The sequence below is a fragment of the Gaetbulibacter sp. M235 genome, from assembly GCF_043876835.1.
Classification (GTDB): domain Bacteria; phylum Bacteroidota; class Bacteroidia; order Flavobacteriales; family Flavobacteriaceae; genus Yeosuana.
The window spans coordinates 1-115,343 of sequence record NZ_JBAWJZ010000003.1 but is presented as its reverse complement, the minus strand read 5'-3'; the positions used below and the strand labels follow the sequence as shown (position 1 = coordinate 115,343).

Here is a 115,343-nt window from a genome sequence, read left to right as displayed (position 1 = left end):
AGGGCTAAAGAGCGTATTTTTTCTGTTCGTGATGATTTTGGTCAGTGGGATGAAAAAAACCAGCGTCCGGAATTGTTCGATATGTTAAATGGGCAAATTCACCACGGTCAAAATGTACGTGTGTTTCCAATTTCAAACTGGACAGAATTAGATGTTTGGTCATATATAGAAAAAGAAAATATAGAAATTCCATCAATTTATTTTGCTCACAAAAGAAAAGTCTTTTTACGTGATGGTCTTATTTGGTCACATTCAGAATTTGTATATCAGGAAGACGATGAAGAAGTGCTAGAGCGTATGGTTAGATTCAGAACCGTTGGAGATATGAGTTGTACTGCAGCGGTATTTTCAGAAGCGACAGATATTGCAAGTGTAGTAAGAGAAATCAGAGATTCAACTATTTCTGAAAGAGGAGCCAGAATTGATGATAAACGTTCTGATGCCGCTATGGAAAAACGTAAACAACAAGGATATTTTTAAAATAAAGCCAATAAGATATAATATGGAAGTATTAAAAATTGCAACAGCAGGAAGTGTAGATGATGGGAAAAGCACCTTGATTGGTAGAATACTTTACGATACAAAATCATTAACTACAGATAAGTTAGAAGCTATTGAAAAAACAAGTAAACAAAAAGGATATGACTACTTGGATTTTTCATTGGCAACAGATGGTTTAGTAGCAGAAAGAGAACAGGGAATAACTATTGATGTGGCACACATATATTTTTCAACTGCTAAAAAAAGTTACATCATTGCCGATACGCCTGGTCATGTAGAATACACAAGAAACATGGTAACCGGAGCATCAACATCACAAGCATCCGTTATTTTAATTGATGCAAGAAAAGGTGTGATTGAGCAAACCAACCGTCATTTTTTTATCAATAATTTATTGAGAATAAAAGATGTGGTTGTGACCATTAATAAAATGGACTTGGTTGATTACTCAGAAGAGGTTTACAATAAAATCAAAGCAGATTTTGTTGAATTGATGAGTAAGAGAGATTATCAAGATCAAAAAATAACTTTTATTCCGGTAAGTGCTTTAAAGGGAGATAATGTTGTAAATAGATCCAACAAGATGCCTTGGTACACAGGACAAAGTTTATTGGAGCATTTAGAGGAATTAGATAAAAAAGACATTTTTAATGTTGGTACTCCTAGATTTCCTGTGCAATATGTTATTCGCCCAAAAACAGAAGAGTTTCATGATTTTAGAGGTTATGCAGGAAAAGTATATGGAGGAGAATTAAGTGTTGGAGATGATGTTGTTGTTTTACCATCAAAAACAAAATCTAAAATAAAAGAAATTTATTTCTATAACGAAAAATTTCAAACAGCCTCAAGACGTAGTTCTGTAACCATTACATTAGAGAATGATATCAATGTAAGTCGTGGTGATATGATTGTAAAAGATGGTGATTTGCCTACTATAGACAAGCAATTTACAGCCAATATTTGTTGGATGTGTGCATCACAATTAACAACAGGTGGTAAATATATTGTGCAGCATGGGGTTAATAAAGTGTTGGCTAAAGTTGATAAGATTCATCATAAAATAAATCCAGATTATTCTGGAATTGAAACCGATGTTACTGGGTTAAATGTTAATGACATTGCACAGGTAACGTTCAAATTAAATAAACCTATTTTTTATGATCAATTTAAAAATCATAGAACAAACGGTTCATTTATTTTAATTGATACACAAACAAATAACACTGTTGGAGCAGGGTTTATTCAATAAAAAATAATTAAAAAATTCTTACTGTAAGGTAAGGTCAGGTACGTAATGCAAAGTTTTAGAACGGAAATAGAGAATCCTATTGTCGAAAAGGATATTATTGAATTAGCTAAAAAGATTGAGCTGTTCAATACGGGCAAGATTGATGAAGAAAAATTTAGAAGTCTTCGTTTGGCGCGCGGTGTTTATGGCCAACGTCAAGAAGGCGTTCAAATGATTCGTATTAAACTGCCTTACGGAAAAGTATTAAGCAATCAATTACGAAGAATCGCAGATGTTTCAGATGAATATTCTCGAGGTCGTTTGCATATTACAACGCGACAAGACATCCAAATTCATCATGTTGATTTAAACAGAACGCCACAACTTTGGGCTGACTTAGAAAAAGATGATGTAACCCTTAGAGAAGCTTGCGGAAATACTGTAAGAAATGTAACAGCTTCAGAAACGGCAGGCATTGATATCAATGAACCTTTTGATGTGTCACCTTATGCAGATGCCGTTTTTAAATTCTTTTTAAGAAATCCTATTTGTCAGGAAATGGGACGAAAGTTTAAAGTGTCTTTCTCATCATCTGACGAAGATACAGGACTTTCATACATGCATGATTTAGGATTTATCGCTAAAATTGAAAATGGTGTTCGCGGATTTAAAGTAATGCTTGGTGGGGGATTAGGGTCTCAACCACGTCATGCCGATGAGCTATATAGTTTCTTGCCTACAGACAAAATTATTCCAGTAATGGAAGGCGTTTTAAGAATTTTTGACCGCCATGGCGAGCGTAAAAGTAGAGCCAAAGCTAGGATGAAATTCTTAATTAAAGACATAGAATTAGATGCTTTTAAGGCTTTAGTTGAAGAAGAGCAAAACGCCATAGAGTTTAAATCGGTGCCTATTGATTTTGAATCATATAAATCTTCAAAACCAGTTTCGGTTGAAGCTCCAATAGTTGAGATAAAAGATAAAAAGGCTTTTGAAATTTGGAAATCCACAAACCTTGTCCCTCAAAAACAAGAAGGTTATGTAGCTATTGGTGTTAAAGTGCTTTTAGGAGATTTTTATACAGATAAAGCAAGATTATTGGCCAATTTGGTTGAAAAATATGCTACAGGTGAAATACGTTTATCACTTCGTCAAAACATATTAATTCCATTTGTTAAAGAAGAATTAGTGCCGTTTTTTTATACAGAATTAGATAAACTTGGTTTTGCAGAAGCAGGATATAATAAAGCGGTTGATATAACAGCCTGCCCGGGAACAGATACCTGTAATTTAGGTATTGCTAGCAGTACAGGAATTGCGGCCGAATTAGAGCGTGTAATAAAAACAGAGTATCCACAGTACTTAGAGAACAAAGATCTAGTCATAAAAATTAGTGGTTGTATGAATGCTTGCGGGCAACATACCATGGCCAATATTGGTTTTCAAGGCATGTCGGTTCGTACACCAGATAAATTGGTCGCACCAGCATTGCAGGTGCTATTAGGTGGTGGAAATTTGGGTGATGGAAATGGATTATTTGCCGATAAAGTAGTAAAGATTCCAAGTAGAAGAGGACCAGAAGCTTTACGAATCATATTAAATGATTTTGAAGCAAATGCTCAAGGTAAATCCTTTTTAGAATATTATAAGGCTACAGGAGAGCGTTATTTTTATGACCTTTTAAATGATCTTCAAGATGTTACAAATCTAACTCAGGCAGATTTTATTGATTGGGGAACTGATGAAAAATATGAAAAAGCAATTGGTGTAGGAGAGTGTGCAGGAGTTGTTATTGATTTGATTTCAACCTTATTTTTAGAAAGCGAAGAAAAAATTGAAAATGCAAGGGTATCGTTTGCTGATAACGTGTTTTCAGGTGCTATTTACCATGCTTATAGTTCTATGATAAATTCCGCAAAAGCATTATTGCTTTCTGAAAATATTAGTACCAATACACAAGCAGGCATCATAAGTCAGTTTGATGAGGTCTTTATTTCAAATGGTAAATTAGATTTAGGCACCACTTTTTCAGAATTGGTTTATCAAATTAGAGAGTTTAAACCAACTAAAGAATTTGCGTCAGCTTATATAGAAAATGCAAATCAGTTTTTAGAGAATGTAAAAGCATATAGAAATGTGGAAAACAAACCAGTAAGCCTTAACTAAGTAGTAGTTTAATAACTTATTTATTATGGAATTCAATATTAAAACTCCAAAGTTAACAGTTGTAGGCGCAGGACCAGGTGATGTGGAGCTAATAACTCTTAAAGCCATAAAAGCAATAGAATCGGCTGATGTAATTTTGTATGATGCGCTTATTAATGAAGAATTACTTAATTATGCTTCAAAGGAAACTGAAATTATTTTTGTTGGTAAGCGTAAAGGTTGTTATGCTTATCAACAAGAACAAATTAATGAGCTAATTGTAAGTAGAGCAAAAAGCCATGGTCATGTGGTTAGATTGAAAGGAGGCGACCCATTTATTTTTGGAAGAGGAGCTGAAGAGATTGATTATGCAAGACAATTTAATATTGAAACTTACGTGGTTCCTGGTGTTTCTTCATCCTTTGCTGTTCCAGCATATCAAGGTATTCCTTTAACTAAGAGGGGTGCTTCTGAAAGTTTTTGGGTAATAACAGGCACAACAAAATCACATCAGTTGTCAAACGATGTTGTTTTGGCAGCAAAATCTACGGCAACCGTTGTCATTCTTATGGGAATGGGAAAATTGAGTGAAATAGTTGAAATTTTCAAGTCCCAAAACAAGCATGAGATGGCTGTAGCAGTTATTCAAAATGGTACAACGAAAAATGAAAAAGTTGGTTTTGGAACTATTAATAATATTGAGAAAGTTGTAGAAGAAAACCAATTATCATCGCCAGCAATCATTATTATTGGAGATGTTGTGAAGGAACGAGTGGCATTATCATCAGTTTTACATGAAATAAAAGCACGAAAAATTGATTAATTTTTTTTGAATGGAAAGAAATAACCTATATCCGGTTTTTTTAAAACTCAACAATTTAAAAGTACTTATAGTAGGTGGAGGTCATGTTGCTGAAGAAAAATTATCTTTTCTTTTAAAGTCAAGTCCAGATGCAAAAGTTACTATGGTATCTCCTATGTTTAGAGTAGGCACTATAGAATTAGCAAAAAAAGGAGATGTTAAATTAATAAAACGACTTTATAACAAACGCTTTTTAAAAGGAAAACACATAGTTATTGCAACAACCGATGTCTCTAAAATCAATGTAAAAATATATGAGCATTGCAGAAAAAGAGGAATATTAGTAAATGTTGCTGATAATCCACCTTATTGCGATTTTTATATGGGAGGAATTGTTACAAAGGGAAATGTAAAAGTGGCAATTTCAACCAATGGGAAATCGCCTACTACAGCTAAACGATTAAGACAGTTTTTTGAGGATGTAATTCCAGAGAATGTAGATGATTTGGTGAAAAACTTAAATGAATATAGAAAAACAATTAAAGGTGATTTTGAACAAAAAGTGGAAACACTTAATGAATTCACTAAAGGATTAATTGAAAAAAAAGAAGCTAAAAATGATTAAGACAGATATACTAATTATAGGAGCAGGACCCACTGGGTTATTCACGGTTTTTGAAGCGGGACTACTGAAACTTAAGTGTCATCTAATTGATGCACTACCACAACCGGGAGGGCAATGCTCAGAAATATATCCTAAAAAACCTATTTATGATATTCCTGGATTTCCGGAAATATTGGCAGGCGATTTAACTAAAAATCTTTTAGAACAAGGTAAACAGTTTGAGCCTGGTTTCACTTTAGGAGAACGTGCAGAAACCATAGAAAAGTTAGAAGACGGAACATTTATAGTAACAACTAATAAAGGCACACAGCATCATGCCCCAGTAGTTGCTATTGCAGGTGGTTTAGGCTCTTTTGAACCAAGAAAGCCTTTAATTGATAACGTAGCTTACTATGAAGATAAAGGTGTTGAATATTTTATAAAAGACCCTGAAGTTTATAGAAATAAAAAGGTCGTTATTTCTGGTGGTGGTGATTCCGCATTGGATTGGAGTATTTTTTTAGCAGATGTTGCTTCAGAAGTTACTTTAATTCACAGAAGAAATGAGTTTAGAGGTGCTTTAGATTCGGTTGAAAAAGTAAGTGAGTTAAAAGATTCTGGAAAAATTAACCTGATTACACCTGCTGAGGTCACAGCTTTACATGGAAATACTAAATTAGAAGGAGTTACAATTAATAAAGGTGATGAAAAAATATTATTAGGAGTTGATCATTTTATTCCATTATTTGGGTTGTCTCCTAAATTAGGGCCTATTGGAGATTGGGGATTGGAAATTGAAAAGAATGCCATTAAAGTGGATAACACCTTAAATTATCAAACCAATATTCCCGGAATTTTTGCTATTGGTGATGTGAATACCTATCCAGAAAAGCTAAAATTAATTCTTTGTGGATTTCATGAAGCTACACTTATGTGTCAAGCAGCTTACAGAATCATCAATCCAGGTAAAAAATACGTTTTAAAATATACAACTGTAAGTGGCATTGATGGTTTTGATGGTACACGTAAAGAAGCTCCAAAAGCGGTAGTCCAATCTATATAATAAATAACTTTTATTATGTAATTTTAGCTCACCTAATGAGACTACTTGGTAATGAAGAATTATAATATCCGCTTAAAGGAGCTAATAAAACCGTTCACAAAACGATTATTCTATAATTTATTTGATGAGCAAGAAGAAGAAACAACTTATTTAAAAGAAACTTTTTTAGAAATCACCTCAAAACTAGCTATTGAAAATGGTGAAAATATTTGGAATGATTTTCAAAATGAATTTTTAACAATTAGAAAGAAATTAAATTTAGATGCTGAATCATTTTTAAAGAATGACCCAGCATCAACATGTATTGAGGAGGTTTATCTGGCATATCCAGGGTTTTACGCCATTTCAATTTATAGGTTGAGCCATCAATTGTTTCTTTTAAAAGTACCTATTCTTCCACGTATGATGAGTGAATATGTACATGGTATTACGGGTATTGATATTCATCCGGGAGCAACTATTGGAGACTCTTTTTTTGTCGATCATGGAACAGGAATTGTTATTGGAGAAACATCTATCATTAAAAGCAACGTAAAAATTTTTCAAGGTGTAACACTTGGTGGTCTTCAAGTAAAAAAGGAAATGCAGTCAACAAAACGACATCCAACAATAGAGGATAATGTGACTATCTATGCCAATGCAACCATTTTAGGAGGAGACATTGTAATAGGGGCAAACAGCACTATTGGAGCCAATGTTTGGATTACTCAGTCGGTACCAGAAAATTCTTTGGTTACATATCAAACAGAAATCAAAATAAGACCTAAAAAAAATGGCATCAGTTAAAGGTATATTAGATCAAATTGGAAATACACCCCTTGTTGAGGTATCTCATCTTGTTTCAAAAAAAGGTGTTAAACTCTACTTAAAACTTGAAGGTAATAATCCTGGAGGAAGTGTTAAAGATCGTGCAGCTTTCAACATGATTAATGAAGCTTTAAAAAGAGGGGATGTTAAGCAAGGTGATTATTTAGTTGAGGCCACAAGTGGAAATACTGGAATTGCATTGGCCTTTATTGCTCAACTATTAGGCTTGAATATGGTCTTGATAATGCCTGAGAATTCAACCGAAGAACGCGTTAAAACGATGCGTGCTTATGGTGCTGAGGTAATTTTAACACCAGCTGATGCAGGAATTGAAGGTTCAAGGGATTTAGCATTTCAATTAAGAGATGAAAAAGGATATGCCTTGTTAAACCAGTTTGAGAATGATGATAACTGGAAAGCCCATTACAAAACTACGGGACCAGAAATTTGGAGAGATACTGATGGAAAAGTAACTCATTTCGTGTCGGCTATGGGAACTACAGGGACCATTATGGGTGTTTCAACCTATTTAAAAGAAAAAAATAAAAATATTGTTATCGTTGGTGCCCAACCAGAAGATGGAGCTAAAATACCAGGTATTAGAAAATGGACGCCAGATTATGTGCCAAAGTTTTTTGATAGATCAAAAGTTGATGAGGTTATTGAATTAAATGAACAAGATGCAAAAACCATGACGCAACGGTTGGCTAAAGAAGAAGGCGTATTTGCTGGCATGAGTAGTGGAGGTTCTGTTTACAGTGCAGTAAAAATTGCAGAATCTATTGATGAAGGTGTTATTGTTGCTGTTATTTGTGATAGAGGTGATAGGTATTTATCCTCATCACTTTTCGAGTAGTTTTACAATAAAAATTTAAGTTAAGTTTGAAAATGACAGACAAAAAAATCAAGGAGTACATTGATAGACTTAATAATAAAAAAGGAGATGAAACGATTTTTATTCGCCAAATATCTAGTTTAGTTGATGTTGCAAGAGTATGGGATGAAGAACCTAAATTAAATAAAGATATAAGTATTTCTTCTCTTTCTGAAACATTTTTTTTCATTAGAAATGAAGAAAATAAATATGTTGGAGCTGTACATGATACTGAATCTAACTTGCATTGGTATGTTTTAGAAAATGAGAGAAAGAGGGGCTATTTGACCAAAGCCCTAAAAGAAGCAATTATGCCATATATATTTTGTGATTATTATTGTTCACCAAGAGATACTCAAAGAATAACTATCAAATATGATTTTTCTGCTAATTGTTATGAAAATTCAAAAAAAGTCGCTGAATCTATTGGTTTTAAAAGTGTAAATGATGATGAAACAGAATTTGAATTAAAAAAGGAAGAATTTAAATTTAGTTTTAATAACCTTGAAGAGATAAACAAAAAAATATCCTCAGAACGACTCCTTATATTAAGAAAACGATTAGATCTGTCATGCCGTCAGTTGTTTAAAATAAGCGATGAGTTTTTGATGGCATATGACAATGATAATATGTTAAGACAATTAGTAGAAGATATTAGGGAAGTTCGAATTCAAGATATTGAATTATAAAAAGGTTTTAAAATTATAAGGTTAACAAAAAAATAGTTATTACTTTTGTTCGCTAGTTCATAAACGTATTAATATTGTTATCAAGAAAGGTAGAGGGAATAGACCCGTTGAAGCCTTGGCAACCCTTTATCGTGTAAAGAAGGTGCTACGTTCTACTAATATTCTTAAGGGATATTGGAAAGATAACGAAAAGTTTTTTTGCTTTTCTTGATGACATATTGATATAAATTAATTTCAAAATGTCAAAAATTAAACAGGCTTTACAAGATCGTATTTTGGTGCTCGATGGTGCCATGGGTACTATGCTTCAACGTTATAAATTTACAGAAGCAGATTTTCGTGGAGAACGCTTTAAAGATTATCCTTCATCATTACAAGGCAATAACGATTTACTTTCCATTACTCAGCCACAAGCTATAAAAGAGGTACATGCAAAATATTTTGAAGCTGGAGCAGATATAGTAGAAACCAATACATTTTCTGGAACTACTATTGCCATGGCCGACTATCATATGGAAGACTTAGTGTATGAACTTAACTATCAGTCAGCTAAAATTGCTAGAGAAGTAGCCGATGAATTCACAAAGAGAGAACCAAATAAACCACGTTTTGTGGCTGGTTCCATTGGACCTACTAACAAAACGGCTAGTATGTCTCCCGATGTAAATGACCCTGGATTTAGAGCCATTTCTTTTGATGAACTACGTATTGCTTACAAACAACAAGTTGAAGCCTTAATTGATGGTGGTGTCGATTTGTTATTGGTTGAAACCGTTTTTGATACCCTAAATGCTAAAGCTGCATTGTTTGCTATTGAAGAAGTAAAAGAAGAACGACATATAGATATACCTGTTATGTTAAGCGGAACTATAACCGATGCTAGTGGTCGTACACTTTCTGGACAAACAGCTGAAGCTTTTTTAATTTCGGTATCGCATATTCCATTGTTATCAGTAGGTTTTAATTGTGCTTTAGGGGCTAATTTATTGCAGCCTCATTTAGAAGCAATAGCCAATAAAACAGATTTTGCTATTTCTGCCCATCCTAACGCAGGCTTGCCAAATGCTTTTGGAGAGTATGATGAATCACCTCAAGATATGGGCGAACAGATAGAAGAATATCTAAAAAAAGATTTAATTAATATTATTGGTGGTTGTTGTGGAACAACTCCTGAACACATAAAGGTTATTGCAGACATAGCAGCAAAATATAAACCTAGAAAAATCTTGCAAACTGCAATTTAAAAAGAATGAAAATTAAGCAAGAAAAATATATGAAACTTTCAGGACTAGAACCTCTAGTCCTTAACGAAAACAGCAACTTTGTTAACGTTGGTGAACGTACTAATGTTGCAGGATCGCGAAAGTTTTTAAGATTGATTAAAGACGAAAAATTCGATGAAGCTTTAGATATTGCTCGTCATCAAGTGGATGGTGGTGCTCAAATTATCGATATCAATATGGACGACGGTCTTATTGATGGTAAAGAATCCATGGTGCGTTTTCTTAATTTAATCGCTGCCGAACCAGATATTTCCAGAGTTCCAATCATGATTGATAGTTCAAAATGGGAAATTATCGAGGCAGGACTTCAAGTAGTACAAGGTAAGTGCGTGGTAAATTCCATTTCTTTAAAAGAAGGTGAAGACAAGTTTATTTGGGAGGCAAAACAAATCAAACGTTACGGCGCTGCTGTGATTGTGATGGCTTTTGATGAGGTTGGGCAAGCCGATAATTATGAACGTAGAATTGAAATCACAAAACGTTCATACGATATATTGGTTAATCAAGTTGGCTTTCCTTCAGAAGATATTATTTTCGATTTAAACATATTTCCTGTGGCGACCGGTATGGAAGAACACCGTAGAAATGCCATCGATTTTATCGAAGCCACACGATGGGTGCGTCAAAATTTACCAAATGTAAGCGTTAGTGGAGGAGTAAGTAATGTATCGTTTTCTTTTAGAGGAAATGATGGCGTTCGTGAAGCCATGCATTCAGTATTTTTATATCACGCGATTCAAGCTGGTATGAATATGGGGATTGTAAATCCTGCTCTTTTAGAGGTTTATGATGACATTCCAAAGGATTTATTGGAGCGTGTTGAAGACGTTGTTTTAGATAGAAGAGAGGATGCTACAGAGCGTTTGCTGGATTTTGCTGAAACGGTCAAAGGTTCAAAAGTTGAAAAAGGTGTAGATTTATCTTGGAGAGAAAACTCAATTCAAGATAGAATAACTCATGCTTTAGTAAAGGGTATTGATGCTTTTATAATAGAAGATGTAGAAGAAGCCAGATTACATGCAGAAAAGCCTATTGATGTTATTGAAGGTCATTTAATGATTGGAATGAACGTGGTTGGCGATTTGTTTGGAGCAGGTAAAATGTTCTTGCCACAAGTGGTTAAATCTGCTAGGGTAATGAAAAAAGCTGTGGCTTACTTAAACCCGTTTATTGAAGCAGAAAAAGGAGATAAACAAGAGGCCATTGGAAAAGTATTAATGGCAACCGTAAAAGGTGATGTGCATGATATCGGTAAAAATATTGTGAGCGTAGTTTTGGCTTGTAATAATTATGAAATAGTGGATTTGGGTGTTATGGTGCCACCCGAAAAAATTATTGAAACCGCTAAAAAAGAAAATGTAGACATCATTGGATTGTCTGGATTAATAACGCCGTCACTTGATGAAATGGTGTATTTAGCCAAGGAAATGGAACGACAAAACTTTTCAATTCCCTTGCTAATTGGTGGTGCTACAACATCCAAAGCTCATACTGCTGTTAAAATTGATACACAATATAAAAATGCAGTGGTCCATGTTAATGATGCTTCAAGAGCTGTAACGGTTGTGGGCGATTTGTTAAACAAAAAATCAGCAAATGCATACGTTGCTGCAATGAAGAAAGATTATGATGTTTTTCGTGAAAAATTTTTAAAACGAGGGAAAACAAAAGAATATATTTCAATCCTAGAGGCAAGAAAAAGGAAATATAAAATTGACTGGAATACCACCAATATTTCTAAGCCAAATGAATTAGGCGTTCAAGTTTTAAAACAGTTGAGTTTAAAAGAATTAGTGCCATATATTGATTGGAGCCCTTTTTTTAGAAGTTGGGACTTACACGGTAAATTTCCAGATATCTTAACAGATGAAATGGTTGGAGAACAGGCAACCATTATGTATAAAGAAGCACAAGCTATGATTAATGACATTATAGCGAGGCAATTATTAAAACCAAAAGCTGTTTTTGGTTTGTTTGAAGCCAATACTATTCATGAGGATGATATTTCTATTCAGAAAAAAGGAAAAGAAATAGCAGTTTTCAGAACGTTGCGTCAGCAATTAAGTAAAAGAGAAGGTATTCCAAATATGGCTTTAGCAGATTTTGTTGCACCAAAAGAAACGGGTCTTACAGATTATATGGGTGCATTTTGTGTAGCTATTTTTGGTGCTCAAGAGTTAGCGGATAGTTACAGAAAAAAAGAGGATGATTATAGTGCTATTATGGCACAGGCCATAGCAGACAGATTTGCTGAAGCACTTGCAGAATATTTGCATAAACAAGTAAGAACAAAGCATTGGGGCTATGCTGCAGACGAAATACTTTCAAATGAAGATTTAATCAAAGAAAGCTATAAAGGCATTCGTCCAGCGCCAGGGTATCCAGCATGTCCGGACCACTTAGAAAAAGAAACCATTTGGGACTTGTTGGAAGTTGAAAAAATTATTGGTGTAACCTTAACTGAGAGTTTGGCTATGTGGCCTGCAGCAGCAGTTTCCGGGTATTATTTTGGAAATCCTGAAGCGAAGTATTTTGGAGTAGGCAAAATAACTGATGATCAGGTTGTCGATTTTGCAGTTAGGAAAGGAATATCAAACGAGAAAGCAAGAAAATGGTTGTTTCCAAATATTGCTGAAGAGTAAAAGTATATATAATGAAAGATAAATTTATAGAATTAACATTGGGTAGTTATATCATATCTCATGGGTATAGTAAAAACAAAGAAATGATGGAGCCAATTTCTTCAGAAACTTTTTCTAAAAAAATTATCCCCATTTCGAGAATAAAATCTATAAGCGAAAAATATATTTTGACAGATTATGTTGATGGAAGATGGATTTATTGGGAGTACAAAGAAGATTATGATTATTTAAAAAAGATACTGATCAGTAAATGAAAGTAACAGAGCACATAAAAAAAGCCAACGGAAAAACATTATTTTCTTTTGAAATTATACCACCTCAAAAGGGAAGAAATATTCAGGAATTATATGATAACATAGATCCTTTAATGGAGTTTAACCCACCTTTTATTGATGTTACCACTTCTAGAGAAGAATATGTGTATATTGATAAAGGACAAGGGCTTTTAGATAGAAAAATTACGCGTATGCGTCCTGGCACAGTGGGTATTTGTGCTGCGATTAAACATAAATACAATGTAGATACTATACCACATGTATTGTGTGGTGGATTCACAAAAGAGGAAACAGAATACGTATTGGTGGATTGTCATTATTTAGGTATTGAAAATGTGATGGCTTTACGTGGTGATGCTATGAAACATCAGCAATATTTTGAACCAGCTGAAGGAGGACATACCTATGCTTCTGAACTTGTAAAACAAATGAGCGATTTAAATAGAGGTAAATATTTACATGATGTTGTGGAGTCTGATTATAAAACGAATTTTTGTATTGGAGTTGCTGGTTATCCTGAAAAACATTTAGAAGCACCATCATTAAATACCGATTTAAAACGTCTTAAAGAAAAAGTTGATGCCGGAGCCAATTATGTGGTGACACAAATGTTTTTTGATAATGCTAAGTACTTTGAGTTTGTTGAAAAAGCTAAACAAGCAGGAATCAATGTGCCAATCATTCCTGGAATAAAACCTATTGCAGTTAAACGCCATTTACAATTATTGCCTCAGGTTTTTAAAATTGATATACCTGAAACGTTAATTCAAGAAGTTGAAAAATGCAAAGACAACAATCAAGTACGTCAGGTTGGTATAGAATGGGCTGTTAAGCAATCACAAGAGCTGCTTAAAGCGGGTGTGCCGGTGTTGCATTATTATTCAATGGGTAAAAGTGATAATATAAAAGCTATTGCGTCGCAAATATTTTAATTAATCTCTTATTTTTGTGACACAAGCAACCTGTTAATGAGGCTATTTCTTACTGGAGTTTTTTGTTTTTTGTTCAATATAATTTTTTCCCAAGAAAATAAGGAAAGTTCATATTTTGATATTAATTATTTTAAAGGAAATATTGCTTTACACAATAATGATATTCTGCACTTAATAACTGGCCATCCAGAAGGTGTTATATTAAGTTACAACAAAAAAACATTTGGAAAAAATGCTTGGGAACAACGTTTTAACTATCCGGATTATGGTTTTTCGTTTGCTTATCAGAATTTAAAAAATGATGTTTTAGGGAATAATTATTCATTGTATGCACATTATAATTTTTACTTTTTAAAACGAAATTTAATGTTTCGCATAGGTCAGGGATTGGCATTAACCACTAATCCTTACGACAAAGAAACCAACTACCGCAACAATGCTTTTGGTTCAAAAATTATGAGCAGTACTTTTGTTATGCTCAACTTTAAGAAGGAACGAATTATTGATAAGTTTGGTTTACAGGCAGGTTTTTCAATGATTCATTATTCAAACGCTAACGTAAAAGCTCCAAATACCAGCATTAATTCAATAACACTTAATCTTGGAGTGACTTACAATTTAAATAATGAAGAACCAGAATTTATTGTAGCTGACAGTAATGAAATCAACAAAAATTTTACAGAGCCTATAAAGTATAATTTTGTTTTTAGAAGTGGCATTAATGAAAGTGATATAGTTGGTAGTGGGCAATTTCCATTTTATGTAGTGTCTGCTTATGCCGATAAGCGTATCAATCAAAAAAGCGCTTTACAATTTGGAACGGACGTGTTTTTCTCTAATTTTTTAAAAGAATATATTTATTACAGGTCAGTTTCTTTTCCAGAAGAACCTACCAGCGGAGATGAAGACTATAAGCGAGTTGGATTGTTTGTTGGACACGAATTGTTTGTAAATAGAATATCATTGGTAACCCAATTAGGCTACTATGTGTATTACCCGTTTGATTTTGAAGGAAGAACTTATATAAGAGTTGGATTGAAACGCTATTTTGGTGATAAGTGGTTTGGAGCTTTAACCTTGAAAGCACATGCGGCCAAAGCCGAAGCTGTCGAATTTGGTGTTGGTGTAAGATTATGAAAAAAATAATATACATAGTATTCATATTTTTTCTCTTTTCATGTAATAGTGAAAATGCAGGCGATTGTTTTCAAACCTCAGGAAAAATAATTCAGGAAGAAATAAGTTTAGATGCCTTTGATAAAATTTTGGTGAATCGTGATGTTGAATTAATCATAGAAGATGGTATTACTCAAAAAGTAATGATAGAAACAGGGAAAAATTTAATGAACGATGTAGAAGCTATTGTGGTTGATGGCAAATTGATTTTAACTGATAATAACAGCTGTAATTATGTGAGAGATTATGGCATTACAAAAGTATATGTAACCTCTCCAAAAATAACCGAGATAAGAAGTTCTACACAATATGATGTAAGTTCAAATGGAGTTTTAACATATCCAAGTTTAACTATTTTGTCTGAAGATTATAATGCCCCAGACACATTTACTGTTGGGAATTTCAGGTTGCAGCTAGATAACATAAGTTTCAATGTGGTGTTTAATAATTTATCTAATTGCTATGTTTCTGGTAATACAAATAATTTAAATGTAACTTTTGCAGCAGGAGCATCAAGGTTTGAAGGAAGAAATCTTATCGCTCAAAAAGTGAACATATGGAACAGAAGTTCAAACGATATGATTATGAATCCTATTCAGGAAATAAAAGGTAAAATTTCAGGAACTGGCGATGTTATTTGTGTTAATCATCCACCAATTGTTGAGGTAGAAGAACAATATAAAGGACGTCTTATTTTTGAATGATTATTTACTTGTTAAATCTCTAAACAAACTTTCTAAACTGGCATTTTTCTGATTCAATTGTAAAATCTTAAGTTTATTATCATGTGCAAAATCAAACACATGAGGGCGCATATCTTCAGACGTTTTAAAGGTGATTTCATACACAAAACCATGAGTATTTATTACATTCTTGACTTTAGGTAAATTATTTAAAAAGGCATCTTCAACTCTGTAATCAAACTCTACAATAACGGTTTGTTCCTCACCATCACGTAATTCTTGCAATTTTTTATTGGCAACAATTTCACCTTTGTTAATGATAATCACGCGGTCGCACATAGCTTCCACTTCCTGCATAATGTGTGTTGATAAAAACACAGTTTTAGTTTTTCCTATAGTTTTTATCAAGTTTCTTATATCTACCAACTGGTTTGGGTCTAGTCCAGTTGTGGGTTCGTCTAGAATTAAAACATCAGGGTCATGCAATAATGCGCAAGCTAAACCAACACGCTGGCGATATCCTTTAGAGAGTTGTCCTATTTTTTTATGTACTTCAGGCGTTAATCCAGTAAGCTCAATAACTTCTTTAATGCGTTCTTTTGAAACGTTGTAAACCTGTGCATTAAAGTTTAAATACTCTTTAATATACATGTCTAAATACAAAGGATTATTTTCTGGTAAATAGCCTACACTTTTTTGAACATTTTTCGAATCTTCATTAACATCAAAAGAGTTTACCTTAATAGAACCTTCTGAAGCATTGATGAAAGTGGTCAAAATTTTCATCATAGTTGATTTTCCGGCACCATTTGGTCCTAAAAAACCAACAATTTCTGGTTTTGAAACCTTAAAAGATATATTATTTAAAGCTTTTTGGCTTCCGTAAAGTTTTGAAACACCATTTACTTCTATCGACATATTAAAATTATTTGTTCAAAAATAATGATTATATAATTTATTTGGAGCTTTGCCTTAAATTCTTTAAAACTTTTAAATTTATTGTAAAAAAATCTTTATACAATTTTGATTTGTTAAAATATTATTTACTTTAGCCACTCATTATGAAACATCCGTAATGAATTCTTAATAAATCAGGAATTATAAATTGGATGTTGCATGTGACCTTTGAAAAACAATATAATAAACACGTGAAAACAACATTAGGTTACACATATTTTAGCAATTTTTTTTATTTCTTTTTTAGTAAAGAGATCGAGACTTTGTATGTGTAATTTATAAGAAATAAATTTGAATATAAGTCTCGATGGAAATCGGGACTTTTTTTATATATGATAAAAACAGTTGCCATACAAGGAGTAAAAGGATCATTCCATCACATTGTGTCTCAGGAGTTTTTTAACAAACCTGTTGAAGTCATTGAATGTTTAACATTTGATGAGGTGGTTGAATCCTTAATAAGCAAAGAAAGTGATGCCGTTATTATGGCGTTAGAAAATTCTATTGCAGGGTCTATCATTCCAAATTACGCTTTAATAAATAAATATGATTTGCACGTTGTTGGAGAGCATTATTTAGATATTCAGCATAACCTAATGGCATTGCCCGGACAGGATATTAATGACATCAAAGAAGTGTATTCGCATCCTATGGCATTGTTGCAATGTATGGATTTCTTTAAGGCATATCCACATGTTAAATTGGTTGAAGATAAGGATACAGCAGAAGTGGCCGAAAGAATCCATAAGCACCAGTTAAAGAACATTGGAGCAATTGCAAGTGTTATGGCTGCAAATATTTTTGAGTTGGATATTTTAGCACACAGCATTCAAACCATCAAGCATAATGAAACAAGGTTTGCTATTGTAAAAAGACAAAATTCAGAAATCCCGGAAGATCAAATTAATAAGGCTTCTTTAAAATTTGAGACAGATCATAAAAGAGGAAGTTTAGCGACGATTTTAAATGTTATGAGTGATTGTAAGTTGAATTTAACAAAAATTCAATCTTTACCAATTATTGAAACTCCTTGGAAATACTCTTTTTTTGTTGACGTGACCTTTGAAAATTACACTGATTTTGTGAAAGCAAAATCAATATTAAATATTATGGCTCAAGGACTTAAAATATTAGGTGAATATAAAAATGCAAAGTTATGATTGAAGTAGCTAACAGATTGCATACTGTTGAAGAATACTATTTCTCAAAAAAATTGAGAGAAGTTAATTTGCTTATTGCAAATGGGAAACCAATTATAAATTTAGGAATTGGAAGCCCAGATTTGGCACCGCCTCAAAAAGTAATTGAAGCTATTACAAATAGTCTTCAAGATCCAAATGCACATAAATATCAGAGCTATCAAGGTTTGCCAGAATTGAGAGATACCATGGCAGCATTTTATAAAGATCACTTTAATGTGTCGTTGAATCCGGCAAATGAGATTTTACCATTAATGGGTAGCAAAGAAGGTATCATGCATATCTCAATGGCTTATTTAAATGAAGGCGATGAGGTTTTAATTCCTAATCCAGGTTACCCGACTTATGAATCCGTTACCAAATTAGTTGGTGCTAAACCTGTATTTTATGAATTGGATGCCGCAAATAATTGGTCACCAAATTTAAAAGCCTTGTCTCAAAAAGATTTAAGTAAGGTGAAAATTATGTGGGTAAACTATCCTCATATGCCAACAGGAGCCATGCCAAGCAAGTATTTATTTGAAGAGTTAGTAGCTTTTGGTAAAAAACATAACATTTTAATTGTAAATGATAATCCTTATAGTTTTGTTTTAAACGAAACGCAACAAAGCCTTTTAAGTGTTCCTGGAGCAAAAGAAGTTTGTTTAGAGCTTAACTCTTTAAGTAAGACTTTTAATATGGCTGGTTGGCGCGTAGGAATGGTCATTGGAGACAGTAAGCATATAAGTAATGTTTTAAAAGTGAAAAGCAACATGGATTCCGGAATGTTTTATGGAATTCAAAAAGGAGCCATTGAAGCTTTAAAGTGTACAAAAATGTGGTTCTCTACTTTAAACAGTGTTTATAAGCAACGCAGAGATTTGGTGTGGCAGTTAGCAGATACCTTAAATTGTACCTATGATAGAGAAGCAACAGGATTATTTGTTTGGGCAAAATTACCATCAGGTTTAAAATCAGAAGAATTTATAGATTCAGTACTTTATAATAATCATATATTCATAACTCCAGGAACTATTTTTGGAAGTAAAGGAGAAGGCTATATTCGTTTTTCTTTATGTGCAACCACTGAAGTTTTAGAAGAGGCAATTGCAAGATTTAAATAAAATGAAGCATAAAGATTCAAATATAGAAAAGATTAATTCCATGCAAATTGCATGCGATATTATTAAAACAATAAAAACAATCAGATGAAAAATGTATACATCATAGGTGTTGGATTAATTGGAGGAAGCATGGCTTTAGATTTAAAAAAGCTAAATCCAGATGTTGTCATTCATGGGTTGGATTATAATCCGGTTCATCTTGAAGAAGCTCTTGCTTTAAAAATTATCGATGAGAAAGTAGAGTTTGCCGATTTGAAAAATGCTGATTTAGTTATTCTTTCAATTCCCGTAGATGCTTCAACAAATCTAATATTAAGTATACTTGATACCATACCAGATAATGCTTTGGTTGCCGACGTAGGTTCAACAAAATTAGATATTTGTAAAATGACTACAAATCATCCAAAACGAAGAAATTTTTTAGCGATGCATCCTATTGCAGGTACCGAATTTTCTGGACCAAAAGCAGCCATTAGCGGTTTATTTCAAAATAAAGCCAATATTATTTGTGAAGTAGAAAAGACTGCTTTTAAACTTCAGGAAAAAGCTTTAAAGTTATTCGCCGAAATGGGTATGCGCATCAGATATATGAATCCGGAAGCTCATGATAAACATATTGCATATGTATCACATTTATCACATATAAGTTCTTTTATGCTAGGTAAAACTGTTATTGAAAAAGAAAAAAATGAACGTGATATTTTTGATATGGCCGGCAGTGGATTTGCTTCAACAGTTAGATTAGCTAAAAGTTCACCAGCCATGTGGGCTCCTATTTTTAAGCAAAATAAAGCCAATGTTGTTGAAACATTAGAAGAGTATATTAATAACCTCACTCACTTTAAAAATTTAATGCAGGATGATAATTTCGAAGAAATTTTTAATGAGATGAAAAACACAAATTACATAAAAGAGATATTAAAAGGAATTGCTTAAGCATTAAAATTATGGAAAACAAGAAAGAGTTAAGAAGCTGGTTAGATGACTTAAAATTAAGTCACCCGTTAGTAATTGCAGGACCTTGCAGTGCGGAAACAGAAGAGCAAGTATTAAGAATTGCAAATCAATTAAAAGATACCGATGTTAATTATTTTAGAGCAGGTATTTGGAAACCAAGAACACGTCCAGGAATGTTTGAAGGAGTTGGTGCCTTAGGATTGAAATGGTTACAAAAAGTAAAGGCAGAAACAGGAATGAAAATTGCAACAGAAGTTGCAAATGCAGCTCATGTAAAACTTGCTTTAGAGCATGATGTGGATTTGTTATGGGTTGGAGCACGTTCAACAGTTAGTCCTTTTATTGTTCAGGAAATTGCAGATGCTTTAGAAGGAACTGATAAAATTGTTTTGGTTAAAAATCCAGTTAACCCAGATTTGTCATTATGGTTAGGTGCTATTGAACGTTTAGCTAAAGCTAATATTAAAAAATTAGGTGTTATACACAGAGGGTTTTCAACGTATGAAAAAACAAAATACAGAAATAACCCAGAATGGCAATTAGCTATAGAATTGCAAACAAAATTCCCAGATTTACCAATAATAAACGACCCATCGCATATTACAGGTAGAAGAGATATGATTTTTGATGTATCTCAAACAGCATTAGATTTAAATTTTGATGGATTAATGATTGAAACACATGACGATCCTGATAATGCATGGAGTGATGCTTCTCAACAAGTAACGCCAAAAGTTTTGGTTCAAATTATGAAAGATTTAAAAATCAGAAAGGAAACTGATCCTGAAACTGAATATAATAAGTCTTTAGATAATTTAAGAGCTCAGATTGATATTGTTGATAATCAAATTATTGAATTATTAGGAAAGCGTATGAAGGCAGCTGATGGAATTGGGGCGCTTAAAAAACAAAAAAATGTCGCAGTGTTACAGTCTAAAAGATGGAATGAAATTTTAGGTAAAATGGTTTTGGAAGGAGAATCTAAAGGATTAAGTGAAGAGTTTATTTTAAAAATGTTTAAAGCCATTCACCAAGAATCTATTAATCATCAAGAAAAAATTATTAACAGTTAAAATTTATATTCATAATATTAACATTTAATTTGTATAATTGCATAAATTTTAAGAAAACGACATGAAAAAAACTTTATTTTTAGTATTCACGTTAGTTACAACACTAATGAGTGCACAAGTTGATAAAATCTTTAAGCATAATGGAGAAACTGTTGAAGGAAAAGTTATTAGACTTGAAGAATATACCGTAGATTTTGTATATGAAGGCGAAGTTGCTGAAAATACTATAGGGAAATATGCCATAGAAAAAATTATTTATGGATCCAGTGGACGAGTTGAAGAAATTACTGAAAAAATTGATGTAAGTGGAAAAGATGGTTGGCAAAATGTAGTTATACTTGAAGAGAAAAGTTACATCGCTGGTTTGAAAAAAGGGGAAGAAATTAGAGGAAAAACAGGATTAATTAATTTTCAAACAGGTAATACAGGTGACAGAAAAGCGGATAAAAAATTAAAAATGGCTGCGGCAGAACTTGATTGCCCTTTTATTTTATTGACAGCTGATAAAACTACAGTAGGAGCAAATTCAAATTTATTGGGAGGTTCACAATCGATCAAGAAAGGTGTTGCCTACAAATACTAAAAAATATTATTTTCATAAAAAAGCCTCACATTTGTGAGGCTTTTTTTAGTCTTTATTATTGCTTGTTTCTTTTAAAAATATAGCGCGTAATAAATATACCTTGCCCGTCATCTTTACCGCCATCACTTTCAACAGCACTGTTAACAAAAGCCAGTTCCCAGCCTTCTTCTATCATTGTGTTAATTTTTGAAGCAATTACAGCATCATTAGCAGCAATATTTTGGAAACGAATACCACCAATGTTGTAAAAGTTTAATAGTTTGGTTTCATCAAAATCCTTAACTCTAATTTCGCTTCTATCAGATTTATTACGAGTGTTATCCTCTTCGGTTTGTGTTGAGGTGAAATCTTTATAGTTTTTATCCTCATTAGCACTGATTATTCTTGAACGGCCTAATCCACTAGGAACAATGGATTCAACACTAGTTACTACTTTGTACTCTACCTGAGCTTTAACATCAATAAATGAAACTAAAAAAAATGTGATAAATAATAATTTTTTCATGTTGTTTAAGGATTTTTTGTTTAAGACTTAAATTTAGACTTTTTGTTACATTGAAATGTTGTTAATTTGTAAAATTGAAACTATTAAATTGAATGACAGGACTTGTTTATAAATCTACAGGAAGTTGGTATACTGTAAAAACCGATTTAGGAGAAACTTATGAGTGTAGAATAAAAGGTAAATTCAGGATAAAAGGAATTAAAAGCACCAATCCAATTGCCGTAGGAGATGTTGTAGATTTTGAGTTGGAAACTGATAATAATCAAGTGTCCGGAATTATTAATAATATTCATGATCGAAACAATTATATTGTTCGAAAATCGGTTAACTTATCTAAGCAAACACACATTATTGCAGCAAATATTGATCAGGTTTTTTTAATGATTACTATTAATAATCCACCAACTTTAACCAGTTTTATTGATAGGTTTTTAGTCACAGCAAATGCCTATTCCGTAAGAATAGTATTGCTTTTTAATAAAATCGATACTTACGATGATGACGCCCTTAATGAAGTTAAATATTTAGCACATGTTTACAGAAAAATAGGGTATGAATGTATAGAGGTTTCGGCAGTTAATGGAAAAAATTTAGAAAAGGTTAAAGCATTAATGCATGACAAAGTGAGCATGTTTTCTGGTCACTCGGGTGTTGGTAAATCTACTTTAATTAACTCTATAGAACCTTCTTTAGATATTAAAACAAAAGAAATTTCAACACTCCATATGCAAGGACAACATACAACCACTTTTGCAGAAATGTTTGATTTAAGTTTTGGAGCCAAAATTATAGATACACCTGGAATAAAGGGGTTTGGTGTGGTTGATATGGATAAAGAAGAAGTTGGCGATTATTTTCCCGAATTTTTTAAATTAAAGCAGCATTGCAAGTTTAATAACTGTTTACATATCCAGGAACCTCATTGTGCAGTAAAAAAAGCTTTGGATAATAATGAGATAGCTTTTTCAAGATACAGGAGTTATTTACAGATTTTAGAAGGAGAAGACGAACATTACAGAACTGATAATTTTGAAAGAGAATAAATGAAAGTAGTTATTCAACGTGTTTTAAAAGCAAATGTTTCTGTTGAAGAAACAAAAATTGCTTCTATTGATAAAGGCCTTTTAATCTTGTTAGGAATTGTTGAAGATGACAATTATGAAGACATAAAATGGCTATCAAACAAAATTGTCAATCTACGCATATTTGGAGATGCAAATGATGTCATGAATCTATCGTTATTAGACGTTTCTGGCGATGCTATTGTGGTAAGTCAATTCACGCTTCACGCTTCCACAAAAAAAGGAAATAGGCCTAGCTACATTAATGCTGCTAAACCAGATATAGCAATTCCGTTATATGAAGCTTTTTTAAAGCAATTCCAATTAGATTTAGGAAAACAAGTTCAAACAGGTGAATTTGGTGCAGATATGAAAGTTGAATTGCTAAATGATGGACCTGTTACAATAATCATTGATTCTAAAAATAAAGAATGATGATTAATATTAAGGTGTCTTATAATCTTAAAAAATTGAATTTTAATTATTTTGGGTAAAACTTAAACTGAGTAAGCATACTTGAGTAAACTTCCGATTTAAAAGAAGTTGCAAGATCTAAAATAGAGTTCACAAATAGAGTTATAAAACATATTAATCCTAATAAAGTGAGAAAATCAAGAACTCTCATGAACTCATAGTGAGTTGGTTTTTTTTTTTTCATTTTGGTTGGCTGGTTGGTTAGTGTAAGCTAATATAATAATTTTTTTAACACATCCTTAACATTTGCTATTTATTTTAATGATAATCAGTTGTTTATGTAATTTTAATGTGTTTTTAAAATGAAAAAAGCAACTTTATTTTTGTGGGATTTAATTCATTTTCTTACATTATTTCGTTATATTTGATATACGATTTTTAATGCAACTAAATAATAGCTAAAGGTTTTTAAAAGTCTAATAATTAAGTCTCTCAAGAAATAAATTATAGATGTTTACATTGAACTGATAGTATATGTTTATTAAAAATGTTTTAAGTGTCCTGCTTATTTTTGCCAGTTTTTCAGTCTTACCACAAGAAAATTTCTATTCAAGTTTAACAATTCCTGATAATCTAACTAAGAATGCCAATGCTGTTCTAAGAGTTGATGAAACACAAATTGAAATTTTATCAATCAAGAGTTTGAAGCATCATTATAGGCGGGTTGTTACTATTTTAAATAAAGAAGGGGATAAATTTTTAAAGGCTTACGTTTATTATGATGATAAAATCAATGTAAAAACTTTAAAAGCTACTGTTTATAATGCATTTGGTTTTGAGATAAATAAATTTAAAAAATCAGATTTTAAAGATGTTGCCGCTGTAAACGACTTTTCATTATATGAAGACAGTAGAGTTAAATACCTAGAATATACCCCGATAAATTACCCTTATACTGTTGAATTTATTTTTGAAACTGAAACCGAAAACACAGCTTGGATTCCATTTTGGCGACCTTTGGAAGGATATCATATAAGTACAGAAAATAGTACTTACAAAATAACCTATGATACTTCAATAGGTATAAAATCAAAAGAAAAGCAATTTTCAGATTTTAATATTGTTAAAGATAATAGAGACGGGATTTTAAGTTATAAAGCTGAAAATATTGAAGCTTTAAAGCAAGAAGATTATAGTCCTATTTTTAGAGAGTTTTCTCCAAGCTTGCTGGTTAGCCCAATTAATTTTAATTATGAAAATTATTCAGGCTCTATTAACGATTGGGATAATCTTGGAAAATGGATTAACGACAATCTATTAGCAGGAAGAGCAACAGTTACGGCAGAGACAGAAAATTTAATTAAAAAACTTGTTGAAGGTGTAAGTGATCCTTTAGAATGCGCAAAAATTGTTTACAAATTTGTGCAGGATAATACCAGGTATATTAGTGTACAAGTGGGTATTGGCGGCATTCAGCCATTTCCAGCCTATGAGGTTGACAAGGTAAAGTACGGAGACTGTAAGGGTTTAACAAATTACACGAAAGCATTGTTAAAAATTGTTGGAGTTGATTCATATTATACAGAAGTGTATGGAGATGATGAGAGCCAAGTAAGTTTGGAGCAAGATTTCGCGTCTCTTTTAGGTCAAGCGAATCATGTAATACTTAACATTCCAACAGAAAAAGGAGGAGATATTTGGTTAGAATGTACTAGTCAAAAAACGCCATTCGGCTTTATAGGCGATTTTACTGATGATAGAGATGTTTTTGTTATAACACCAGAAGGAGGAAAAATTAAACACACCAAAAAGTATACTGTTAAAGAAAATGAACAAATAACAAAAGGAAGTTATACGATTTTAAATGATGGAGGTATTGATTTAGAAGGCGTTATTGTTTCAAAAGGAATTCAATACGATGATAAGTATGGGATGGAAGTTCTTCCAGAGCGAGACTTAGAGGTCTACTATAAAAAGCGTTGGAATTACATTAATAATATTGAATTGAATAAAAAAGGAATTTTGAATGATAAAGATAGCATTCAATTTAAAGAGTCTATAAAATTCAATGCAACTAATTATTCGAAAATTGTTGGTGATAGAATTTTATTTACTGTAAATGCTCTAAATAGAAATAAAGAAGTTCCTGACCGATATAGAGAACGAAAATTACCTCTAAAAATTTATAGAGGTTTTAAAGATATTGATGAGGTTGAAATTAATCTGCCAGCAGATTATAAAATAGAATCATTACCTCAAAACGTAAAAATCGAGAATAAATTTGGGTATTATTCTTTTTATATTGCTGTTAAAAATGACAATACAATCCTTTATAATAGACAATTTGTTGTAAACGATGGAGAGTTTCCAAAAGAAGATTATGATGAGTTTAGAAACTTTTATAAAGAAGTATCAAAATTTGATAATATCAAAATAGCTTTAATTAAAAAACTCTAATAAATGAAATCAGTATCTTTTTTTATTCTGTTAAGCTTTAGCATAACAGTATTTTCGCAAAACTATGATTTTGGTAAAGTATCGGTAGATGAACTTGAAGAAAAATTTAACCCGCAAGATTCGTCGGCCAATGCAACCTATTTGTATAAGAATAGAAGAACATATTTTGTATATAACCAAAACGAAGGATTTCAACTTGTAACAGAGATTCAAGAACGTGTAAAAATATATAACCAAGAAGGTTTAGATTATGGAACTATAGAAGTTAGGCTTTATAAGGAAGGAGGTGACGATGAGAAACTTTCAAATTTAAAGGCTTATTCATATAATTTGGAGTCTGGGAAAGTTGAAGAAACTAAACTCAATAAAGATGGAATATTTAAAACAGAACTAAGTAAATATACTGAGCAAGTAAAATTTACAATGCCAAATTTAAAAGGAGGTTCTGTAATTGAATATAAATACACAATTACATCTCCTTTTTTTTGGAATGTTGAAGATTTTGTGTTTCAATATGACATTCCTGTAAAAAAGATAGAAGCACAGTTTGAATCGCCAGAATATTATAATTTCAAGATAAATGCAAAAGGATTTTTGAGTGTAATTCCAAAAGTCACAGCTAAAAATGATAAAGTAACTTTTACTAATAAGTATAGAGATCAATCAGGAGGGTTTGGGTATGTATCTAAAACTTCTTACGAAACTTCAGATTTAAATTTTATCACCAACATTACATCTTATAATCTTTCAAATATACCAGCATTAAAAGAAGAACCATTTGTAAATAATATTAATAATTACAGGTCTTCTATTCAATATGAGTTGTCGTATACCAAATTTCCTCAGTCTCCTTTAAAATATTATTCAACAACATGGGAAGATGTTGTTAAAACCATTTATGAAAGCCCAAGCTTTGGTAGTGAATTAGATAAAACAGGTTATTTTGAAGATGAAATTGACCCGCTAATTTCAAACATATCAAGCCCTTTAGAGCGAGTTGCTTTAATATATGAATTTGTAAAAAGTAAAGTTAAATGGAATGGTTATTACAGTAAATATACAAATGATGGTGTAAAAAAAGCTTATAAAGAACAAGTGGGTAATGTAGCCGAAATTAATTTGATGCTAACATCCATGTTGCGTTATGCAGGTTTAAGAGCCTATCCTGTTTTAGTTAGTACAAGACAAAATGGTATTCCGTTATTTCCCACCAGAGAAGGATATAATTATGTGATTTCTTATGTGAATCTTCCTGAAGGAACAATATTATTAGACGCTACAAATAAATATAGTTTGCCTAACATATTGCCTTATAGAACTTTAAATTGGCAAGGTAGAATTATTGCTGAACAAGGGGGGTCAGAATTAATCGATTTATATCCTAAGGAGGGTTCTAAAAACACTATTACTATGATGGTTAATTTAGATGGAAATGGAAATATTGAAGGTAGTTTTAGGAGTATGAAAACAAATCACGACGCATTACTTTATAGAGAAAAGTATAATGATGTAGATAAAGATGATTATTTAGAAAAAATTGAAAATAAATATAATGGTTTAGAAATTTCAGATTTCAATGTAATAAATGCATTAGAACTTTCTAAACCAATTGTAGAGTCCTATAAATTCTTTAAAGAAAGTCAGGCAGATATCATAAGAGATAAAATTTATTTTTCACCTTTGTTTTTTTTAAGAACATCATCAAATCCTTTTAAATTAGAAAAAAGAGAATTTCCTGTAGATTTTGGATATCCATCTTCTAGTATGTATCGATTTATTATTAAATTGCCTGATGGATATAAAGTTGAATCAACACCAGAACCAGTTATTTTAGCGCTGCCAGATAATTTAGGGGTTTTTAAATATAATATATCTATTTCTGGGGCATCAGTTCAATTAGTTGTTAATACAGAAATTAATGAATCAATTATATCTCCTATGTATTATGATGTTTTAAAAGAGTATTTTAAACAGATGATAGAAAAAGAAAATGAACAAATAGTATTATCAAAAATATAATGAACATACAAAATGCACAAAAAGTTGTAGATGATTGGATTAAAAATCATGGAGTTCGCTATTTTAATGAGCTTACCAATATGGCTCAACTTACTGAAGAAGTAGGAGAAGTAGCTCGTATCATTGCTCGTCGTTATGGCGAGCAAAGTGAAAAAGAAAGTGATAAAGATAAAGACCTTGGAGAAGAACTGGCCGATGTATTGTTTGTTGTGTTGTGTTTGGCAAACCAAACAGGAATTGATTTACAAGAAGCTTTTGATAAACGAATGGACAAAAAAACCAAGAGAGACCACGATAGGCATCATAATAACAAAAAATTAAAATAATTTATAAGTATATTTGAACGCTTCTTTTAAGAAGCGTTTTTTAATAGTTTATATGAGCATTATACTTCAAAAATCTACCATACAAAAGAATTCTTTCATTGAAATAACTGGTTCTAAAAGTGAATCCAACAGATTGTTGTTATTACAGGCTTTATATCCAGAATTGCAAATTGAAAATATTTCAAATTCTGATGATAGCCAATTAATGACGAGTGCTTTAAAATCAACGTCCAACATTATTGACATTCATCATGCAGGTACTGCCATGCGATTTCTAACCGCTTTTTTTGCCATTCAAGAAGGTAAAACCATTACACTCACAGGATCTTCTCGTATGAAAGAACGCCCCATTAAAATTTTGGTAGAAGCTTTAAAATCTCTTGGTGCTCAAATTGAATATTTAGAAAATGATGGATTTCCGCCATTAAAGATTATTGGAAAAAAAATAACGAAGCATAAAGTTGTACTTCAGGCTAATGTTAGCAGTCAATATATTTCTGCATTATTGCTTATCGCATCAAAACTTGAAAATGGTTTGGAATTAACACTTGAAGGAGAAATCACATCAATTCCATATATAAAAATGACCTTAAGTCTGTTGGATGAAATTGGAGTTGAGTCATCTTTTATAGATAATGTAATCACTGTAAAACCAAATACTAATCAACTAAAACAAAAGAAACTTACAGTAGAATCAGATTGGTCATCAGCATCCTATTTTTATTCAATTGTTGCCATTTCAGAAATAGGAACTCAAATAACCCTTTCAAGTTATAAAGAGCATAGTTTGCAAGGAGATTCTGCACTGGTAGATATTTATAAATACTTTGGTATTACAACGGTTTTTAAAGGCAATTCGGTGGTATTAACAAAGGAAAATAATAATCTTGAACCTTTAACTTTAGATTTGAGAAATGCACCAGATATAGCCCAAACCATTGCGATTACTTGTTTAGCCTTAGGTATTCCATGTGATTTAACCGGACTTCATACATTAAAAATCAAGGAAACAGATAGGTTAGTAGCTTTGAAAACTGAAATTGAAAAACTAGGTGGAGAAGTGAAAATTACTGATGAGTCTTTACATCTTTCAGAGGCTAATTCTATTAGAGAAATGGTTTCAATTTCTACATACAACGACCACAGAATGGCCATGGCATTTGCTCCATTAGCTTTAAAAACCCCTATTGTTATTGAGAATGAGGAGGTTGTTTCTAAATCATTTCCAACTTTTTGGAACGACTTAAAAACCTTAGGATTTGAAATAACTCAATAATAATCACATAAATACTTGACAAGGCCTACTTTCAGATTGTATATTTGCACCCTTTCAAAAAAACAATAAAACAAACAAACACATGAAATTATCACACTTTGGCTTCAATTTACCAGATGACTTATTAGCAGAATATCCAGCTGAAAACAGAGATGAATCGCGTTTAATGGTCATTGATAGAAAGAAACAAACTATAGAGCATAAATTATTTAAAGATATAATTGAATATTTTGATGAAGACGATGTGTTAATACTAAATAACACAAAAGTGTTTCCAGCAAGATTATATGGTAACAAAGAAAAAACTGGTGCCAGAATCGAAGTGTTTTTATTAAGAGAATTAAATGAGGAACAACGTTTGTGGGATGTTTTAGTTGACCCAGCTCGTAAAATTCGTATTGGAAACAAGTTATATTTTGGTGATGATGATACGTTGGTAGCTGAAGTTATTGATAATACAACCTCAAGAGGACGTACTTTGCGTTTTCTTTTTGATGGTTCATATAAAGAATTTCGCAGAAAGTTAAATGAGCTAGGAGAAACGCCTCTTCCAAAATATATTAAAAGAAAAGTTGAGGCAGAAGATGAAGAACGTTATCAAACAATTTATGCAAAAAATGAAGGTGCAGTAGCAGCACCAACAGCTGGTTTGCATTTCTCAAAACATTTATTAAAACGTTTAGAAATTAAAGGTGTAAACTTTGCAGAAGTAACATTGCATGTAGGTTTAGGAACTTTTAATCCTGTTGAAGTAGAAGATCTTTCTAAGCATAAAATGGATAGCGAAGAATTACAAATTAATTCTAAAGCTGTTGAAGTTGTTAATAAAGGGATAAAAAATAAAAAACGTGTTTGTGCTGTTGGTACAACAGTTATGAGAGCCATTGAAAGCTCTGTTTCATCAAATGGGATGCTAAATGAAATTGATGGATGGACAAATAAATTCATTTTTCCTCCATATGATTTTAGTATTGCTAATTGTATGATTACTAATTTCCATACTCCAAAATCAACACTTTTAATGATGGTATCTGCCTTTGCGGGACATGATTTAATTAAAAAAGCGTATGCTGAAGCTATCAAAGAAAAATATAAGTTTTACAGTTATGGTGATGCCATGCTAATCTTATAATTTAACACATTAAATTAAGCCTTGTTTTTACAAGGCTTTTTTATGCTTTCTAAAATCGTAATTCGATTACCGTTTTACTACTTTTGCAATACTTATGGCAACAGCAAAAAAAGACATACGCGCTTTAACAAAAGAGCAACTCAGGAATTTCTTTGAGCAACAAGGTGATAAAGCTTTTCGTGGCAATCAGGTATATGAATGGTTATGGCAAAAATCGGCCTATACTTTTGATGATATGACCAATCTCTCAAAAGATACCAGGCACATGTTGGAAACTTATTTTGTTATTAACAACATAGAAGTAACAACCATGCAGCGAAGCAGTGATGGGACCATAAAAAATGCTGTAAAACTTCATGATGGATTGATTGTTGAATCTGTTTTAATTCCAACAGCAACACGAACTACAGCATGTGTATCCAGTCAAGTGGGTTGTAGCTTAGATTGCAGATTTTGTGCAACAGCGCGTTTAAAACGTATGCGTAACTTAAATCCGGATGAGATTTATGATCAAGTTGTTGCGATTGATAAAGAAAGTAAATTATACTTTAACAGACCTTTAAGCAATATTGTATTTATGGGAATGGGCGAGCCTCTTATGAATTACAATAACGTAATAAAAGCCATTGATAAAATAACATCGCCTGAAGGATTAGGAATGTCACCTAAACGCATTACGGTTTCAACGTCTGGTGTACCTAAAATGATAAAAAAAATGGCAGATGATGAAGTTAAATTTAATTTAGCGGTGTCATTACATTCTGCAATTGATGAGGTTCGTACAAGCATAATGCCCTTTAATGAAACTTTTCCACTCAATGATTTAAAAGAAGCCTTACAGTATTGGTATACAAAGACCAATCGACAAATAAGTTATGAGTATGTGGTTTGGAAAGGGATAAACGATAGTCAAGAGGATATTTATGCATTTGTAAAATTTTGTAAGTATATCCCTTGTAAAGTTAATATTATTGAATATAACCCTATTGATGATGGCGAGTTTCAGCAAGCATCAAGTGAGGCATTACAGCAGTATATATATCATTTGGAAAAAAATAGAATTGTTGTAAACGTTCGTAGAAGTAGAGGTAAAGATATTGATGCAGCATGCGGCCAATTGGCAAATAAATCGTAATATTCAATCGTGTAATGGTTGTAAACAATCATTAATAATTTCAATGTAAATAGTATCTTTGATTCTTCACATGAAGATTGTAGAACAAATAAAACAGCCCATTGCTTACGAGATGGAACTTTTTGAACAAAAGTTTCAACTTTCCATGTCTAGTAAAGTAGCACTTCTTAACAGGATAACGCATTATATAGTTAATAGAAAAGGCAAACAAATGCGCCCCATGTTTGTGTTTTTGGTAGCAAAAATGGTTTCTAACGGGGAAATTAGTGAACGTACTTATAGAGGAGCATCGGTTATAGAATTGATTCATACAGCAACGTTGGTGCATGACGATGTGGTTGATGACAGTAATCGCAGACGCGGCTTTTTTTCTGTAAATGCCCTTTGGAAAAATAAAATAGCCGTTTTGATTGGTGATTATTTACTATCGAAAGGGTTGTTGCTGTCTATTGATAATAATGATTTTGACTTGCTTAAAATTATTTCAATCGCCGTTCGAGAAATGAGCGAAGGTGAATTACTTCAAATAGAAAAAGCCCGTAAGTTAGATATTACTGAAGGTGTTTATTATGAAATAATTCGTCAAAAAACGGCAACACTTATAGCAGCATGCTGTAGCTTGGGGGCAGCCTCTGTAAAACCCGATTCTAAGCATGTTGAAGATATGCGTCGATTTGGGGAACTAATTGGTATGGCGTTTCAAATAAAGGATGATTTATTTGATTATGGTGAAAGTGAAATTGGTAAACCTACAGGTATTGATATTAAAGAACAAAAAATGACCTTGCCTTTAATATATGTGTTGAACCAAGCAGAAAAAAAGGACAAAAATTGGTTGATTAATTCAATAAAAAATCACAATAAAGATACCACTCGTGTTAAAGAAGTTATTGCTTTTGTGAAAGCAAATGGAGGTTTAGAATATTCTATAAATAAAATGAAGCAATTTCAAACGGAGGCTTTGCAAATTCTTAAAACCTACGAAGTTTCTGATTATAGAAATTCACTGGAATTAATGGTGAATTATGTGATTGACAGGAAAAAGTAATAAAATTTTGTTGTGTTTTGTTCTGAAATATGGCTAGTTTTAAAATTAAATTTCGTTGATAATTTATATCCCATATTATTCGATTTGCTATAACTGGTTTACTATACAAAGTTGAATGGGGTATGGCAACTGATATGAAATTTTAAAAGATGGGTAAGAAATAATTGTTTAGTTATACTAGTGCTTAGCCATATTTTATTAAAAACTTAAATGATATTAAAAGACTATATTGATGTATAAAGTTAAATTCACTCCTTACCGGAAAAGTGCTGGCGAAATTATGCTTCGACAAACTAAAGATGGCAAAGGAATTTCTTCTAATGGTCGTTATCAATTTTTTATTGATGAAAATATTGAAGAACCAGATTTTTGGGTTGTTCAAGGCAAAGGTCTTCGTAAAAACGAATCAACTAAAGTAGCACCAGAAAACACCCTTTTATTAACTACAGAGCCTAAATCGGTACTTGTATATCCACAAAAATACATAAAACAGTTTGGAGCAATATGTTCTTGCCAAGAGCGAACTAAACATAAGAACTTAATTTTAGGTCCAGCAATTCTTCCATGGTTTGTTGGGTTTAAAAAATCAAAAGATAATAAGTTTATATCTTCTTTAACTTATGATGATTTACTTAATAGCGAAACTCCTGAAAAAACGAAACTTATTTCTGTTATAACAAGTAATAAAGCATTTACACAAGGCCATCTTGATAGAATAGAATTTGTTGAGAAACTAAAAGCACGTTATGGAGATAAAATTGATGTTTTTGGAAGTGGTTATCGTAATTTTGATGATAAATGGGATGTTTTAGCTCCTTATAAATATCATATTTCTATTGAGAATTCTTCACAAAAGCATTATTGGACAGAAAAAATATCAGATTGTTTTTTAGCAGAAACATATCCTATTTATTATGGTTGTACAAATCTTTCCGATTATTTTCCTGAAGGTGCTTTTCAGCCTATTAACATACATAATTTTCAAGAGGCAGTTGCAATAATCGACAAAATAATTGCTGAAGATATCTTTGAACAAAAACAAGCTGATTTAAAAGCGTGCAAGGAAATGGTGCTAAATGAATATAATATGTTTGATTATGTAGCAATGCTATGCGATAAGATGAATCCAGCATTGACTAAGAAAAAGACGGTTATAAAGCCTTGTCGATCTATAGATGACTGGCATAATATATACAATTATTTGATAAAATTTTCGCTGTTTAAATGGAAGCAAAAAATTAAAGAAATAGTTAAAGGAAAATCTCCATTATATCAAAAATAAGGTTTCGTTTTTTAAGTTTGGTTAGAGAAGAATCATTTTAATTAATCCATTCCCTATTTATCATTCAAGTATTTATACCTTTTCTTAAATCAACTCTTGGGTTTAATTCGTTATAATCCAATGAAGTCAATATAAAGTTGAAGAGTTGTTCTTTAGTGAATGGTTTGGTTATATAATTATTCATTCCAGAGTCTAAAGACTTGGCAATGGCCTCTGGAGTTACATTGGCTGATAGTCCAAAAATTTTAAGTTCTGTATTAAACTTTCTAATTAAACGAGTTGCTTCAAAACCGTCCATTTCGGGCATGTGTATATCCATGAAAATAATATTGTAATTGTTGTTTTTAGCTTTTTCAATGGCAATTTTACCGTTCAGAGCAATGTCAACATCTATTTTAACATCTTCAAGGATTTTTTTAAGTATCACAATATTCATTTTGTTATCATCAACAATTAAAACTTTTAAATGGGAAAGATCTATGTTTTCATAGGTCTCTTTGATACTATGGACATGTTGGTTTTCGGCTGTTTTAAAAACCACTGAAATTTCAAATTTAGAGCCATGGTTTAAAACACTTTCAACAGAAATGGAGCCTCCTAATAAAGTAGCAAGCTCTTTGCTAATAGCCAACCCAAGACCACTGCCTTCATATTGTTTTTTTAAGGGACTTTCTATTTGGGAAAATCTGGTAAAAACGGAATGCATTTTGTTTTTTGGAATGCCAATTCCAGAATCCTCTATAGTTATTATTATTTTTGATTTATTAAAAACTTGTTCTTCAACATAAGATATAACAATACCTCCTTTGTCTGTAAATTTTGAAGCATTTTTAAGAATATTTATTACAATTTGTGACAGTTTGTTTGGATCGCCTATTACATTTACACCAAAGGGTTCTTTAAATTTTGAAATAACATAAAGATTTTTTTCTGAAAACAGATGCTTATAAGTGTCTACTAATTCTTGAATTTTTTGTGATGGATTGAAATAAATTTCTTCTAACTGGATATTTCCAGATTCTATTTTATCGATTACTAAAATATCATTAATAATGGATAGTAGATTTGTTGAAGATTTATCCAACAAGTCAATATATACTTTATCTGTTTTGTTTAATTCACTTTTTTTTATAATTTGAACAAATCCTAATACGGCATGAAGTGGCGTTCTGATTTCGTGGCTCATATTAGATAGAAACTCAGACTTGACTTTAGATGCTTTTATAGCAATACGTTTTTCCCTTTTTAAATTTTGATTGGATTTTGATAATGCCTTACTATATCTTATGGCACGTTTAGTCTCGTCTTTGGCTTTTATGTAAAAATAAATAAGCGAACTAATCAGTAGAGCCAAAAATATGCCAGCAATTAAAAAATATTTAATAAAAATAAATCGATCTGTTATAAATAATGATTGTGTTGGGTACATTTTAAAACTCCAATATTTATCATGAAGTTTATCGATTAAAATTCTGTCTTCAAAAATGAAACCAGCGGTATTTTTTGTTTGGCTTTGTTTATTGAATTCATAAAAAAGAGTGCCGTCATAATCTGTCATCTCTATGGTATACTCCTTGAGTTCTTCAGCAAAGTGGTTAAGATGGTCCGTAAAGTCCATGCCACCAGTTATTGTGCCTTGAAACTTGTTTTTAAAATATACTGGAATGTCAATTAAAAAGGCTTGACCACCTTGCGTCAATTTTGCCCATGGTGTTATATTGATAGTGTTACTATGTCTATGTTCAATCCACTCTTTTTTTCGATAACCCACTTTTGAAATATCTAAATCAATGGCGTTTTCGTTTCCCTTTAAGGGTTCTATTTTTCTTATAACCATCAAGGAATCAATCCATTCAATGAAATGAAAAGATGGATTTTGTTCCAACAGTAATTTCGCATCATTTTCCCAATATTTAAAATAGTTGCCATTGGTAAATTCAAACCGCATTTTTAGGTTCTTTAAGCGCTCTATATCGTTATTGAGAATGAATTTAAATTCTTGTAAAGCTGTTTTCCCAGATGCAACCAAATCATCTTTTATATCTTTCTCGTAGGAATTAATTAAACCATTCCAAATTGCCAATACAAATATTAGAATTATAACAAATGAGACTATAGGAACGATTGTTCCCATTTTAATGGGGTTTTTAAACACTTTATATATTTTTGGCTTTAAAAAATAGAATTAAAATATTTTTAACAAAACTACAATTAATTCGATTAATAACCTAATTTTTCGACAAACAGCCAAATTAATTTAATAAAATTCTTACAAAATATTTTAATTTCTGAAATTCAATAAATTATGATTTTTGTTAAGCTTAAGCTGTATTTTGTGTTTTTTAAATTTAACAATGAATTTTCTGCTTTATTAAAATAGTTCCCAATCCAATTTTTACTAAAAATCACTTGAATTAAGATGTAGATGTTTAGTGGCATTAAAGCTCACAACAAGTTTTATTGCTGTTGTTGCTGATGTTGTTGAATAATTTCTAAATTTTGACGGTAACTATTAACATCTTCGGGTTTTTCATTATTACTAATAAATTGTAATGGATCAATAGTGTCTCTAGTAGTGCTTACTTTTACTTTTACTATCAATTCTTCTTCAACTTTACCTTTAAAAACACCTTTAACTGGCGAACAATCATTATAGTTTCTACCTGCCGCTAAACGTACATGGTTTTCATTTGCAATAGCGTTATTTGTTGGGTCAAAACCAAGCCAACCATAAAACGGGATATAAGCTTCTATCCAAGCATGTGTTGCTCCATCGCCTCTGGTAATTGTACCATTTGGACAAATATAACCACTTACATATCTGGCAGGAATTCCTAGCATTCTTACCATTTGTAACATAATATTTGTAAAATCTTGACAAACTCCAGATTTTAAATTCCAAATTTCATCAATTGTGGAATCAATTGTGGTAACACCTTTTATATAATTGAAATTTGTATATATATATTCACAAAGTTCAAGCAAAATTTTAAAAGGTGTTAATGTATTTAGGTCTTTTGATTTAATCCATTCTAAAATATCTTGAGTGCCACCAAAGGGTTTATGTTTTAAAAAATCGATATAAAACGTGTTGTTTTTAAGTAATTTTAGGGCATCCCATTGTAATGAAGCTTCAGTTAAATCTTCAGGAAATATTTTTGGGTACGTAATCACCTCAATATCAGATTCAATAGCAAGAAGGCTATGAGGTTCAATAATCATAAAAGTGCCAACTACATTATTGTAAAAGTCAAGATAGGTATCAATTAATGGATTGGTGTTAATGTTTATTCTTTGATAGGCTACCTTTTGAAAATTGTCATTTATAGGATATAACTTAATTTGGTTTGCTGCATCAATAACCGTACTGCTATAATTATATTGGGTAAGGTGTTTTATATAAAATGTTGCCATTATAAATTTAATTTGAATGTGAAAAATATACGGTATTAATACTTAACGAGATATTTTTAATGTCTTCTTTAATCCCTAAGATGAAATTGTTAAGTCCTTGTTCATTAATGCCTTCAATAGTTGTATATTTTATGGTGCTTTCAAGTTTCCCTAATAAAAATTCTGTGTTATTTCTGTCAAGTTCATTAGTTTCAATAAGTTGGTTTACATATCTGCTTAACTTGTTTACACAGTAATACATGGACCGTGGGAATAACTTGTCTTGAAAAATCATTCTTATTACATGGTTTTCTTGAAACGATGATTTATGGGTTTTTAAATATAACTGGTATCCACCAACAGAGAGCAACAAATTTTTCCAATAAAAACTTTGTTCTAAACTGTCAGATGTTTTAGCAATTTCCATGAGTTTTATGGCTGTGAAATCGGAAATTTGAATTACACGTTCCAAAAATTTACCAACATTAATAAAATAATATGAGGATCCACGTTCTTGGGTAATATCACAAGTTCCATAATACATGAGATGATATTTTTTGAGTTCATCTAAAAATACAATGGGATCTTCTTCATGCAATTTGGCGATTAAATCTTTACGAGTTAAGTACAGGTAATAATTGTTTATGCAGAGCCATAATTCTCTTGAGATATGCTCTTGAACACTTCTTGCGTTTTCTCTTGCTTTAGTAACTAAATTTAATATAGAATTGGGATTGCCTAAATTGAAAACCAAAAATTCAATACATTCAATAGCATCTTCGGTATAAAACTCTTCTCCAGAAGCATTATAATTTTGGATAATAGGCGTCCATGAGAATAATTCTGGAGAATCTTGATTGGCATAAAAATTTACTTTTAGTAAACTTAAAATACCATTACCACGCTCCATATATCGTTCCATCCAAATGAGATTATTTGCTACTCTACTTAACATACACTACTTTTTATTGAATTATTGAATTACCCATGTGTCTTTACTACCTCCCCCTTGAGAGCTATTTACAACTAACGAACCTTTTTTTAACGCCACTCGAGTAAGTCCGCCAGGGCATATATCGATGCCATCTTTACCAGATAAAGCAAAGGGTCTTAAATCGATACAACGCGGGGATAGTTTGCCGTCAATATAACAAGGTGCTGTTGAAAGCTTTAAAATAGGCTGAGCTATAAAGTTCTCGGGCTTTTTCTTTAGGTTGTTTAAATAATCTTTAATTTCCTCATCGGTAGCTTCATGCCCCATTAACATGCCATAACCACCGCTACCATCAGTCTTTTTAATAACCATGGTTTTAATGTTTTTAATAACATAATCTAATTCGACAGGCCTTCCTAATTGATACGTTTCAATATTTTTTAAAATGGGTTCTTCACCTAAATAATATTTAATCATATCAGGTACGTAAACATAAGTTGCTTTATCATCAGCAACACCAGTTCCTGGAGCATTAATGATGTTTATATTGCCTTTTCTGTATGCAGCCATAATTCCAGCAACACCTAAAACACTGGTAGCATTAAATTCTAGAGGATCTAAAAAATCATCGTCAACACGTCTATAAATAACATCTACCTGTTTTAATCCATTGGTGGTTTTCATATATACAAAATGGTTTTTTACAACCAAATCACTTCCTTCAACTAATTCAATTCCCATTAGTCGAGCTAAAGTAGTATGCTCATAATAGGCAGAATTATAAATACCTGGTGTTAAAAGCACAATGTTGGGATTACTGTTATATGAAAGCTCTTGTAATTTTTTATATAACATGTTAGGATAATTTGATACCGAACGCACATTATTTCTTGGTAAAATCCCAGGGTATAATCGTTTAGATATTTCTCTGTTTTCCAGCATGTAACTTACGCCTGAAGGTGTTCTTAAGTTATCTTCAAGTACATAAAACTCACCATCGTTATTACGTATTAAATCTACTCCAGCAATATGTACATATACATCATGAGGCACTTTTACACCTTTCATTTCACGTAAATAGTTTGGGCAGGAATAAATTAAATCTGCTGGAACAATGCCATCTTTTATAATGAACTGCTCATTATATATGTCTTTAATAAATAGGTTTAAAGCTTTAATACGTTGTTTAATCCCGCTTTCTATTTTATTCCATTCTGACGCTGTTATAATTCTAGGAACAATGTCAAATGGAAATATTTTCTCAATACCTTCATTATCACTGTAAACGGTGAAAGTTACACCTTGACTCATAAAAAGCTGTTTTGAGAGTTCCTCTTTTTTGCTGAGAGTTTCTTTAGAAGTGTTTTTTAAATATTCAATAATAGTTTCATACTGTGTACGAATCTCTGTATTGGTATTAAACATCTCATCCCAAGTACTTGAGAGTTGATCATAGGATGAAAAAAGGTGGTCCTTGCTCATGATAATATTGTATTTTACCAAATATATGGATTGTTAAATAAATTTCATTAAATTAACTAAATTGCTAATAATAAATTATCAAAATCTGTTTTTAGTTATTAATAATTTTTGTTTTGAGTAAAAACATTGGTAAAAAATTAAAAATATTGTTTTCTTATTGTATGGCGATTGGTAATTTTTCAAGTAAAGTAAATCCAAGTTTGTGGTATATACTTTGTCAGTTAATTATTTCTATTAAAAAAGATGAAGCTAAATTTATTTTTTAACCTTTAGGCAACCATTTGAATTTAATTTACGTCTATATATACAGAAGTCAAAATGAAATCTCTTTTGAAAGTTATACAACTTTATAAAAATGAAAATACTCTTATTGAAAGAGCAATCAAAAATAATCGTGAAGCTCAACACGTATTATTTAAAATGAATGCTCCAAAAATGTTAAGTGTTTGCCGATACTACATAAAAGACTTTCACCATGCTGAAGAAGTGATGTTAAACGGATTTTTAAAAGTGTTTAATAATTTACAAAGTTTTAGGGCAGAAGGTAGTTTTGAAGGGTGGATCCGCCGAATTATGGTGAGAGAATGTATTTCCTTTTTAAGAAAAGAAAAACATATTGAATTTCTTGTTGAAGAGGTTGATTTTAAGAATGATTATGTCAATAATATTAAAACAGATATTGAAGTAGAACAAATTCAACAATTTATTGATGAACTTCCTGAAGGATATAAAATGGTTTTTGTTATGTATGCTATTGAAGGGTATAAACATCATGAAATTGCAGAGATGCTTAATATAACAGAAGGTACATCAAAATCGCAGTTATTTAAAGCAAGGAATTTGCTACAACAAAAAATTAACGAATTAAATAATACAAGCTATGGCATCAACTAACTTTGATGAAAGGATAAAAAATAAGCTTGAAAAGAGAATTATTCAGCCATCTGAAGATGCTTGGAACAGGTTAGAAAACAAATTGGATTCCACTAAACAAAGTAAAACGAAACCCTTTTTATTCATTGGTTTGGCAGCCAGTATTGTTGGTGTTTTATTAGTTGTGTCTCAACTTTTTAATGAGACGAAAACTGAAAATAATACTCCAATTATTGTGGTAACACCAAAAACTGAAAATAAAAAGAACTTGAATAAAGTAATTGTTGAAGATCATAACAAAAAAGGTAATAGTGAAATTTTAGAAAGACCAAAACTAGAAGTTATTGCGAATTCTAATTCTGTAGATGAAGTAAATTCTAAAGATAAAGAGCAAATTGTAGTGGCAAATAATACAGTTTCTGAAAATACTAACAATCTGGAAGAGAAGAATTTAAAACCAGTTGAATTAAAACAAAAAGCATTAAGTTTTGAAGATCAAAAAATTCAAGATGTTATCGCTCAAGTTCAAACATTAAAAAATAATAATATGTCTATCACAGATGCAGATGTGGAAGCTTTATTACAACAGGCTCAAAAGGAAATAAGTTTAGAAAAACTTTATAATCAAAAAACTGGCATTGTAGATGCACAATCTCTTCTTCAAGATGTAGAGGCAGACTTAGATAAATCTTTTAGAGATAAGGTATTTGAAGCTTTAAAATCTAATTTCAATATTGTAAAAACAGCCGTTGCTCAACGCAACAATTAATAAAAATCATCAATTAATCATCAATATTATTAAATCAAAAAACGAACAGTTATGCAAACAATTACCAAGTATTTAGTGCTTATGTCACTATTGTTAAGCGTGCAAGTCATCAATGCACAAGATACCATTCAAAACATCAATAACAAAACTAGAATAGAAGCTTTTGCAGCTTTTAAGGAAACGATAAAAATACAAGAACGAGATTTTTTGAAAGCAGAAGTTGAAGCGATTACTATACGCCTAGAAAAAGGAGAAATTACAGCTATTGAAGCTGAAGAATTAAAAATGGAAGCTGCCAAAAAACGAGCTTTAAACATTGAAAATAGATTGGCTATTGTTGATAATAAAATAGCCCTATTGGAAAGGAATGATTATAGTTTTGAGAATAAAATGGATGATTATGAATTGCAAGAAGAAAAGAAGAATCTTTTTGGAATCAATATAAGCAATAAGACTTTTAATTTAAAGACAAAAAAGATAACACCTAAATACGATATTAGAACTTCAAACGATTTTTTATTTGCAATAGGTTTTAATAATGCGATAATTGATGGTGAAAAATTAGATGATTCACCATATAAATTTGGAAGTTCTGGTTTTGTAGAGCTAGGATGGAATTGGAAAACGAGAATTTTAAAGAACTCACCTTTTTTGAGGTTTAAATATGGGTTTTCATTTCAATGGAATAAATTTAACCTCCAAGATAATCAGTATTTTAAACAAAATGGTGATGTAACTGAACTTGAAACATTTCCAAATGATTTAAAAAAATCTAAATTCAAAGTTTCAAATTTGGTATTTCCATTGCATTTAGAATTTGGTCCATTAAGAAAGTTAGACAGAGAGGATCGTTTAAGATATATAAATACTAATAAATTTAAAATTGGATTAGGCGGTTATGGAGGTTTTAATATAGGTGCACGGCAAAAACTAAAATATACCATTGATGGAGAAACAATAAAAGAGAAACAAAAACAAAGCTTTAATACTACTAATTTAGTATATGGTTTAAGTGGATATGTTGGATTTGGTGATACAGCCTTGTATGTTAAATATGATTTGTCGCCCATCTTTAAAGACCAGGCAATCAATCAACGAAATGTCTCTGTTGGGATTAGGTTTGATATGGATTAATAGCGGCAAACAAAAAACCATTTTTGGTTTTTTGTTTGATTACCTAATTTTCAGTTTATTAAAATAAGTTTAGTGCAGGTGAACGAGATTGTTAATTTATATAACAAATCCAAATTTCAAAAATCAATAGTTTATAATTACATTTACATTTTAAATGTAACTTTTTTAAATTGATATCACCAAGAACAATTGATTTAGTTTTTGAAACCGCCCGAGTTGAGGAGGTCATTGGTGATTTTGTTCAGCTAAAAAAAGCAGGTACTAATTTTAAAGGTTTGAGCCCATTTAGCGACGAGCGTTCACCAAGTTTCATGGTGTCTCCTGTGAAGCAAATATGGAAGGATTTTAGCAGTGGAAAAGGAGGAAATGCTGTTGCATTTTTAATGGAACACGAACATTTTACTTATCCTGAGGCCATAAAGTATTTAGCAAAAAAATACAATATAGAAATAGAGGAAACAGAACAATCTAACGAGCAGAAGGAGCAACAAGATGAGCGCGAAAGTTTATATTTAGTTAGCGAGTTTGCAAATAAATATTTCCAAAATATACTTCATAAGACCGACCAGGGAAAATCTATTGGACTTGGGTATTTTAAAGAACGTGGGTTTACAGAAGAAACCATTAAAAAGTTTGATTTAGGTTATTCGCTTGATGAGTGGCAAGCATTCACTGACGAAGCTTTAAAACAAGGCTATAAATTGGAGTTTTTAGAAAAAACTGGACTAACCATTGTTAAAGACGAAAAACGCTTTGATAGATTTAAGGGTCGTGTTATGTTCCCCATAAAAAGTATGAGTGGGCGCGTTTTAGGGTTTGGGGGTAGGATTTTAATAAATGATAGAAAAGCTGCTAAATATGTAAATTCACCTGAAAGCGATATTTATCATAAAAGCAATGTGTTGTATGGAATTTATCATGCAAAGCAAAGTATTGCTAAAGAAGATAATTGCTATTTGGTTGAAGGTTATACCGATGTTATTCAGTTTCATCAAACAGGAATAAAAAACGTAGTGTCTTCTTCTGGAACAGCCCTAACTTCAGAACAAATTAGGTTGATAAATCGTTTAACAAAAAACATTACGGTGTTATTTGATGGGGATGCTGCCGGCATGAGAGCATCATTAAGAGGAATTGACCTGATTTTGGAACAAGGTATGAACGTAAAAGTATGTACGTTTCCCGAAGGTGAAGATCCAGATAGTTTTGCAAAACATAACACCCTTGAGGAGCTATCGGTTTATTTAGTTGAGAATGCTAAAGATTTTATTCAGTTTAAGGCATCCGTTTTATATGAGGATTCTAAAAATGACCCAATCAAAAAAGCTGAAACTATTAGAGATATTGTAAATAGTATTTCTAAAATTCCTGATAGAATAAAGAAAGAAATTTATATTCAGGAGTGTTCAAAAATTATGGACATAAGTGAAGAGGTTTTATTTAGCACCTTGGCTCAAATTGATAAAAAAGAATTTCAAGAGACTAATAAACAATTTAAAACCGAACAAAGAACCTTTGAAGTTATTAAAAACCAACAACCAGTTGAAAAGATTAATGTTCAATATGTTTTAGAGCGTAAAATAATTGAAGCCTTATTGCTTTATGGTAATAAAACAGAAGATTTTGAAGATCTGCTTTTAAAAGAAAACAAACAAGGACAATTAGTTTTAGAACCGGTAATTAATACTGCTAAAGTTTTTGAAAAGATATTTTTAGATTTACAAGATGATGAAATGGAATTTTCAAATCCTCAATTTAAAACATTGTATTATACTATTATTGATACACTTAATCAAAATCCAGACTTCCAATTAAACAATTTTATAAATTCAGCTGATTCCTATATATCCAATGAAATCACTAGTATATTAATGGAAGATGAACAGCATGCATTAGCTGATTGGGAGCGTGTCCATATTTATCCTAAAAAAAAGATAGACAGTATAGCTCAATTTGTAAGTGAAACAATTCTTAGTTTAAGATGCTTTTTAATTGACCAGAAAGTAAAAGAATTTCAGCAAAAAACGTTGCAAAATAAAACAGGTGTAAATAAAAGCATCCTTGAGGAAGTAAAAGATTACTCTAGCCTAAAGATGCTTTTATCAAGAAAATTAAATAGAGCTTTGTGAGTTAGCCACCTTAGCTTGGTTAACTAAATCAACTAAATTAGTCACTTTTAATTTTCTCATTAACCTTGCTTTGTAAGTGCTAATGGTTTTTTCATTAACATTTAATTCTTTAGCAACTTCTTTGTTTTTCTTACCTACACATAAAAGTTTTAAAACTTCGGTTTCTCTTGTTGAGAGTTTTTTGTAGTAAGAGCCTGTTTTGTTAACTCGTTTGCCAAGCTTTATTTGTTGATTAATTTCATCACTTAAAAAGGTGCCACCTTCATTTACTTTTAAAATGGCTTCATTTATTGCGATAATATTTACTGTTTTTGAAATGTAACCAGAAGCCCCAGCTTTAATTGCATTAATAGCGTAAACTTCTTCAGGTTGGCCGCTAAAAATGATGCTTTTAATGTTGGGGAATTCATGCTTTAAAATTCTTAAAACAGTCAATCCATTAAGTTTTGGTAAATCAATTTCAGTTAAAATAATGTCAACTGGATTTTTTTTAATAAAATCAATAATGGCTTCGCCATCATCAAGACTTCCAACTACTTGGATGTTTGACGATGCGGAAAAAAGTAATTCTAATCCTTTTCTAACGATAGGATGGTGATCTGCTATTAATAATTTAATCATATCGGTTGATTTTAAGTGTTTTGAGAGCGTTTTTTAGGGAAAACGTATAAATGATAGTAAATATAGGAATAAATTGACATTAAAGCAATTTCTACATTAATTCATTTGGAATAATACAAACAGGTATAGGGTCCATTTTGTGTTTATTGGCATTATTATATCGCTTGTATATTTTGAAGACTTCTAGGTCTCTACCTTTAAAATCATCAAAAGTTTTACCATTATTATTCATTTTCATAGCCCATTCAAGTTCTGGATAACTAGCCCCAATTTGATCTTCATCGGTTCTGTCATCACCCCAAAGTCCATCTGTTGGAGCTGCATCAATAATTTCTTTATTAATACCCAAATATTTGGCAATAGTGTAAACCTCGGTTTTTAATAAGTCTGCTATTGGGCTTAAGTCAACACCACCATCACCATATTTTGTGTAAAAACCAACGCCAAAATCTTCAACTTTGTTTCCTGTTCCGGCTACCAACAGTTTTTCTAAAGCTGCAAAATAATAAAGAGTTGTCATGCGTAATCTTGCTCTTGTATTAGCTAAAGACATAAATCGGTCTTCTTCATTTTCAACTTGTGGTAAAGATGTTATTAAACTATCGAAAACCGGAGTTAAGCTTACTTTAGTCATAGTCACTTTGTCAAAGTTATTTTTTAGCCAATCAATATGATTTAATGCTCTGCTTACTTGTGAAGGAGCTTGACGAATTGGCATTTCTAAACATAAAAGAGGTAATCCAGTTTTTGCACAAAGCGTTGAAGTTACGGCCGAATCTATTCCACCAGATATGCCAATAACAAAACCGTTCATTTTAGCATTTGTAGCATAATCTTTTAACCAATTTACAATGTGGTCAACAACTTTTTCTGTTTGCATTTTAAATGATTTTAATTCAAAGAATAGTACATTTGCAAACAAAAATAAGGGAATCGCTCAATTAATAAAAATTTAGAACGTTTAAGTTTTATATGAAAAAAGTAATATTACTATTATTTCTATTGACTGTCGTTGTTTCATGTAAAAATGAAAATCAACTTGAACAAGAAATTGAAAAAATCCCTATGAATATTAAGATTGAACGATTTGATGAGTTGTTCAGTCATGTAAATGATAAAAATTTACCAAAGTTAAAGAGAGATTATCCGTTTATGTTTTCAAAAAAATATGCGGATTCATTTTGGATTGCTAGAACACAAGATACGCTTCAAATTAAATTACTTGAAGAAGTAGCAAAAGTTTTTCCTAATATTGATGGACAACAAAATGAAATAAACTCCTTATTTCAACACATCAAATATTATTTTTCAGAATTTACACCACCAAGAATTATTACTACAACGTCTTTTGTTGATTATAGAAACAAAATAATTTTAACAGATACCATTGCTTTAATTTCCATAGACACTTATTTAGGAAGTGATCATGAGTTTTATCAAGGAATTCAAAAATACATAAGGGAAGATTTTAATAAAAGGAATATGGTTGTTGATTTAGCAACCGAATACGCAAAAAAATATATTTATCAAGGACAGAATAAAACGTTATTGGATGAAATGATTTATTTTGGAAAACAGCTGTATTTTTTAGATAAGGTTATCCCTTTTAAAACAGAAGCAGAGCGAATTGGATACACTAATGAACAACTAGATTGGGCTCATGTTAATGAAAGTTATATTTGGAGGTATTTTGTTGAAAGGGAATTACTGTTTAGTACCGATTCTAAATTGCCTGGCAGATTTATAAATCCAGCGCCATTCACAAAATTTTATTTAGAAGAAATTGATAGTCAATCTCCCGGAAGATTGGGGCAATATATAGGTTGGCAAATTGTAAAAGCCTATATGAAAAATAATGAGGTGTCATTAAAGGATATGCTTATAGCGTCTCCTGAATATATTTTTAATAATTCAAAATTTAAACCAAGTAAATAATGCCTGATAAAATTAAATCTAAAATTGAGTTAACTGTTGAGCTAGACGAAAACCGAGTTCCGGAAAAATTATTTTGGACAGCACAAGATGGTGGCGTGAGCAATGAAGAAGCTAAAGCCATGATGTTGTCTGTTTGGGATGCTAATGCTCAAGAAACTTTAAGAATAGATTTATGGACTAAAGAAATGCCAGTTGATGAGATGAAAGTGTTTTTTCATCAAACCTTAGTAGCCATGAGTGATACTTTTAATAGAGCGACTCAAGATGAAAAAATGACGGCTACTATGAAAGATTTCTGTGATTATTTTGCCGAAAAATTAGAGATTAAAAAATAAATCAATCTGTTTTTATAGCGTCTTTTATCTCTTTGTTAAGGTGATCTAAATACAAAATACCGTTAAGATGATCTATTTCATGTTGAAAGATTACAGATGTAAATCCTTCAACCATTTCTGCCTTGTGTTCTCCATTTTCAGTATCATATTCAACTAATATAGCATAAGCTCTATTATCTAAGGTTTCTCTTCTGTTAGGAATTGACAAACAACCTTCTCTGTTGGTTTGTTTTTTTTCAGAATATTGAACGATTATTGGGTTTAAACAAACTTCAAAAGGGAAGTTTTCTTTATCAAAACGTTGAACCCAGATAATATTTTTTAAAACACCAACCTGTGGTGCAGCAATACCGACTCCTAAAGACATACTGTCTGTAACAGTTCTGTAAAGACGTTTTATAAATGTTTTTTGTATCGGGTCATTAGGATTTGGCTTTATATACCCACTCTTTTTTCTTAGTACCAAGGAATCACTTTTGCTAGTTATTTTATAAACACGCATTGGGGTTAAAGAATCAGAAGACATTATCATTTGTATCTCATTTTTAGAAAATGAATTTAAAATGGCCTCTTTTTGTTGACTAGTTTTAACACTTGAACAGTTTGAAACAGTAATAATTAGAATTGAATATAAAAATAGTTTTTTCATGGAATTAGTTTAAAAATTACCATTCATTGATTCGGTTAGAATCTAATTTTATAAATATAAAGAGTAAAATGGTAAAACCCCATAAGCCAGAACCACCATAACTAAATAAAGGTAGTGGGATGCCAATAGTTGGAATTAAACCCATTACCATGCCAATATTTATCATAAAATGCATAAAAAATATGGAGGCTACTCCATATCCGTACATGCGGCTAAATTGTGATTTTTGTAATTCAGCTAAGTGAAGAATTCTAATTAGTAACAGCACAAAAACAATAACAACCATGGCACTTCCTAAAAAGCCCCATTCTTCACCTACAGTACTGAAAATATAGTCTGTATGCTGCTCTGGTACAAATTTTCCTGTAGTTCTTGTGCCTTCTAAAAATCCTTTTCCTGTTACACCACCAGAACTAATTGCTTTTTCAGATTCATTTAAATTATAGGCAAAGGTTTTTTTCATGATCTCAAGCTTAACAGGATCTTTTTCTAATCTCAACCAAAGACTTATTCTGTCCTTTTGATGTGGTTGCAATACATTTTGATAAAAGAATTTGATGCCTGATGATAAAATAATACAAGCTATTAAAATTACAATTGGTTGGATTAATGGAGGCTTTTTTTTAGTAAAAAAATGATTGACAATAAGTACAAATGCTGCTGCAATGGAAGTAATTATAGCTCCAAACTTTAAAGAAAATAAAGAGAGAATAACCAATGCAACACCGATGATTAAATATATTTTTGGTAAGCCTTCTCTGTACAATACAAAAAAGAAAGCGGCATAAACAATGGTACTTCCTGCATCATTTTGTAACAGAACTAAAATTGCAGGAATTGCAAAAAGGATGAAACTTTGAATCTGGTCTTTAAATTTATGAATATCAGTATTCATATCACTAACATATTTTGCTACTGCTAAAGCAGTTGCTGCTTTTGCAAATTCACTTGGCTGTAATGTCATTCCTCCTATAGCATACCATGAAGTCGCACCATTCACATTTTTTCCAAGTACAAAAAGACCCATTAATGATAACATGGATATTATATAAATAACACTTGAAAACCGTTCATAAAATTTGGAATCTATTGATAAAATAAGAACAATTAAGGCTAAGGTTAAAAAAATAAACATAAGTTGTTTTCCGTAGGGTTCTGAAAAGTCCCAATAATCAATGGTTTCTCCTGTATGTGATGCCGATAAAATATTTAACCAACCAAAGCCTACTAAAAGAAGGAATAGAATTATGGTAATCCAATCAAATTTAAAATGTCTGTGAGTTTCTCTAAGCATTTAATTACTGTTTGGTAATGGAATCTGGTTTTTTAGATCTTAGTGATTCGTCTAAAGGAATTACTTGTAATGTGGTAGCTCCATTAATACCAAATGGTTCACCGGAATAAGGTTTTGCATATTCATTTTCTAAGCTATGCGTTAAAATCCAATCTTCCATATCGGTTCGGGTAATATAACCTTTAATATATTTTTCAATCATTAAACTTGCTATTCTACCAGCGAAACGACTACCCCAATAACCGTTTTCAACAAAAACAGCAATTGCTATTTTTGGGTTATCTTTTGGAGCAAAAGCTACAAAAATGGAATGGTCTGTTAATTGAGTTTTTACACCATTTATTTTAGTAAAGTTTTCAGCAGTTCCAGTTTTTCCACAAATTTCAATTCCTGGTATTTGAACGGCTGCTGCTGTTCCATAATTATAAACATCAAACATACCTTGAACTATTGGTTCAAAATATTGTTTATCAATAGTTGTGTGGTTTGGTGTAGTATATTTAGGGTCAATAGTTTCTCCTTCAATTTTTTTAATAATGTGAGGTGTGTAATAATAACCTCTATTACCAATAGCTGCAACCATATTTGCTAACTGTATTGGAGTTGTTAATACTTCACCTTGCCCAATGGCATTAGACAGGTTGTATGTGCTGCCCCATCTATTTTTGCCATAAAGTTGGTCATATGTTTGGCTATTTGGTATTTTACCGGGTTGGCCAACAGATAAATCATTATTTAAATAATTTCCTAAACCAAAACTCTTTACGTGATTACTCCAAATATCCATTCCTATTGCTGGATCTTTAAATTTATCAATAATTCTTCTGTAAACATTGGCAAAATAGGCATTACACGAGTTATATATGCCACCATTCATAGCAAGTGGGCTTGAGTGGGAGTGGCATTTCATTTTTCTGCCACCGTAGCTATAACCATGGTTACAGCTAAAACGATCTTCTGTAGTAACAACGCCTTCTTGTAACCCAATAAGGGCATTTAAAATTTTAAAAGGTGAACCAGGAGGATACATGGCTTGAAGTCCTCTATCATATAAAGGTTTTGAAATACTGTCGTTATATAATTTAGAAAAATTAACAGAACGTTGACGTCCAACTAATAGATTTGGGTTGTATGTTGGTGTTGAAACCATAGTAAGTATTTCGCCAGTGCTTGGCTCAATAGCTATAATTCCTCCATGTTTATTTTGCATTAATAACTCACCATAAGCTTGTAAAGTGGCGTCAATGGTTATAGTTATATCTTCTCCTGGTTTAGGCAAAGTATCATATATGCCATTTTTATAAGGGCCAATATCCCTGTTAAATCTGTCTTTTTGAATAAACTTTATACCTTTTACACCTCTTAAAGTGTTTTCATAAGAGAGTTCAATACCTTGTTTGCCAATTAAATCTCCCATTTTATAATAGGGTTGTTTTTCAATAATAGCATTATTTACTTCGCCTATATCGCCTAAAACGTTAGCTCCAATGGTAGTTTGATAGTATCTTATTGAACGTTTTTGAATATAGAATCCTTCAAATTTTCGCATTTTTTCTTGAAGAGCAGCATAATCTTCTTTAGATAAATGAGGAATAAAAACAGATGGAAGCCATGGTGAATAGCGATGTGCTTTATTGTAAATTTCAATAAATTGATCTTTATTTATTTTTAGCAACTCGCAAAATTCTAAAGTATCTAAGGGTTTTACTTCTCTAGGAATAAACATGACATCGTATGATGGTTGGTTTGAAACTAAAAGCTCGCCATTTCTATCAAAAACAAATCCTCTTTTTGGGTAGTCAAATACCTTTCTTATCGCATTATCTTCATATAAATCATGTGTTTGTGGGGTGTAGACTTGCAGATAAAAAAGCCTGAAAATAAATATAACACCAACAGCAATTATTATAAAAAAAAGTAAAAATTTTCTCATTTAGTTTTTCTACTGAAAATAATGGTTACCAAAATACAGAGTATAATAGTAAATATACTTGAGAATAACGTTTTTTGAACTGTTAAAATTACCTTAGAAATGTTAAAGATTTCTAATGAAAATAGAATGATATGATGAAGTACAGTTAGAATAGTAATATACAGAAATTTTGAACTAAACTCAACAGTATCAAATTTTACTGTTTGATATTCGTAAACCGTTCCAAAACAAAATTTTAAAACAATTGGTCTAGCATACGCTATACTTACACAAGCAGCTGCATGAATGCCTCCAGAATCTGTAAATATATCTATAGTTAAGCCAATGATGAAACTTAAAAAAATAAATAGGGTTCTGCTGTTTTTTATAGGAAAAAGAATAATGAATAATATGTAAACATATGGATTAATATATCCTAAAAAATTAATATGATTTAGTACTAGTACTTGTAAACCTACAAGTAGAATAAAGCGTGTAATATTGGTATATAATACACTATTCATTTGTACTGCTTTTTAATAAGTTGGTTATTTCGTTAATATCAATATTTTCAATGACATAAACATGCTCAATACTTGTCATGTCGTTAAACAGCTTAATATTTATTTCATAATAATTTTCAGCGGCATCAAGTTTAAAGTCTTGAATAATTCCTACTGGAATTCCTTTAGGGAAAATTGAAGAACGGCCAGAAGTTATTATTGTATCTCCAACTTTAACAAGTGCTATTTTAGGAATGTCTGTAAGTTGTGTAAGGTAAGGAGATATTCCATTCCAAGTTAAAGTGCCAAAGTGATTTGTTTTTTTAAGCTGAGCACTAATTTTACTAGTGGTATTTAAAACAGAAATAACAGTAGCATAATGTCTGCTTGTATTGTCGATAATACCAACAATACCTTTGGACGAAATTACTCCAAAATCTTCTTTTATACTATCTGAAATTCCTTTGTTAAGTAATAATACATTTTTTGAAGAACTATAGCTGTTTTTTAATACACTAGCAGTTGTGAATTTGTAAGTGTGATTAAATGATAAATCATCAATATAGCTAGAATCTTTTTTGTTTTTTGTGTTGTATAAAATTGATTTTAACTTACTGTTTTCTTCAATTAAAATATCGTTTTGAGATTTAAGATCAAAATATCTATTGATGTTGCTAATTGAATTGTAAACACCTCCGGTTAAAAAATTAGCCGAATTTATAAACTTACTTTTATGGTATGAATGTGTTTGAATTGTAAAAGTAAGTGATATAAAAAAAAGCAACAAGAACAATAAAAACGTTTTGTTCCGTATTATAAAATTTATAATCTGCTGCATGTTAAATCAATATGGCTATTTAATCAATACGCTTTTGTATTTAATTAAGTTTTTTAGTGTAATACCTGTACCTCTAACAACGGCTCTTAATGGGTCTTCTGCAATGTAAACTGGTAAATCTGTTTTTTGAGATAAACGTTTGTCTAAACCTCTAAGCATTGACCCACCACCAGCTAAATAAATACCTGTATTATAAATATCAGCTGCTAATTCTGGAGGTGTTTGAGATAACGTTTCCATAACGGCATCTTCAATTCTTAAAATAGATTTATCTAAGGCTTTAGCAATTTCTCTAAATGAAATTTGAACTTGTTTTGGTTTTCCTGTTAACAAATCACGACCTTGAACACTCATGTCATCTGGAGGTAGTTCTAAATCTTCAGTAGCTGCACCAATTTGAATTTTTATTTTTTCTGCAGTGCGTTCTCCAACATATAAGTTGTGTTGTGTTCTCATATAATAAACAATGTCATTAGTGAACACGTCACCTGCAATTTTAACAGATTTGTCACAAACAATACCTCCTAAAGCAATAACAGCAATTTCAGTGGTTCCTCCACCTATGTCAACAATCATGTTTCCTTTAGGTTGCATAATATCAACACCAATACCTATAGCTGCCGCCATTGGCTCATGAATTAAATATACTTCTTTACCATTTACACGCTCTGCACTTTCTTTAACCGCACGCATTTCAACTTCAGTAATTCCTGATGGTATACAAATAACCATTCTTAGTGCAGGTGTAAAAAACCTCTTTTTTAGAGCAGGAATATTTTTAATAAACATACTAATCATTTGCTCAGAAGCATCAAAATCTGCTATAACACCATCTTTTAAAGGTCTTATGGTTTTAATGTTTTCATGAGTTTTTCCTTGCATTAAACTAGCTTCCTGACCAACATGTGTTATTTTGCCAGTTATTCTATCTCTTGCTACTATTGAAGGTGCATCAACAACAACTTTATCATTATGAATGATAAGAGTATTTGCGGTACCTAAATCTATTGCAATTTCTTCTGTTAGGAAGTCAAAAAAGCCCATGTGCTAAAAATGATTTTAAGGTTTATAAACTATATCTTGTAAATGTAATAAAAGTTAAGGTATATAAAAGAAATAATATAATTAGATATTTTATAATTAATGTTTAAAGTGACGTGTACCGGTTAGAACCATAGCTACATTATTTTCGTTGCAATAATCAATGCTTAATTGGTCTTTTATTGAACCGCCAGGCTGAATAACTGAACTAATACCAGCATTTTTCGCAATTTCCACACAATCTGGAAATGGGAAAAATGCATCACTTGCCATCGCAGAACCATTTAAATCAAAATTAAAAGTTTGTGCTTTGTGTATGGCCTGATTTAATGCATCAACACGACTTGTTTGCCCTGTTCCACTTGCTAATAATTGGTTATTTTTTGCTAATACGATAGTGTTAGATTTGGTATGCTTACAAATTTTTGAAGCAAAGATTAAATCACTTAACTCGTTTTCTGTTGGTTTATTGTTTGTAACATAAGTTAAATGTTCAATAGCATCTGTTATGGTATCTCTGTCTTGAACTAAAACACCATTTAAACAACTTCTTACGCTAGTTTTTGGTAATTCAATATCATGAATTATTAAAATGATTCTGTTTTTTTTCCCTTGCAAAATTTCTAAAGCATCAATAGCGTATGAAGGAGCTATAATTACTTCACAAAACAGGTTGTGTATTTCTTCAGCAGTATCTTTGTCTATTTCTGTATTACTAATTAAAACACCTCCAAAAGCTGAAACAGGATCTCCTGCTAAAGCATCTAAATAAGCTTGTTTTATAGTTGTTCTTTGAGCTAAACCACAAGCATTATTGTGTTTTAAAATAGCAAATGTTGGAGCATCATTTTTAAACTCATTTATCAAATTTACAGCAGCGTCAACATCTAGTAAATTATTATAGCTAAGTTCTTTTCCGTGAAGTTTTGTAAACAGCGCATCAAAATCACCAAAGAAAAACCCTTTTTGATGAGGATTTTCACCGTATCTTAAAACTTGACCATTAGTTTCACTAATTTTTAAAACAGCTTCTTCATGATTTTTGTTGAAGTAATTAAAAATTGCAGAATCATAGTGAGACGACACATTAAATGCTTTAGTTGCAAAACGTTTTCTGTCACTTTCAGAAAGTGCTCCATTTTTTTCTGTTATAAGTTGCAAAAATTCAGCATAATTATCCATTGAAGCCACACAAACCACATCGGCATAATTTTTAGCTGCTGCACGAATTAATGAAATACCACCTATATCAATTTTCTCAATAATATCTTGCTCACTAGCTCCAGAAGCTACCGTTTTTTCAAATGGATATAAATCAACAATTACAACATCAATTTGAGGAATGTCAAATTCAGCCAATTCAGCAATATCACTATCATTATTTTGACGATTTAAAATACCTCCAAACACTTTTGGGTGTAAAGTTTTTACACGTCCGCCAAGAATTGATGGGTATGAAGTTACATCTTCAACAGGGATTACATTGATGCCTAAATTGTTAATAAATTCTTGTGTTCCCCCGGTTGAATAAATGGTTACACCTTGCTCATTAAGTTTTCTTACAATAGGTTCTAACCCATCTTTACTAAATACAGAAATTAGTGCAGACTTGATAGTTTTTTGGTTGTTCATTTTTGTTGTGTTGTTTATATTTTGTACTTGAAACGGCAATTTTTAGATAAACTTCTGGTTACTTATTGAAGTATAATATCTTAAAAGTGCAAAAGTAATTATTTAAAGCAAAAATATATGTTTGAAAACTGTTTTGTTTTCATTTTTTTGTAACGAATATTTTAATTTAACGTCTTACCTTTATACCTCAATAGTTTTATAGGAAAATCAATCTATGTTACTTTATTTACGCCTTTTTAAAGAGAGTTTTTCGTTTGCGATTAATGCATTGAGAAATAATAAATTGCGTACATTTTTATCTTTAATAGGGGTTACAGTAGGTATTTTTTCAATAATAGCAGTTTTAGCAGCCGTAGATTCTTTAGATCAAAACATAAAAAGCCAGCTATCAGGAATTGATAAAAATACCATGTATGTAACTCGTTTTTCATTTGGACCTACTTCAGTTCCTAGGTGGCTACGTGAAAATTTTCCACAAACTGGTAATGATGATTTTGAATTTATAAAACGTAATGTTTCTGGTATTGATGCTTGTGCATTTGCCCTTTTTGGAAGTGGTCAAAGTATTAGATATAGAGATAGAACCCTCGAGAATATAAACACAACTCCAGTTTCAAATGAGATTTATGAAATTGATAATTTAAAGCTTTATAAAGGGAGATTCTATAATGAAACCGAGTCAAATACAGGGACACCAGTAATTGTGATTGGATATAATTTGGCTCAAAACCTTTTTGAAAATGAAGAGCCTGTTGGAAAAGTGGTTAGAGTTTACGGAAGAAAGCTAACCGTTGTTGGTGTGCTTGAAAAATTTGGTGGACTTAATATGGATTCACCAGATGAGAAAGCATTTGTTCCAGCAAATTTTGCCAGAAGATTTATGAATACTGGTAGTAAAGGTGCCTTAACAATGATTATTATTAAACCTGAAAAGGGAATTGATATTGGGGCATTTGAACAGGTTTTAAAACAAAAATATAGACGATACAGAGGTTTAAAGCCAGACGAGATTGACAACTTTTTTGTTAACAAACTTTCAGGTTTTACAGATTTAATTGACGGGATTATTTCAACAATGAATCTAATTGGTTGGGTAATTAGCGGATTTTCACTTTTAGTTGGTGGTTTTGGAGTGGCAAATATTATGTTTGTCAGCGTTAAAGAGCGCACTAACCTAATTGGAATACAAAAAGCAATGGGAGCCAAAAACAGATTTATATTGTTTCAGTTTTTGTTTGAAGCCATTATTTTGGCAGTCATTGGTGGTCTTGTAGGTTTGCTTTTAGTATGGATAGGCACCATTATTGGTACAGCTTTGGCAGGCGATTTTGAATTTATTTTATCGTTTAAGAATATGGTGCTAGGGTTTGCTGTTTCAAGTATTATTGGATTAATAGCAGGAATTTTACCCGCAAATTCTGCTGCAAAACTTGATCCTGTAGAAGCTATTAGAACAGGGATGTAATATTGAATTTATAAAAAGAGTATTGCTGCCTTGTCACACACAAATTCTAGAAAACGTTCATCTTCTTCTGTAAATGGGTCCGGTGTATTTGAATCAATATCAATTTGTCCTATGTTTTTTCCATTTACAAAAATTGGAATTACTATTTCAGCTTTAACAGTTATACTGCAAGCAATATAATTATCTTGAGCTGTTACATCTGGCACTACAAAATTCTGATTACTGACAGCTACTTGCCCGCAGATACCTTTACCAAAAGGAATTACTGTATGGTCGGTAGGAGCTCCTACATATGGGCCTAAAATAAGTTCTTCTTTATTTCCGTTTCTAAAATAAAAACCAACCCAATCATAATAGGATACATTTTTTTCAAGCAATTCACAGACATTTAAAAGTCTTTCATTTACTGATTTTATCTTGTTAGATATAATGTTTTCAATTTCCGGTTTTAAATTTTCAAAAATCATCATTCAAAAGTTTTGGTAAAAGTATTTAAAAAGACTTAACTTCGATATTCAAATTATTAAAATATAAAACAGTAATTTTTTTTTGAAAGCACTTATTAATAAATATAAATCGGTTATTAAATTTATAATTACATTTATTTTAGTGTATGTTGCATTATCTGTTTGCTATAAATTTTATTTAGATTTTTCTAAAGATTCAAAATATTATCCAGATTATGTAACCAATTTGGTTGCTAGACAAAGCAAAGACTTAATTGATTTGATGGGTTATAAAGCAGAAGTTTTACCGCATCCAGATGAACCTTCAATGAAATTAATTATCAATAATAAATATTTGGCAAGAATTACTGAAGGCTGTAACTCGGTTAGTGTAATTATTTTATTTGTATCATTTATTATAGCTTTTTCAGGAAAACCTAAAACAACATTCATGTACATACTGGCTGGAAGTGTTTTAATTTATTCTGTTAATTTAATTCGTATTGTATTTTTTTCAATTAGTTTATACCATTACCCTTGGCGAAAAGATATTTTGCATACGGTTATTTTTCCCGCTATAATTTATGGTATGGTATTTTTATTATGGATAGTTTGGGTGAATAGATTTTCGAATATGATTAGGAATAATGAATAATTTAACGAAATATACATTGCTTTTGGTGCTGTTTGGATTACTAGTTTTAATTCGTGTTTTTGAGAATGAATTATTTTACGACCCATATCTGGTTTTTTTTCAAAATGACTATTTATACATTGATAATCCCAGGCGTGAAGTATTTAAGTTAACAATGTTTACTTCATTGAGATACTTCCTTAATACTGCTATCTCATTAGCAATATTATATGTGGTTTTTAAAGATAAAAGCATCATAAAATTCTCTGGATTGATTTATGGAATTTCATTTGTGATATTAATTTTTATCTATTTGTATTTTGTTGTAAATCCAAAACAAGAACAGTATTATTTGTTTTTCAATATGCGTCGGTTTTTAATTCAACCAATTATTTTATTGGTGCTTTTACCAGCTTTTTATTACTACAGATTAAAGCACTAGATGTTAACATCATGATAATTATCACATTGTCATAGTGATTTTTTTTATACATTTGTGACTTATGAAAGAAGTTTTGCATAAAATAACAGCATTTTTTATGGCTTTAGTAGTATTATTTTCTACTATGTCATTTACTATTGATATGCATTATTGTGGAGATACTTTAGTTGAAACTGCAATATTTCATAAAGCTAAAGGCTGTGGCATGGAAATGCAAAACACAACCACAAACTCAGACTGTTCTGTTGAAAAAAAAGGATGTTGCTCAGAAAAACAGATTAATGTTCAAGGACAAGATGAACTCCAATTAACATTTGTTAAACTTACTTTTGAAAAACAACTTTTCGTTTCTTCATTTGTATATTCTTATATCTCACTTTTTGAAAATATTGAAGACGAAACATCTTCTTTTTCAGAATACCCACCTCCAATTATTGTCAAGAGTATTTACAAACTTGACGAGACCTATTTAATTTGATTTTTAAACAATAGACGTAACATCCTTAAATTATCTTAAGGATGACTAACTGTATTCGGTGTTTTCAAAATGCCAATGTCTAATGGTTTATTAATCAAATTATATGTTAAACAAAATCATAAAATATTTTTTAGAAAACAAATTGGTAACAGTTCTGCTACTGTGTTCCTTTGTTGGCTGGGGTATTGCAACTTCACCTTTTAACTGGAATGTTGGTTTCTTGCCTAAAGATCCTGTGCCAGTTGATGCTATTCCAGACTTAGGTGAAAACCAACAGATTGTCTTTACAGAATGGCCTGGGCGTTCGCCACAAGATATTGAAGATCAAATTACGTATCCGCTTACAACTTCACTTTTAGGAATTCCGAATGTGAAATCTATCAGAAGTACATCTATGTTTGGTTTTTCCAGTATTTATATCATTTTTGAAGAAAAGGTAGATTTTTATTGGTCTAGATCACGTGTGCTGGAAAAATTGAACTCACTGCCAAATAATTTGTTGCCAGACGATGTAAAACCAGCATTAGGTCCAGATGCCACAGCTCTAGGTCAAGTATATTGGTACACCATTGAAGGTCGAGACCCAGAAGGACATGTTACAGGTGGTTGGGATTTAGATGAATTACGTTCAGTACAAGATTACTATGTAAAGTATGCTTTAAACAGTGTTTCAGGTGTTTCTGAAGTAGCATCGGTAGGTGGTTTTGTGAAGGAATACCAAGTAGATGTTAATCCAGATGCCTTAAAAGCATATCATATTGGGATTGATCAAGTGATGATGGCTGTCAAAAATTCCAATCGGGATATTGGAGCTAAAACCATTGAAATCAATAAAGCGGAATATTTTATTAGAGGTCTTGGATATATTAAAAACATTCAAGATTTAGAAAACACAGTAGTTAGTGTTACCAATAATAAACCTATTCTTATTAAGGACCTTGCCAATATTAGTTTGGGACCTGCAACTAGAAGAGGAGTGTTGGATAAAGGAGGAGCAGAAGTAGTTGGTGGCGTAGTTGTGGCTCGTTATGGTTCAAATCCTTTAGAAGTTATCAATAATGTTAAAGACAAAATCAAGGAATTCTCTTCAGGTTTGCCAAAAAAAGTATTGGCAGATGGAACAACAAGTCAATTGACTATTGTTCCTTTTTATGATCGTACACAACTTATTAAAGAAACCATTGGCACGTTAGAAACGGCATTATCTCATGAGATTTTGATTAGTATTATTGTGGTGCTCGTCTTGATGATGAATTTAAGAGCCTCGATAATCATTTCAAGTTTATTGCCAGTTGGAGTACTAATGACCTTTATTATTATGCGGTATGCAGGTGTTGACGCAAATGTAGTTGCCTTGTCTGGAATTGCTATTGCTATTGGAGTCATGGTTGATATCAGTATCGTGTTTGTTGAAAATATTATTAGGCATTTAGAAATGCCTGAAAATAAAAATGTTAAAGGAAAAGAATTGACCCAATTAATATATGTAGCAACCAAAGAAGTAGCTTCTGCAATAACAACCGCGTTAGCAACAACTGTTGTGAGTTTTATTCCTGTATTTGCCATGGTTGGAGCAGAAGGAAAGTTGTTCAGGCCACTAGCTTTTACTAAAACATTTGCACTACTAGGAGCCTTTGTATTGGGTATTGTGGTACTGCCTGCCTTGGCACATTTTGTTTTTGGAATTAATTATGACAAAAAAAGAGTAAGAAGAATTTGGGGAATTATCTTGATTGTTGGAGGCTTGTTATTGACTGTTTTCATGCATATGTGGCTTCCTTTAGCGTTGTGTGTATTGGGCTTAAATATGTTGTTTGAACATAAACTACCACTTCAATTCAATAAATATTCTAACTATATCAATATAGGAATTACTTTATTGGTCGCTACTTTTTTCTTAGCAGAAGAATGGTTGCCTTTAGGTCCTCAAAACAATTTGATAGTAAACTATCTATTTATACTGGTTTTAATGGGATTCATATTGGGAACCTTATTGGCCATCGTTTATTTTTACGAACCTGTGCTGAAATGGTGCTTGAGTAACAAAGGCAAATTTATGTTGATTCCATTAGTAACCCTATTGTTTGGGCTATTTGTTTGGGTTGGTTTTGATAGCACATTTGGATTTGTAGGTAAAGGATTTGAAAAAATAGGATGGAAGATTAAAGACACCAAACCATGGTTGGCAATTTCTGAAACATTTCCTGGTATCGGTTCTGAATTTATGCCTACATTAAATGAAGGTAGTTTTTTACTCATGCCAACGTCAATGCCACATGCTGGATTGGAAGAAAGCAAAAATACGGTTCAAAAATTGGATATGCTAGTGGCCAATATTCCTGAGGTTGAAAATTCAGTTGGAAAATTGGGCCGTGTTGAAAGTGCCATTGATCCTGCTCCAATTTCCATGTATGAAAACATGATTAATTACAAACCAGAATATATCGCTTTTGAAGACGGAAGCCCTAAGCGATTTAAAGTAGATAATCAAGACAATTTCATACTAATTAATGGAAAAAAGTTATCCAATGACGATGCATTAATGCAAGGTGTTTCCGAAAAAGATTTGATACTTGATGAAAATGGTGAGTTTTTTAGAAACTGGCGATCTAAAATAAAGAGTTCAGACGATATTTGGAAGGAAATACTAAAGGTTACAAATCTTCCCGGAGTTACTTCTGCACCCAAATTACAGCCTATTGAAACTCGTTTGGTCATGTTGCAAACAGGTATGCGTGCTCCCATGGGTATTAAAGTATATGGCCCAGATTTAGAAACTATTCAGGAATTTGGTTTTAAATTGGAAACCATTTTAAAGAAAGTTCCTTCAGTAAAGAGCGAAGCTGTTTTTGCAGATAGAATTGTTGGAAAACCATATTTGCAGCTCAACATTAATCGGTCAGCCATTGCCCGTTATGGTTTAAGCGTAGAGAAAACACAACAAGTTATTGAAACTGCTGTGGGCGGTATGAAAACCACCACAACCGTTGAAGGTAGAGAACGCTATCCGGTTAGGGTTAGATATCCACGTGAATTACGAGATGACCCAGAGAAAATTAAAAACATATTGGTTCCTACACCAACAGGAGTTCAGGTACCTTTAGGAGATCTTATTGATGTTGAATTTGTTCGTGGACCTCAAATGATAAAAAGCGAAGAGACCTTTTTGGTAGGTTATGTATTGTTCGATAAAAAGGAAAGCTTTGCTGAAGTAGACGTTGTAAATGATGCACAAAAACTAATTGAAGATAATATTGCTAATGGTAATTTAGTAGTTCCAAAAGGTGTTAGTTATAAATTTTCAGGAAGTTATGAAAATCAAATAAGGGCTGTTAAAAAGTTATCAATTGTTATCCCAATAAGTTTAATTGTCATTTTCTTATTGCTCTATTTTCAGTTTAAAACCATCATCGCATCATCCATTCATTTTTCTGGAGTTTTTGTTGCCTTTGCGGGTGGTTTTATAATGCTTTGGTTATACAGTCAGGATTGGTTTTTAAATTTTTCTGTTGCCGATGTCAATATGAGGCATTTGTTCCAAATCCATCCTATCAATTTAAGTGTTGCTGTTTGGGTTGGATTTATTGCTTTGTTTGGGATTGCTACAGATGATGGTGTTATTATGGGAACCTACATTCACCAAGTATTTGAAGAGAAACAACCTAAAACAATTGAAGGTGTTAGAGAAGCTGTTTTAGAAGCTGGTAAAAAAAGGGTGAGGCCTGCTATGATGACGGCAGCAGTTGCCATCATTGCCTTGCTTCCTGTGTTAACATCAACAGGAAAAGGTGCCGACATTATGATCCCTATGGCGATACCAACATTTGGAGGCATGGTTATTCAATTGATGACCATGTTTGTCGTGCCAGTTTTACAAGCTTTTTGGAGAGAATCTGTAATTAAACGAAATTAATAATGAAAACAACATATAAATATATAAAAGGATTTTTATTGGTATTGTTGCTCTTTTCAATACATGCAACGAGTCAAACATTGCAAAACTATTTGGAAATTGCAGCACAAAATAATCCTAAGATAAAAGCCGTCTATTCTCAGTTTGAAGCGGCAATGCAAAAATCGCCACAAGTAAGTTCGTTACCAGATCCTACTTTGACAATGAGCGCTTTTGGGCGAATGATAGAAACTAGGGTAGGCGCTCAAGAAGCTCGGTTTAGTTTAATGCAAATGTTTCCTTGGTTTGGAACATTAGCTGCTAAGCAAAACGCCGCTAATTTAATGGCAGAAGCGATGTTTCAAAAATATGTCGATACAAAAAACGACGTGTTTTTAAGCATTAAAAAAACCTATGCAGAACTGTATGAGTTAAACAAAATGATTCAGCTAGAAGAAAAAAACCTACAGATTTTAAATAGTTACAGAGAGCTGGCTTTAAGTAGGTTTAAAAATGGAAAAGGAGCCATGGTAGATGTAGTAAGAATTGATATTAAGCGCAATGAAAGCACAACCAAAATCCAGTTGTTAAAAGACCAAAACGAACCATTAAGAGTGGATTTTAATAGTATGTTAAACCGTAATGCGAATGAGGCTGTAAATATTGCGGATTCATTAATGACTGATGAGTTTGTAATTCCCATTGTTTCTGATAGTTTATTCGTTTCTAATTCTAAAGTGTTAGAACTAGATAAAAGAATAGCTTCTTTTGAGGCCCAAAAAACCATTGCCAAAAAAGAAGGGTATCCTATGATTGGTGTTGGTTTAGACTATTCAATCATTTCAAAACGCGATGTGCCTGGGCTTGAAATGAATGGGCAAGACGCTATTATGCCTATGCTTTCTGTTACGTTGCCAATTTTCAGAAAAAAATATAACGCAAAACAAAAGGAAGCAGACTTTATGTTGCAATCGGCAAATTATGAAAAGCAAGCCGTAAAAAACACCTTACAAGCTAATTACAGTAAAGCTAATTATGATTTATCTAAAGCTAAAAAACTTAAAGAACTCTATCAAACACAAGTAGAAAGCACCGAGCAAGCAATTAAATTATTAATGGCAGCTTATAGTAATTCTGGAACCAATTTTGAAGAAATTTTGCGAATGAACCAAGACCTGTTAATGTTACAGACATCAACAATTACCGCCAATAAAAATCAATTTATAGCACAATCAACATTAGAGTATTTACTTTCTAAAGAAGACTATGATGAAAACAAAAACTAAAAATATTATAAAAGCCATAGGAATCCTTTGTATAGGAATCTTGTTAGGTAGTTTCATTTTTGGAGGAAATGATACTCCAAAATCAGAACATGATCATAAAACTGAGCAAGCAGTTAAAACCATTTGGACCTGTTCAATGCATCCTCAAATTCGAATGGATAAACCAGGAAAATGTCCGCTTTGTGGAATGGATTTAATTCCTTTAGACTCCTACAATTCTTCTCTTGACGCAAATAGCTTTCAAATGACAACTGACGCTATGAAGTTGGCCAATATTCAAACAATGATTGTTGGCAGTAAACAAGCTAATAAAGAATTGAGATTAAATGGAAAGGTTCAAATTGATGAGCGTAAGTTGTATACACAATCTTCACATATACCTGGTAGGATAGAGACTTTGAAAATCAATTTTACGGGTGAAAAGGTTCATCGTGGACAAACATTAGCTATGCTGTATTCACCAGAATTGGTAACAGCTCAAGAAGAATTATTACAAGCTTATAGTATTAAAGAAACACAGCCAGAATTGTTTGAAGCAGCAAAACAAAAATTGTTCAACTGGAAAATTGGAAAAAATACGATTGATAACATAATAAGTACAGGAAAGCCGATTCAGCAATTTCCAATTAATGCTGATGTATCTGGAATTATAACCGCTAAAAAAGTGGAATTAGGAGATTACGTAAACCGCGGTATGCCAATATACGAAATAGCAGATTTATCTGCATTATGGGTATTGTTTGATGTATACGAGAGTGATTTGCCTTGGGTGAACGTTGGAGACGAGGTAAGTTACACGGTACAATCATTACCAGGAGAAACCTTTAAAGGTACCATTACATTTATCGACCCGTTGATTAATCCACAAACAAGAGTGGCAACAGCAAGGGTCGAGGTTAAAAACAGTGGAGATAAACTAAAACCAGAAATGTTTGTGTCTGGAGTTATTAAAAACAATACAAGTAAATCGGCTTCCAAAGATATTGTAATACCAAAATCGGCTGTCATGTGGACCGGTGAGCGCTCCATCGTTTATATGAAAAGCAATTTAGACAATAAGGTAAGCTTTACGTTAAGAAATGTCCTTTTAGGGCCATCACTTGGAGACACTTATGTGATAAAGGAAGGTCTTGAAGATGGAGATGAAATTGTTGTAAAAGGGACATTTACTGTCGATGCGGCTTCTCAGTTGGCAGGCAAACCAAGTATGATGAATGTTTCTGTTCCAAAAGTTATGGATGAAGAAGAAAATAAGCTCGATAGAATATCTGTGCCTTCTATTTTTCAAGAAGAGTTAAACGATGTTTTTAAAGCATACTTAAAAATAAAAGATGCCTTGGTGAAAGATAATTTTGAAACAGCAAAGCAATCATCCAAAATACTTGCAGAAAAGTTGAAACAAGTAAATATGGAATTGCTGAAAGACCAAAATGCTCATATGAATTGGATGGCATCAGAAGAAAAAATAAAAAAATCAGTTGAACAAATTCTCAATGCAAACAACATTGGGGAAGCAAGAATGTCTTTTAGGCATTTGTCGTTGAGTTTAACAAATGCTATTAAAATATTTGGTGTCAATCAAACAATTTACAGTCAGTTTTGTCCCATGGCAAATGATAATAAAGGAGCCTATTGGCTTAGTTTAGATAAAGAAATTTTTAATCCATACTTTGGAGATGCTATGTTAAAATGTGGAAGCACAAAACAAATAATAGAATAATAATCAATAAATAATTAAATTTTAAAATCATGAAGAAGTTAATTTTAAGTGTATCAGTAATTGCAGCAATAGTTTTTACAAGTTGTAAAAATGAAGCAAAAAAAGACAACGAACCTACTGCAAAAACAGAACAGATTAAAGACGTTGCCATGGCTAATATAAGCTTTGGAGTAAGAGGAAATTGCGAAATGTGCAAAAGTACCATTGAAAAAGCTGCTAATAGCGTTGAAGGCGTTTCAAAAGCAGTTTGGGATGTAGATGCAAAAAAAATAGATGTTTCCTTTGATGATACAAAAACAAATGAAATGGCAATTCATAATGCTATTGCAGGATCAGGATATGACACAGAAAAAATGTCAGCCAATCCAGAAGCTTATAGTGAATTACCAAGTTGTTGCCAGTATGACCATGAAATGGCTATGAATCAAACTAAATAATCAATCCCATTTCACAAATAAAAGTAATGGTTGAATTAGAAGTTGTTAAAAGTGCTTCTAATTCAGCCTTATTATGAATCATAATGTATTATTTTTACAGTTTACGGTAAACTAGTTTTAAAAAAATGAAACAGGGCAGTATTGAAATAGCTGTAAAAAACATGGTTTGTAATCGCTGTATTAAAGTGGTTAAGGAAGAATTGGTTAAAAACAATATAGACTTCAACCATGTAGATTTAGGCACCATCTATTTTGATCAGAATATTTCAGGAATGGAAAAAGAAAAACTAAAAATCATCCTTGAAAAAGAAGGTTTTGAGCTAGTTGAAGATAAAGAGTCCGTTATTGTAAAAAATATAAAAACAATCATTGTTCAACTTATCCATCACGGAAAGGAAAAGCCAGAAAATCAAAACTTTTCAGAGTTTATTGCTTTAGAAATTGGGATGGACTATTCTCAATTAAGCAAATTATTTTCTGAAATTGAAGGAAATACCATAGAACATTATATCATAGAACAGCGTATTGAACGTGCCAAGGAGTTGATTGTTTATAACGAATTAACCTTGAGTCAAATTTCCTACCAACTTAATTATAGTAGTCCACAACATTTATCAAGACAGTTTAAACAAATTACAGGACTAACGCCATCTGCTTTTAAAAACATTAGGATACGAAAAAAATTAGATACAATTTAACCATAATTGTACACAATTAAGTTCTTAATTAAAAAGACCTTTGCTTATTAGTAAAACCAATCCACTATTGAATCATAACATCATAAAAAACAATAACAACAAATGAAACATACCTATAAGATTTCAGGAATGAGCTGTAATGGCTGTCGGTCTCATGTTGAGAAAACCCTTAATAATGTTGAAGGCGTTGTTGGTGCACAGGTAGATTTACAAAAAGCAGAAGCCATTATTGAAATGAACTCACATATTCCTTTAGAAACTTTTAAGGTAGCACTTGAGTTAGATAGTAATGGGCAATATAGTATTTCTATGCCGGGAGAACATCAACATGCACACGAGCATAAATCACCTGAAAAACCAAAAGGGAAAGGAACAGGTACATTTTATTGTCCTATGCATTGCGAAGGTGAAAAGACCTATGATAAAGCAGGTGATTGTCCAGTTTGTGGAATGGATTTAGTTGAAGAAGTGGGTATAAAGCAACAATCAGGGACACAATACACATGTCCAATGCATCCAGAAGTTGTTAAAGATGAACCGGGTTCATGCCCAATTTGTGGAATGGATTTACTACCATTAAAAGCAGATATTTCAGCAGAAGAAAAGAATTATAAAAAATTGCTTAAGAAATTTTGGTGGAGTGTGGCTTTTACATTGCCAATTTTTATGATTGCGATGTCAGAAATGATTCCAAACAATCCGTTGTATGAAGTATTGGATTTAAAATATTGGAATTGGATTGAATTTGCATTATCCATTCCAGTAGTTTTTTATACTACTTGGATGTTTTTTCAACGCGCCTATAAATCCATTATAACATGGAATCTAAATATGTTCACGCTGATAGGTATTGGAGCCGGTGTTGCTTGGGCATTCAGTGTTTTTGGAATGCTGGTTCCTGGCTTTTTTCCGCAAGAATTTAAAACCGAATTTGGAACCGTTCATGTCTATTTTGAAGCTGCTACAGTTATTCTAACCTTGGTATTGATGGGACAGGTTTTAGAAGCACGTGCCCACACTAAAACAAATAGCGCCGTAAAGGAATTATTAAAATTGGCGCCAAATCAAGCCATTCGGGTTATTGATGGAAAGGAAGAAACCATATCTATAGATGTTATTAAAATAGGCGATTTATTACGTGTAAAGCCTGGTGATAAAATTCCTGTCGATGGAAGCATTCATGAAGGGGAAAGTTCTATTGATGAATCCATGATTACGGGGGAACCTATGCCAGTTCATAAATCTGTAAAAGACAAAGTAAGTTCGGGAACTATTAACGGTAAACAGTCTTTTATTATGAAAGCCGAACGGGTAGGGTCTGATACCTTGCTGTCCCAAATTATAGACATGGTCAATAAAGCAAGCAGAAGTCAAGCGCCTATCCAGAAGTTGGCCGATAAAATCTCAGGCTATTTTGTACCTATTGTTGTTGCTATCTCGGTTATAACATTTATACTTTGGGTGATTTTTGGCCCAGAACCCAAATATGTCTATGCGTTAGTAAATGCTATTGCAGTACTCATTATAGCTTGTCCTTGTGCCTTAGGCTTGGCAACACCCATGTCGGTTATGGTAGGCGTTGGAAAAGGGGCAAAGTCTGGGGTGCTTATCAAGAATGCAGAAGCTTTACAGACATTAAGCACAATAGATGTTCTTATTATTGATAAAACAGGAACTATAACAGAAGGAAAACCTTCGGTGGATATGGTGGTGGCAGAGTCAAGTGATTTTGATGAAGATAAAGTGCTTCAATATAGTATGTCTGTGAATGGCCATAGTGAGCATCCTTTGGCTGAGGCTACTCTAGCATATGGTAAAGAAAAAAAACTAAACTCCTTAAAAGTAGATGATTTTAATTCGGTAACAGGAAAAGGAGTCACTGGAATTATTGAGTCTAAAAAAGTAGCCTTGGGAAATAAAAAAATGATGGATGAAATAAAGGCTTCTATTTCTGAAAAACTTAAAAAAGATGTGTCCAAACAACAATCGTTAGGTAAAACAGTATCTTTTTTATCGGTTGATAAACACGTGGTGGGTTATGTGGTGATTTCTGATAAGATAAAAGAAACGAGTAAAGAAGCGATTGCAACCTTACAAAAACGAGGTATTGATGTTGTGATGCTCACAGGAGACAACAAGAATACAGCTAAAGCAGTTGCTGAAGAACTTAATCTTTCAGACTTTAAAGCAGATATGTTGCCTCAAGATAAATTAAGTGAAGTAGAACGTCTTCAAAATCTAGGCAAAAAAGTAGCCATGGCAGGTGATGGTATTAACGACGCACCGGCCCTTGCAAAAAGCAATGTGGGTATTGCAATGGGCACAGGTACAGATGTTGCCATTGAAAGTGCTGGAATTACCCTAGTGAAAGGAGATTTACATGGCATTGTAAAAGCCCATAATTTAAGCACTAAGGTTATGACGAATATAAAGCAGAACCTTTTCTTTGCTCTTATTTACAATAGTATAGGTGTACCTATTGCCGCGGGTGTTTTATTTCCGTTTTTTGGTCTTCTGTTATCACCTATGTTAGCAGCCTTGGCGATGAGTTTTAGCTCAGTTTCTGTGATTTCCAATGCATTAAGATTACGCAATGTAAATACGGATTAAATTTCATTTCATTTTCTGTTAAACCTATCAAAAATCAGCTTTAAAATTAAAATTAAATAGTAGATTTGAACCTCTTTTTAATATCAAAAAGAATTATAAATTATTATTTAAATTAATTATATGTGCAGTTTAAAAAAGATTTTCAGTTTTAAGATACATTTGAAATCAGTATTATTTTTTGCGTTTATCGTACTGGTATCATTTCAAGTTTTTTCTCAAGGAGGATTTAAATGGTCAAACGATGGTAAATCGTATTATAGAATTGAAAACAATGATATTGTTCAATACACACTACCTTCAAACGATTCTAAAGTCTTAATATCTAAAGAACAATTAACGCCTATGGGTAGTAAAAACCCACTTGCTGTTAGTTATTTTACTTTTTCTGATGATGAACAAAAAGTCTTAATATTTACAAACACTAAACGTGTATGGAGAATAAATACAAAAGGCGATTATTGGGTTTTAGACCTTAAATCTGGTTCATTACAACAGATAGGAAAAAGTTTGCCAGAATCGTCTTTAATGTTTGCTAAAATTTCTCCTGATGGAAAGTCAGTCGCTTATGTAAGTGAAAACAATATTTATGTGGAAGATTTAAGCACTTCAAAAATTAAAGCGCTTACTACTGATGGAACTATAACCTTGATTAACGGAACTTTTGATTGGGCATATGAAGAGGAGTTTGCCTGTAGAGATGGATTTCGTTGGAGTCCAGATAGTAAATCCATAGCCTATTGGCAAATTGATGCCAATGATATTAAAAAGTTTTACATGATTAATAATACGGATGACATTTATTCAAAAATAGTGCCTCTTGAATATCCAAAAGTAGGTGAAAAGCCTTCTTTATGTAAAGTTGGTGTTGTAACTGTTGATGATGCAAAAACGACTTGGATGGATATTCCAGGAGATTTACGTGAGAATTATTTAGTGCGTATGGAGTTTATTCCTTCAACTAAAAAGTTATTGATTCAGCAATTAAACAGAAAACAAAATCACAGTAAACTTTTTATTGCAGAACCTAAAACGGGTGTTTCAAAAGTTATACAAGAAGAAAGTGATGCCGCTTGGGTAGATATTTATCAGCCAGGAAATCCTTATACAATTGATTTTACAAATAATTTTATTTGGCTAAATGGAGGAAAAAGTATTTTATGGACTTCAGAAAAAGATGGATGGAGACATTTATATAATGTGTCTTTAGAAGGAAAACCAGAAAAACTTATTACTAAAGGAGCTTATGATTTTATAGATTTAACCCATATAGACATCAAAAAAGGGTATGTGTATTTTATGGCATCACCTAATAATGCTACGCAAAGTTATCTGTATAAAACCAGTTTAAATGGTAATGGGAAGTTGCAACTATTAAGTCCTAAAACTTTAGAAGGAACACATGGATATAGTGTGTCGCCTACAGGAACTTATGCCATACACACATTTTCAAACCATTTTACACGCCCATCAAGAGAATTTATTTCATTTGCAACCCAAAAACCGGTAAAGGCTAGTGAAAGTATAGAAGCTAATTTAACAAACCTGCAAGAGACTCCTAATGTAGAATTTTTTAAAGTTAAAACTTCAGAAGGTGTTGAAATGGATGGTTGGATGGTAAAGCCAACTAATTTTGATGCTACTAAAAAATATCCTGTTGTATTTTATGTTTATTCAGAGCCAGCAACAACAACTGTAACAGATACTTATGGAATAGGTAGAAATAGAAATTATAATGGAAGTATGGCAGACGATGGGTATATTTATATCTCATTGGATAACCGCGGTACACCAGCTCCAAAAGGACGTGAATGGAGAAAAAGTATTTACCGAAATATTGGTAAAATAAATATAAAAGACCAAGCCTTGGCAGCAAAAGAAATCTTGAAATGGGATTTTGTAGATCCAAATAGAGTTGCTGTTTGGGGTCATAGTGGCGGCGGATCGGCAACATTAAATCTAATGTTTCAATATCCTGAAATATACAAAACAGGTATTTCATTAGCAGCTGTAGTTAATCAGTTGACTTACGATAATATTTACCAAGAGCGATATATGGGTTTACCACAAGAAAACTTGGAAGATTTTGTAAATGGTTCACCAGTAACTTATGCCAAAAATTTGGTTGGAAATCTGTTATATATTCATGGAACGGGTGATGATAATGTTCATTATCAAAATGCTGAAATCTTAATTAATGAATTAGTGAAGTATAACAAACAATTTCAGTTTATGGCCTACCCAAACCGTACACATGGCATACGAGAAGGGGAAGGGACTACCGAGCATTTAAGAACCTTGTATACCAATTATTTAAAATCACACTGTCCTCCGGGAGGAAAATAAAGGGTGTCACTTCGAGTGGATTTGTGAAGTACAGCGAAACAACTTTGTATCGAGAAGTTCACTTATTCAATGGTTCTCGATACAAATTCTTTTCAATAATTTTACTCGAACTGACACTATAAGCCATATTAATTGAATGACATTTATCATTGACTAAAAAATATTGTTTTTTTAACTTTAGATGTCAATATTAAATGGTTTAATCATAAATACTGTTAAGCATATATCGCAAAAAATCAATGCATGGTTAACCCACTATGTTTATCAATCCGGTGATGACCCCGAGACTATACTATTGAAAAAAATATGGTGGTTAATGAATGTTGTAGGATTGCCTTTTCTCCTCTTCGCCATCTACCTCATGGGTAAAATGAGTTATGTGGTGAATATTATGAATATATTGTTTGTACTCATTTTTACTGTTCCTCCTCTCGTTTTTCATTTTTACAAAAAACAAATTGAAAATTATGCGTTTTTTACCCAACTCGCAGTAGTTATAATTACCTCTATAAAAGTTTACCTAATGGGAGGAATGCTCAATACATTAACCCCGCTTTTTGTTGGTTTTATCGCTCCCGTTTTTGCACTGACTTTCCCCAATAAAAAAAGAGCCGTATTTATTTTTATTCTCTTTGCAACATCAATGATAAGTGCCACACTTTTAAACCCATACGATTCCTTGGATTTTTTGGTTTCACATTATTTTCTTGGTTTTATTATAGGAGTGACCTTTGTGTTCTTTTCACTTTATTACTTTACTACTCAACTGGAAAAAGTTAAAAATGACGAAAAAACCCGCATGGAAGAGCTCGATGATATAAAAACCAAATTTTATACACATATCACCCATGAATTCAGGACACCATTGAGCATCATTACTGGTATGGCCGATCAAATGAAAAATAACCCTTCAAAATGGTTAAATGAAGGCCATAGTATTATAAAGCGAAACAGCAACAACCTTATCAATCTGACCAACCAATTGTTGGATCTTTCAAAATTGGAAGCCCATTCTATGCCGCTAAACTTAATTCAGGATAATATCGCGTTATATATTCAATATCTGATGGAATCTTTTCATTCGCTTGCAGAAGTTAAAAATATTCGCCTCTTGTTCTCAACAGAGCCTAAAGAGATTATAATGGATTTTGATCCTGATAAGATTCGTGATATCATTTCAAACCTCATATCCAATGCTGTCAAATTTACGCCTAAGGGTGGATTGGTAAAAACATCGCTTCATATCATTGATAAAAACAAACTTGAATTAATCGTTAAGGATACGGGTATTGGCATCCCAAAAGACCAACTTCACAGGGTATTTGATCGGTATTTTCAGGCTAAAAACCAACTGGAAAAACTTCAGGAAGGTTCAGGATTAGGTTTGGCTTTAACAAAAGAGCTGGTGAAGCTCCTCAATGGAACCGTTAGTATTGATAGCAATCTTAACAAAGGTTCTTCATTTATCATTCAAATCCCCATTACCAATCAGGCCAAGGAAATACAATTGCCATTAGCTGATGAAATACCTCATACTAAAATAAGTACAGCCACAATAGATCCCGAATGTGAAGGCACACAAATAATTGCAAACCATAAGCTTAAAATACTTATTGTTGAAGACAACGCTGATGTTATACACTACCTTCATTCGTTGCTTTCACATACCTATAATATAGAAGCTGCTCACAACGGATATGAGGGTTTTGAAAAAGCATTGAACATCATCCCCGATTTAGTAATAAGCGATGTTATGATGCCAGTAATGGATGGTTTTTCCTTGTGTAAACAATTAAAGCAAGATATAAGAACAAGTCATATTCCTATTGTGCTCCTTACTGCTCGATCTGATATGGATTCTCGTATGGAAGGTTTAAAAACGGGTGCGGATGTGTACTTATCCAAACCTTTTAATCATGATGAACTGTTTATACGGATAGAAAAACTCATTACTTTGCGCAAAACCCTCCAGTTTCGTTATAAGGCTTTAACCCATCATAATTCATCAGTTGTGACCATAGATAATCCACAATTTAGCAGGGAAGATAAATTTATACGAAAAGTACGTGAAGTCCTTGTAGCACACCTTAGCGATGAAGAATTTGGAATTGGAGAATTGTGCCGATCCTTGGCTATGAGCCGTTCCCAGCTCTATCGTAAATTTGCAGCATTGACCGATACTACGGTCTATCATTTTATCCAAACCCTAAAGCTTAAAAAAGCTAAAGAATTATTGCTTACAACCGACCTCAACGTTTCTGAAGTAGCTTACGATACCGGTTTTAAAAACCTTGCTCATTTTAGTAGGGTTTTTACAAAAGAATTTGGCTATACCCCAAGCAAAGTCAAAATTTAAAGCTTCTCAACTTACACATTATCTACTTCATTATTTTTTGGGACGCACAGCAAAATATTTGATACTGGCAGACAAGCACAAATAAAATTCACATGTTAATTTAACCTTTGAAAATTAACGAAGCTCCATTTTAAAAATCTTTATTATCAACCAGCCAAAAAGAAAGTGGACTCGTAATGCAAGCATTGGTAATCTTTAAATTTTCAATTATGAAAACGATAAAATTTTTTTCTTTATTTCTTGTAGCCGCAATGACATTTTGGAGCTGCGAACATGACCCCATTGAATCTAGTATTCAAGAAAGTAATCTCAAAATGGATATCAATAAAGATATTCACAAGAGTAAACTTCAAAACAATGTATTTATAAGTGAGGCACTTTCCGATAATGTGATAGGTAATTCAAATGTTAGGAAAATGCAGGTATATACTCCTCCTAGCTATGATAAATATGGTACACGAGAATACCCAGTGGTTTACTTGTTACATGGTTTGCCATTTTCAGAAAAATCATTTATCGATAAGAGGACCTGGGATGAATGGGTTAATCCTGAAGGCCTCTTTAAGGAATATCCCGATTTTCCAACCGAAAGTTTTAGGGAATGGTTAGACAACTTGATTGATGAAGGAACAATAGAACCTATGATTATTGTAATGCCCGATGCTAGAAGTGAACCTTATGGTTTCAGTTTTTATTCCAATTCTATTTTGAATGGTAATTTTGAAGACTATATTGTGAATGACCTAGTAAATTATATGGACACCAATTATAGAACGATACCTAATGCGTCTGGACGAGCCGTTATAGGATATTCACAAGGAGGTTATGCTGCCTTTAAATTTGGCATGTTACACCCTGACGTATTTGGTACTGTTGCTAGCCATAGCGGATTATTATTGGTTGATGCCGTACTTTCTTTAGCCCCTGTTGTAATTGCCGAAAATCCTGATGGATTTACAGGTCCTGATCCTGCAAAATTCTTGACAAGCGCAGGATATGCCATGAGTGCCGCTTGGTCACCCAATCTCAATAATCCACCTTTTTATGTAGACTTGCCTTTTGAATGGCCTTCAGGGGGTGTTATTTCTGATGTTGTTGCACGTTGGTATCAACAAGATGTATTTACATTATTGGATACACATGTTGACGAATTCAAATCATTAAAAGGTATCTATTTTGATGTTGGCATTTATGATGAGTTGGGTACCGGATTGGCTTATTCTTATTTGATTGACAAGCTCAATTATTATGGCATTGACTATACTTTTGAAACCTTTGTGGGCGGTCATTTTAACAAGATGTTTGAACGGTTGTCAATATCATTGGCTTTCTGCTCAAATACAATGAACTAGCTAATCAAAACTCAATTAGCAACCGCTTTCCGCCTGAGGAAAGTGGTTTTTTAATCATTGTTCAATGAATTAAAGTTTAAAAAAACGCTTCAAAATTAATTGAAGCGTTTTTTATATTTATGCATCGAGATTCTCCGACTTACATCATTCCCGGCATACCACCACCCATACCACCTGGCATAGCTGGAGCATCTTCTTTAATATCAATTAAAGCGCACTCGGTAGTTAAAATCATGCCAGCAACAGATGCTGCATTTTCTAATGCAATACGAGTTACTTTTTTAGGGTCAATGATACCTGCTTTCAACATATCTACATAAGTTTCTGTTTTGGCATCATAACCAAAAGAACCTTTGCCTTCCATTACTTTTGAAACAACCACACTACCTTCTCCACCAGCATTTTCTACAATAGTGCGTAAAGGTGACTCAATAGCACGTGCTACAATTTGAATACCAGTTACTTCGTCAAGATTTTCGGTAGTGATCTTTTCTAAAACTGATTTAGCTCTAACTAATGCAACACCACCACCAGCAACAATACCTTCTTCAACGGCAGCTCTCGTAGCATGTAAGGCATCATCAACACGATCTTTTTTCTCTTTCATTTCAACTTCACTAGCAGCTCCAACATAAAGAACAGCAACACCGCCAGCCAATTTAGCTAAACGTTCTTGCAGTTTTTCTTTATCGTAATCACTTGTAGTGGTTTCAATTTGTGCTTTTATTTGATTAACTCTTGCTTTAATGTCATCTGCTTTGCCAGCACCATTAACAATAGTTGTATTGTCTTTATCTACAGTTACAGTTTCAGCTGTACCTAACATAGTAATGTCAGCGTTTTCAAGAGTAAATCCTCTTTCTTCTGAAATTACGGTACCACCAGTTAAAATGGCAATATCTTCTAACATGGCTTTACGTCTGTCTCCAAAACCTGGAGCTTTTACAGCAGCAATTTTTAATCCGCCACGTAATTTATTTACTACTAAAGTTGCTAATGCTTGTCCATCAACATCTTCAGCAATAATTAATAAAGGTCTTCCTGATTGTGCAACCGGTTCTAATATTGGAAGTATTTCTTGTAAGTTTGAAATCTTTTTATCGAATAATAAAATGTATGGATTTTCTAAATCGGCTATCATTTTATCTGCATCTGTTACAAAATAAGGAGACAAATAACCTCTGTCAAACTGCATACCTTCCACAACATCAACATATGTGTCCATACCTTTAGCTTCTTCAACAGTAATAACACCTTCTTTTCCTACTTTGCTGAATGCTTTAGCGATTAAATCGCCAATAGTGTCATCGTTATTAGCTGAAATTGAAGCAACTTGTTTGATCATTTCTGATGAATTGCCAACTTTTTTAGCTTGTTTTTCTAAATCTTTAACAATAGCTTCAACGGCTTTGTCTATACCACGCTTTAAATCCATTGGATTTGCACCCGCAGCCACGTTTTTTAAACCTTCTTTTACAATAGCTTGTGCTAAAACGGTTGCAGTAGTTGTACCGTCGCCAGCTAAATCATTGGTTTTTGAAGCAACTTCTTTAACCATTTGAGCTCCCATATTTTCAAGAGCATCTTTAAGTTCAATTTCCTTAGCTACTGTAACACCATCTTTTGTAACTTGAGGAGCACCAAATGATTTGCTAATAATAACGTTTCTTCCTTTTGGTCCTAAGGTTACTTTAACTGCATTTGCTAATGCATCTACACCACGTTTTAAACCATCACGTGCGTCAATATCAAATTTTATATCTTTTGCCATAATTTGTAACTTATTAAATAATTGCTAATATGTCGCTTTCGCGCATGATTAAATAATCTTTTCCATCTAGTTTTAGTTCTGTTCCAGCATATTTACCATATAAAACAGTATCGCCAACTTTCACAGTAATAGGCTCGTCTTTAGTGCCTTTGCCAGCAGCAACAACTTTTCCTCTTTGTGGTTTTTCTTTAGCGTTATCTGGAATGATAATTCCCGATGCTGTTTTTGTTTCAGCTTCAGCAGGTTCAATAAGAACTCGGTCTGCTAATGGTTTAATGTTTAATGCCATTTGTTATATAATTTTAATTAATTAAATTTTGTTTAACGAAGTTATGTCTTTCTAAAATTGTGCCATTAACCTACTACTGACAAACTTGCAGTAATAAAAAATGCCAACTTATTAAGTTGGCATTTTTTAATTTTATTTTCAGATAATTACTTTACAGAATCTTTTACTGTAGTTGTAGCTGCATCAGTTGTTGTTTTTACTGGTGCAGGCAATGATGTAGTAGTTTCCTCAGCATCTAATGCTTTTGAATCTGCTTCAGTTGTTCCTCTATTAATAGCTACATTTGATAATAGTATTAATGCTAATAATAGTGTGGCTAAAGTCCATGTGCTTTTATCTAAAAAGTCGGTTGTTTTTTTAACGCCACCTAATTGTTGTGTTCCACCACCACCAAAAGAAGATGATAATCCACCACCTTTAGGGTTTTGAACCATAATTACTACTATTAGTAAAAATGCTACTACAACAATTAATGCTAAAAATATTGTAAACGTACTCATTATTCTTTATTGTTTTGTTCTTGTAATTGTTCTACTGCTTTAATTTGGATTGCAAAGAAACTACTTTTTTCTGGATATTTCAAACTTAATATCTTATAAGATTGAATTGCTTTTTTATAGTTTTTTTGTTCTACGTAAATGCGCGCTAATGTTTCTGTCATTAACTCTTCTGGTTGTATCAATTGTGCTTTTGACAAATTGAATGTTGAACCACTAGTTTTAACAGGATTTATTTTCGGGTTTTTTGCAATAAATTCATCAATTAAATCAAATTTTTTGTTTCGTTCTAATTGTGAAGCATCTTCAGTTTTTGGTTCTACCTTTTTAATAGTTTCATCACGTTTAATAGTTTTAAAACTTGCAAGTTTTAACCATTCATTAAACGAATGTGTTTCTCTTTTATCAAATTGCAATGGCCTGCCTAAATGTAAAATGTCTTCAGCTGAAACTTCTTGAGTTTTTGTTTTTGGAGTAACAGGTTCAATAATTTCAGACTCATCTAAAGAAAAATTGGCTAATTTTTGACGTTCAAATTTTGGTTGAAAAAGTGACGGATTTAACGATTCTAAACTGTTTTTTATGTCTTGTTGAGATGTTTCATCTATCATCACTTTTTTATTGATAGAGATGTCTTCAACTGTAACATCTAAGTCCTGTATGTGCTCGCTGTTTATTTTTATGAATTGAGAAATTTCATTTTGATTAAAAACGTCAGAAGTTATAAAATCAAATAAAATACTTCTATCGGTAGTGTATGCAGCAGTTGTTTTAAGTTCTTGATTGTATATAAAACTTTCTTGATTTTTTAAGCCTTTAAGATAGATGGCTCTTGCTGATTGAAAATAGGGAAATTCATTAACTATTGATTTCACATCTTCAGTTTCTTTTTGAGTAACTGCTTCTGGGTTTTGAAGTAAATATGTGAAATTTTTATTGTTCAAAAGTTTGTTTTTTTAATTTTAAACTGTGCGCTTTTTTACCATTTAGCTAACGAAGCATTGAAAATATCTTGAGTGATACGTTCAAAAATTTCAGCAATGGCTGAATCTTTAACACCACCTACAAGTTGTGCATTTCCAGCATAATCATAATAGAAAGAGAAGTTTTGGTCAAATTCTGCTTCTTCATCGAGCTTATTGTAAAAATGAACTTTAACGCCTATTGTTAGTCTGTTTTGGGCAGCTGTATTTGATGAGGTTGCTGTAGTAGGCGAAATTCTGTATTGTGTAATTTCTCCTTCATAAACCAAGTCACCATTGGATTTTACAAGACTTAAATTGGTTTGGTTTTGCAATAAATCGATCAAGGCATTGGTGAAATCTCTATCCAACCCTGGTTCTACCAATAAAGCATTATTTTGAAAATAATTAACCTGAAATGTTTTGGTATCGGAAGAAATAGATGCTCCTGTAAATGAATATGCACCACAACTTAACATGATGATTGATGTTAAAAATAAAACAATATAATGGGTTGCTTTCATCTGTTTAAATTTGTTAAATGCATTATGACTCCTATAAAATTCAATATTTTAATTAAACTTAAAGTTACAAATCATATTGTTTAATCTTACGGTATAATGTGCGTTCACTAATACCAAGTTCTTCAGCTGCTAATTTACGTTTTCCGCTGTGACGTTCAAGTGATTTTTTAATTAATTCTAATTCTTTATCGTGCAGAGAAAGTGTCTCTTCTTCCTCAATCTCTTCGGCAAAGTGATATTTGTCTGTGCTAGGTGTAATTTCTTGAGGAATATTTTTGTGCTCCTGAATTGATAAAACTTCTGGTTCGTCTATAGCTTCTTCATAATCTGTTTCGTCATTTGAGCCATAAATTTTCTGGATTAACCCTTGATGTTCCTTTTCAACTTCTTTGGAATTGCCTTTTTTCATAAGCTCCATAGTGAGCTTTTTCAAGTCATTCAAGTCACTTTTCATATCAAACAAAACCTTGTAAAGAATTTCACGTTCGCTACTAAAGTCGGTATCAGATTTTGTGTGCTTTATAACGGCAGGTAAATTATTTCCAGAAGAAGGCAGATAACTATTTAAAGTTTCAGCAGAAATGGTTCTGTTTTGTTCTAACACAGATATTTGTTCGGCTACATTTCGTAACTGACGAATATTTCCGTTCCAACGATGTTTTAAAAGTACTTCAATAGCGCTATCGGTTAACTTGATAGTAGGCATTTTATATTTTAACGCAAAATCACTGGCAAACTTTCTAAATAACAAATGGATATCTTCCTGACGGTCTCTTAATGGTGGCAAGTGAATATCAACAGTGCTTAAACGATAATACAAATCTTCACGAAATTGTTCTTTTTTAATGGCTTCAAACATGTTGGCGTTTGTAGCAGCAACAATTCTAACATCTGTTTTTTGAACTTTACTGGAACCTACTTTTAAAAACTCACCATTTTCTAAAACACGTAACAAACGTACTTGTGTTGTTAATGGCAACTCGCCAACTTCATCAAGAAAGATAGTGCCTCCATCTGCTACTTCAAAATAGCCTTCGCGAGTTTGGGTAGCACCTGTAAAAGAGCCTTTTTCATGCCCGAACAATTCACTGTCAATGGTGCCTTCAGGAATTGCTCCGCAGTTTACAGCTATATATTTACCATGCTTTCTGTGAGATAATTGATGAATTATTTTTGGAATGCTTTCTTTTCCAACACCACTTTCGCCAGTTACTAATACAGAAATATCTGTTGGTGCAACTTGAATGGCTTTTTCAATAGCACGATTAAGCGAAGGTGCATTGCCTATGATACCAAAACGTTGTTTTATAACTTGAACAGATTCCATAATTAATTATTTTTTGAATATCCAACAGCATCACCTATAAGGGTTGCGCTGGTACAATCATGTATTTTTACATTTACAAAATCACCTATTTTATAATGTTCTTTGGGGAATACAACCACAGTGCTTTGTTCGTTTCTACCTGACCAATGCGCGTCAGATTTTTTAGAAGATTTCTCGATTAAAACTTCTACTGTTTTTCCAACAAATTGTTTTGTTCTGTAATGACTATGTTTTTGTTGCAATTCAACTATTTCTGCAAGACGACGTTTTTTAGTTTCTTCAGGTACATCATCTTCCATTTTGCGTTCTGCCAAAGTGCCTGGTCTTTCAGAATAAGCAAACATATAACCGAAATCGTATTTTACATGTTCCATTAAACTCAAGGTATCTTGATGATCTTCTTCGGTTTCTGTTGGAAAACCAACAATCATATCTTGACTTATACCACAATCTGGAATGATTTTTCTGATATTGTCTATCAAATCAAAATATTCTTCACGGGTGTGTTGTCTGTTCATTTCTTTTAAAATGCGATTGCTCCCACTTTGAACAGGCAAATGAATATAATTGCAAATATTGTCGTATTTAGCCATAGTTTCAACCACATCCATAGTCATATCTTGAGGGTTTGAGGTTGAAAAACGAATCCTCATTTTTGGTTGTGCCTTAGCACACATTTCCAATAAGTCAGAAAAATTTATTGCTGTTGCTTTTTGAAAATCTGAAGCTTTCTCAAAGTCTTTTTTCAATCCACCACCATACCATAGGTAACTGTCTACATTTTGGCCAAGTAATGTTATTTCTTTAAAGCCTTTATTCCACAAATCATTAACTTCCTCAATAATACTTTGAGAATCTCTACTTCGTTCACGTCCTCTTGTAAAAGGAACTACACAAAAAGTACACATGTTGTCACATCCGCGAGTTATAGAAACAAAAGCTGTAACACCGTTAGAGTTTAACCTTACAGGTGAAATATCGCCATAGGTTTCTTCTTTAGACAGAATAACGTTTATAGCATCTCTACCTTCTTCAACTTCACTTAATAAGTTTGGTAAATCTTTGTATGCATCAGGACCAACAACTAAATCAACTATTTTTTCTTCTTCAAGAAATTTACTTTTTAAGCGTTCTGCCATACAGCCTAAAACACCCACTTTCATTCCTGGGTTAATTTTTTTTACGGCATTGTATTTTTCTAGACGCTTGCGCACTGTTTGCTCAGCTTTATCTCTAATAGAACAAGTGTTTACTAAAACTAAATCTGCGTCTTCAAGGTGTTGAGTCGTATTATAACCTTCGTTAGCTAAAATTGAAGCAACAATTTCGCTATCGCTAAAATTCATGGCGCAACCATAACTTTCAATAAATAGCTTTTTTGTGTTTTCTTTTTTTTGTTCTAAAACAAGGGATTCACCTTGTTTATTTTCGTCTATTATCTTTTCCATATTATTATTGAAGCAACTAAAGTCAATAAGTGTGCAAAGATACGATAAAATTATATTTTCTGACAAAGTGTCATATGTAAAATTGTATTAAAATTGTGATATATATGTTAAAGTATTTACTTTTAACGAAACCAAACAAAAATTATAAAAATGAATACTGTTGAAAATATTTTAGAAAGAATAAGTAATGCGAAGCAATTAGACTTTGGAACTATTTTTAGTGACTCTATTGAACTTTTTAAGAAAACATGGCTTCAGGGTTTTTTGCTACAAATAATCACTATTCTTATTATGTTGCCATTAATTATAGTTATTTACATACCAATATTCACGATGATATTAGCTCAATCTGAAAATGGATATATGGATTCAGATCCTTTTTTTGGTTTCTTTGAAGGGATGTCAATACTTTATATTCTATTTATTGTTGTTGCTGTATTTGCACTTACAACACTTTCATTTGTTTTAAATGCTGGATTTTTTAGAATCATGAAAAAATTAGATTTTAATGAGACCGTAGCAACAGCAGACTTATTTTATTTTTTTAAAGCAAAATATTTTAATACTACTTTTTTACTTATGCTGGCAACTATTGGAATTGCTATTTGTGCTGCTTTGTTGTGTTATTTACCAATATTCTATGTTATGGTGCCATTATCATTTTTTACATTGGTCTTTGCTTTTAATCCAGAAATGAGTGTGGGCGATATAGTGAAAGTTAGTTTTAAACTTGGAAATAAAAAATGGTTGTTGGTTTTTGGGTTAATAATAGTGTCAAGTATATTAGCACAAATTGTAGGTATGCTTATGTGTTTTGTGGGAGTATTATTTACAGCTCCATTTGTATATCATCCTACATACATTATATATAAAGAAGTTATTGGTTTTGAAGAAAACAACAATATTGAGATTAACCAATAGAATAATAAATGTGTCAAATTTTTTAGAATCATTTAGATGTTTTTAATCAATGAAAAAACAGATAATCCATAAAATTAGGCACATAAACTTTTTTTCCTATACATTTGTACCTTCAAAAAAAGACGTATGGCGAAGAATTTAGTAATTGTAGAATCACCGGCTAAGGCTAAAACAATAGAGAAATTTTTAGGAAAAGATTTTAAAGTTGAATCTAGTTTTGGTCACATATCTGATCTTCCATCAAAAGAGTTGGGCGTTGATGTAGAAGGTGATTTTAAACCAAAGTATGAGGTTTCAAGAGATAAAAAAGCGGTAGTAAAAAAACTTAAAGATTTAGCCAAAAACTCCGATATGGTTTGGTTGGCAAGTGATGAGGATCGAGAAGGTGAAGCTATTGCATGGCATTTGGCTGAAGCGTTGAATTTAGACAAAGCAAAAACCAAGCGTATTGTATTTCATGAAATTACTAAGTCTGCTATTCAAAAAGCAATTGAAAATCCACGTGATATAGATTATCATTTAGTAGATGCACAACAGGCGCGTAGGGTTTTAGATAGAATTGTTGGTTATGAGCTGTCTCCTGTGCTTTGGAGAAAGGTTAAAGGAGGCTTATCTGCAGGGAGAGTTCAATCTGTTTCTGTGCGTTTAATTGTTGAACGTGAACGCGAAATCCAAGAATTTACGTCTGTAGCTTCTTATAGAATTGATGCGGAATTTTCAAATGAAACAGGGCAATCATTCAAAGCAAAATTGCCAAAAACTTTTGCTACACAGCAAGAAGCTTATAAGTTTTTAGAATCTAACGTTAATGCAACATTTAAAGTTGCAGAATTAGACAAAAAACCAGCTAAAAAATCACCAGCAGCCCCATTTACCACATCAACACTTCAACAAGAGGCATCTCGTAAGTTATATTTTTCTGTAAGTAAAACAATGACTATGGCTCAACGCCTTTACGAATCTGGGTTGATTACTTATATGAGAACAGATAGTGTAAACTTGTCTGATGAAGCAAGAAAAGGTGCCCAAAACGAAATAACGAGTTCTTTTGGTTCAAAATACAGTAAACCACGTAATTATACAGGGAAATCAAAAGGTGCGCAAGAAGCGCATGAGGCAATAAGACCAACAGATTTTTCTTTGCATTCTGTTGATATTGATAGAGATCAAGCGCGTTTATATGATTTAATTTGGAAACGGGCTATTGCATCACAAATGAGTGAAGCAGAATTAGAACGAACCAATGTTAAAATCAGTGCTTCAACTCATAAAGAGCAATTTACAGCTTATGGGGAAGTTATTACGTTTGATGGATTTTTAAAAGTTTACTTAGAAGGTAATGATGATGAAGATGTTGAGCAAGAAGGTATGTTGCCTGCCATGAAAACTAATGAAACCCTTCATAATAATTATATTATAGCAACAGAACGATATACACGCCCACCATATAGATATACCGAAGCATCTTTAGTTAAGCAACTGGAAGAGTTAGGTATTGGGCGTCCGTCAACTTATGCGCCAACTATTTCTACTATTCAAAATAGAAATTATGTTGAAAAAGGAAGTGTTGATGGTGTAGAGCGCAATTATACTCAGTTAACACTAAAAAAAGGTGTTATAAAAGATAAGTTATTAACAGAGAAATCGGGTTCTGATAAAGGAAAATTAGTTCCAACAGATATTGGAATGATTGTTACTGACTTTTTGGTTAATCATTTTGAGCATATTTTAGATTACAATTTTACAGCTAAGGTTGAAGAAGATTTTGATGATATTGCTGAAGGAAAGGAAGATTGGACAAAAATGATGAAAGACTTTTATAAAGATTTTCATCCACAAGTTGAGAATGTTCAAGAAAATGCAGACAGAGAATCAGGAGAACGTATTCTTGGAACCGACCCAAAATCTGGAAAACAAGTTAGTGTTCGTTTAGGTAAATTTGGTCCAATGGTTCAAATTGGAACCGTTGATGATGATGAAAAGCCTCAATTTGCTAGCTTATCACCAGATCAACAATTAAATACCATAACCTATGAAGAAGCTATGGAATTATTTCAGCTTCCAAAAAGTTTAGGAACTTATAAAGGAGAAGAATTAGAAGTAAATAATGGACGATTTGGACCGTATGTAAAGTACGGTAATAAATTTGTATCGCTTCCTAAAGGTGTTGATGCCTTAAGTGTTGAATTTGAAGATGCTATCGCGCTAATAAAGGAAAAAGATGAAGCCGATGCACCAATATATACATACAAGAGCTTGCCTGTTCAAAAAGGGAAAGGACGTTTTGGACCATTTATTAAATGGAACAACATGTTTATTAATGTAAATTCCAAATACGATTGGGATAATTTATCAAATGACGAAATTATTGAATTGATTGAAACAAAAATTCAAAAGGATATTGATAAAGTAGTACACAATTGGGAAACAGAAGGCATACGTGTTGAAAAAGCACGTTGGGGAAGATATACTATTTTAAAAGGAAAAGTTAAGATTGAATTAGATAAATCTGTTGATGCGTCTAAATTAACTTTAGAAAAAGTAAAAGGTATTATTGAAGAAAAAGCACCAAAGAAAAAAGTTGCAAAGAAAAAAACGGCAGTAAAAAAGAAGTAATTTATGAAATGCGCATTTTCTGATCTGGTAGACCAACAAAAATGTTTAACAAGAGCATTGCATCTAACCTTTAAAAAAATTAATACTATATAGATGAATTTTAATTTTCTCTCTCCTGTTTCAGATTTAGTTTTAGCGCATAATGAATTGCTTTCACAACAAGCTTTAGGAAGAAAATTACGAATACATTCAAAACAAAAAGGTCTTCCAGATTTAGATAACGTAAATATTGCAATCATTGGTGTTTTAGAAAATAGGAATGATCATAATTATATAGGAGAAGAATTTCAGTTAAATGAAATTAGAAAAGCATTTTATTCGCTTTTTCCAGGAAGCTGGAACACTATTATTGCAGATTTAGGTGATATTAATAAAGGTGAAAGTGTTGAAGACACCTATTTTGCATTAAAGACTACGCTTGCTATTTTAATTGAAAAAAAAATCATTCCTATCATAATAGGAGGCACACAAGATTTAACCTATCCAAATTATAGAGCTTACGATGCCTTAATTCCTATGGTTAATATTGTGAATGTTGATTGTAAGTTTGATTTAGGAGATTCTACAAAACCTATAAAAAACAATAGTTTTGTTGGTAAAATTATTTTAGACCGGCCGTATAACCTGTTTAATTACTCTACAATAGGTTACCAAACCTATTTTAATTCGCAAGAAGAAATAGATTTAATGGATAAACTTTACTTTGAATTCTATCGTTTAGGACAGATTTCAAAAGATATAACTTTAGTAGAACCTGTTTTACGTGATGCTAATATTGTAAGTCTTGATTTAAATTCTGTTAAAAGTGCTGAAGTAAGTTTAAATCAAAAGTATTCGCCAAATGGTTTTGATGGAAAAGAAATTTGCGCCATTTCACGTTATGCGGGAATTAGCAACAAAGTATCTTCCTTTGGAATTTATGAATATAAGGTTTCAAAGGACGATGAAATAACAAGCATGTTGGTTGCTCAAATAATTTGGTATTTTATAGAAGGTGTTAATTATAGAGTTAAAGATGATAATTTTTCTGATGAGAATAATCATCAAAAATATATTACTTTAGTTGACGATCAAGAATTAATCTTTTATAAAAGTAATAAAACAGGGAGATGGTGGATTGAAATTCCTTTTTTAAGTGAAATAAATACTAAATTAAAGAGACATACGTTATTACCATGCATGCATCAGGATTATTTAGATGCTTGTAATAATAAAGTACCAGACCGTTGGTATAAAGCATTCCAAAAAAACTGTATTTAGCTGAAAATACTGACCAAAAGTTGAATTTCATCGGTAAAGAGCAGTTTTTTTACGATGAAATGTAATTTTTTTTGAAAAATAGTTGTTTTTTAAAAAATATATAAATATGTTTACGCTCTCAAAATGAAAGATAAAGTAATTAACCTCGAGTTTTCTATGGATATGAAGAAGTTTGTTTTATTAACTGTATTATTATCACTACTGGTAAGTTGTGGCTCTAACGATAAGGGCGAATTAGTAGGTGTGCAAGGAAAAAAGTGGCATCCAGAAAAGCCCTATGGAATGGAACTTGTTCCAGGAGGAGCTTTTATAATGGGTAAGGCAGATGATGATTTAGCAGGTGTAAATGATGCACCAGCAAAAACTGTTACTGTAAGAGCTTTTTACATGGACGAGACTGAAATTACTAACAGTGAGTATCGTCAATTTATAAATTGGGTAAGAGACTCTATTGTTAGAACTAAGCTAGCTATTTTAGCAGACGAAATTGGAAAAGTTCCTGAAGACGGTGGTATTGGCGAGTTTGCATTTAAAGATGCAGATACAGCAAATATGTCTGTTTACGAAAAGTATATGTTTGAAAACTATACAGGATTAGGTCCAACCGGATATGAAGGTAGAAAATTAAACAAAGATGTTGATTTAATTTATGATACAGCTGATTATCCTGACGAATGGTATACAGAGGTTATGGATACCATGTACCTTCCAATAGAAGAATCATATAATGGTCAACGTACCTGGGATGTTAAGAAATTTAAGTTTCAATACACCTACATGGATATTCAAAAAGCTGCTAAAAATAGAAATTTAAAACGTAAAGACGTTTTAGTAAAAGAGGAAATCCAAGTATATCCAGATACAACAACTTGGATTAGAGATTTTTCATATTCTTATAATGAGCCAATGCATAATGATTATTTCTGGCACGATGCCTATAGTGATTATCCAGTGGTTGGAGTTAGTTGGCAACAAGCTAAAGCATTTTGTCAATGGAGAACATTATATAAAAATGGATATCAAAAATCTAGAAAAGGAGCAGCCTTTGTAAATTCTTTCAGATTACCATCTGAAGCAGAATGGGAATATGCTGCCAGAGGAGGTTTGCAAGCAGCAACTTATCCTTGGGGAGATTATTATACAAAAAGTGATAGAGGTTGTTTTATGGCAAACTTTAAACCTGTAAGAGGAGATTATGCAGCAGACCAGGCATTATATACTGTTGAAGCAAAATCTTATGAACCAAACGATTATAACTTATATAATATGGCAGGGAATGTTTCAGAATGGGTAAATGCTGCTTACGATCCTTCATCTTATGAATATGTTTCAACCATAAACCCAAGTGTTAACGATAATAACAACCAACGTAAAGTTGTAAGAGGAGGATCTTGGAAAGATGTTGCATATTTTTTACAAGTTAGTTCAAGAGACTATGAATATGCAGATTCTGCAAGATGTTATATTGGATTTAGAACCGTTCAAGATTATATGGGGACACAAGTAACAAAAAACGGTAAAAAGAATTAAACAAAAATTTTATACTATTAATTAACCTACTTAAGTATTTAACTTAAATTAAAAACCGAAAATTATGGCACAGTCAAGAGCAAGTAAAAAGTTTATGAATTTAGCTTACGGATTAGGAGCATCAATCGTTATTGTTGGAGCACTATTTAAAATTATTCACTTCGAAATTGGACCTTTAACAGGTAACGTAATGTTGACTATAGGTTTAGTAACAGAAGCAATTATTTTTGCAATATCAGCATTTGAACCTGTAGATAGTGATTTAGATTGGTCGTTAGTTTATCCAGAATTAGCTGGAGGAGAATCAACCAATAGCAAAAAAGAATCAAAAGACGCCCAAGGTCTACTTTCAAAAAAATTAGATGAGTTATTAAAAGACGCTAAAATTGATGGCGAATTAATGGCAAGTTTAGGTGACAGCATTAAAAACTTTGAAGGAGCCGCTAAAAATATGGCACCAGCAGTAAACTCTATTGAAGCAACAAGAAAATATGGTGAAGAATTATCATTAGCTGCTGCACAAATGGAATCTTTAAATAGTTTATACAAAGTGCAATTAGAAAGCATTAATCGTCAAGCTACTATTAATGAAGAATCAATTGAAAATGCGGCAAAATTAAAAGAACAAATGCAATCTTTAGCATCTAATTTATCATCATTAAACGGTGTTTACGGTGGAATGCTTTCTGCGATGAATAAAAACTAATTATGGTTTTTTATACCCAAATTTTAATAATTAACCAAAAAAATAATTAGAAATGGCAGCAGGAAATTTATCACCCAGACAGAAAATGATTAACTTGATGTATTTGATATTTATAGCTATGCTAGCATTAAATATGTCAAAAGAAGTGCTTTCGGCATTTGGATTAATGAATGAAAAGCTAACTGAGTCTAATGAAGCAGCTGCAGAACGCAACAATGCTTTTATGGCCGGATTAGAACAAAAAGCAAGCGAACAGCCTGATAAATATCAGCCTTTAAAAGGACAGGCAAGCCAAATAAAAGAATTGGCAAGCAATTTTAATGCTTATTTAGAGGACTTGAAAGGTAAAATGACTTCTACGGTTGATGACCCTAGTGATTACGAAATCATGGACAAAGGTGATTACCTTGATGAACATTTTTTCAAAGGAGATGTCATTAAACCAGACGGTCAAGAGTTTTTATCTCAAATTGCAACTTTTAGAGATGGAGTTACTAAAGTTCTAGAAAACCAAGAAGGTATGGATGCAGTTATTAAAGATGTGCAAGCTAAGTTTGCTACAGAACCAGTAAAACGTGGTGCTGGAAAAGTAGAATGGCTGGACCATAACTTTAAAGGATTTCCTTTAGTGGCATCTTTAACAAAAATGACTCAACTTCAATCTGATATTAAAACAACAGAATCTGAAGTAATGGCAACCATGTTAAAAGGAACACTTACTAGTGAAGTTTCTATGACTAAATATACAACCTTATTAGAAACATCTAAATCTGCTTACTTTAATGGTGAACAATTTGATGGACAGATTGTATTAGGAAGAAAGGATAATTCAACAAAGCCAAACAGAGTAGAATTAACTTTAGATGGAAGAAAACTTTCAGAAAAAGAATATGCTATTGAAGATGGTAAAGTGAAATTATTAGTTAATGCTGGTGCTGCCGGTGAGCATAAAATTGGTGGACAATTAATTTTTATAGAAAACGGTGAGGAAATTGAGGTTCCTGTAGAACAATCATTCGCTACGGTTCCTAAGCCTAATGCAGCTACTATTTCTGCTGATAAAATGAATGTAGTTTACCGTGGAGTTAAAAACCCAATGACCATATCATTTGCAGGAGTTTCTGATAATAATGTAAATGCAAGCGGACAAGGTTTAACTAGAGCAGGTGGTAGTAAATATATTATGGATGCTACACTTATTAAAGGTAGAGAGGTTACCATTAATGTAAATGGTAAATTGCCTGATGGTCAAACCGTAAGTGATAAAGCTATGTTCAGAATTAAGGATTTACCTAAACCAACTGGTACAGTTAGAGGTGAAGACGGTTCTTTAAACATGCAACGTAATAGTCTTGAAATTTCAACTATAGGAGCTAAATTTGATGACTTTGATTTTGAATTGCCATTACGTGTTACAGGATTTAAATTTAAAGTTCCAGGACAACCAACTATTGAAGTTAGTGGTAATAAGTTAGATACTAGAGCTAAGCAAGCTTTAAGTAAGGCAAAACGAGGTTCTGGAATTCAAATATTTGATATTGAAGCAAAAGCCGATGGTGTTAGTGTAATACTTAAAAAAGTATCACCAGTATTTATTGAGCTTACAAACTAGAATTTATATAGGTTCTAATAAAATTAAATGTAAAACAGATGAAACATCCATAACTTGAATTTAGTATATCAAAATAGCTAAACAAGATATGGATGTAACATGTGACAATTGAATAACAAAAAAATCATACACATGAAATTGAAAAGTTTTTTATTAACCGTTACTACTCTTTTTACGGTGTCAGGTATGTTTGCACAAGCAAATATTCTTAATGCAAAAAGCCCAGATGAAATTGGTGTTAGAACAGCAGCGCAGATAGCTATCGATAACGACAAGCCTTTAGAATATGGTTATGTTGATGATAGGGATATACTTTTTGCGAAAATGACGTGGGAAAAAATTGTTCTTGATGAGCGCGCTAATTTTCCACTTTACTATCCAATTGATACTAACAATATAGGTAGTAATCGTAGATCATTGTATGATGTACTTATTAAGAATATAAAAAATGGTAATATTGAAAACATTTATGATGATTCTTATTTTACAGCAAAACGTACTTTAAAAGATATCCAATCAGCATTAGTTAAGATTGATACCACAGAAATGGGTATTGAACAACTTAATGCTGGTGAAGAATTATCACCAGAATATATCGACAGAAGAGATATTACTGCTGCTGATATTAAAGAATATCGTATAAAAGGTCTTTGGTATTTTGATAAACGTCAATCAGAAATGAAATACAGACTATTAGGAATTGCTCCTGTAGCACCTGATGTTCAAACAATTGATCAAGATACACCAGATTTAGTGCCTTTGTTCTGGGTATTTTTCCCAGATGCTAGAAATGTTTTACATGAAGCTAAGGCATTTAATAATGAAAACAGTAATATACCTTATTCATTTGATCATATTTTAAATTCTAGACGTTTTCAAGGATATATTTATAAAGAGGAAAATGTTCAAGGTGATAGAGCAATTACAGAATATGTATCTCAAAATGCATTGATGCAGTTGTTAGAATCTGACAGGATCAAAGACAAAATTAGAGATTTCGAACTTGATATGTGGACGTATTAACGCCACATAAGGATTAAATAATTTAAACCGCTCAATTATATAGTTGAGCGGTTTTTTTATAACTTACAAAAAGATTATCTATGTATATTTGCGTTTAGAATGCAAGTAGATTTTATAGTCATAGGTAACGGTTTAGCCGGCATAAGTTTTTGTGAACAACTCAGAACTCATAATAAAACATTTGTTGTTTTTGATGATAAATCACAACAGTCTTCAACAGTAGCAGGAGGTTTATATAATCCTGTAGTTTTAAAACGTTTCACGCCTGTTTGGAAAAGTAAAGAGCAATTACAATTGGCTTTACAAATGTATAATCGTTTAGAACAGGAATTTGATATAAAGCTTGATTATAAAATTCCGGTTCTTCGTAAATTTTCATCTCTTGAAGAGCAAAACGATTGGTTTTCTGCTTCAGATAATCCTTTGCTTTCAGAATACCTTTCAATAAATTTAATTAAAAATACCAATCAATATATTGATGCTCCGTTTGGTTATGGAGAAGTTATGCAAACTGGAAGAATTGATGTTAAAACTTTAATGGATGCTTATAGAAACTATCTTCAAAAAGACAATCGGTTTATTGATAAGTCATTTAATTATCAGCAATTAGAAGTTAGTAATGATGAGTTAAAATATGCCGATATTCATGCTAAACATATTGTTTTTACCGAAGGTTATGGAGTAAATAAGAACCTGTTTTTTCAGGATTTACCTTTACTGGCAACAAAAGGCGAATTATTAACTATTTATGCACCAAATTTAAAAATTGATTTCATTTTAAAAAGCTCTGTGTTTATAATTCCTTTGGGTGATGATTATTATATTGTAGGAGCAACTTATAATTGGGATGACACTAGTAATGACGTAACTCTTAAGGCAAAAGAAGAACTTTTAAACAAGCTAAAAACTTTTTTAAATTGCCCTTTTGAAGTTGTAAATCATGTTGCAGGTATTAGGCCAACAGTTAGAGATAGACGTCCGTTAGTAGGGCAGCATTCAGTTTATAAAAATATGTATGTACTAAATGGATTAGGAACTCGAGGTGTTATGATTGGTCCTTATGTTGCAAACCAACTTTTTGAGTTTATAGAATTTGGAACACCTTTAGAAAATGAAATTGATATAAAACGGTTTCAATAACTACTTTTTACTAGCCTCTTTATCGTAATGTATAAAAAGGTTTATCCAAATATTTCTTGAAAGGCGCATAATAATTGGCATAAAAACAACCAGTGTAACCACTATTGATATAAAAGTTGTTTTTAAATCAGCTTGAAAAAAAAGATTAGTAATTACATAAGCGGCAACAGCAAAGGCAATTCCAACAGCATAACTTACATACATCGCACCATAAAAAAAGGAAGGTTCAAGACGATATTTTGTGTTGCATTTTGAACATCGTTCATTAATTTTTAAAGTATTTTCTAAATTGTAAGGATTCTTAAAAGTGTACATAGACTCTTCTTGACACTTAGGACAATTTCCAGTTAGAATGCTATATATAGCAGTTCCTTTTTTAAACATATAATTTAATGTATTTTTGCATCCGCAATTACGAGGCAAATGTAAGTTTTAAATAATAAGCTTTTGTAATATAAGTTACATTTTTATGATGAACATTCACAATTTATCAATTTCATTCCAAGGAGACTATCTTTTTGAAGATATCACCTTTAAATTAGATAATGGAGATAGAGTAGGGCTAATTGGTAAAAATGGTGCTGGTAAATCAACCATGCTTAAAATTTTATCGAGAGAGATGGAACCAGATTCTGGTCAGATTGCTACAGATAAAGAATTGAAAATTGGGTTTTTAAAACAGGATATCGATTTTGATTTTGGTAGGACTGTTTTAGAAGAAGCTTATGAAGCATTTACTGAAATAAAACAATTGGAAGCAAAAGTTGATGCCATTAATCATCAATTGGCAGAACGTACCGATTATGAAAGCGAAGCTTATCATCAATTAATGGTCGATGTTAATGAGTATCATCATCAATATGAAATTTTAGGAGGTTATAATTATCAAGGTGAAACAGAGAAAATTCTACAAGGATTAGGATTTCAACGTGTAGATTTTGATAAACTTACCGATACCTTTTCTGGTGGTTGGCGTATGCGTATTGAGTTAGCTAAACTGTTATTACAAAATAATGATATTTTGCTACTTGATGAGCCTACAAACCATTTAGATATTGAATCTATTATTTGGTTAGAAAGCTTTTTAAAAAATTATTCAGGAGCTGTTGTTATTGTGTCTCACGATAAAATGTTTTTAGATAATGTTACTAATAGAACTATAGAGATCTCATTAGGCAGAATTTATGATTATCCAAAACCATATTCAAAATATTTAATTCTTAGAGAAGAGTTAAGAGAACAGCAATTGGCATCACAAAAAAATCAGCAAAAGCAAATTGAACAAACAGAAAAGCTTATTGAAAAGTTTCGGGCCAAAGCATCAAAGGCAACCATGGCACAATCGCTTATAAAAAAGCTAGATCGTATTGACAGGATTGAAGTTGATGAAGATGATAATAGCGTCATGACCCTTAAATTTCCTGTATCGATAACACCGGGAAGAGTTGTTGTTGAAGCACATAATATTTCAAAAAATTATGGCGATAATCAGGTTTTAAAGAATATTGATATTGTTATTGAACGTGATAGTAAAACAGCATTTGTTGGGCAAAACGGACAAGGTAAATCAACACTTGCCAAAATTATGGTTGGTGATATCAAGTTTGATGGGCATTTAAAACTAGGGCATAATGTTCAAATTGGTTATTTTGCTCAAAATCAAGCAGAATATTTAGACGGAAATAAAACCGTTCTGGATACCATGATTGATGCAGCTAATGAAACTAATAGAAGTAAAGTGAGAGATATTTTAGGGTCTTTTTTATTTCGAGGTGATGAAGCTGATAAATATGTTAGAGTCTTGTCTGGTGGCGAACGCAACCGTTTAGCATTGGCTAAATTAATGCTCCAGCCTTTCAATGTCCTTATTATGGATGAGCCTACAAACCATTTAGATATAAAATCGAAAAAGGTTTTAAAAGACGCTTTAATTAAGTTTGAAGGGACTTTAATTTTGGTGTCACATGATAGGGATTTTCTCCAAGGACTAACTAATAAAGTGTATGAATTTAAAGATCATAAGATTAAAGAATATTTAGGAGATATTGATTATTATTTGGAACAACGTAATGTGCTTAATTTAAGAGAGGTTGAAAAACGTAATGTTGTAAAGGAAATCCCTAAAGAAAAAAAGCAACAATCTTATGATGACCAAAAAAAGTTAAAGTCTTTAAATAACAGATTGAGCAATGTTGAAGCTCAAATAAGCCAGTTGGAACGAGAAATTAAAGACATCGATTTTTCACTAGAGATAAATTATGAAGAAGTAACTTCAAAACCTCATTTTTTTGATAATTACCAGAAAAAGAAATCATTGCTGCAAGATTTAATGCAAAAATGGGAAGATATTCAAATGGAAATTGAAACTTTTGATTTATAGTTTTAAGTTTTTATTAACATATTAAATTAAACTAACGAATAGATTTGTAATCTAATTTGCTTAAACCATCATAGCATGCGAAAAATTATACTTTCAGTTGTTGGGATTTTACTTATAGTAGCTTCCTTTTTTATTGCAAAATCAATTATAGCGAGTAAAAATAAGCCAAAACCTGTTTTAGAGAAAGTTGTCAAAACAGTGTTTATTGATACTGTTAAAAACGGACAAGTTCAAATAAAAATACCTGCTAATGGAAGTTTAGTCGCAAAGCGTCGTGTTGAAATTTATTCTGAAGTTCAAGGTATCTTTAAAACAGGTAATGTTTTATTTAAACCAGGACAAAAATATAGTGCAGGACAGCCATTAATTCGTATTGATGCGTCAGAATATTATGCAAGCGTTCAATCATCAAAAAGCAATTTATATAATGCTATAGCGGCCATAATGCCCGATTTAAGATTGGATTTTCCAGAAGTATATCAAAAATGGCAAAATTATCTTAATGGATTTGATTTAAACAAGTCCGCTCCAGTTTTACCAGAAATGGCATCAGAAAAAGAAAATTATTTTATTACAGGCCGCGGTATAGTTTCCAGTTATTATAATTTAAAAAACTTAGAACAACGCTTGTCAAAATATGTTATAACAGCACCTTTTACTGGAATATTAACAGAAGCTTTGGTAACTGAAGGAACTTTAATAAGAAATGGACAAAAATTAGGTGAATTTATTGATCCATCAGAGTATGAAATGGAAGTTGCAATAAGTAAATCATTTGCTAATTTATTGAAAATTGGAGAACAGGTTCAATTAAGTACTTTAGATAAAACAAAAGCGTACGAAGGTAAAATTTCAAGAATAAATGGCAGTATTGACCAAACTACACAAACTATTACTGCATATATTGATGTAAAGGATAATGATTTAAAAGAAGGAATTTATTTAGAGGCAAATATTAACGGAGAAGTTGTAGATAATGCCATTGAAATTGATAGAAATCTTTTGCTTGATGATAATCAAATATTTGAAATAAAAGATGGGTTATTAGTTGCTGTTCCTGTTACACCAGTTTATTTTTCAGAGTCTAAAGTTGTTCTAAAAGATGTTCCTGATAATATAGTTATTTTAAAAAAACCTGTTCCAGGATCTTATGCTGGTATGTTGGTTAAACCTTTTGATGTTAAAGCAAACCAATAATCAATGAGAAAATTAATTGCTTACTTTATTAAATATCACGTAGCAGTAAATATTTTTATTATTGCTTTTTTCTCTTTTGGTCTTATAGGGTTGTTTTCATTAAAATCATCTTTTTTTCCTTTAACAGACTCTAAAATAATCAATATTAATATTACCTATCCAGGTGCATCACCTCAAGAAATAGAAGAAGGTATTGTACTTCAAATAGAAGACAATCTTAAAGGCTTAAAAGGGGTTGACAGAGTAACATCTGTGTCTAGGGAAAATAGCGGAACTATTACAGTTGAAATTCAAAAAGGCGAAAATATTGATTTTATGCTTCTTGAAGTAAAAAACGCTGTTGATAGAGTGCCCTCTTTTCCAACAGGCATGGAGCCTTTAATAGTTGCCAAGAGAGAAGAAGTACGGGAAACAATTTCATTTGCTGTGAGTGGAAAGGATATTCCACTTGCTACCTTAAAGCAAATTGCCAGGCAAGTTGAAAACGACTTACGTACTATTGATGGTATATCTCAGGTAGAAGTTTCAGGTTATCCAGATGAAGAAATTGAAATCGCTGTAAACGAAGTTAATTTATTAGCTTACAATTTGACTTTTAATGATGTCGCTCAAGCGGTAAGCACATCAAATATTTTGGTAACTGGTGGTAATATTAAAACAGATGACGAGGAATATTTAATTAGAGCTAATAACAGAAATTATTACGGAGATGAACTTTCAAACATAGTTATTAAAGCTTCAAATGATGGAAAAACGGTTAGGCTTAAAGATGTAGCAATTATTCGAGATCGTTTTGCTGAAACACCAAATGCTACGTATTTTAACCAACAACTTTCTGTAAATATATCTATTACCAGTACAAATAATGAAGATCTTATTTCCTCGGCTGATAAGGTAAAACAGTATATAGAAGATTATAATCAGAAATTCAATAATGTACATTTAGATGTTGTTAGAGATCTTTCAGTAACATTAAATCAACGTACCAAGTTGTTAAGCGAGAATGCACTTATTGGGATGATATTGGTTTTAGTTTTCTTATCACTATTTTTAAACACAAGAGTTGCTTTTTGGGTTGCTTTTGGGCTGCCAATTTCTTTTTTAGGGATGTTCATTTTTGCTGGACAATTTGATGTTACTATTAATGTTCTGTCTCTTTTTGGGATGATTATCGTAATTGGTATTTTGGTTGATGATGGAATTGTTATAGGAGAGAACATTTATCAGCATTATGAAAGAGGTAAAACCCCAATACAAGCTGCTATAGATGGTACTATGGAAGTAATTCCTCCTGTTGTATCTGCCATTATTACAACGTTGTTGGCATTTTCATTGTTTTTATTTTTAGACAGCAGAATAGGAGAGTTTTTTAGCGAAGTCTCCATTATTGTGATGCTAACCTTATCAGTTTCTTTAATTGAAGCCATTCTAATTTTACCTGCGCATTTGGCTCATTCAAAGGCTTTACATCCAGTTCCAACTGAAAAGCATCCCTCAAAAATTAAGCAGTTTTTTGCTAAAATGAGAGAAGTTAATAAGATTGGTGACAAAATTATGAGCTTCTTAAGAGATAGGGCTTATAGTCCTCTACTTGATAATATTTTAAAATTTAAAATATTATCATTGGCCATTTTTGTTTCACTTATGATATTGACTTTTGGTGCTATTGGTGGTGGAATAATTGGAGTAACTTTATTTCCATCCGTTGCAAGCGACACGGTTTCAATTGAACTAAATATGCCTAATGGAACCAATGTGAAAATTACCGATTCTATCATTTCAATGATTGAAGAAAAATCTTTTATTGTTGAAAAAGAATTTACTGATGAATATTTAAAGGGTACTGGAAAGAAACTTTTTGAAAATACTATCTTAAGTTTAAATAGTAGTTCAAGTGCCAGATTGCAAATTAATTTATTGCCAGGAGAAGAACGTCCGGATGCTATAAATTCATCTTTAGTGGCAAATAGGTTAAGAGAACTGGTTGGACCTGTTATTGGAGCTGAACGTTTAATTTTTGGGTCTGGTGGCAATTTTGGCGGAAATCCGGTTTCGGTTTCTTTATTAAGTAATAATATTAATGAATTAAAGTCAGCAAAAGTAGAGTTAAAATCGGCATTGGAAAGTAACCCATTATTAAAAGATGTTGCAGACAATGACCCTGCTGGAATTAAAGAAATTCGTTTACAACTTAAAGAAAATGCGTATTTGCTCGGGCTAGATTTAAGAACGGTTATGAACCAGGTAAGAGCTGGTTTTTTTGGAGCACAGGCACAACGTTTTCAAAGAGGTCAGGATGAAATTAGAGTATGGGTTAGGTATGATAGAAGTAACAGAGAATCTATTAATGATTTAGATGATATGCGAATTGTAACACCTACTGGTCAACGGGTTAATTTAAAAGATATTGCTGTTTATACCATTGAAAGAGGTGATGTTGCTATTAATCATTTAGATGGTCAAAGAGAGATTCAAGTAACATCTGATTTGAAAAACCCAAGCTCAAGTGCAACAGATATTTTAGATGATATTAAAGCCAATATTATTCCTGAAATTCAATCTAAATATCCTACTATTTCAGCTTCCTTTGAAGGTCAAAATAGAGAGGCAACAAAACTATCAAAATCTTTAAAAAGTGCTGGAGGCGTCATATTATTGCTCATTTATATAACTATTGCATTTACTTTCAGAAGTTATAGTCAACCATTATTATTATTGTTATTGGTACCTTTTAGTTTAACCGCAGTAGCTTGGGGACATTGGTTATTGGGTTTTCCAATAAACATATTGTCATTATTAGGCATCATTGCACTAATTGGTATTATGGTAAATGATGGACTCGTTTTAATTGGTAAATTTAATTCTAATTTAAAAGATGGGTTGAAATTTGACGAGGCATTAATTGATGCGGGAAGATCACGCTTTAGAGCAATATTTTTAACATCCTTAACAACTATTGCTGGTTTAGCCCCTTTGTTGTTAGAGAAAAGCCGACAAGCACAATTTTTAAAACCTATGGCTATTTCAATTTCTTTCGGAATTTTTTATGCCACCATTTTAACCTTATTATTATTGCCGTTATTTTTGTCATTTAGTAATAGTATTAAGAAAAATGTAAAATGGTTAGCTACAGGACAAGAAGTTACTAAAGAAGAAGTTGAACGAGCCATAAAAGAGCAAATTGAAGAAAATGAAAAATAGAATGATTCTTTTAAGTGTGTTGTTAGTTGTTTCTAAATTAATTGCTCAGGAACAAATTATAACACCAAATGAAGCAGTTTCATTAGCTTTAGAAAATAATTATGGAATTAAGCTGGCAAATAACCAATTGGAAGTTGCTAAGAATAATGCTAATATTTTAAATTCAGGTTATTTACCAAAAGTTACAGGTAGTGCAGGTGCAACTTATAATATAGATAATACTGAAGCTGAATTTTCAAATGGAAGTGTTACCGTTTTAAATGGAGCAGAGAGTTCACGTTATAACGCGTCTGTAAGCCTAAATTATATTTTGTTTGATGGCTTAGGAAGAAGTTATGATTACAAACAACTTAAAGAAAGGTATCAATTAACAGAGTTGCAAGCTAGAGAAACCATTGAAAACACAATTTTTCAATTGTTCACGGTATATTATTCAGTAGCGCAATTAAAAGAAAACAATTCTGCAATACAACAAACACTTGAAATTTCTAAAGACCGATTAGTACGTGCTCAATATCAATTTGATTACGGTCAAAGCACAAAATTAAATGTGCTTAATGCAGAAGTAGATATTAATAATGACAGTATCAATCTAATAAACGTAAAACAACAACTTATAAATTTTAAGCGTGATTTGAATGTTGTTTTTGGTAATGCACTAACTACTGATTTTGATGTTGATACAACAATAAATTTTGATGTATTATATGATAAAGAAGCTCTTTTTGAAAGTGCAAAAAATAGAAATATTTCATTAATGCAGATTGAGAAGAATATTACAATTAGTGGTTATGATATAAAATCAGGCAAATCGGCTTACTTGCCAACTATTGGATTAACAGGAACTTATGGCTGGAATAAAAATAATAATAACGCAGCATCATTTTTGGCTGTATCGACCAATACTGGTATTTCAGGAGGTGTAAATTTATCTTGGAATTTATTTGATGGTGGCAGTACTATTACAAGAGTTAAAAACGCAAAAATAAACTTAGAAAATCAACAATTGCAAAAGGAACAATTGTTAGCTAGTTTACAGCGAGATTTTAATAATGCTTGGGATGACTATCAAAACAAACTAAGTATTTACAAAATCCAGGAAGATAATATTGTTACATCTCAGAATAACTTTGACAGAACGCAAGAAAAATTTAAAACAGGTCAGATAAATTCTATTGAATTTAGGCAAGCCCAGTTAAATCTACTTAATGCTGAGCTTAGTAGAAATCAAGCGAAATATCAAGCAAAATTATCAGAGTTACTATTGCTTCAATTAAGTGGAGAGCTTTTAAATGTAAAATTTTAAAATGAAAATTTTACTTAATCGTGCAGTTCGTCGATAGCTAAATGTTAAAAAAAATTGCATTTCATCGAATAAAATAGTTTTTAATCCTGTTTTGGCTTAATTTCGTTTAAGAATTAATCCCAAATCTATTCGACATGAAACTTTTTAACCACATAGCTGTACTTTTTTTTGTATCAGCATTTTCATTTGCTAGTGTATCGCCAGCAGAAAAAGAAGCATTAATTGCAATATATAATTCAACCAACGGAAAAGAATGGAATTCTACTTGGGACTTAACTAGTTCTGTAGAAAACTGGTATGGTGTAAAAATAGAAAACAATCAAATTGTAGAATTAAGTCTTCAGTTTAATAATTTACAAGGAACTTTACCACAAGAACTAGGGAATTTGGTTAATTTAAAATCTTTGAATTTTGGTTTTAATAAGTTAACAGGAACTTTACCTTCTTCAATAAAAAATTTAAAAGAATTAAAGTCTTTAGAATTGTTTATGAATGGATTTGAAGGTAACATTCCAAATGAATTAGGAGAATTAAAAAAACTTGAATCATTAAAATTATATAGCAATAAGTTTACAGGAAATATTCCACAATCTTTAATGGGATTGACTAATTTAAAAGAACTTTTATTAGGAAGTAATTTTTTAACAGGAACTATTCCAACTGAAATATACGCATTATCAAAATTGGAAAAATTAAGTCTTATGGATAATAAGCTTATCGGAGAGATTCCTGTTGAAATTGCACAACTAACAAATTTAGAAGAATTAATATTATCAACTAATCAACTTACAGGTAATTTACCTATGGAGTTTATGAATTTAAAAAGATTAAATACCATGATGGTTAGTGACAATAATTTAAATGAAGAATATATTACTGTTTCTGGTAAAAATCCACCAGGAATAATGCGTTTAGAATTACAAAACGCAACAGCAACTATGGATATAGAAAAAGAGTAATTTTTGAATTAGATCAAAGAGTTTGAAAAGTTAGATTTTGAAAAGCAACATGTTTATATGTTGCTTTTTTATTTTATACATTGTGATTACTTAATTAAAACTCTATTTCTTATAAAATGATTACTTTATAACTTATTGATAGGATTATTCCAATTTAAGAAGTTTTGTAGTCATGTAATTTTTAAGAAAGATTTTTGGTAATAATTTTTATTATTATTCTTGTAGTAATTAAAAAGGATTGTATATTTGCAGTCCGAAACAATACGGTTGGTATTATGAGCTAAAAGTTAAAAGCTAAGAATATTGTTTAGGATTAAATCGCGGGATAGAGCAGTAGGTAGCTCGTCGGGCTCATAACCCGAAGGTCACTGGTTCGAGTCCAGTTCCCGCTACAAAGTATAAAATATTTAAAAACAACGGTTTAGTTTTCCTAAACCGTTTTTTTTATGTCTACTTTAAAGGAATTAATTACATTTGAATACAAAAGTGAATACGAAAGTGCATACGATTTGTCTATAAAACGAAACTTTTCCGAACCAAAGATCTATAACGCAGGAGGCGACCTTAAAAAGCGCTGGTACGTCTATTTTTCATTCCGTGACCCAAAGCGCGGAAAATTAAAACGAGTGACCCCGTTTTATGGTGACGCCAATACCTACAAAACCAAGGAGGAACGCCTTTCCGTATTGGTAACCTATAGAAAAGTATTATTAAAGCTGTTAAAGCAAGGCTATAGCCCTTATGAAGATAACACGGACCTATATCACAGGCTGAACCCAAAAGAAAAACCCTTAGAAACACAAAGCATAAAACAAGAGGACACCAAAACTGCACGGAAAGCAAAAGAAACACCTTCTATGGTTTTGAGAGAAGCCTTTGATTTTGGATTGAAACTAAAGGAAAAGCTGATCAACTCAAATACCAAAAAGAATTATGAAAACAAAATAAAGCTTTTTTTACAATGGCTGGCCGACTCGCATCCGGATATAAAAACAATACAAGCGTTGGATAAAAAGATCCTAACGGAGTTTTTAAACCATGTTCTGGAAAACACATCACCACGTAACAGAAACAATTACCGAACTGATTTGAGCAGTATCATGCAAGTATTGGAGGACAATGATATCATTGGACAAAACTTTATAAAAAAAATCCCTGTATTGAAATCCATACCAAAAAGAAACAAGACGTACACAGATGACCAGCAAGAGGAAATATTCAGTTACCTGGATGAAAAGGATCCTTTGCTGCTGCTATTTATTAAGTTTATATCCTATAACTTTTTACGTCCCAAGGAGGTATGCAGGCTAACGGTCGGAGATATTAATCTAAGAGAGCAAATAGTGGTCTTTAAGGCAAAGAACAAACCACTTAAGACCAAAAGGATCCCAAGTATCTTACTGGATGATCTGCCGGATATATCACAAATAGATAAAGACCTTTTTTTATTTACACCAAGTAAAATAGGAGGGACTTGGGACGCCCATGAAGACAGCAGGAGAGAATACTTTACAAATCGATTTAAACGTGTAATCAAAGACCCTTTTGGTCTGGATGAAAATTATGGACTGTATAGTTTTAGGCACACATTTATTACTAATCTATATAGAACACAGGTAGAAGAATCATCACCTTTTGAAGCCAAGAGTGAATTGATGCAGATTACCGGGCATTCGTCCATGGCGGCCTTGGAGAAATACCTACGGGACATAGATGCCGAATTGCCATCGGATTATTCCAATAAATTCAAGAAAAGAAAATGAGTGAAAAATCGTTATATCAATTTTATCTTGATCTGATCCCAAATCTACTGGCCGAACTGTTTTTCTTTGTGCCAGAGAAAGAGATCCGTGAGGATATTATTGAAAAGGTTGATTTTTTAAAAAAATACGATGTCCTGAACAGGATATATGTCATTGATCATTACCAAGGCCCGATTGAATATAAAAAAGGCAGAAACAATAATCGGGTTTTACTGAAGAGCAGTAAACTGGAACAGAACATATTCGATTTAATAGAGAAGAAAAGTGAAGTAAAGGATCAGGAGTTCATTTATGTGCTAAACAAATATTTTGAACTAGTGGAGTACTTGTTTTACGCCACTAATTGGATGAACACCAACCTAACACAAATTGTTCAAACAGAGGATACCGTTATAGGACTGTTCCATTTACAGTTTATGGACTATAAAAAGCACTTTGAAACTTTGGTAAAGCATTTTTACCCTAATAAAGAAGCAATGTCTAAGGGCAATTTTAATGCCCATGAAATCATAGAAACATATTTCCCAGATGTTTCAAAAAGTCTTGAACAAAATAGTGGGCTCTATTTTAATAACATAAATTCAGAAAAAAAGACAACCAAATTAAATAATGCCACCCATTTAGCAACCACAACAGACAAAAAAACAAAGAGCAATGACAAGAAAGTGCTTATTACAGAAGAGGAAGCAGAAAAATTATTATTAAGAACAATTTTTAATTTGGTTTAAAAAGATTGAACATCTATATTAGATTGAACCATTTTAATAGTTCATTATTTTCTTAAGCCAGTGACTTGTAATAAAGGTTATTAAATTTTCAAATACTTTTTAATTTATTGTTTTTAAAGTTCTATATCACAATTAATGTTGCAGTATTACCATGTGTTGTTAACCCGTTGCAAAGTCGTTGCACGCTCGTTGCTATTGATTGCATTTGTAATCAATAATAATATTTTTTTATAGAACATTGCTATTATTTATTTGTTTCAATGTTGTTGCTTAATTGTTGCAGTTGTTTTATTGAGTGCAGCATAATTAAAATGGTTGGTGTGGTGTTATTACAATAGGGCGTATGTTTCAATGAAAGGATTTTATTTAAAATAATAATGAATTTTGAATGTTGTGGTGGCATTATTAAAATGAGCGTGTGGTGTTATTAATTTTAAAATACCTTTTAATATAATGTTTTTAAAGTTCTATATCAATTAATGGAGCAGTATTACAATGTTGGTGCAAACCTGCTGAAAATGCGTTGCACTATCGTTGCATTTGATTACGTTAGCAATCAATAATAATACTTTTTATAGAATTTTGACAATAATTGGCAGTTGCAATGTAGGTGCAAGTTAGTTGCAAAGTGTTTTTTATGTGGTGTTATTAAAAAGGATTGTGTGGTGTTTTTACAATAGGGTGTATGTTTCAATAAAGGGTTTTTAATAATAATAACTTTTGAATGGTGTGGTGGCATTATTAAAATGTGGGTGTGGTGTGTTATTAAATTTTCAAATGCTTTTCAATTTATCGTTTTTAAAGATATATCAATTAATGGAGCAGTGTTTCAATGTCGTTGCATGCTCGTTGCGTCCTCGTTGCACCCTCGTTGCTTTTGATGTCATTTGTAATCAATAATTTTATTTTTTTATAGAATATTGATAATAATTGGCAGTTGCAATGTTGCTGCAAAGGTGTTGTCGGTGTGGTGTTATTACAAAAGGGCTTATGTTTCAACAATAGGGTTTATTATTAAAATGAGGGTGTGGTGTTATTAAATTTTCAAATACTTTTTAATATATAGTTTTTAAAATTCTATATCAATTAATGGTGCAGTATTACAATGTTGTTGCAAACCCGTTGCAAAGTCGTTGCACGGACGTTGCTTTTGAATACATTTGTACTATATCGTTCTTATGTTTTGTTGAAGTTAAAACACTTTTAATATACTTCATTTATTCTTAAAGGTATAAATCTAGTTTCGGCTACAAGTGGTTTAAGTATATTGTAAGAAAAAATCATTTACTTAACCATCAGTGCGAGGATTTTCCGAAGGAAAATCGGAAGCCGGCAAACACGCAACCAACTGTTTATTAGCTAAAACTAGCAATTTTTTATACACGGTGTTAGGCATTGTTATTATTCATGTTTGTGATGATCCGAATTCTTATAATGTTCTCTAATTATATCCCTACCAAAATCTCCATCAAAATCTCTCCACACGGTATGAATGTGATTGGCTTCGTTCTGGACATTATCAAACTCAATCAAAAAAGATTTCCCCTGAATTCGGTAATAGTGACCTTCACCCAAGACAGTTGCTCCGGCCCATCCAAATCTTACCTCATTTATTTCTTCATCCTTAATGCTATTCATTCTCTTTGCGGCCTGTTCCGGGGGCATGGTTGATAGATATTCATCAAGAAGTTTTAAAAAAACAAGTTGTTGATTCCTGGTTAACTGACCATACATAATTCCTACGGGACTTAAAGGTTCGACTTCTGTGGATTTCCCTGTAACAATATCAAAAAATGGTTTCTTCTGAAATATTGCCATTTTCCTTTGTTCTTCTGATAATGAGTTTATCAATTCAAAACCTAGGTCTTCTTCCTTTTGAAGAGTGCGCTCACCTTCTCTGGGGCCAGAAAGAATTCTTGCTGGATTCGCTCCTAAAAATCGGGGAGCAATTTCAACTTTTCCGTTATGAATTGTAAAATTCAGGGAAATATGATGTCCTTCAAAAGAGAAAGCCCATAAGCTGTCCTTTTCAGGATTTCCATAAAATGCTACCGAATAATTTTCAGGATTTCTCATAATTGAATCTCCACTGATTTCCAAAAGGATATTTTCTAAATCGATGATTTTCATAGTTTTATTATATCCTGTTTCTGATAGAAAAGTCTTGAGGAGTTCGTCCAATTTGGACTTCTGATTTGAATCAAGTTCATTCAGTTGAATTCCTGCTCTTGGAAACATTGAACTAGGTACATAATGCCAAAGAATTCTAGACTCGTCAATGAAGGGCATCTGCGTTTTGTTCCTTTGAGCCTGCGTTAGAGATTTCAAAAAATCAACTGCGGGTTTATTAGTCAACAGGCCGAATGCCATAATAATCGATGCAACAGCCAAAAGTGTAATAATAATAATAATTTTTTTCATGTCACAGGAGTTTTTTAATAATGCCTAACGTTTGGTATATGGAAAGTTGCGTGTTTGTGTGCGAGGATTTTCCGAAGGAAAATCAGAAGCTAGCAAACAAGTAACTAACTTTGGTTTAGCTAAAACTAGCAATTTTTTATATACTGTGTTGCCAGTAGTGCTTTTGTTTTAAAAATCATTTTCTGTCTCGTAATATATTTTCCCGTTTAGCGGAATCATAGTTGTAATAGCGTATGAATCAGAAAACGAAATTTTTTGTAATTCATATATTTTATTTGCGGTAGCTCTGTCCCAATATTCTAATGGAATAGTTTCTACAATTCCGAAAATCATTTTGTCTCCACCTTCGCATCTCGTATCTACGAAATGTTCTTTAGGAACAAAATCGAGTATAAAATCCAATTCTCCGTTTTTCTTAAAGTATTTCCATTTTCCAATTCGGTAATAATAGAAAGCTCTGAATGCTCCACCCATTCCACAGTCGATAAAAGAACTTATTTTATAATTTCCTTCTGCCGATAAAATTCCGTCCGAGTCAAATTCTTTCCACAAATTGAATTTTAAATCACTAACATTATTATCAGAAACAGCCATTTTCCCAATTCCGATAATAGTTCCTTTTTTATTTTTCAGTTTTATTAAAGTGTCATTTTCAGGTATTCCATTTTCAAGTTCCCCATAACGTTTGTCGTCTTGAATGTAAATCCGATTCTGATTTAGATTTCGGGTTCCACAACCAAAGGTCAAAATAATTAATATGAAGATTATCGATTTATTCATTTTTGCATTACTGGCAACGGTTTGTGTAAGGATAGTTGCGTGTTCAAGTAACTGACTTACTAAAAATGGAACGAACCAAAGGAAAATCCGCAGGATTTTCCGAGTGGGCAGGAACCAAGCAATTATTTTTACACGGTGTTGGCAAACGTTATTTTATAAAGGTAATTCCCAATTCAAAATCAATTTTAAAGTATTCGTTTTTAAGTCAGTCAGCGAACTGTTCGGATAATCCGCAATATTAGCTAAACCTAGTTCGTCTTTAATTTTTATTAAAAAATGGTTTTTATTGTCTAAACTAAATCTATATCCGATACCAACAGACAGTCCGAAATCATAATTTTTAATAACCTTGTCGTACTCCCAAAAAGTTACACTTTCACCTGTATCTTTAATTACAGTTTCATTTTTAATATTTAAAGATAGGTTGTAAAAACCACCAATATTAATAAATGCTTTATTCTTGAAATAATATCTTAATTCTAGAGTAATATTTATGTAAGCGAATTTAATTTTGTCTTTAATAGTGGTCAAAGTCATATTTCCATTCACATCTCGATACAGGTCATCTTCCATTTCCATCACTTTTTTATCATAATTGACATCTGAAGTCAGAGATAAAAATTCACTCAATTTGTATTCAAGAGAAAGTCCAAATGTATAGCCAGCCTTACCTTTATACCTGTCAAAAACATCATCTTTATTTAAATCGAAGAGATTTGCTCCGAAATTCAATCCTATTCTGAATTTTCCAGAACTAATATCTTGAGAAAACAACTTTAGAGTTAGAAGAAATAAAGTAAATAAAAGGGTTAGTTTCTTTTTGTTCATTTTTTATCTAATGTTTGCCAACGTTTATGTATAAGGAAAGTTGCGTGTTTGAGTGCGAGGATTTTCCGAAGGAAAATCAGTAGCTAGCAAACAAAGCAACGACCTTTAGTTTAACTAAAATAAGCAATGTTTTTTACACGGTGTTGTAGCACGTTTTTATTTATTCAAGTTTTTTTTGTTCTTTCTCTGATTAGCAGAAAGCTCATAATTATAATATTACTTATTCCGTATACTAATAATCCGTATTTGAATAATCCTGTTAGGAAAAATGTCGGAAATCCGCCATAACGACCTTTTTCAGAAATTTGAATTAGTTTAGGTATGACGTTAGAATTCTCTAATATGAAATAAAAGACAAGGCAGAATAGGCTAATTATTTATAGTCTTACAATTTTAAAATTTCTTTTATTCATCACTTATTTCTCAATATTCTACATCGTTATTGTGGTACAATTTTTTATCCAAACATTTTAATTACCATATATCCGCCTACATAAAGTCCGAATAATGCTGGAGGAACAGCTAATGTCAGTTTAGTCCATTTATTCAATTTTGCATTTTTACTTTTCCAAACCAGATATATGGTCATAATTCCTAATAAAATTGGAGGTAAAATCTCAATCGGTGCAGGTTTTAAGTCAGATTCACTAAAATATTCTAAAAGCAGATAAACAGGCCAAGTCAAATACATTCCAAAAAAAGCCAAAGTCAATAGTAAGGCTCCAAGTCTTGGTTTGTAAAAATGGAACCAACTTAAAAATCCAAAAATCAATATCGCAAAGCCAACGCTTATTAACGGATTAGCTGAAATCAATCCTGCTGAACCAGTCATATAAGCTGCAAATAAAAGGTATAAAAATCCGCCGAGTAGTAATGATGATATGTAGGTTAGAATTTTCATTTCTCAAATGTGCTACAACGTGATTGTATAAGAATAGCGCGGTTTTGTGTCCGAGGATTTTCCGCAGGAAAATCAGAGTGACCAAATACTCACTTTCCTTTTGATTAAAGAATAAACTTACGCATTATTTTTATACGGTGTTAGGCACTGGCTTTTCATATTTTCTTTTGTCTCAAATTATATAGGTCAATAAATTTGTGTAATTCATCTTCCATGGCGGCAGAAGGAAAATATTTTTCCATTTCTGTATCGAATTCTATCCATTTTTCTAAACCAGCATCCTTGGCAAAGGAAAATATATTTTGCTCTAAACCCTCAGTCCTTTTTGATATACTATCATCTTTTATTTTATGGCTGTTTAGCATCCATTCTCCACAATATACTATAGTAAGTAGAGTTTTATATTCCTCTTTTGTTAATTCTATTTTCATGATTTTATTCAAATGGCTCTTTTGGGAGTTTTTTTAAATTTTTTATGTATCTATCATTATCAAATGGTTTACCCATTTTAATAATTTCAAACAATTCTATAGCCACACATTGTCCTATCATCTGTCGGGATTGAAAGTCATTGTATCCATCCTTTGTCAATTTGTTATATGTGATTTTTGTTTCAGGAGGATCATTATTTTCAAGTTGATTTTTTACTATTTCTAGAATCTGCTCTCTTAATATTTCATTATTTTTCATTGTCAAACGGATTTTCCAGCTTGTGGCTAACGTGATTGTATAAGAATAGTGCGGTTTTGTGTGCGAGGATTTTCCGAAGGAAAATCAGAGTGACCAAATACGCACTAACCTTTTGATTTAGGATTAAACTTATGCATTATTTTTATACGGTGTTAGCAAATGTTATTTTTTTGATTTCAACATTATTTTTAGGTCAGTTTTAATAATATTCGACTCGTAATTAAAGAAAACAGTACACATAAAATAAGGTAAGATAAACATTAATAAATTATGCCAATTTAATGTTCCAAAAAAGAGTAAACTTCCAGAAAAAGCTGTAAAACCAATTAAAAATAACGTGATTGTTGGATGGAGTCTTAATTTCATTTTTATAAGCGTCCCTTTTTCAAATTCAGAAATTTTTCCATAAACAATCGGTATAAATGAATTTTTTCCGCTTTTTAGAATTCTTCGAATTTTAAATATATCCTCTATTATAATTCCTTCGTAATGTTTGTTTGTGTTCTTTTTGAAAGTCAAACCTAATTTAGGTGAAAATTCAATGTTATTATTAATTATTTCCACTATTTCTTCCTTTTTTAAATTACTTAATAGTTCTGTATTTTCGAATGGAGTGAAATTCATTGTAGTTTTCTAATATTTGCTAACGGTTCGTGTATGGTGTCGTAGCTATCCCGCAGGGTAGCTATGCACTATACACATTGTTGGCGGTTCGTTGTTTTTTATTCTTCTTTTTTGTCAAGGAACTTTTCAATCATTGGGACGACAAGTTCACGTTCTTTAAAGTCAGGTTTTATTGTGGTTATTTCTCCAATATATTCTCCGTGTCCACCCGGAATTATTGCTAATTCAGAGTTCGTAATTTGTCTGTGCAATTCGATGGCGTGTTCTGGTGTAATAACGTCTTTGTTGCCAATTATGATTAAAGTTGGTGCTTTAATAGATTTTATCTGCTCGTCTGGAATGTCTTTGAAATTTACCATTCGTTTAGCATCTCTGTCGTGCATTACTTGCAGACCACTTGTGTCAGGTGTAACCTTTTTGTATGCCGTTTTCAGTTGTTCAGGCATATTTTCCAATTTCGCTTGTTCCATAATACCCCAAAACCATTCGGGGACTCCATTTCGTTTGGCAAGTGCAGAACCCAAAACAATTTTGTTAACTATTTTGGGGTGTCGAATGGCTATTTGCAAAGCCGTTGTTCCACCATTGCTGAAACCGAAAAAATCTGCTTTGTTAATGTTAAGGTTTTTGAGAAGTGTTGCAATATCGTCCGCATCTTGCTCAAAAGACAAGTCTACGTTTCTGTCGTTTGTCCGTCCGTGTGCTTGTAGCTCAACCGCAATTACTTTCCTGTTTTTTTCGAATAATGGAATGACTTTTTCAAAGTTTGACTGAATAGTAGAACCACCACCGTGAATGAGAACAAGTGGTTTGCCTTGTCCGTAAATTTCGTAATACATTTTCAGTCCGTTCACTTCGGAATATACGCTGTCAAAAGTTAATTCGTCTGTCGTAGCTACTCCCATTTTTTTAGTTTCTGTTTTGTTTTCGTTGCACGATGTCAAAGTAAAAAGTGTCAACCCGAAAACTAAAATTATTTGTTTCATTTTTTCTGCCTGTTTGTTACTTATCGTATCGTTGGTTGTTTTTTTTTGTCATTCTTTTTTTGGTTGATAATACAGAATTACAGCTCCGCCATTAAAGGTTTTAGTCTTAGCGAGTTTAAAAATAATCCTGTCATTTATGTCTTCAAATAATGACAAACCGTTTCCTTCCACCATTGGATATATGCAAAGTTGGAATTCATCAATCAGGTTAAGTTTCATTAATTGTATAATTAAACTGCGACTACCAACAAAAATATCTTTACCTGATTGTTGCTTGAGTTCTAAAACTTCATCTTTTAAGTCTCGTTTTGCTATGGTTGCACTTTCCCAATCTACATTTTTAAGCGTATGAGAGAAAACAATTTTTGGAATTTTGTCAATAGCCATGGCAAAGTCGTTCATTGATTTTTGTTCAGAGGGATTTTCTAAAAATGTACGCCAAAATTCCATAAGCTGATAAGTTGTTCTGCCGTATAGAATTGCGTCACCTTTTCCTAACATCTCTGTATAATGCTGATGTATTTCTTCATCTGGAATACCTGCTGTATGGTCGGAAATGCCGTCAATTGTCATATTGAGTGCCGCTATTATCCTTCTCATTTTTTATTGTCTTTCCACTTCATAATTTAGTTCGGTTACGCCATTGCTAAATTGTCGAGTAGTTGGCAAAAGCTTTAAGTTCATTTTGTCATTAATGTCTTTGTATAATGAAACACCCTGTCCAAGAATGATAGGGTTTACAAACAACCAAAAGCCGTCTATTAAATTTTGTTGAATAAGCGAATGAGTTGCTGTCGGACTACCAAAAAGTAAAATGTCTTCACCTTTCTGTTTTTTGATTTCATTTATTTGTTCAACAATGTTTTCACTTATGATTGTCGTGTTTGGCTTGTCTATGCCTTGTAGGGTTTTTGACAAAACCACTTTGTGAACGTTATTATACCATTTTGAATGTTCAATGTCGTGTTTGGTTGCATTTGGTTTGTCACCTGCGGTTGGCCAATAACTTTCCATCATTTGGTAAGTTGTTCGCCCATAAAGAGCTGTGTCACCATTTTTAATTCGATTTCCAACATAGCCAAATAGTTCTTGGTCAACTTTTGCCCAATTAAGTTCTCCATTTGGTCCTGAAACAAAACCGTCAAGAGTTATGTGCATAAATGAAATTACTTTTCTCATATTTTACCTTTCTTTTTTTGTTTATACTCTGTCATTTGTTAGTTGTTTTAGTTTGCTGTGTCGTCTTTCACAATGACCGCAACGTTTCGCGGTATGAAATGTTGGGGAGTTAGGAGCTGCGAACTTTTCAATCGATAAGAACTTGCCAGCGAGCACTGCGCTTGACAAACCACTTAAACCCCAATATTTTATGACCGCGTGTTAGCTGCTGGTGTTTATATTATTATTTTCAATTTTTATACCCTCCAATAATTCTCTGAGTGATTTAGTTTTTACAATTATTTCATCACTCTCTATATTGCTTATTGATAGAATAGGTGATAATTTAGGATACAAATCAGGTTTTTTAAGCAAATTTACAACCTGCTCTTTTATCCATTTATTGTAAGCAATTGGATATGTCTTATTTGCTATAAAAAGCACTTGCAGGTATTCTTGAAAAGCCTTACATAAAATATCAAAAGCTTGAAAATAAAGTCCACGTTGAACGAAAATTGGAATATGGTTTAAGTCGTATTCTCTAGCCTTGAATAACATTGCCAAACGCTGTAGTCTAAGATCTTCATTGTAATATGGCAACCATTTATTTTGTAGTTCAAGGAAATATGAACCAGTTTTATCCATAATTGCTGAATAACATAATTGATTTCCGATTTCTAATTCAAAATAGTCTGCTGGTTCACCTATTTCAATAATTGTTGGTTTATAATTTCCATCGATTATGTCTAAATGTAAATGAGCAAATTGACTTGATTGTTTATATTTATTTATAATAGGCTGATTAGCTGAATAGGTAAGCCAATCGTTTTCAATATCCAATATTTCAGTTGCTTTTGTATCCGGTTTTACAAGAACTGCAAAATCTAAATCACTTTCAGGTACAGCAACACCTCTTGCACATGAATTTACAACCAAAAAGGTGTCCACATTTGGAATTTTCAAAAAATGATCCCTTACTAATTCTGCAACGTCTTTATGTAAATCAGTCGGAAAAATTGGTTTTAAAGTCATATATGTCTTCTATTTTTATACTAGCATCTTCTTTTCGCGAGTTGTCTCACTTGCAGCTAACGGTTTGTATAACTAAAGTTGCGTTTTAGTTAACCCAATTTTTCGTTTATTAAATTTATTAATATTTGTGTTTAGAAACATTCTATATTTCTCGATTTAGCAATTTTAGTTATACGGTGTTGTACACCGTTTTTTTATTCCACATTTTTAAGTTTTTCGTCAAACCAAACATCTTCGTAACCGTTTTTGTCAATTAAAAATCGATAACCAATGTCAAGTCCTAAATATTTTATTAATTCAGGTCGAATCTGTAGCAAATGTTCTGCACACATTGGTTTGAAAAAATCACCTGATTCCGAGTATTCTCCTGTCCAAATATACCAGCCTGTAGTTCCTTTTTCTTGTGGATGTCGTAATCCGTGAATTGGGTCAGAATTAGGGTCAGAACTAATTCCAACTTTTAGTTTTTTGTTAATCGGATTCCATTTAGATTCATATTTTTCGCAAACCTTTTTTTGTCTGTCAATATGCACATTCCATAAATTAAAATCTGCTAATAGGTTTTCGTCAGTTCTTAATTGGTGTTTCCAAAGTTTGACATTTTGTTTTGTAATCGGAAAATTGATTTGTGGATTATCCCATTGAAAAAGAATGTCTGATATTACGTCATCGTCCCAGTCAAAATGGTCTTCTGTTATTAATTCCCAAGCATAATTTTCAAAATCTTTTTCTCCAATTTCTCCATTCAGGTATTGGTCACATTTAGCAATTAAGTCAGAACGTGATATTTTAATTTCTTTGTTCAATTTGTGTTTTTCTCAAATGTCTAGTCCTGAAATATGGCTACAGGTTAAAAATTGATTTACGCTGTTAATTTGTATACCATATTAGGTGTTTTA

The 115,343-nt window shown here is 32.0% G+C and carries 100 protein-coding genes, 1 tRNA gene and 1 riboswitch (1 of these 102 running past the window's edge); of the genes, 65 read left to right on the top strand and 36 right to left on the bottom strand.

The window, feature by feature from the left end:
- From cysD to V8G69_RS05740, 15 genes are all read left to right on the top strand, one after another.
- On the top strand, nucleotides 1–480 hold the 3' portion of the coding sequence (gene cysD / locus V8G69_RS05810) for a sulfate adenylyltransferase subunit CysD (RefSeq protein WP_394880881.1). 423 nt of this gene lie to the left of the window's left edge; the window shows 480 of its 903 coding nt (coding positions 424–903); the start codon falls outside the window, past its left edge; the stop codon is at nucleotides 478–480.
- 22 nt (nucleotides 481–502) lie between these two features.
- On the top strand, nucleotides 503–1,750 hold the full coding sequence (locus tag V8G69_RS05805; protein WP_394880880.1) for a sulfate adenylyltransferase subunit 1: 1,248 nt from the start codon (nucleotides 503–505) through the stop codon (nucleotides 1,748–1,750).
- A gap of 45 nt (nucleotides 1,751–1,795) precedes the next feature.
- Complete coding sequence (locus V8G69_RS05800) at nucleotides 1,796–3,895, top strand: HEPN domain-containing protein (RefSeq protein WP_394880879.1); 2,100 nt, start codon at nucleotides 1,796–1,798, stop codon at nucleotides 3,893–3,895.
- Between the two features lie 25 nt (nucleotides 3,896–3,920).
- On the top strand, nucleotides 3,921–4,697 hold the full coding sequence (cobA, locus tag V8G69_RS05795) for a uroporphyrinogen-III C-methyltransferase (RefSeq protein ID WP_394880878.1): 777 nt from the start codon (nucleotides 3,921–3,923) through the stop codon (nucleotides 4,695–4,697).
- A gap of 10 nt (nucleotides 4,698–4,707) precedes the next feature.
- Complete coding sequence (locus V8G69_RS05790) at nucleotides 4,708–5,301, top strand: bifunctional precorrin-2 dehydrogenase/sirohydrochlorin ferrochelatase (RefSeq protein ID WP_394880877.1); 594 nt, start codon at nucleotides 4,708–4,710, stop codon at nucleotides 5,299–5,301.
- Nucleotides 5,294–6,343, top strand: a complete 1,050-nt coding sequence (locus V8G69_RS05785) for an NAD(P)/FAD-dependent oxidoreductase (RefSeq protein ID WP_394880876.1) — start codon at nucleotides 5,294–5,296, stop codon at nucleotides 6,341–6,343. Before V8G69_RS05790 ends, V8G69_RS05785 begins: the two co-directional genes overlap by 8 nt.
- A 51-nt stretch (nucleotides 6,344–6,394) precedes the next feature.
- A complete protein-coding gene (epsC, locus tag V8G69_RS05780; RefSeq protein ID WP_394880875.1) occupies nucleotides 6,395–7,129 on the top strand; it encodes a serine O-acetyltransferase EpsC in 735 nt (244 codons plus the stop codon).
- On the top strand, nucleotides 7,116–8,006 hold the full coding sequence (gene cysM, locus V8G69_RS05775) for a cysteine synthase CysM (protein WP_394880874.1): 891 nt from the start codon (nucleotides 7,116–7,118) through the stop codon (nucleotides 8,004–8,006). The genes epsC and cysM overlap by 14 nt, the downstream gene beginning before the upstream one ends.
- Before the next feature lie 32 nt (nucleotides 8,007–8,038).
- Entirely contained in the window at nucleotides 8,039–8,713 is a 675-nt protein-coding gene (locus tag V8G69_RS05770; RefSeq protein ID WP_394880873.1) for a hypothetical protein, read from the top strand.
- Between the two features lie 74 nt (nucleotides 8,714–8,787).
- Nucleotides 8,788–8,902, top strand: a riboswitch (SAM riboswitch).
- Nucleotides 8,903–8,952: 50 nt separating this feature from the next.
- Nucleotides 8,953–9,957, top strand: coding sequence for a homocysteine S-methyltransferase family protein (locus V8G69_RS05765; RefSeq protein WP_394880872.1), 1,005 nt, complete (start codon nucleotides 8,953–8,955; stop codon nucleotides 9,955–9,957).
- A 5-nt stretch (nucleotides 9,958–9,962) separates the two neighbouring features.
- On the top strand, nucleotides 9,963–12,638 hold the full coding sequence (gene metH, locus V8G69_RS05760; protein WP_394880871.1) for a methionine synthase: 2,676 nt from the start codon (nucleotides 9,963–9,965) through the stop codon (nucleotides 12,636–12,638).
- An 11-nt stretch (nucleotides 12,639–12,649) separates the two neighbouring features.
- Entirely contained in the window at nucleotides 12,650–12,892 is a 243-nt protein-coding gene (locus V8G69_RS05755) for a hypothetical protein (RefSeq protein WP_394880870.1), read from the top strand.
- Nucleotides 12,889–13,845, top strand: coding sequence for a methylenetetrahydrofolate reductase [NAD(P)H] (gene metF, locus V8G69_RS05750; protein WP_394880869.1), 957 nt, complete (start codon nucleotides 12,889–12,891; stop codon nucleotides 13,843–13,845). The genes V8G69_RS05755 and metF overlap by 4 nt, the downstream gene beginning before the upstream one ends.
- A 36-nt stretch (nucleotides 13,846–13,881) precedes the next feature.
- Entirely contained in the window at nucleotides 13,882–14,982 is a 1,101-nt protein-coding gene (locus V8G69_RS05745; RefSeq protein WP_394880868.1) for an acyloxyacyl hydrolase, read from the top strand.
- On the top strand, nucleotides 14,979–15,725 hold the full coding sequence (locus V8G69_RS05740; RefSeq protein ID WP_394880867.1) for a head GIN domain-containing protein: 747 nt from the start codon (nucleotides 14,979–14,981) through the stop codon (nucleotides 15,723–15,725). Before V8G69_RS05745 ends, V8G69_RS05740 begins: the two co-directional genes overlap by 4 nt.
- On the opposite strand, the gene gldA is transcribed toward V8G69_RS05740, so the two are convergent.
- A complete protein-coding gene (gene gldA, locus V8G69_RS05735; protein ID WP_394880866.1) occupies nucleotides 15,726–16,622 on the bottom strand; it encodes a gliding motility-associated ABC transporter ATP-binding subunit GldA in 897 nt (298 codons plus the stop codon).
- A gap of 371 nt (nucleotides 16,623–16,993) precedes the next feature.
- On the opposite strand from gldA, the gene V8G69_RS05730 reads away from it, so the two are divergent.
- From V8G69_RS05730 to V8G69_RS05710, 5 genes are all read left to right on the top strand, one after another.
- A complete protein-coding gene (locus V8G69_RS05730) occupies nucleotides 16,994–17,821 on the top strand; it encodes a prephenate dehydratase (protein WP_394880865.1) in 828 nt (275 codons plus the stop codon).
- Complete coding sequence (locus V8G69_RS05725) at nucleotides 17,818–18,963, top strand: pyridoxal phosphate-dependent aminotransferase (protein ID WP_394880864.1); 1,146 nt, start codon at nucleotides 17,818–17,820, stop codon at nucleotides 18,961–18,963. The genes V8G69_RS05730 and V8G69_RS05725 overlap by 4 nt, the downstream gene beginning before the upstream one ends.
- Nucleotides 18,964–19,047: 84 nt before the next feature.
- Entirely contained in the window at nucleotides 19,048–19,899 is an 852-nt protein-coding gene (locus tag V8G69_RS05720; protein ID WP_394880863.1) for a prephenate dehydrogenase, read from the top strand.
- An 11-nt stretch (nucleotides 19,900–19,910) separates the two neighbouring features.
- The gene (locus V8G69_RS05715) at nucleotides 19,911–20,993 is read left to right on the top strand and encodes a chorismate mutase (protein ID WP_394880862.1); all 1,083 of its coding nucleotides are present in this window, start codon (nucleotides 19,911–19,913) and stop codon (nucleotides 20,991–20,993) included.
- A gap of 61 nt (nucleotides 20,994–21,054) precedes the next feature.
- A complete protein-coding gene (locus V8G69_RS05710; protein ID WP_394880861.1) occupies nucleotides 21,055–21,576 on the top strand; it encodes a hypothetical protein in 522 nt (173 codons plus the stop codon).
- A 55-nt stretch (nucleotides 21,577–21,631) separates the two neighbouring features.
- On the opposite strand, the gene V8G69_RS05705 is transcribed toward V8G69_RS05710, so the two are convergent.
- Complete coding sequence (locus V8G69_RS05705) at nucleotides 21,632–22,081, bottom strand: hypothetical protein (RefSeq protein ID WP_394880860.1); 450 nt, start codon at nucleotides 22,079–22,081, stop codon at nucleotides 21,632–21,634.
- Between the two features lie 92 nt (nucleotides 22,082–22,173).
- On the opposite strand from V8G69_RS05705, the gene rsgA reads away from it, so the two are divergent.
- The 10 genes from rsgA to V8G69_RS05655 all read left to right on the top strand — a co-directional run bounded on the left by rsgA (nucleotide 22,174) and on the right by V8G69_RS05655 (nucleotide 34,231).
- Nucleotides 22,174–23,124: a ribosome small subunit-dependent GTPase A gene (rsgA, locus tag V8G69_RS05700; protein WP_394880859.1), complete on the top strand. Its 951-nt coding sequence runs from the start codon at nucleotides 22,174–22,176 to the stop codon at nucleotides 23,122–23,124.
- Nucleotides 23,125–23,577: a D-aminoacyl-tRNA deacylase gene (gene dtd, locus V8G69_RS05695; protein WP_394880858.1), complete on the top strand. Its 453-nt coding sequence runs from the start codon at nucleotides 23,125–23,127 to the stop codon at nucleotides 23,575–23,577. It abuts the gene before it with no gap.
- A gap of 513 nt (nucleotides 23,578–24,090) precedes the next feature.
- Nucleotides 24,091–26,013, top strand: coding sequence for a DUF3857 domain-containing protein (locus tag V8G69_RS05690; protein ID WP_394880857.1), 1,923 nt, complete (start codon nucleotides 24,091–24,093; stop codon nucleotides 26,011–26,013).
- Nucleotides 26,014–26,016: 3 nt separating this feature from the next.
- Complete coding sequence (locus V8G69_RS05685) at nucleotides 26,017–28,032, top strand: DUF3857 domain-containing protein (RefSeq protein WP_394880856.1); 2,016 nt, start codon at nucleotides 26,017–26,019, stop codon at nucleotides 28,030–28,032.
- Complete coding sequence (locus tag V8G69_RS05680) at nucleotides 28,032–28,358, top strand: nucleotide pyrophosphohydrolase (RefSeq protein ID WP_394880855.1); 327 nt, start codon at nucleotides 28,032–28,034, stop codon at nucleotides 28,356–28,358. The genes V8G69_RS05685 and V8G69_RS05680 overlap by 1 nt, the downstream gene beginning before the upstream one ends.
- A gap of 52 nt (nucleotides 28,359–28,410) precedes the next feature.
- Nucleotides 28,411–29,634, top strand: a complete 1,224-nt coding sequence (locus V8G69_RS05675) for a 3-phosphoshikimate 1-carboxyvinyltransferase (RefSeq protein WP_394880853.1) — start codon at nucleotides 28,411–28,413, stop codon at nucleotides 29,632–29,634.
- A gap of 82 nt (nucleotides 29,635–29,716) precedes the next feature.
- Complete coding sequence (gene queA / locus V8G69_RS05670) at nucleotides 29,717–30,766, top strand: tRNA preQ1(34) S-adenosylmethionine ribosyltransferase-isomerase QueA (protein ID WP_394880852.1); 1,050 nt, start codon at nucleotides 29,717–29,719, stop codon at nucleotides 30,764–30,766.
- Nucleotides 30,767–30,860: 94 nt separating this feature from the next.
- The gene (gene rlmN, locus V8G69_RS05665) at nucleotides 30,861–31,901 is read left to right on the top strand and encodes a 23S rRNA (adenine(2503)-C(2))-methyltransferase RlmN (RefSeq protein ID WP_394880851.1); all 1,041 of its coding nucleotides are present in this window, start codon (nucleotides 30,861–30,863) and stop codon (nucleotides 31,899–31,901) included.
- A gap of 70 nt (nucleotides 31,902–31,971) precedes the next feature.
- Entirely contained in the window at nucleotides 31,972–32,949 is a 978-nt protein-coding gene (locus tag V8G69_RS05660; protein ID WP_394880850.1) for a polyprenyl synthetase family protein, read from the top strand.
- A 232-nt stretch (nucleotides 32,950–33,181) separates the two neighbouring features.
- Nucleotides 33,182–34,231: a glycosyltransferase family 10 domain-containing protein gene (locus V8G69_RS05655; protein ID WP_394880849.1), complete on the top strand. Its 1,050-nt coding sequence runs from the start codon at nucleotides 33,182–33,184 to the stop codon at nucleotides 34,229–34,231.
- 64 nt (nucleotides 34,232–34,295) lie between these two features.
- Here V8G69_RS05655 and V8G69_RS05650 read toward each other — a convergent pair whose 3' ends face one another.
- From V8G69_RS05650 to V8G69_RS05635, 4 genes are all read right to left on the bottom strand, one after another.
- On the bottom strand, nucleotides 34,296–36,365 hold the full coding sequence (locus V8G69_RS05650; protein ID WP_394880848.1) for a response regulator: 2,070 nt from the start codon (nucleotides 36,363–36,365) through the stop codon (nucleotides 34,296–34,298).
- Nucleotides 36,366–36,688: 323 nt separating this feature from the next.
- Complete coding sequence (locus tag V8G69_RS05645) at nucleotides 36,689–37,645, bottom strand: transglutaminase domain-containing protein (RefSeq protein WP_394880847.1); 957 nt, start codon at nucleotides 37,643–37,645, stop codon at nucleotides 36,689–36,691.
- A gap of 7 nt (nucleotides 37,646–37,652) precedes the next feature.
- On the bottom strand, nucleotides 37,653–38,579 hold the full coding sequence (locus tag V8G69_RS05640; RefSeq protein ID WP_394880846.1) for an alpha-E domain-containing protein: 927 nt from the start codon (nucleotides 38,577–38,579) through the stop codon (nucleotides 37,653–37,655).
- Between the two features lie 18 nt (nucleotides 38,580–38,597).
- Entirely contained in the window at nucleotides 38,598–40,040 is a 1,443-nt protein-coding gene (locus V8G69_RS05635) for a circularly permuted type 2 ATP-grasp protein (RefSeq protein ID WP_394880845.1), read from the bottom strand.
- 318 nt (nucleotides 40,041–40,358) lie between these two features.
- Here V8G69_RS05635 and V8G69_RS05630 point away from each other — a divergent pair, with 318 nt between their 5' ends.
- From V8G69_RS05630 to dnaG, 4 genes are all read left to right on the top strand, one after another.
- Nucleotides 40,359–40,934, top strand: a complete 576-nt coding sequence (locus tag V8G69_RS05630; RefSeq protein ID WP_394880843.1) for an RNA polymerase sigma factor — start codon at nucleotides 40,359–40,361, stop codon at nucleotides 40,932–40,934.
- Nucleotides 40,921–41,682 (top strand): hypothetical protein, encoded by a 762-nt coding sequence (locus V8G69_RS05625; RefSeq protein WP_394880842.1) that lies wholly within the window; start codon nucleotides 40,921–40,923, stop codon nucleotides 41,680–41,682. The genes V8G69_RS05630 and V8G69_RS05625 overlap by 14 nt, the downstream gene beginning before the upstream one ends.
- A 51-nt stretch (nucleotides 41,683–41,733) precedes the next feature.
- Nucleotides 41,734–42,816, top strand: coding sequence for a hypothetical protein (locus V8G69_RS05620; RefSeq protein ID WP_394880841.1), 1,083 nt, complete (start codon nucleotides 41,734–41,736; stop codon nucleotides 42,814–42,816).
- A gap of 170 nt (nucleotides 42,817–42,986) precedes the next feature.
- A complete protein-coding gene (gene dnaG, locus V8G69_RS05615; RefSeq protein ID WP_394880840.1) occupies nucleotides 42,987–44,945 on the top strand; it encodes a DNA primase in 1,959 nt (652 codons plus the stop codon).
- Here the strand turns inward: dnaG and V8G69_RS05610 are convergent.
- Together V8G69_RS05610 and nadE are read right to left on the bottom strand one after the other, a co-directional pair.
- Nucleotides 44,928–45,566, bottom strand: coding sequence for a response regulator (locus tag V8G69_RS05610; protein ID WP_394880839.1), 639 nt, complete (start codon nucleotides 45,564–45,566; stop codon nucleotides 44,928–44,930). The two genes, dnaG and V8G69_RS05610, sit on opposite strands and share 18 nt — an antisense overlap.
- A 91-nt stretch (nucleotides 45,567–45,657) precedes the next feature.
- Entirely contained in the window at nucleotides 45,658–46,446 is a 789-nt protein-coding gene (gene nadE / locus V8G69_RS05605) for an NAD(+) synthase (RefSeq protein WP_394880838.1), read from the bottom strand.
- Between the two features lie 92 nt (nucleotides 46,447–46,538).
- Between nadE and gldB the strand changes: the two genes are divergently transcribed.
- Nucleotides 46,539–47,501, top strand: coding sequence for a gliding motility lipoprotein GldB (gene gldB, locus V8G69_RS05600; protein ID WP_394880837.1), 963 nt, complete (start codon nucleotides 46,539–46,541; stop codon nucleotides 47,499–47,501).
- On the top strand, nucleotides 47,501–47,836 hold the full coding sequence (gldC, locus tag V8G69_RS05595; protein ID WP_394880836.1) for a gliding motility protein GldC: 336 nt from the start codon (nucleotides 47,501–47,503) through the stop codon (nucleotides 47,834–47,836). The genes gldB and gldC overlap by 1 nt, the downstream gene beginning before the upstream one ends.
- Nucleotide 47,837: 1 nt before the next feature.
- Here the strand turns inward: gldC and def are convergent, their stop codons facing one another.
- The 7 genes from def to purH form a co-directional block, all read right to left on the bottom strand.
- A complete protein-coding gene (gene def / locus V8G69_RS05590; protein WP_394880835.1) occupies nucleotides 47,838–48,485 on the bottom strand; it encodes a peptide deformylase in 648 nt (215 codons plus the stop codon).
- A 16-nt stretch (nucleotides 48,486–48,501) separates the two neighbouring features.
- A complete protein-coding gene (gene rodA, locus V8G69_RS05585; protein WP_394880834.1) occupies nucleotides 48,502–49,779 on the bottom strand; it encodes a rod shape-determining protein RodA in 1,278 nt (425 codons plus the stop codon).
- A gap of 4 nt (nucleotides 49,780–49,783) precedes the next feature.
- On the bottom strand, nucleotides 49,784–51,712 hold the full coding sequence (gene mrdA, locus V8G69_RS05580; RefSeq protein WP_394880833.1) for a penicillin-binding protein 2: 1,929 nt from the start codon (nucleotides 51,710–51,712) through the stop codon (nucleotides 49,784–49,786).
- Nucleotides 51,709–52,215 (bottom strand): rod shape-determining protein MreD, encoded by a 507-nt coding sequence (locus V8G69_RS05575; RefSeq protein WP_394880832.1) that lies wholly within the window; start codon nucleotides 52,213–52,215, stop codon nucleotides 51,709–51,711. Before V8G69_RS05575 ends, mrdA begins: the two co-directional genes overlap by 4 nt.
- Nucleotides 52,208–53,032, bottom strand: coding sequence for a rod shape-determining protein MreC (gene mreC, locus V8G69_RS05570; RefSeq protein ID WP_394880831.1), 825 nt, complete (start codon nucleotides 53,030–53,032; stop codon nucleotides 52,208–52,210). The genes V8G69_RS05575 and mreC overlap by 8 nt, the downstream gene beginning before the upstream one ends.
- Before the next feature lie 15 nt (nucleotides 53,033–53,047).
- Nucleotides 53,048–54,076 carry a rod shape-determining protein gene (locus tag V8G69_RS05565; RefSeq protein WP_394880830.1) on the bottom strand — a complete coding sequence of 343 codons (1,029 nt, stop codon included), beginning with the start codon at nucleotides 54,074–54,076 and terminating at the stop codon, nucleotides 53,048–53,050.
- A gap of 96 nt (nucleotides 54,077–54,172) precedes the next feature.
- Nucleotides 54,173–55,705: a bifunctional phosphoribosylaminoimidazolecarboxamide formyltransferase/IMP cyclohydrolase gene (gene purH, locus V8G69_RS05560; protein ID WP_394880829.1), complete on the bottom strand. Its 1,533-nt coding sequence runs from the start codon at nucleotides 55,703–55,705 to the stop codon at nucleotides 54,173–54,175.
- 214 nt (nucleotides 55,706–55,919) lie between these two features.
- Between purH and V8G69_RS05555 the strand changes: the two genes are divergently transcribed.
- Nucleotides 55,920–57,170 (top strand): ABC transporter permease, encoded by a 1,251-nt coding sequence (locus V8G69_RS05555; protein ID WP_394880828.1) that lies wholly within the window; start codon nucleotides 55,920–55,922, stop codon nucleotides 57,168–57,170.
- An 8-nt stretch (nucleotides 57,171–57,178) separates the two neighbouring features.
- On the opposite strand, the gene V8G69_RS05550 is transcribed toward V8G69_RS05555, so the two are convergent.
- Nucleotides 57,179–57,637 carry a GAF domain-containing protein gene (locus V8G69_RS05550; RefSeq protein WP_394881192.1) on the bottom strand — a complete coding sequence of 153 codons (459 nt, stop codon included), beginning with the start codon at nucleotides 57,635–57,637 and terminating at the stop codon, nucleotides 57,179–57,181.
- A gap of 82 nt (nucleotides 57,638–57,719) precedes the next feature.
- Here V8G69_RS05550 and xrtF point away from each other — a divergent pair, with 82 nt between their 5' ends.
- From xrtF to V8G69_RS05490, 12 genes are all read left to right on the top strand, one after another.
- A complete protein-coding gene (xrtF, locus tag V8G69_RS05545) occupies nucleotides 57,720–58,271 on the top strand; it encodes an exosortase family protein XrtF (protein ID WP_394880827.1) in 552 nt (183 codons plus the stop codon).
- Nucleotides 58,264–58,692, top strand: coding sequence for an exosortase F system-associated protein (locus V8G69_RS05540; protein WP_394880826.1), 429 nt, complete (start codon nucleotides 58,264–58,266; stop codon nucleotides 58,690–58,692). Before xrtF ends, V8G69_RS05540 begins: the two co-directional genes overlap by 8 nt.
- 61 nt (nucleotides 58,693–58,753) lie before the next feature.
- A complete protein-coding gene (locus tag V8G69_RS05535) occupies nucleotides 58,754–59,170 on the top strand; it encodes a hypothetical protein (RefSeq protein ID WP_394880824.1) in 417 nt (138 codons plus the stop codon).
- A gap of 103 nt (nucleotides 59,171–59,273) precedes the next feature.
- Nucleotides 59,274–63,083, top strand: coding sequence for an efflux RND transporter permease subunit (locus V8G69_RS05530; protein WP_394880823.1), 3,810 nt, complete (start codon nucleotides 59,274–59,276; stop codon nucleotides 63,081–63,083).
- A 2-nt stretch (nucleotides 63,084–63,085) separates the two neighbouring features.
- Nucleotides 63,086–64,348 (top strand): TolC family protein, encoded by a 1,263-nt coding sequence (locus V8G69_RS05525; protein WP_394880822.1) that lies wholly within the window; start codon nucleotides 63,086–63,088, stop codon nucleotides 64,346–64,348.
- Entirely contained in the window at nucleotides 64,329–66,068 is a 1,740-nt protein-coding gene (locus tag V8G69_RS05520; protein WP_394880821.1) for an efflux RND transporter periplasmic adaptor subunit, read from the top strand. Before V8G69_RS05525 ends, V8G69_RS05520 begins: the two co-directional genes overlap by 20 nt.
- A gap of 29 nt (nucleotides 66,069–66,097) precedes the next feature.
- The gene (locus V8G69_RS05515) at nucleotides 66,098–66,505 is read left to right on the top strand and encodes a heavy-metal-associated domain-containing protein (protein WP_394880820.1); all 408 of its coding nucleotides are present in this window, start codon (nucleotides 66,098–66,100) and stop codon (nucleotides 66,503–66,505) included.
- Between the two features lie 125 nt (nucleotides 66,506–66,630).
- A complete protein-coding gene (locus V8G69_RS05510) occupies nucleotides 66,631–67,203 on the top strand; it encodes a helix-turn-helix domain-containing protein (protein WP_394880819.1) in 573 nt (190 codons plus the stop codon).
- A 102-nt stretch (nucleotides 67,204–67,305) separates the two neighbouring features.
- A complete protein-coding gene (locus V8G69_RS05505) occupies nucleotides 67,306–69,813 on the top strand; it encodes a heavy metal translocating P-type ATPase (protein ID WP_394880818.1) in 2,508 nt (835 codons plus the stop codon).
- Nucleotides 69,814–69,972: 159 nt separating this feature from the next.
- Nucleotides 69,973–72,156 carry a S9 family peptidase gene (locus V8G69_RS05500; protein WP_394880817.1) on the top strand — a complete coding sequence of 728 codons (2,184 nt, stop codon included), beginning with the start codon at nucleotides 69,973–69,975 and terminating at the stop codon, nucleotides 72,154–72,156.
- A 316-nt stretch (nucleotides 72,157–72,472) separates the two neighbouring features.
- Nucleotides 72,473–74,512, top strand: a complete 2,040-nt coding sequence (locus tag V8G69_RS05495) for an ATP-binding protein (RefSeq protein ID WP_394880816.1) — start codon at nucleotides 72,473–72,475, stop codon at nucleotides 74,510–74,512.
- Nucleotides 74,513–74,721: 209 nt separating this feature from the next.
- Nucleotides 74,722–75,864, top strand: coding sequence for an alpha/beta hydrolase-fold protein (locus V8G69_RS05490; RefSeq protein ID WP_394880815.1), 1,143 nt, complete (start codon nucleotides 74,722–74,724; stop codon nucleotides 75,862–75,864).
- A 139-nt stretch (nucleotides 75,865–76,003) separates the two neighbouring features.
- On the opposite strand, the gene groL is transcribed toward V8G69_RS05490, so the two are convergent.
- The 7 genes from groL to miaB form a co-directional block, all read right to left on the bottom strand.
- Nucleotides 76,004–77,635 carry a chaperonin GroEL gene (groL, locus tag V8G69_RS05485; protein WP_394880814.1) on the bottom strand — a complete coding sequence of 544 codons (1,632 nt, stop codon included), beginning with the start codon at nucleotides 77,633–77,635 and terminating at the stop codon, nucleotides 76,004–76,006.
- Nucleotides 77,636–77,648: 13 nt separating this feature from the next.
- Nucleotides 77,649–77,924, bottom strand: coding sequence for a co-chaperone GroES (gene groES / locus V8G69_RS05480; RefSeq protein WP_394880813.1), 276 nt, complete (start codon nucleotides 77,922–77,924; stop codon nucleotides 77,649–77,651).
- A gap of 146 nt (nucleotides 77,925–78,070) precedes the next feature.
- Nucleotides 78,071–78,424, bottom strand: a complete 354-nt coding sequence (gene secG / locus V8G69_RS05475) for a preprotein translocase subunit SecG (protein ID WP_394880812.1) — start codon at nucleotides 78,422–78,424, stop codon at nucleotides 78,071–78,073.
- Complete coding sequence (locus V8G69_RS05470; protein WP_394880811.1) at nucleotides 78,424–79,365, bottom strand: hypothetical protein; 942 nt, start codon at nucleotides 79,363–79,365, stop codon at nucleotides 78,424–78,426. Before V8G69_RS05470 ends, secG begins: the two co-directional genes overlap by 1 nt.
- 35 nt (nucleotides 79,366–79,400) lie before the next feature.
- Nucleotides 79,401–79,907 (bottom strand): LptE family protein, encoded by a 507-nt coding sequence (locus V8G69_RS05465; RefSeq protein ID WP_394880810.1) that lies wholly within the window; start codon nucleotides 79,905–79,907, stop codon nucleotides 79,401–79,403.
- Between the two features lie 64 nt (nucleotides 79,908–79,971).
- Nucleotides 79,972–81,234, bottom strand: coding sequence for a sigma-54 interaction domain-containing protein (locus tag V8G69_RS05460; protein ID WP_394880809.1), 1,263 nt, complete (start codon nucleotides 81,232–81,234; stop codon nucleotides 79,972–79,974).
- Nucleotides 81,235–81,236: 2 nt separating this feature from the next.
- Nucleotides 81,237–82,682: a tRNA (N6-isopentenyl adenosine(37)-C2)-methylthiotransferase MiaB gene (miaB, locus tag V8G69_RS05455; protein ID WP_394880808.1), complete on the bottom strand. Its 1,446-nt coding sequence runs from the start codon at nucleotides 82,680–82,682 to the stop codon at nucleotides 81,237–81,239.
- Between the two features lie 150 nt (nucleotides 82,683–82,832).
- Between miaB and V8G69_RS05450 the strand changes: the two genes are divergently transcribed.
- The 8 genes from V8G69_RS05450 to V8G69_RS05415 all read left to right on the top strand — a co-directional run bounded on the left by V8G69_RS05450 (nucleotide 82,833) and on the right by V8G69_RS05415 (nucleotide 93,490).
- Nucleotides 82,833–83,603: a hypothetical protein gene (locus V8G69_RS05450; protein WP_394880807.1), complete on the top strand. Its 771-nt coding sequence runs from the start codon at nucleotides 82,833–82,835 to the stop codon at nucleotides 83,601–83,603.
- A 126-nt stretch (nucleotides 83,604–83,729) separates the two neighbouring features.
- Nucleotides 83,730–86,219, top strand: coding sequence for a type I DNA topoisomerase (topA, locus tag V8G69_RS05445; protein WP_394880806.1), 2,490 nt, complete (start codon nucleotides 83,730–83,732; stop codon nucleotides 86,217–86,219).
- Nucleotides 86,220–86,312: 93 nt separating this feature from the next.
- Nucleotides 86,313–87,479 carry a formimidoylglutamase gene (locus tag V8G69_RS05440; RefSeq protein ID WP_394880805.1) on the top strand — a complete coding sequence of 389 codons (1,167 nt, stop codon included), beginning with the start codon at nucleotides 86,313–86,315 and terminating at the stop codon, nucleotides 87,477–87,479.
- A gap of 156 nt (nucleotides 87,480–87,635) precedes the next feature.
- Entirely contained in the window at nucleotides 87,636–89,009 is a 1,374-nt protein-coding gene (gene gldK / locus V8G69_RS05435; RefSeq protein ID WP_394881191.1) for a gliding motility lipoprotein GldK, read from the top strand.
- A 64-nt stretch (nucleotides 89,010–89,073) separates the two neighbouring features.
- Nucleotides 89,074–89,715, top strand: coding sequence for a gliding motility protein GldL (gldL, locus tag V8G69_RS05430; RefSeq protein ID WP_394880804.1), 642 nt, complete (start codon nucleotides 89,074–89,076; stop codon nucleotides 89,713–89,715).
- 52 nt (nucleotides 89,716–89,767) lie between these two features.
- Nucleotides 89,768–91,327 carry a gliding motility protein GldM gene (gldM, locus tag V8G69_RS05425; protein WP_394880803.1) on the top strand — a complete coding sequence of 520 codons (1,560 nt, stop codon included), beginning with the start codon at nucleotides 89,768–89,770 and terminating at the stop codon, nucleotides 91,325–91,327.
- Nucleotides 91,328–91,459: 132 nt separating this feature from the next.
- Complete coding sequence (gene gldN, locus V8G69_RS05420) at nucleotides 91,460–92,350, top strand: gliding motility protein GldN (RefSeq protein WP_394880802.1); 891 nt, start codon at nucleotides 91,460–91,462, stop codon at nucleotides 92,348–92,350.
- A gap of 99 nt (nucleotides 92,351–92,449) precedes the next feature.
- A complete protein-coding gene (locus V8G69_RS05415) occupies nucleotides 92,450–93,490 on the top strand; it encodes an NAD(P)/FAD-dependent oxidoreductase (protein WP_394880801.1) in 1,041 nt (346 codons plus the stop codon).
- Here the strand turns inward: V8G69_RS05415 and V8G69_RS05410 are convergent, their stop codons facing one another.
- Nucleotides 93,491–93,874: a DUF983 domain-containing protein gene (locus V8G69_RS05410; protein WP_394880800.1), complete on the bottom strand. Its 384-nt coding sequence runs from the start codon at nucleotides 93,872–93,874 to the stop codon at nucleotides 93,491–93,493.
- An 85-nt stretch (nucleotides 93,875–93,959) separates the two neighbouring features.
- Between V8G69_RS05410 and V8G69_RS05405 the strand changes: the two genes are divergently transcribed.
- The 8 genes from V8G69_RS05405 to V8G69_RS05370 all read left to right on the top strand — a co-directional run bounded on the left by V8G69_RS05405 (nucleotide 93,960) and on the right by V8G69_RS05370 (nucleotide 105,024).
- Nucleotides 93,960–95,870, top strand: a complete 1,911-nt coding sequence (locus V8G69_RS05405; protein WP_394880799.1) for an ABC-F family ATP-binding cassette domain-containing protein — start codon at nucleotides 93,960–93,962, stop codon at nucleotides 95,868–95,870.
- Nucleotides 95,871–95,945: 75 nt separating this feature from the next.
- Nucleotides 95,946–97,067: an efflux RND transporter periplasmic adaptor subunit gene (locus V8G69_RS05400; RefSeq protein WP_394880798.1), complete on the top strand. Its 1,122-nt coding sequence runs from the start codon at nucleotides 95,946–95,948 to the stop codon at nucleotides 97,065–97,067.
- Nucleotides 97,068–97,070: 3 nt separating this feature from the next.
- A complete protein-coding gene (locus V8G69_RS05395) occupies nucleotides 97,071–100,268 on the top strand; it encodes an efflux RND transporter permease subunit (RefSeq protein WP_394880797.1) in 3,198 nt (1,065 codons plus the stop codon).
- Nucleotides 100,258–101,574, top strand: coding sequence for a TolC family protein (locus tag V8G69_RS05390; RefSeq protein WP_394880796.1), 1,317 nt, complete (start codon nucleotides 100,258–100,260; stop codon nucleotides 101,572–101,574). The genes V8G69_RS05395 and V8G69_RS05390 overlap by 11 nt, the downstream gene beginning before the upstream one ends.
- A gap of 134 nt (nucleotides 101,575–101,708) precedes the next feature.
- On the top strand, nucleotides 101,709–102,533 hold the full coding sequence (locus V8G69_RS05385; protein ID WP_394880795.1) for a Two component regulator three Y domain protein: 825 nt from the start codon (nucleotides 101,709–101,711) through the stop codon (nucleotides 102,531–102,533).
- A 319-nt stretch (nucleotides 102,534–102,852) separates the two neighbouring features.
- Nucleotides 102,853–102,925 (top strand) — tRNA-Met (locus V8G69_RS05380).
- Between the two features lie 234 nt (nucleotides 102,926–103,159).
- Nucleotides 103,160–104,296 (top strand): tyrosine-type recombinase/integrase, encoded by a 1,137-nt coding sequence (locus V8G69_RS05375; protein ID WP_394880794.1) that lies wholly within the window; start codon nucleotides 103,160–103,162, stop codon nucleotides 104,294–104,296.
- Nucleotides 104,293–105,024: a hypothetical protein gene (locus V8G69_RS05370; protein ID WP_394880793.1), complete on the top strand. Its 732-nt coding sequence runs from the start codon at nucleotides 104,293–104,295 to the stop codon at nucleotides 105,022–105,024. Before V8G69_RS05375 ends, V8G69_RS05370 begins: the two co-directional genes overlap by 4 nt.
- Nucleotides 105,025–106,425: 1,401 nt before the next feature.
- Here the strand turns inward: V8G69_RS05370 and V8G69_RS05365 are convergent.
- The 12 genes from V8G69_RS05365 to V8G69_RS05310 form a co-directional block, all read right to left on the bottom strand.
- Nucleotides 106,426–107,394 carry a DUF3500 domain-containing protein gene (locus V8G69_RS05365; RefSeq protein ID WP_394880792.1) on the bottom strand — a complete coding sequence of 323 codons (969 nt, stop codon included), beginning with the start codon at nucleotides 107,392–107,394 and terminating at the stop codon, nucleotides 106,426–106,428.
- A 219-nt stretch (nucleotides 107,395–107,613) separates the two neighbouring features.
- Nucleotides 107,614–108,225: a hypothetical protein gene (locus V8G69_RS05360; protein ID WP_394880791.1), complete on the bottom strand. Its 612-nt coding sequence runs from the start codon at nucleotides 108,223–108,225 to the stop codon at nucleotides 107,614–107,616.
- A 153-nt stretch (nucleotides 108,226–108,378) separates the two neighbouring features.
- Entirely contained in the window at nucleotides 108,379–109,053 is a 675-nt protein-coding gene (locus V8G69_RS05355; RefSeq protein ID WP_394880789.1) for a porin family protein, read from the bottom strand.
- Between the two features lie 457 nt (nucleotides 109,054–109,510).
- Nucleotides 109,511–109,954: a hypothetical protein gene (locus V8G69_RS05350; RefSeq protein WP_394880788.1), complete on the bottom strand. Its 444-nt coding sequence runs from the start codon at nucleotides 109,952–109,954 to the stop codon at nucleotides 109,511–109,513.
- Nucleotides 109,955–110,109: 155 nt separating this feature from the next.
- Nucleotides 110,110–110,385 carry a hypothetical protein gene (locus V8G69_RS05345; protein WP_394880787.1) on the bottom strand — a complete coding sequence of 92 codons (276 nt, stop codon included), beginning with the start codon at nucleotides 110,383–110,385 and terminating at the stop codon, nucleotides 110,110–110,112.
- A 4-nt stretch (nucleotides 110,386–110,389) separates the two neighbouring features.
- A complete protein-coding gene (locus tag V8G69_RS05340) occupies nucleotides 110,390–110,644 on the bottom strand; it encodes a hypothetical protein (RefSeq protein WP_394880786.1) in 255 nt (84 codons plus the stop codon).
- A 162-nt stretch (nucleotides 110,645–110,806) separates the two neighbouring features.
- A complete protein-coding gene (locus V8G69_RS05335; RefSeq protein WP_394880785.1) occupies nucleotides 110,807–111,268 on the bottom strand; it encodes a hypothetical protein in 462 nt (153 codons plus the stop codon).
- A gap of 98 nt (nucleotides 111,269–111,366) precedes the next feature.
- Nucleotides 111,367–112,254 (bottom strand): alpha/beta fold hydrolase, encoded by an 888-nt coding sequence (locus tag V8G69_RS05330; RefSeq protein ID WP_394880784.1) that lies wholly within the window; start codon nucleotides 112,252–112,254, stop codon nucleotides 111,367–111,369.
- A gap of 48 nt (nucleotides 112,255–112,302) precedes the next feature.
- Nucleotides 112,303–112,854 (bottom strand): dihydrofolate reductase family protein, encoded by a 552-nt coding sequence (locus tag V8G69_RS05325; RefSeq protein WP_394880783.1) that lies wholly within the window; start codon nucleotides 112,852–112,854, stop codon nucleotides 112,303–112,305.
- A 3-nt stretch (nucleotides 112,855–112,857) separates the two neighbouring features.
- A complete protein-coding gene (locus V8G69_RS05320; protein WP_394880782.1) occupies nucleotides 112,858–113,433 on the bottom strand; it encodes a dihydrofolate reductase family protein in 576 nt (191 codons plus the stop codon).
- Between the two features lie 201 nt (nucleotides 113,434–113,634).
- The gene (locus tag V8G69_RS05315; RefSeq protein WP_394880781.1) at nucleotides 113,635–114,444 is read right to left on the bottom strand and encodes a hypothetical protein; all 810 of its coding nucleotides are present in this window, start codon (nucleotides 114,442–114,444) and stop codon (nucleotides 113,635–113,637) included.
- 194 nt (nucleotides 114,445–114,638) lie between these two features.
- The gene (locus V8G69_RS05310) at nucleotides 114,639–115,250 is read right to left on the bottom strand and encodes a hypothetical protein (protein ID WP_394880780.1); all 612 of its coding nucleotides are present in this window, start codon (nucleotides 115,248–115,250) and stop codon (nucleotides 114,639–114,641) included.
- Nucleotides 115,251–115,343: the final 93 nt, after the last annotated feature.

Excerpts from the sequence above, each read along its gene's own strand:
- V8G69_RS05805 (WP_394880880.1), top strand. The coding sequence starts at position 503 with ATGGAAGTATTAAAAATTGCAACAGCAGGAAGTGTAGATGATGGGAAA.
- V8G69_RS05800 (WP_394880879.1), top strand. The coding sequence starts at position 1,796 with ATGCAAAGTTTTAGAACGGAAATAGAGAATCCTATTGTCGAAAAGGAT.
- cobA (WP_394880878.1), top strand. The coding sequence starts at position 3,921 with ATGGAATTCAATATTAAAACTCCAAAGTTAACAGTTGTAGGCGCAGGA.
- V8G69_RS05790 (WP_394880877.1), top strand. The coding sequence starts at position 4,708 with ATGGAAAGAAATAACCTATATCCGGTTTTTTTAAAACTCAACAATTTA.
- V8G69_RS05785 (WP_394880876.1), top strand. The coding sequence starts at position 5,294 with ATGATTAAGACAGATATACTAATTATAGGAGCAGGACCCACTGGGTTA.
- epsC (WP_394880875.1), top strand. The coding sequence starts at position 6,395 with ATGAAGAATTATAATATCCGCTTAAAGGAGCTAATAAAACCGTTCACA.
- cysM (WP_394880874.1), top strand. The coding sequence starts at position 7,116 with ATGGCATCAGTTAAAGGTATATTAGATCAAATTGGAAATACACCCCTT.
- V8G69_RS05770 (WP_394880873.1), top strand. The coding sequence starts at position 8,039 with ATGACAGACAAAAAAATCAAGGAGTACATTGATAGACTTAATAATAAA.
- V8G69_RS05765 (WP_394880872.1), top strand. The coding sequence starts at position 8,953 with ATGTCAAAAATTAAACAGGCTTTACAAGATCGTATTTTGGTGCTCGAT.
- metH (WP_394880871.1), top strand. The coding sequence starts at position 9,963 with ATGAAAATTAAGCAAGAAAAATATATGAAACTTTCAGGACTAGAACCT.
- V8G69_RS05755 (WP_394880870.1), top strand. The coding sequence starts at position 12,650 with ATGAAAGATAAATTTATAGAATTAACATTGGGTAGTTATATCATATCT.
- metF (WP_394880869.1), top strand. The coding sequence starts at position 12,889 with ATGAAAGTAACAGAGCACATAAAAAAAGCCAACGGAAAAACATTATTT.
- V8G69_RS05745 (WP_394880868.1), top strand. The coding sequence starts at position 13,882 with ATGAGGCTATTTCTTACTGGAGTTTTTTGTTTTTTGTTCAATATAATT.
- V8G69_RS05740 (WP_394880867.1), top strand. The coding sequence starts at position 14,979 with ATGAAAAAAATAATATACATAGTATTCATATTTTTTCTCTTTTCATGT.
- gldA (WP_394880866.1), bottom strand. The coding sequence starts at position 16,622 with ATGTCGATAGAAGTAAATGGTGTTTCAAAACTTTACGGAAGCCAAAAA.
- V8G69_RS05730 (WP_394880865.1), top strand. The coding sequence starts at position 16,994 with ATGATAAAAACAGTTGCCATACAAGGAGTAAAAGGATCATTCCATCAC.
- V8G69_RS05725 (WP_394880864.1), top strand. The coding sequence starts at position 17,818 with ATGATTGAAGTAGCTAACAGATTGCATACTGTTGAAGAATACTATTTC.
- V8G69_RS05720 (WP_394880863.1), top strand. The coding sequence starts at position 19,048 with ATGAAAAATGTATACATCATAGGTGTTGGATTAATTGGAGGAAGCATG.
- V8G69_RS05715 (WP_394880862.1), top strand. The coding sequence starts at position 19,911 with ATGGAAAACAAGAAAGAGTTAAGAAGCTGGTTAGATGACTTAAAATTA.
- V8G69_RS05710 (WP_394880861.1), top strand. The coding sequence starts at position 21,055 with ATGAAAAAAACTTTATTTTTAGTATTCACGTTAGTTACAACACTAATG.
- V8G69_RS05705 (WP_394880860.1), bottom strand. The coding sequence starts at position 22,081 with ATGAAAAAATTATTATTTATCACATTTTTTTTAGTTTCATTTATTGAT.
- rsgA (WP_394880859.1), top strand. The coding sequence starts at position 22,174 with ATGACAGGACTTGTTTATAAATCTACAGGAAGTTGGTATACTGTAAAA.
- dtd (WP_394880858.1), top strand. The coding sequence starts at position 23,125 with ATGAAAGTAGTTATTCAACGTGTTTTAAAAGCAAATGTTTCTGTTGAA.
- V8G69_RS05690 (WP_394880857.1), top strand. The coding sequence starts at position 24,091 with ATGTTTATTAAAAATGTTTTAAGTGTCCTGCTTATTTTTGCCAGTTTT.
- V8G69_RS05685 (WP_394880856.1), top strand. The coding sequence starts at position 26,017 with ATGAAATCAGTATCTTTTTTTATTCTGTTAAGCTTTAGCATAACAGTA.
- V8G69_RS05680 (WP_394880855.1), top strand. The coding sequence starts at position 28,032 with ATGAACATACAAAATGCACAAAAAGTTGTAGATGATTGGATTAAAAAT.
- V8G69_RS05675 (WP_394880853.1), top strand. The coding sequence starts at position 28,411 with ATGAGCATTATACTTCAAAAATCTACCATACAAAAGAATTCTTTCATT.
- queA (WP_394880852.1), top strand. The coding sequence starts at position 29,717 with ATGAAATTATCACACTTTGGCTTCAATTTACCAGATGACTTATTAGCA.
- rlmN (WP_394880851.1), top strand. The coding sequence starts at position 30,861 with ATGGCAACAGCAAAAAAAGACATACGCGCTTTAACAAAAGAGCAACTC.
- V8G69_RS05660 (WP_394880850.1), top strand. The coding sequence starts at position 31,972 with ATGAAGATTGTAGAACAAATAAAACAGCCCATTGCTTACGAGATGGAA.
- V8G69_RS05655 (WP_394880849.1), top strand. The coding sequence starts at position 33,182 with ATGTATAAAGTTAAATTCACTCCTTACCGGAAAAGTGCTGGCGAAATT.
- V8G69_RS05650 (WP_394880848.1), bottom strand. The coding sequence starts at position 36,365 with ATGGGAACAATCGTTCCTATAGTCTCATTTGTTATAATTCTAATATTT.
- V8G69_RS05645 (WP_394880847.1), bottom strand. The coding sequence starts at position 37,645 with ATGGCAACATTTTATATAAAACACCTTACCCAATATAATTATAGCAGT.
- V8G69_RS05640 (WP_394880846.1), bottom strand. The coding sequence starts at position 38,579 with ATGTTAAGTAGAGTAGCAAATAATCTCATTTGGATGGAACGATATATG.
- V8G69_RS05635 (WP_394880845.1), bottom strand. The coding sequence starts at position 40,040 with ATGAGCAAGGACCACCTTTTTTCATCCTATGATCAACTCTCAAGTACT.
- V8G69_RS05630 (WP_394880843.1), top strand. The coding sequence starts at position 40,359 with ATGAAATCTCTTTTGAAAGTTATACAACTTTATAAAAATGAAAATACT.
- V8G69_RS05625 (WP_394880842.1), top strand. The coding sequence starts at position 40,921 with ATGGCATCAACTAACTTTGATGAAAGGATAAAAAATAAGCTTGAAAAG.
- V8G69_RS05620 (WP_394880841.1), top strand. The coding sequence starts at position 41,734 with ATGCAAACAATTACCAAGTATTTAGTGCTTATGTCACTATTGTTAAGC.
- V8G69_RS05610 (WP_394880839.1), bottom strand. The coding sequence starts at position 45,566 with ATGATTAAATTATTAATAGCAGATCACCATCCTATCGTTAGAAAAGGA.
- nadE (WP_394880838.1), bottom strand. The coding sequence starts at position 46,446 with ATGCAAACAGAAAAAGTTGTTGACCACATTGTAAATTGGTTAAAAGAT.
- gldB (WP_394880837.1), top strand. The coding sequence starts at position 46,539 with ATGAAAAAAGTAATATTACTATTATTTCTATTGACTGTCGTTGTTTCA.
- gldC (WP_394880836.1), top strand. The coding sequence starts at position 47,501 with ATGCCTGATAAAATTAAATCTAAAATTGAGTTAACTGTTGAGCTAGAC.
- def (WP_394880835.1), bottom strand. The coding sequence starts at position 48,485 with ATGAAAAAACTATTTTTATATTCAATTCTAATTATTACTGTTTCAAAC.
- rodA (WP_394880834.1), bottom strand. The coding sequence starts at position 49,779 with ATGCTTAGAGAAACTCACAGACATTTTAAATTTGATTGGATTACCATA.
- mrdA (WP_394880833.1), bottom strand. The coding sequence starts at position 51,712 with ATGAGAAAATTTTTACTTTTTTTTATAATAATTGCTGTTGGTGTTATA.
- V8G69_RS05575 (WP_394880832.1), bottom strand. The coding sequence starts at position 52,215 with ATGAATAGTGTATTATATACCAATATTACACGCTTTATTCTACTTGTA.
- mreC (WP_394880831.1), bottom strand. The coding sequence starts at position 53,032 with ATGCAGCAGATTATAAATTTTATAATACGGAACAAAACGTTTTTATTG.
- V8G69_RS05565 (WP_394880830.1), bottom strand. The coding sequence starts at position 54,076 with ATGGGCTTTTTTGACTTCCTAACAGAAGAAATTGCAATAGATTTAGGT.
- purH (WP_394880829.1), bottom strand. The coding sequence starts at position 55,705 with ATGAACAACCAAAAAACTATCAAGTCTGCACTAATTTCTGTATTTAGT.
- V8G69_RS05555 (WP_394880828.1), top strand. The coding sequence starts at position 55,920 with ATGTTACTTTATTTACGCCTTTTTAAAGAGAGTTTTTCGTTTGCGATT.
- V8G69_RS05550 (WP_394881192.1), bottom strand. The coding sequence starts at position 57,637 with ATGATTTTTGAAAATTTAAAACCGGAAATTGAAAACATTATATCTAAC.
- V8G69_RS05540 (WP_394880826.1), top strand. The coding sequence starts at position 58,264 with ATGAATAATTTAACGAAATATACATTGCTTTTGGTGCTGTTTGGATTA.
- V8G69_RS05535 (WP_394880824.1), top strand. The coding sequence starts at position 58,754 with ATGAAAGAAGTTTTGCATAAAATAACAGCATTTTTTATGGCTTTAGTA.
- V8G69_RS05530 (WP_394880823.1), top strand. The coding sequence starts at position 59,274 with ATGTTAAACAAAATCATAAAATATTTTTTAGAAAACAAATTGGTAACA.
- V8G69_RS05525 (WP_394880822.1), top strand. The coding sequence starts at position 63,086 with ATGAAAACAACATATAAATATATAAAAGGATTTTTATTGGTATTGTTG.
- V8G69_RS05520 (WP_394880821.1), top strand. The coding sequence starts at position 64,329 with ATGATGAAAACAAAAACTAAAAATATTATAAAAGCCATAGGAATCCTT.
- V8G69_RS05515 (WP_394880820.1), top strand. The coding sequence starts at position 66,098 with ATGAAGAAGTTAATTTTAAGTGTATCAGTAATTGCAGCAATAGTTTTT.
- V8G69_RS05510 (WP_394880819.1), top strand. The coding sequence starts at position 66,631 with ATGAAACAGGGCAGTATTGAAATAGCTGTAAAAAACATGGTTTGTAAT.
- V8G69_RS05505 (WP_394880818.1), top strand. The coding sequence starts at position 67,306 with ATGAAACATACCTATAAGATTTCAGGAATGAGCTGTAATGGCTGTCGG.
- V8G69_RS05495 (WP_394880816.1), top strand. The coding sequence starts at position 72,473 with ATGAATGTTGTAGGATTGCCTTTTCTCCTCTTCGCCATCTACCTCATG.
- V8G69_RS05490 (WP_394880815.1), top strand. The coding sequence starts at position 74,722 with ATGAAAACGATAAAATTTTTTTCTTTATTTCTTGTAGCCGCAATGACA.
- groL (WP_394880814.1), bottom strand. The coding sequence starts at position 77,635 with ATGGCAAAAGATATAAAATTTGATATTGACGCACGTGATGGTTTAAAA.
- groES (WP_394880813.1), bottom strand. The coding sequence starts at position 77,924 with ATGGCATTAAACATTAAACCATTAGCAGACCGAGTTCTTATTGAACCT.
- secG (WP_394880812.1), bottom strand. The coding sequence starts at position 78,424 with ATGAGTACGTTTACAATATTTTTAGCATTAATTGTTGTAGTAGCATTT.
- V8G69_RS05465 (WP_394880810.1), bottom strand. The coding sequence starts at position 79,907 with ATGAAAGCAACCCATTATATTGTTTTATTTTTAACATCAATCATCATG.
- V8G69_RS05460 (WP_394880809.1), bottom strand. The coding sequence starts at position 81,234 with ATGGAATCTGTTCAAGTTATAAAACAACGTTTTGGTATCATAGGCAAT.
- miaB (WP_394880808.1), bottom strand. The coding sequence starts at position 82,682 with ATGGAAAAGATAATAGACGAAAATAAACAAGGTGAATCCCTTGTTTTA.
- V8G69_RS05450 (WP_394880807.1), top strand. The coding sequence starts at position 82,833 with ATGAATACTGTTGAAAATATTTTAGAAAGAATAAGTAATGCGAAGCAA.
- topA (WP_394880806.1), top strand. The coding sequence starts at position 83,730 with ATGGCGAAGAATTTAGTAATTGTAGAATCACCGGCTAAGGCTAAAACA.
- V8G69_RS05440 (WP_394880805.1), top strand. The coding sequence starts at position 86,313 with ATGAATTTTAATTTTCTCTCTCCTGTTTCAGATTTAGTTTTAGCGCAT.
- gldK (WP_394881191.1), top strand. The coding sequence starts at position 87,636 with ATGGATATGAAGAAGTTTGTTTTATTAACTGTATTATTATCACTACTG.
- gldL (WP_394880804.1), top strand. The coding sequence starts at position 89,074 with ATGGCACAGTCAAGAGCAAGTAAAAAGTTTATGAATTTAGCTTACGGA.
- gldM (WP_394880803.1), top strand. The coding sequence starts at position 89,768 with ATGGCAGCAGGAAATTTATCACCCAGACAGAAAATGATTAACTTGATG.
- gldN (WP_394880802.1), top strand. The coding sequence starts at position 91,460 with ATGAAATTGAAAAGTTTTTTATTAACCGTTACTACTCTTTTTACGGTG.
- V8G69_RS05415 (WP_394880801.1), top strand. The coding sequence starts at position 92,450 with ATGCAAGTAGATTTTATAGTCATAGGTAACGGTTTAGCCGGCATAAGT.
- V8G69_RS05410 (WP_394880800.1), bottom strand. The coding sequence starts at position 93,874 with ATGTTTAAAAAAGGAACTGCTATATATAGCATTCTAACTGGAAATTGT.
- V8G69_RS05405 (WP_394880799.1), top strand. The coding sequence starts at position 93,960 with ATGATGAACATTCACAATTTATCAATTTCATTCCAAGGAGACTATCTT.
- V8G69_RS05400 (WP_394880798.1), top strand. The coding sequence starts at position 95,946 with ATGCGAAAAATTATACTTTCAGTTGTTGGGATTTTACTTATAGTAGCT.
- V8G69_RS05395 (WP_394880797.1), top strand. The coding sequence starts at position 97,071 with ATGAGAAAATTAATTGCTTACTTTATTAAATATCACGTAGCAGTAAAT.
- V8G69_RS05390 (WP_394880796.1), top strand. The coding sequence starts at position 100,258 with ATGAAAAATAGAATGATTCTTTTAAGTGTGTTGTTAGTTGTTTCTAAA.
- V8G69_RS05385 (WP_394880795.1), top strand. The coding sequence starts at position 101,709 with ATGAAACTTTTTAACCACATAGCTGTACTTTTTTTTGTATCAGCATTT.
- V8G69_RS05370 (WP_394880793.1), top strand. The coding sequence starts at position 104,293 with ATGAGTGAAAAATCGTTATATCAATTTTATCTTGATCTGATCCCAAAT.
- V8G69_RS05365 (WP_394880792.1), bottom strand. The coding sequence starts at position 107,394 with ATGGCATTCGGCCTGTTGACTAATAAACCCGCAGTTGATTTTTTGAAA.
- V8G69_RS05360 (WP_394880791.1), bottom strand. The coding sequence starts at position 108,225 with ATGAATAAATCGATAATCTTCATATTAATTATTTTGACCTTTGGTTGT.
- V8G69_RS05355 (WP_394880789.1), bottom strand. The coding sequence starts at position 109,053 with ATGAACAAAAAGAAACTAACCCTTTTATTTACTTTATTTCTTCTAACT.
- V8G69_RS05350 (WP_394880788.1), bottom strand. The coding sequence starts at position 109,954 with ATGAAAATTCTAACCTACATATCATCATTACTACTCGGCGGATTTTTA.
- V8G69_RS05345 (WP_394880787.1), bottom strand. The coding sequence starts at position 110,385 with ATGAAAATAGAATTAACAAAAGAGGAATATAAAACTCTACTTACTATA.
- V8G69_RS05340 (WP_394880786.1), bottom strand. The coding sequence starts at position 110,644 with ATGAAAAATAATGAAATATTAAGAGAGCAGATTCTAGAAATAGTAAAA.
- V8G69_RS05335 (WP_394880785.1), bottom strand. The coding sequence starts at position 111,268 with ATGAATTTCACTCCATTCGAAAATACAGAACTATTAAGTAATTTAAAA.
- V8G69_RS05330 (WP_394880784.1), bottom strand. The coding sequence starts at position 112,254 with ATGAAACAAATAATTTTAGTTTTCGGGTTGACACTTTTTACTTTGACA.
- V8G69_RS05325 (WP_394880783.1), bottom strand. The coding sequence starts at position 112,854 with ATGAGAAGGATAATAGCGGCACTCAATATGACAATTGACGGCATTTCC.
- V8G69_RS05320 (WP_394880782.1), bottom strand. The coding sequence starts at position 113,433 with ATGAGAAAAGTAATTTCATTTATGCACATAACTCTTGACGGTTTTGTT.
- V8G69_RS05315 (WP_394880781.1), bottom strand. The coding sequence starts at position 114,444 with ATGACTTTAAAACCAATTTTTCCGACTGATTTACATAAAGACGTTGCA.